General features: G+C 64.5%; 115 protein-coding genes, 1 tRNA gene and 1 pseudogene (1 of these 117 only partly in view). 52 read left to right on the top strand and 65 right to left on the bottom strand.

Annotated features, from left to right (window positions below; all coding sequences use genetic code 11):
* Positions 1-117: 117 nt before the first annotated feature.
* Both ABIB66_RS15045 and ABIB66_RS15050 read right to left on the bottom strand, forming a co-directional pair.
* Positions 118-495 (bottom strand): hypothetical protein, encoded by a 378-nt coding sequence (locus ABIB66_RS15045; RefSeq protein WP_354254979.1) that lies wholly within the window; start codon positions 493-495, stop codon positions 118-120.
* Between the two features lie 174 nt (positions 496-669).
* Positions 670-1,908, bottom strand: a complete 1,239-nt coding sequence (locus ABIB66_RS15050) for an MFS transporter (protein WP_275167930.1) — start codon at positions 1,906-1,908, stop codon at positions 670-672.
* A 129-nt stretch (positions 1,909-2,037) separates the two neighbouring features.
* Here ABIB66_RS15050 and ABIB66_RS15055 point away from each other — a divergent pair, with 129 nt between their 5' ends.
* Positions 2,038-2,646, top strand: coding sequence for a TetR/AcrR family transcriptional regulator (locus ABIB66_RS15055; protein ID WP_354058853.1), 609 nt, complete (start codon positions 2,038-2,040; stop codon positions 2,644-2,646).
* 417 nt (positions 2,647-3,063) lie between these two features.
* Here the strand turns inward: ABIB66_RS15055 and ABIB66_RS15060 are convergent, their stop codons facing one another.
* Positions 3,064-3,261: a hypothetical protein gene (locus ABIB66_RS15060; RefSeq protein WP_354209405.1), complete on the bottom strand. Its 198-nt coding sequence runs from the start codon at positions 3,259-3,261 to the stop codon at positions 3,064-3,066.
* Between the two features lie 284 nt (positions 3,262-3,545).
* Between ABIB66_RS15060 and ABIB66_RS15065 the strand changes: the two genes are divergently transcribed.
* Positions 3,546-3,917, top strand: coding sequence for a hypothetical protein (locus tag ABIB66_RS15065; RefSeq protein WP_354218050.1), 372 nt, complete (start codon positions 3,546-3,548; stop codon positions 3,915-3,917).
* 248 nt (positions 3,918-4,165) lie between these two features.
* Here ABIB66_RS15065 and ABIB66_RS15070 read toward each other — a convergent pair whose 3' ends face one another.
* Both ABIB66_RS15070 and ABIB66_RS15075 read right to left on the bottom strand, forming a co-directional pair.
* The gene (locus tag ABIB66_RS15070; RefSeq protein ID WP_018455158.1) at positions 4,166-5,539 is read right to left on the bottom strand and encodes a PleD family two-component system response regulator; all 1,374 of its coding nucleotides are present in this window, start codon (positions 5,537-5,539) and stop codon (positions 4,166-4,168) included.
* 14 nt (positions 5,540-5,553) lie between these two features.
* On the bottom strand, positions 5,554-5,919 hold the full coding sequence (locus tag ABIB66_RS15075; protein ID WP_007603272.1) for a response regulator: 366 nt from the start codon (positions 5,917-5,919) through the stop codon (positions 5,554-5,556).
* A gap of 241 nt (positions 5,920-6,160) precedes the next feature.
* Here ABIB66_RS15075 and ABIB66_RS15080 point away from each other — a divergent pair, with 241 nt between their 5' ends.
* Genes ABIB66_RS15080 through ABIB66_RS15090 form a run of 3 tightly spaced genes read left to right on the top strand, consistent with a single transcriptional unit; the run spans position 6,161 to position 8,165 of the window.
* Entirely contained in the window at positions 6,161-6,472 is a 312-nt protein-coding gene (locus tag ABIB66_RS15080) for a DUF3572 domain-containing protein (protein ID WP_275167934.1), read from the top strand.
* Positions 6,469-7,758 (top strand): DNA polymerase IV, encoded by a 1,290-nt coding sequence (locus ABIB66_RS15085; RefSeq protein ID WP_354209403.1) that lies wholly within the window; start codon positions 6,469-6,471, stop codon positions 7,756-7,758. The genes ABIB66_RS15080 and ABIB66_RS15085 overlap by 4 nt, the downstream gene beginning before the upstream one ends.
* The gene (locus ABIB66_RS15090; RefSeq protein WP_354255076.1) at positions 7,758-8,165 is read left to right on the top strand and encodes an ACT domain-containing protein; all 408 of its coding nucleotides are present in this window, start codon (positions 7,758-7,760) and stop codon (positions 8,163-8,165) included. The genes ABIB66_RS15085 and ABIB66_RS15090 overlap by 1 nt, the downstream gene beginning before the upstream one ends.
* A 41-nt stretch (positions 8,166-8,206) precedes the next feature.
* Here the strand turns inward: ABIB66_RS15090 and ABIB66_RS15095 are convergent, their stop codons facing one another.
* Both ABIB66_RS15095 and ABIB66_RS15100 read right to left on the bottom strand, forming a co-directional pair.
* Positions 8,207-8,608, bottom strand: coding sequence for a RidA family protein (locus ABIB66_RS15095; protein WP_085351382.1), 402 nt, complete (start codon positions 8,606-8,608; stop codon positions 8,207-8,209).
* A gap of 66 nt (positions 8,609-8,674) precedes the next feature.
* Complete coding sequence (locus ABIB66_RS15100; protein WP_354209402.1) at positions 8,675-9,520, bottom strand: cell envelope integrity EipB family protein; 846 nt, start codon at positions 9,518-9,520, stop codon at positions 8,675-8,677.
* 235 nt (positions 9,521-9,755) lie between these two features.
* Between ABIB66_RS15100 and ABIB66_RS15105 the strand changes: the two genes are divergently transcribed.
* From ABIB66_RS15105 to ABIB66_RS15120, 4 genes are read left to right on the top strand one after another with little or no spacing between them, the layout of a single operon-like run.
* Complete coding sequence (locus ABIB66_RS15105) at positions 9,756-10,223, top strand: RidA family protein (protein ID WP_007611287.1); 468 nt, start codon at positions 9,756-9,758, stop codon at positions 10,221-10,223.
* A 5-nt stretch (positions 10,224-10,228) separates the two neighbouring features.
* The gene (locus tag ABIB66_RS15110; RefSeq protein WP_275167940.1) at positions 10,229-10,975 is read left to right on the top strand and encodes a glycerophosphodiester phosphodiesterase; all 747 of its coding nucleotides are present in this window, start codon (positions 10,229-10,231) and stop codon (positions 10,973-10,975) included.
* Positions 10,976-11,029: 54 nt separating this feature from the next.
* Positions 11,030-12,271 carry a GNAT family N-acetyltransferase gene (locus ABIB66_RS15115; RefSeq protein ID WP_354209410.1) on the top strand — a complete coding sequence of 414 codons (1,242 nt, stop codon included), beginning with the start codon at positions 11,030-11,032 and terminating at the stop codon, positions 12,269-12,271.
* A gap of 52 nt (positions 12,272-12,323) precedes the next feature.
* Entirely contained in the window at positions 12,324-12,752 is a 429-nt protein-coding gene (locus ABIB66_RS15120) for an HIT domain-containing protein (RefSeq protein WP_354209401.1), read from the top strand.
* 117 nt (positions 12,753-12,869) lie between these two features.
* Here ABIB66_RS15120 and tsaA read toward each other — a convergent pair whose 3' ends face one another.
* The 5 genes from tsaA to ABIB66_RS15145 form a co-directional block, all read right to left on the bottom strand.
* A complete protein-coding gene (gene tsaA, locus ABIB66_RS15125) occupies positions 12,870-13,361 on the bottom strand; it encodes a tRNA (N6-threonylcarbamoyladenosine(37)-N6)-methyltransferase TrmO (RefSeq protein ID WP_354058846.1) in 492 nt (163 codons plus the stop codon).
* Between the two features lie 31 nt (positions 13,362-13,392).
* Entirely contained in the window at positions 13,393-13,743 is a 351-nt protein-coding gene (locus ABIB66_RS15130; protein ID WP_354254980.1) for an AzlD domain-containing protein, read from the bottom strand.
* Positions 13,740-14,480: an AzlC family ABC transporter permease gene (locus ABIB66_RS15135; RefSeq protein ID WP_275167943.1), complete on the bottom strand. Its 741-nt coding sequence runs from the start codon at positions 14,478-14,480 to the stop codon at positions 13,740-13,742. Before ABIB66_RS15135 ends, ABIB66_RS15130 begins: the two co-directional genes overlap by 4 nt.
* Before the next feature lie 99 nt (positions 14,481-14,579).
* Positions 14,580-15,134, bottom strand: coding sequence for a hypothetical protein (locus tag ABIB66_RS15140; RefSeq protein ID WP_354058843.1), 555 nt, complete (start codon positions 15,132-15,134; stop codon positions 14,580-14,582).
* A gap of 129 nt (positions 15,135-15,263) precedes the next feature.
* Entirely contained in the window at positions 15,264-16,211 is a 948-nt protein-coding gene (locus ABIB66_RS15145) for a transglycosylase SLT domain-containing protein (RefSeq protein WP_354209399.1), read from the bottom strand.
* Positions 16,212-16,325: 114 nt separating this feature from the next.
* Between ABIB66_RS15145 and ABIB66_RS15150 the strand changes: the two genes are divergently transcribed.
* Positions 16,326-17,378, top strand: coding sequence for a TRAP transporter substrate-binding protein (locus ABIB66_RS15150; RefSeq protein WP_354254981.1), 1,053 nt, complete (start codon positions 16,326-16,328; stop codon positions 17,376-17,378).
* Positions 17,379-17,433: 55 nt separating this feature from the next.
* Here the strand turns inward: ABIB66_RS15150 and ABIB66_RS15155 are convergent, their stop codons facing one another.
* The gene (locus tag ABIB66_RS15155) at positions 17,434-17,634 is read right to left on the bottom strand and encodes a hypothetical protein (RefSeq protein ID WP_354209397.1); all 201 of its coding nucleotides are present in this window, start codon (positions 17,632-17,634) and stop codon (positions 17,434-17,436) included.
* A gap of 606 nt (positions 17,635-18,240) precedes the next feature.
* Here ABIB66_RS15155 and ABIB66_RS15160 point away from each other — a divergent pair.
* A complete protein-coding gene (locus tag ABIB66_RS15160; protein WP_354254982.1) occupies positions 18,241-18,879 on the top strand; it encodes an HAD family hydrolase in 639 nt (212 codons plus the stop codon).
* Positions 18,880-18,883: 4 nt separating this feature from the next.
* On the opposite strand, the gene ABIB66_RS15165 is transcribed toward ABIB66_RS15160, so the two are convergent.
* Positions 18,884-19,924 (bottom strand): phenylacetaldoxime dehydratase family protein, encoded by a 1,041-nt coding sequence (locus ABIB66_RS15165; RefSeq protein WP_354209395.1) that lies wholly within the window; start codon positions 19,922-19,924, stop codon positions 18,884-18,886.
* Between the two features lie 26 nt (positions 19,925-19,950).
* The gene (locus ABIB66_RS15170; protein ID WP_354209394.1) at positions 19,951-20,967 is read right to left on the bottom strand and encodes a carbon-nitrogen hydrolase family protein; all 1,017 of its coding nucleotides are present in this window, start codon (positions 20,965-20,967) and stop codon (positions 19,951-19,953) included.
* 195 nt (positions 20,968-21,162) lie between these two features.
* Here ABIB66_RS15170 and ABIB66_RS15175 point away from each other — a divergent pair, with 195 nt between their 5' ends.
* A complete protein-coding gene (locus ABIB66_RS15175; protein WP_354209393.1) occupies positions 21,163-22,119 on the top strand; it encodes an AraC-like ligand-binding domain-containing protein in 957 nt (318 codons plus the stop codon).
* Positions 22,120-22,143: 24 nt separating this feature from the next.
* Here the strand turns inward: ABIB66_RS15175 and ABIB66_RS15180 are convergent, their stop codons facing one another.
* Entirely contained in the window at positions 22,144-23,046 is a 903-nt protein-coding gene (locus ABIB66_RS15180; protein WP_354209392.1) for an amino acid ABC transporter substrate-binding protein, read from the bottom strand.
* A gap of 19 nt (positions 23,047-23,065) precedes the next feature.
* A complete protein-coding gene (locus ABIB66_RS15185) occupies positions 23,066-24,388 on the bottom strand; it encodes an aspartate aminotransferase family protein (RefSeq protein WP_354209391.1) in 1,323 nt (440 codons plus the stop codon).
* Between the two features lie 221 nt (positions 24,389-24,609).
* Here ABIB66_RS15185 and ABIB66_RS15190 point away from each other — a divergent pair, with 221 nt between their 5' ends.
* From ABIB66_RS15190 to ABIB66_RS15205, 4 genes are all read left to right on the top strand, one after another.
* Entirely contained in the window at positions 24,610-25,515 is a 906-nt protein-coding gene (locus tag ABIB66_RS15190) for a LysR substrate-binding domain-containing protein (RefSeq protein WP_354209390.1), read from the top strand.
* Positions 25,516-25,634: 119 nt separating this feature from the next.
* Positions 25,635-26,660 (top strand): aldo/keto reductase, encoded by a 1,026-nt coding sequence (locus ABIB66_RS15195; protein ID WP_354209388.1) that lies wholly within the window; start codon positions 25,635-25,637, stop codon positions 26,658-26,660.
* Positions 26,661-26,749: 89 nt separating this feature from the next.
* The gene (locus ABIB66_RS15200) at positions 26,750-26,911 is read left to right on the top strand and encodes a hypothetical protein (RefSeq protein ID WP_275167956.1); all 162 of its coding nucleotides are present in this window, start codon (positions 26,750-26,752) and stop codon (positions 26,909-26,911) included.
* A gap of 148 nt (positions 26,912-27,059) precedes the next feature.
* Positions 27,060-28,481 carry an MFS transporter gene (locus tag ABIB66_RS15205; protein ID WP_354254983.1) on the top strand — a complete coding sequence of 474 codons (1,422 nt, stop codon included), beginning with the start codon at positions 27,060-27,062 and terminating at the stop codon, positions 28,479-28,481.
* Positions 28,482-28,527: 46 nt separating this feature from the next.
* On the opposite strand, the gene ABIB66_RS15210 is transcribed toward ABIB66_RS15205, so the two are convergent.
* From ABIB66_RS15210 to ABIB66_RS15230, 5 genes are all read right to left on the bottom strand, one after another.
* The gene (locus tag ABIB66_RS15210; protein WP_354209386.1) at positions 28,528-29,073 is read right to left on the bottom strand and encodes a cupin domain-containing protein; all 546 of its coding nucleotides are present in this window, start codon (positions 29,071-29,073) and stop codon (positions 28,528-28,530) included.
* 81 nt (positions 29,074-29,154) lie between these two features.
* Entirely contained in the window at positions 29,155-31,560 is a 2,406-nt protein-coding gene (gene clpA / locus ABIB66_RS15215; protein ID WP_275167959.1) for an ATP-dependent Clp protease ATP-binding subunit ClpA, read from the bottom strand.
* A 293-nt stretch (positions 31,561-31,853) separates the two neighbouring features.
* Positions 31,854-32,186, bottom strand: coding sequence for an ATP-dependent Clp protease adapter ClpS (gene clpS, locus ABIB66_RS15220; RefSeq protein ID WP_018455182.1), 333 nt, complete (start codon positions 32,184-32,186; stop codon positions 31,854-31,856).
* A gap of 479 nt (positions 32,187-32,665) precedes the next feature.
* Positions 32,666-32,809 (bottom strand): hypothetical protein, encoded by a 144-nt coding sequence (locus ABIB66_RS15225; RefSeq protein ID WP_354058829.1) that lies wholly within the window; start codon positions 32,807-32,809, stop codon positions 32,666-32,668.
* A gap of 161 nt (positions 32,810-32,970) precedes the next feature.
* Positions 32,971-33,309 (bottom strand): phasin family protein, encoded by a 339-nt coding sequence (locus tag ABIB66_RS15230; RefSeq protein ID WP_275167961.1) that lies wholly within the window; start codon positions 33,307-33,309, stop codon positions 32,971-32,973.
* 388 nt (positions 33,310-33,697) lie between these two features.
* Here ABIB66_RS15230 and ABIB66_RS15235 point away from each other — a divergent pair, with 388 nt between their 5' ends.
* A complete protein-coding gene (locus ABIB66_RS15235; RefSeq protein WP_275167962.1) occupies positions 33,698-35,542 on the top strand; it encodes a D-alanyl-D-alanine carboxypeptidase in 1,845 nt (614 codons plus the stop codon).
* Positions 35,543-35,765: 223 nt separating this feature from the next.
* Here the strand turns inward: ABIB66_RS15235 and ABIB66_RS15240 are convergent, their stop codons facing one another.
* The 4 genes from ABIB66_RS15240 to ABIB66_RS15255 form a co-directional block, all read right to left on the bottom strand.
* Positions 35,766-36,491: a DnaJ domain-containing protein gene (locus ABIB66_RS15240; RefSeq protein WP_007603236.1), complete on the bottom strand. Its 726-nt coding sequence runs from the start codon at positions 36,489-36,491 to the stop codon at positions 35,766-35,768.
* A gap of 70 nt (positions 36,492-36,561) precedes the next feature.
* Positions 36,562-37,311, bottom strand: coding sequence for a vWA domain-containing protein (locus ABIB66_RS15245; RefSeq protein WP_354209385.1), 750 nt, complete (start codon positions 37,309-37,311; stop codon positions 36,562-36,564).
* Positions 37,312-37,431: 120 nt separating this feature from the next.
* Entirely contained in the window at positions 37,432-38,292 is an 861-nt protein-coding gene (locus tag ABIB66_RS15250) for an alpha/beta fold hydrolase (RefSeq protein WP_354209384.1), read from the bottom strand.
* A 344-nt stretch (positions 38,293-38,636) separates the two neighbouring features.
* Positions 38,637-39,560 (bottom strand): division plane positioning ATPase MipZ, encoded by a 924-nt coding sequence (locus ABIB66_RS15255; protein ID WP_018455186.1) that lies wholly within the window; start codon positions 39,558-39,560, stop codon positions 38,637-38,639.
* Between the two features lie 274 nt (positions 39,561-39,834).
* Here ABIB66_RS15255 and panC point away from each other — a divergent pair, with 274 nt between their 5' ends.
* Complete coding sequence (panC, locus tag ABIB66_RS15260) at positions 39,835-40,686, top strand: pantoate--beta-alanine ligase (protein ID WP_354209382.1); 852 nt, start codon at positions 39,835-39,837, stop codon at positions 40,684-40,686.
* On the opposite strand, the gene ABIB66_RS15265 is transcribed toward panC, so the two are convergent.
* The 4 genes from ABIB66_RS15265 to ABIB66_RS15280 form a co-directional block, all read right to left on the bottom strand.
* Entirely contained in the window at positions 40,683-41,123 is a 441-nt protein-coding gene (locus ABIB66_RS15265) for a DUF1489 family protein (RefSeq protein ID WP_275167966.1), read from the bottom strand. The genes panC and ABIB66_RS15265 overlap by 4 nt on opposite strands.
* A 42-nt stretch (positions 41,124-41,165) precedes the next feature.
* Positions 41,166-42,134, bottom strand: a complete 969-nt coding sequence (locus ABIB66_RS15270; protein ID WP_354209381.1) for a hypothetical protein — start codon at positions 42,132-42,134, stop codon at positions 41,166-41,168.
* A gap of 159 nt (positions 42,135-42,293) precedes the next feature.
* The gene (locus ABIB66_RS15275) at positions 42,294-42,497 is read right to left on the bottom strand and encodes a hypothetical protein (protein WP_007611353.1); all 204 of its coding nucleotides are present in this window, start codon (positions 42,495-42,497) and stop codon (positions 42,294-42,296) included.
* A 386-nt stretch (positions 42,498-42,883) separates the two neighbouring features.
* Complete coding sequence (locus ABIB66_RS15280) at positions 42,884-43,546, bottom strand: glutathione S-transferase family protein (protein WP_354209380.1); 663 nt, start codon at positions 43,544-43,546, stop codon at positions 42,884-42,886.
* Positions 43,547-43,670: 124 nt separating this feature from the next.
* Here ABIB66_RS15280 and ABIB66_RS15285 point away from each other — a divergent pair, with 124 nt between their 5' ends.
* From ABIB66_RS15285 to ABIB66_RS15295, 3 genes are all read left to right on the top strand, one after another.
* A complete protein-coding gene (locus tag ABIB66_RS15285; RefSeq protein ID WP_354058823.1) occupies positions 43,671-44,387 on the top strand; it encodes a DUF599 domain-containing protein in 717 nt (238 codons plus the stop codon).
* A gap of 1,044 nt (positions 44,388-45,431) precedes the next feature.
* Positions 45,432-46,697, top strand: coding sequence for a glycosyltransferase family 2 protein (locus tag ABIB66_RS15290; RefSeq protein WP_354209378.1), 1,266 nt, complete (start codon positions 45,432-45,434; stop codon positions 46,695-46,697).
* Positions 46,694-47,746: an HlyD family secretion protein gene (locus ABIB66_RS15295; RefSeq protein ID WP_354254984.1), complete on the top strand. Its 1,053-nt coding sequence runs from the start codon at positions 46,694-46,696 to the stop codon at positions 47,744-47,746. Before ABIB66_RS15290 ends, ABIB66_RS15295 begins: the two co-directional genes overlap by 4 nt.
* Before the next feature lie 612 nt (positions 47,747-48,358).
* Here the strand turns inward: ABIB66_RS15295 and tolA are convergent.
* The 4 genes and pseudogenes from tolA to mgtE all read right to left on the bottom strand — a co-directional run bounded on the left by tolA (position 48,359) and on the right by mgtE (position 52,338).
* Positions 48,359-49,354: a cell envelope integrity protein TolA gene (gene tolA, locus ABIB66_RS15300; protein ID WP_354209376.1), complete on the bottom strand. Its 996-nt coding sequence runs from the start codon at positions 49,352-49,354 to the stop codon at positions 48,359-48,361.
* A gap of 49 nt (positions 49,355-49,403) precedes the next feature.
* Positions 49,404-50,221 (bottom strand): annotated as a pseudogene (locus ABIB66_RS15305) (aldo/keto reductase).
* A gap of 185 nt (positions 50,222-50,406) precedes the next feature.
* Positions 50,407-50,754, bottom strand: coding sequence for a helix-turn-helix domain-containing protein (locus ABIB66_RS15310; protein WP_275167974.1), 348 nt, complete (start codon positions 50,752-50,754; stop codon positions 50,407-50,409).
* Between the two features lie 162 nt (positions 50,755-50,916).
* Entirely contained in the window at positions 50,917-52,338 is a 1,422-nt protein-coding gene (gene mgtE / locus ABIB66_RS15315; protein ID WP_354058817.1) for a magnesium transporter, read from the bottom strand.
* Positions 52,339-52,454: 116 nt separating this feature from the next.
* On the opposite strand from mgtE, the gene ABIB66_RS15320 reads away from it, so the two are divergent.
* Entirely contained in the window at positions 52,455-53,228 is a 774-nt protein-coding gene (locus ABIB66_RS15320) for a polysaccharide deacetylase family protein (protein WP_354254985.1), read from the top strand.
* A gap of 190 nt (positions 53,229-53,418) precedes the next feature.
* Positions 53,419-54,744 (top strand): polysaccharide deacetylase family protein, encoded by a 1,326-nt coding sequence (locus ABIB66_RS15325; RefSeq protein ID WP_354254986.1) that lies wholly within the window; start codon positions 53,419-53,421, stop codon positions 54,742-54,744.
* A gap of 3 nt (positions 54,745-54,747) precedes the next feature.
* Here the strand turns inward: ABIB66_RS15325 and ABIB66_RS15330 are convergent, their stop codons facing one another.
* Positions 54,748-55,122, bottom strand: a complete 375-nt coding sequence (locus ABIB66_RS15330) for a hypothetical protein (protein WP_275167978.1) — start codon at positions 55,120-55,122, stop codon at positions 54,748-54,750.
* A gap of 283 nt (positions 55,123-55,405) precedes the next feature.
* Here ABIB66_RS15330 and ABIB66_RS15335 point away from each other — a divergent pair, with 283 nt between their 5' ends.
* On the top strand, positions 55,406-55,663 hold the full coding sequence (locus ABIB66_RS15335; RefSeq protein ID WP_275167979.1) for a hypothetical protein: 258 nt from the start codon (positions 55,406-55,408) through the stop codon (positions 55,661-55,663).
* A 22-nt stretch (positions 55,664-55,685) separates the two neighbouring features.
* Here the strand turns inward: ABIB66_RS15335 and ABIB66_RS15340 are convergent, their stop codons facing one another.
* The 7 genes from ABIB66_RS15340 to ABIB66_RS15370 form a co-directional block, all read right to left on the bottom strand.
* Positions 55,686-55,874 carry a hypothetical protein gene (locus ABIB66_RS15340; protein WP_354209371.1) on the bottom strand — a complete coding sequence of 63 codons (189 nt, stop codon included), beginning with the start codon at positions 55,872-55,874 and terminating at the stop codon, positions 55,686-55,688.
* Positions 55,875-55,884: 10 nt separating this feature from the next.
* Complete coding sequence (locus ABIB66_RS15345) at positions 55,885-56,214, bottom strand: four-helix bundle copper-binding protein (protein WP_275167981.1); 330 nt, start codon at positions 56,212-56,214, stop codon at positions 55,885-55,887.
* Positions 56,215-56,315: 101 nt separating this feature from the next.
* On the bottom strand, positions 56,316-57,260 hold the full coding sequence (locus tag ABIB66_RS15350; protein WP_354254987.1) for a cation diffusion facilitator family transporter: 945 nt from the start codon (positions 57,258-57,260) through the stop codon (positions 56,316-56,318).
* Between the two features lie 18 nt (positions 57,261-57,278).
* Positions 57,279-58,184, bottom strand: coding sequence for an NAD(P)/FAD-dependent oxidoreductase (locus ABIB66_RS15355; protein WP_354209369.1), 906 nt, complete (start codon positions 58,182-58,184; stop codon positions 57,279-57,281).
* A complete protein-coding gene (locus ABIB66_RS15360; RefSeq protein ID WP_354254988.1) occupies positions 58,181-59,257 on the bottom strand; it encodes a flavodoxin family protein in 1,077 nt (358 codons plus the stop codon). Before ABIB66_RS15360 ends, ABIB66_RS15355 begins: the two co-directional genes overlap by 4 nt.
* 80 nt (positions 59,258-59,337) lie before the next feature.
* A complete protein-coding gene (locus ABIB66_RS15365) occupies positions 59,338-59,538 on the bottom strand; it encodes a hypothetical protein (protein WP_275167985.1) in 201 nt (66 codons plus the stop codon).
* 2 nt (positions 59,539-59,540) lie between these two features.
* Positions 59,541-59,747 (bottom strand): hypothetical protein, encoded by a 207-nt coding sequence (locus ABIB66_RS15370; RefSeq protein ID WP_018455208.1) that lies wholly within the window; start codon positions 59,745-59,747, stop codon positions 59,541-59,543.
* Positions 59,748-59,915: 168 nt separating this feature from the next.
* On the opposite strand from ABIB66_RS15370, the gene ABIB66_RS15375 reads away from it, so the two are divergent.
* Entirely contained in the window at positions 59,916-60,131 is a 216-nt protein-coding gene (locus ABIB66_RS15375; protein ID WP_354058812.1) for a hypothetical protein, read from the top strand.
* A 48-nt stretch (positions 60,132-60,179) separates the two neighbouring features.
* On the opposite strand, the gene ABIB66_RS15380 is transcribed toward ABIB66_RS15375, so the two are convergent.
* The 5 genes from ABIB66_RS15380 to ABIB66_RS15400 all read right to left on the bottom strand — a co-directional run bounded on the left by ABIB66_RS15380 (position 60,180) and on the right by ABIB66_RS15400 (position 65,914).
* Positions 60,180-60,410 (bottom strand): hypothetical protein, encoded by a 231-nt coding sequence (locus ABIB66_RS15380; protein WP_354058811.1) that lies wholly within the window; start codon positions 60,408-60,410, stop codon positions 60,180-60,182.
* Between the two features lie 116 nt (positions 60,411-60,526).
* Positions 60,527-61,273, bottom strand: coding sequence for a Crp/Fnr family transcriptional regulator (locus tag ABIB66_RS15385; protein WP_354209367.1), 747 nt, complete (start codon positions 61,271-61,273; stop codon positions 60,527-60,529).
* Positions 61,273-64,440, bottom strand: coding sequence for a CheR family methyltransferase (locus ABIB66_RS15390; RefSeq protein WP_354209366.1), 3,168 nt, complete (start codon positions 64,438-64,440; stop codon positions 61,273-61,275). Before ABIB66_RS15390 ends, ABIB66_RS15385 begins: the two co-directional genes overlap by 1 nt.
* A 192-nt stretch (positions 64,441-64,632) precedes the next feature.
* Entirely contained in the window at positions 64,633-64,899 is a 267-nt protein-coding gene (locus ABIB66_RS15395) for a hypothetical protein (RefSeq protein WP_354209365.1), read from the bottom strand.
* Between the two features lie 7 nt (positions 64,900-64,906).
* Positions 64,907-65,914 (bottom strand): chemotaxis protein CheB, encoded by a 1,008-nt coding sequence (locus tag ABIB66_RS15400; RefSeq protein ID WP_354254989.1) that lies wholly within the window; start codon positions 65,912-65,914, stop codon positions 64,907-64,909.
* An 85-nt stretch (positions 65,915-65,999) separates the two neighbouring features.
* On the opposite strand from ABIB66_RS15400, the gene ABIB66_RS15405 reads away from it, so the two are divergent.
* Positions 66,000-66,404, top strand: a complete 405-nt coding sequence (locus ABIB66_RS15405; protein WP_354209409.1) for a response regulator — start codon at positions 66,000-66,002, stop codon at positions 66,402-66,404.
* 344 nt (positions 66,405-66,748) lie between these two features.
* Here ABIB66_RS15405 and ABIB66_RS15410 read toward each other — a convergent pair whose 3' ends face one another.
* Positions 66,749-67,531, bottom strand: a complete 783-nt coding sequence (locus ABIB66_RS15410) for an SDR family NAD(P)-dependent oxidoreductase (RefSeq protein ID WP_354209363.1) — start codon at positions 67,529-67,531, stop codon at positions 66,749-66,751.
* Between the two features lie 172 nt (positions 67,532-67,703).
* On the opposite strand from ABIB66_RS15410, the gene ABIB66_RS15415 reads away from it, so the two are divergent.
* The 5 genes from ABIB66_RS15415 to ABIB66_RS15435 all read left to right on the top strand — a co-directional run bounded on the left by ABIB66_RS15415 (position 67,704) and on the right by ABIB66_RS15435 (position 72,563).
* Positions 67,704-68,879: a zinc-dependent alcohol dehydrogenase gene (locus ABIB66_RS15415; protein ID WP_354209362.1), complete on the top strand. Its 1,176-nt coding sequence runs from the start codon at positions 67,704-67,706 to the stop codon at positions 68,877-68,879.
* Positions 68,880-68,890: 11 nt separating this feature from the next.
* Positions 68,891-69,433, top strand: coding sequence for a hypothetical protein (locus tag ABIB66_RS15420; protein WP_354209361.1), 543 nt, complete (start codon positions 68,891-68,893; stop codon positions 69,431-69,433).
* A 43-nt stretch (positions 69,434-69,476) separates the two neighbouring features.
* On the top strand, positions 69,477-71,081 hold the full coding sequence (locus ABIB66_RS15425) for an alpha-amylase family glycosyl hydrolase (RefSeq protein ID WP_354209360.1): 1,605 nt from the start codon (positions 69,477-69,479) through the stop codon (positions 71,079-71,081).
* Between the two features lie 145 nt (positions 71,082-71,226).
* Complete coding sequence (locus tag ABIB66_RS15430; RefSeq protein ID WP_007603181.1) at positions 71,227-71,406, top strand: CsbD family protein; 180 nt, start codon at positions 71,227-71,229, stop codon at positions 71,404-71,406.
* The gene (locus ABIB66_RS15435) at positions 71,403-72,563 is read left to right on the top strand and encodes a DUF305 domain-containing protein (RefSeq protein ID WP_354209359.1); all 1,161 of its coding nucleotides are present in this window, start codon (positions 71,403-71,405) and stop codon (positions 72,561-72,563) included. Before ABIB66_RS15430 ends, ABIB66_RS15435 begins: the two co-directional genes overlap by 4 nt.
* Before the next feature lie 12 nt (positions 72,564-72,575).
* Here the strand turns inward: ABIB66_RS15435 and ABIB66_RS15440 are convergent, their stop codons facing one another.
* Entirely contained in the window at positions 72,576-73,184 is a 609-nt protein-coding gene (locus ABIB66_RS15440; protein WP_354209358.1) for a cysteine hydrolase family protein, read from the bottom strand.
* Between the two features lie 256 nt (positions 73,185-73,440).
* On the opposite strand from ABIB66_RS15440, the gene ABIB66_RS15445 reads away from it, so the two are divergent.
* A complete protein-coding gene (locus tag ABIB66_RS15445; protein WP_354209357.1) occupies positions 73,441-74,070 on the top strand; it encodes a DUF1326 domain-containing protein in 630 nt (209 codons plus the stop codon).
* A 64-nt stretch (positions 74,071-74,134) separates the two neighbouring features.
* The gene (locus ABIB66_RS15450; RefSeq protein ID WP_354209356.1) at positions 74,135-74,956 is read left to right on the top strand and encodes a DUF2182 domain-containing protein; all 822 of its coding nucleotides are present in this window, start codon (positions 74,135-74,137) and stop codon (positions 74,954-74,956) included.
* A gap of 153 nt (positions 74,957-75,109) precedes the next feature.
* Here the strand turns inward: ABIB66_RS15450 and ABIB66_RS15455 are convergent.
* Together ABIB66_RS15455 and ABIB66_RS15460 are read right to left on the bottom strand one after the other, a co-directional pair.
* Positions 75,110-75,194, bottom strand: a tRNA-Leu gene (locus tag ABIB66_RS15455).
* Between the two features lie 203 nt (positions 75,195-75,397).
* The gene (locus ABIB66_RS15460) at positions 75,398-75,640 is read right to left on the bottom strand and encodes a FliM/FliN family flagellar motor switch protein (RefSeq protein ID WP_007603171.1); all 243 of its coding nucleotides are present in this window, start codon (positions 75,638-75,640) and stop codon (positions 75,398-75,400) included.
* Between the two features lie 80 nt (positions 75,641-75,720).
* Between ABIB66_RS15460 and lipB the strand changes: the two genes are divergently transcribed.
* Both lipB and ABIB66_RS15470 read left to right on the top strand, forming a co-directional pair.
* The gene (lipB, locus tag ABIB66_RS15465; protein WP_354209355.1) at positions 75,721-76,458 is read left to right on the top strand and encodes a lipoyl(octanoyl) transferase LipB; all 738 of its coding nucleotides are present in this window, start codon (positions 75,721-75,723) and stop codon (positions 76,456-76,458) included.
* A gap of 184 nt (positions 76,459-76,642) precedes the next feature.
* Entirely contained in the window at positions 76,643-77,356 is a 714-nt protein-coding gene (locus tag ABIB66_RS15470) for a DNA helicase (protein WP_354209353.1), read from the top strand.
* A 61-nt stretch (positions 77,357-77,417) separates the two neighbouring features.
* Here the strand turns inward: ABIB66_RS15470 and ABIB66_RS15475 are convergent, their stop codons facing one another.
* On the bottom strand, positions 77,418-77,840 hold the full coding sequence (locus ABIB66_RS15475; protein WP_354209352.1) for a tautomerase family protein: 423 nt from the start codon (positions 77,838-77,840) through the stop codon (positions 77,418-77,420).
* 112 nt (positions 77,841-77,952) lie between these two features.
* Between ABIB66_RS15475 and ABIB66_RS15480 the strand changes: the two genes are divergently transcribed.
* Complete coding sequence (locus tag ABIB66_RS15480) at positions 77,953-78,807, top strand: LysR family transcriptional regulator (RefSeq protein WP_354209351.1); 855 nt, start codon at positions 77,953-77,955, stop codon at positions 78,805-78,807.
* Between the two features lie 12 nt (positions 78,808-78,819).
* On the opposite strand, the gene ABIB66_RS15485 is transcribed toward ABIB66_RS15480, so the two are convergent.
* From ABIB66_RS15485 to ABIB66_RS15495, 3 genes are read right to left on the bottom strand one after another with little or no spacing between them, the layout of a single operon-like run.
* Positions 78,820-80,256, bottom strand: a complete 1,437-nt coding sequence (locus tag ABIB66_RS15485) for a TIGR01777 family oxidoreductase (RefSeq protein WP_354209350.1) — start codon at positions 80,254-80,256, stop codon at positions 78,820-78,822.
* Positions 80,253-80,918 carry a DUF4166 domain-containing protein gene (locus ABIB66_RS15490; RefSeq protein ID WP_354209349.1) on the bottom strand — a complete coding sequence of 222 codons (666 nt, stop codon included), beginning with the start codon at positions 80,916-80,918 and terminating at the stop codon, positions 80,253-80,255. Before ABIB66_RS15490 ends, ABIB66_RS15485 begins: the two co-directional genes overlap by 4 nt.
* A gap of 16 nt (positions 80,919-80,934) precedes the next feature.
* The gene (locus ABIB66_RS15495) at positions 80,935-81,492 is read right to left on the bottom strand and encodes a GbsR/MarR family transcriptional regulator (protein WP_354209347.1); all 558 of its coding nucleotides are present in this window, start codon (positions 81,490-81,492) and stop codon (positions 80,935-80,937) included.
* A 152-nt stretch (positions 81,493-81,644) separates the two neighbouring features.
* On the opposite strand from ABIB66_RS15495, the gene ABIB66_RS15500 reads away from it, so the two are divergent.
* Entirely contained in the window at positions 81,645-83,165 is a 1,521-nt protein-coding gene (locus ABIB66_RS15500; RefSeq protein ID WP_354254990.1) for a PAS domain-containing hybrid sensor histidine kinase/response regulator family protein, read from the top strand.
* Positions 83,166-83,173: 8 nt separating this feature from the next.
* Here the strand turns inward: ABIB66_RS15500 and ABIB66_RS15505 are convergent, their stop codons facing one another.
* From ABIB66_RS15505 to ABIB66_RS15525, 5 genes are all read right to left on the bottom strand, one after another.
* Positions 83,174-83,473, bottom strand: a complete 300-nt coding sequence (locus tag ABIB66_RS15505) for an acylphosphatase (RefSeq protein WP_354209345.1) — start codon at positions 83,471-83,473, stop codon at positions 83,174-83,176.
* Positions 83,470-84,336, bottom strand: a complete 867-nt coding sequence (locus ABIB66_RS15510; protein WP_354254991.1) for an isocitrate lyase/PEP mutase family protein — start codon at positions 84,334-84,336, stop codon at positions 83,470-83,472. Before ABIB66_RS15510 ends, ABIB66_RS15505 begins: the two co-directional genes overlap by 4 nt.
* A gap of 72 nt (positions 84,337-84,408) precedes the next feature.
* A complete protein-coding gene (locus ABIB66_RS15515) occupies positions 84,409-86,424 on the bottom strand; it encodes an acetyl-CoA carboxylase biotin carboxylase subunit (protein ID WP_354209343.1) in 2,016 nt (671 codons plus the stop codon).
* A gap of 183 nt (positions 86,425-86,607) precedes the next feature.
* Complete coding sequence (locus ABIB66_RS15520) at positions 86,608-87,690, bottom strand: zinc-binding metallopeptidase family protein (protein ID WP_275168010.1); 1,083 nt, start codon at positions 87,688-87,690, stop codon at positions 86,608-86,610.
* Positions 87,687-87,905, bottom strand: a complete 219-nt coding sequence (locus tag ABIB66_RS15525; protein ID WP_275168011.1) for a hypothetical protein — start codon at positions 87,903-87,905, stop codon at positions 87,687-87,689. The genes ABIB66_RS15520 and ABIB66_RS15525 overlap by 4 nt, the downstream gene beginning before the upstream one ends.
* Between ABIB66_RS15525 and ABIB66_RS15530 the strand changes: the two genes are divergently transcribed.
* The 3 genes from ABIB66_RS15530 to ABIB66_RS15540 all read left to right on the top strand — a co-directional run bounded on the left by ABIB66_RS15530 (position 87,906) and on the right by ABIB66_RS15540 (position 92,264).
* Entirely contained in the window at positions 87,906-90,383 is a 2,478-nt protein-coding gene (locus ABIB66_RS15530; protein WP_275168012.1) for a PAS domain S-box protein, read from the top strand.
* Between the two features lie 283 nt (positions 90,384-90,666).
* Positions 90,667-91,917 carry an arsenic transporter gene (locus ABIB66_RS15535; protein WP_354209342.1) on the top strand — a complete coding sequence of 417 codons (1,251 nt, stop codon included), beginning with the start codon at positions 90,667-90,669 and terminating at the stop codon, positions 91,915-91,917.
* A 110-nt stretch (positions 91,918-92,027) separates the two neighbouring features.
* A complete protein-coding gene (locus ABIB66_RS15540) occupies positions 92,028-92,264 on the top strand; it encodes a hypothetical protein (protein ID WP_354209341.1) in 237 nt (78 codons plus the stop codon).
* 51 nt (positions 92,265-92,315) lie between these two features.
* Here ABIB66_RS15540 and ABIB66_RS15545 read toward each other — a convergent pair whose 3' ends face one another.
* The gene (locus ABIB66_RS15545; RefSeq protein ID WP_342761015.1) at positions 92,316-93,680 is read right to left on the bottom strand and encodes an MFS transporter; all 1,365 of its coding nucleotides are present in this window, start codon (positions 93,678-93,680) and stop codon (positions 92,316-92,318) included.
* 23 nt (positions 93,681-93,703) lie between these two features.
* Complete coding sequence (locus tag ABIB66_RS15550; RefSeq protein ID WP_275168016.1) at positions 93,704-94,468, bottom strand: GntR family transcriptional regulator; 765 nt, start codon at positions 94,466-94,468, stop codon at positions 93,704-93,706.
* A gap of 180 nt (positions 94,469-94,648) precedes the next feature.
* On the opposite strand from ABIB66_RS15550, the gene ABIB66_RS15555 reads away from it, so the two are divergent.
* From ABIB66_RS15555 to ABIB66_RS15565, 3 genes are read left to right on the top strand one after another with little or no spacing between them, the layout of a single operon-like run.
* A complete protein-coding gene (locus tag ABIB66_RS15555; RefSeq protein ID WP_354209340.1) occupies positions 94,649-95,848 on the top strand; it encodes a mandelate racemase/muconate lactonizing enzyme family protein in 1,200 nt (399 codons plus the stop codon).
* Positions 95,849-95,861: 13 nt separating this feature from the next.
* The gene (locus ABIB66_RS15560) at positions 95,862-96,629 is read left to right on the top strand and encodes an SDR family oxidoreductase (RefSeq protein WP_354209339.1); all 768 of its coding nucleotides are present in this window, start codon (positions 95,862-95,864) and stop codon (positions 96,627-96,629) included.
* A gap of 27 nt (positions 96,630-96,656) precedes the next feature.
* Positions 96,657-97,688 (top strand): L-idonate 5-dehydrogenase, encoded by a 1,032-nt coding sequence (locus tag ABIB66_RS15565; protein WP_354209338.1) that lies wholly within the window; start codon positions 96,657-96,659, stop codon positions 97,686-97,688.
* 3 nt (positions 97,689-97,691) lie between these two features.
* On the opposite strand, the gene ABIB66_RS15570 is transcribed toward ABIB66_RS15565, so the two are convergent.
* Entirely contained in the window at positions 97,692-98,576 is an 885-nt protein-coding gene (locus ABIB66_RS15570; protein WP_354255077.1) for a DUF3280 domain-containing protein, read from the bottom strand.
* Between the two features lie 193 nt (positions 98,577-98,769).
* Between ABIB66_RS15570 and ABIB66_RS15575 the strand changes: the two genes are divergently transcribed.
* Both ABIB66_RS15575 and ABIB66_RS15580 read left to right on the top strand, forming a co-directional pair.
* Positions 98,770-100,155 (top strand): HAMP domain-containing sensor histidine kinase, encoded by a 1,386-nt coding sequence (locus ABIB66_RS15575; protein ID WP_354209336.1) that lies wholly within the window; start codon positions 98,770-98,772, stop codon positions 100,153-100,155.
* Entirely contained in the window at positions 100,152-100,814 is a 663-nt protein-coding gene (locus ABIB66_RS15580) for a response regulator (protein WP_354209335.1), read from the top strand. Before ABIB66_RS15575 ends, ABIB66_RS15580 begins: the two co-directional genes overlap by 4 nt.
* Positions 100,815-100,830: 16 nt before the next feature.
* On the opposite strand, the gene ABIB66_RS15585 is transcribed toward ABIB66_RS15580, so the two are convergent.
* Positions 100,831-101,814 (bottom strand): VOC family protein, encoded by a 984-nt coding sequence (locus tag ABIB66_RS15585; RefSeq protein WP_354209334.1) that lies wholly within the window; start codon positions 101,812-101,814, stop codon positions 100,831-100,833.
* A 146-nt stretch (positions 101,815-101,960) separates the two neighbouring features.
* On the opposite strand from ABIB66_RS15585, the gene ABIB66_RS15590 reads away from it, so the two are divergent.
* From ABIB66_RS15590 to ABIB66_RS15605, 4 genes are all read left to right on the top strand, one after another.
* Complete coding sequence (locus ABIB66_RS15590; RefSeq protein WP_275168022.1) at positions 101,961-102,749, top strand: DNA-binding transcriptional regulator; 789 nt, start codon at positions 101,961-101,963, stop codon at positions 102,747-102,749.
* Positions 102,750-102,825: 76 nt separating this feature from the next.
* Positions 102,826-104,334, top strand: a complete 1,509-nt coding sequence (mhpA, locus tag ABIB66_RS15595; RefSeq protein ID WP_354254992.1) for a bifunctional 3-(3-hydroxy-phenyl)propionate/3-hydroxycinnamic acid hydroxylase MhpA — start codon at positions 102,826-102,828, stop codon at positions 104,332-104,334.
* 24 nt (positions 104,335-104,358) lie between these two features.
* Positions 104,359-105,210, top strand: coding sequence for a fumarylacetoacetate hydrolase family protein (locus ABIB66_RS15600; protein ID WP_354058776.1), 852 nt, complete (start codon positions 104,359-104,361; stop codon positions 105,208-105,210).
* Between the two features lie 44 nt (positions 105,211-105,254).
* Positions 105,255-106,466: an ABC transporter substrate-binding protein gene (locus ABIB66_RS15605; protein WP_354209332.1), complete on the top strand. Its 1,212-nt coding sequence runs from the start codon at positions 105,255-105,257 to the stop codon at positions 106,464-106,466.
* Positions 106,467-106,470: 4 nt separating this feature from the next.
* Here ABIB66_RS15605 and ABIB66_RS15610 read toward each other — a convergent pair whose 3' ends face one another.
* Positions 106,471-107,313: a hypothetical protein gene (locus ABIB66_RS15610; protein ID WP_354209331.1), complete on the bottom strand. Its 843-nt coding sequence runs from the start codon at positions 107,311-107,313 to the stop codon at positions 106,471-106,473.
* A 211-nt stretch (positions 107,314-107,524) separates the two neighbouring features.
* Between ABIB66_RS15610 and ABIB66_RS15615 the strand changes: the two genes are divergently transcribed.
* The 3 genes in view from ABIB66_RS15615 to ABIB66_RS15625 are tightly spaced (at most 36 nt apart) and all read left to right on the top strand, a layout consistent with a single transcriptional unit that may run on beyond the window.
* On the top strand, positions 107,525-108,403 hold the full coding sequence (locus ABIB66_RS15615) for an IclR family transcriptional regulator (RefSeq protein WP_354209330.1): 879 nt from the start codon (positions 107,525-107,527) through the stop codon (positions 108,401-108,403).
* A 36-nt stretch (positions 108,404-108,439) separates the two neighbouring features.
* Entirely contained in the window at positions 108,440-109,414 is a 975-nt protein-coding gene (locus tag ABIB66_RS15620; RefSeq protein WP_354254993.1) for a Bug family tripartite tricarboxylate transporter substrate binding protein, read from the top strand.
* A gap of 21 nt (positions 109,415-109,435) precedes the next feature.
* On the top strand, positions 109,436-109,665 hold the beginning of the coding sequence (locus ABIB66_RS15625) for an ABC transporter substrate-binding protein (protein ID WP_354209328.1). Its footprint extends 991 nt past the window's final position; 230 of the gene's 1,221 nt are visible here — the first part of the coding sequence; the start codon lies at positions 109,436-109,438; its stop codon lies off the right edge, out of view.

The raw sequence follows: 109,665 nt of genomic DNA on the forward strand, positions 1-109,665 counted from the left end.
TAACCTCCCGCGACTTCGTGCCTTGGCGCTTTTTGGACGCCGGTCAGGCAAGCGTGCTGCGCGTCTCTCGTTGCCGGCGTCCAAAAACCTGCACAAATGCAGACCTCGCCGGGTTACTTAACCTAAGGCGACCTGTTGCCTTTTGCGGAAATAGAACCAAGCCGCCTTCACAGCAGCGCTTGCCATGAATAACGATCCGCCAAGAATCACTGTCCAGAAATTTATCGCATACCCGAGCAGGACATCGAGACTTTCATTTGGCTTAGCGGCCTCAATATCGACCGCCTCTCCCATGACCCAAACCGCCGCGCCAATGAGCACGACCGCGAGCAAAACCACACGGAACAGCCATCTAAAATTCGGGACCATCATCGCGACCAATGGCGATAACAGCCCGGCGCACAGTACAGCTTTTGCAATTGTGTTTGGAGAGGGCACAACATTCCTCGCAAAGAGAACCCAAAACAGCCGGTTCAGGCCACAATCGAGCGTCACCGTAGCTGCCCCAGAGCATCCAACGATAACCGAACGTGTCAACGACAGACCTCAGTCAAACGCTAAATTTTGATCAAATGGTGAGGTCAGCTACGGGCCACAAGCGGCCGATCACGGCCAAGCAGCGCGGCGTCCGCTGTAAACTCCAAAGCGGACGCTCATGAGGACGCGTCCCTACGCAGTCCGCAACACCGGCGTCGGCGGCTGCGACGGCCGGATCAGCGCGAACGCCACCTGCACGATGCCGCCGGCCAGCCCCAGCGCGACGCCGATGCGCCAGGCCATCGTATATGAGCCGAGCGCGTCGTAGAGCACCCCTCCCCCATACGCTCCGAGGAAGCTGCCGATCTGGTGGCTCATGAAAGCGAGGCCCTGGATCATCGCCTGCCAGCGCAGGCCGAACATCTCGGCGACCGCGCCCGCGACCAGCGGGCCGACACCCATCCACAGGAAGCCCATGATCGCGCCGAACAGCAAGGTCGAGGCAGGCGTCGCCGGCAGCATGAAGTACCAGGCCAGCGCGAGTGAGCGGAAGATGTAGATTCCGCCGAGCAGCGCGAGCTTGTTCCAGCGCTGGCCGGCCCAGCCGAAAAACAGCGAGCCGAGCACGTTGAAGCCGCCGATCATGCCGAGCGTCTGCGCGCTCAGCATCGGATCGAGGCCGCAGATCGCGAGATAGGACGGCAGATGCGTGGTGAGGAACACGAGCTGCATGCCGCAGACCAGATAGGCGCAGGTCATCACCACGAATGACGCGTTGCCGAACGCGGTCTTCGCCGCGATCATGGCCGTGGCATCGACGATCTCGTCAGTCGCGGGCTTCGGCAGCGGGACCGCGTCGACGCGCCCGGCATACCAGGCCGCCGGGATCATCAGCACCGACATCACCACGAAGCCGGCGAGCCCGACGCGCCAGCCGAATCCCTCGTTGAGCATCTGCCCGATCGGCGCCGATAGCAGCGCACCGAGCGAGCCCGCGCCCGAGACGATGCCGAGCACGGTGGAACGCACCGTTGCGGGCACTGCGCGCGCCGCCACCGACATCGCGATCGCCGCCGCGGTGCAGGCCAGCGACGTCCCGATCAGCACGCCGGCGCCGATCATGATGGCGACGAGGCCGTTCGCGGTTGCCATCAGCACCAGGCCCGCGATGTACATGAACGAGCCTGCGATCATGATGGGACGGAAGCCGTAGCGCGTGGTCATCGCGCCGGCGAGCGGCTGAAGAAAGCCCCAGGCGAGGTTTTGCACGGCGAGCGCCAGTGTGAAGTCGGAGATTGACAAATGGATGTCGTGGGTCAGCGGCTGCATGAAGATGCCGAGGCTCTGCCGCAGCCCCATGCTCAGCGTCAGCATGATCGAGGCGCCGATCAGGATAGGCAATGTCGGGCGCAGGACCTGCAACAGGGGCATTTTCTTCTCCCTCATCGGCGCGGCGGGGGCGCCGTCGTCTGCAATATCGGTTGATTTTGGTTACACAGACCTGTGTACTTAGGCTATGGATAGCGTGCGCTGTCAAGCGAACAGGACATTCACCGCCGCATGGCTCCCCCGCCCGCCCCACAGACGATGAAAGAGCGGATCCTCGAGACCGCCGACAGGCTGTTCTATCTGCAGGGCATTCGCGCCATCGGCGTCGACACCATCGCGGCCGAGATCGGCATCTCCAAGCGCACGCTCTACAACCACTTCCCCTCCAAGGACGCGCTGATCGCGGCCTATCTGGAGCGCCGCTTCGTGCAGCCCCGCCCCTCCGACAAGCCTCCGGCCGAGCAGATCCTCGCAACATTCGATTCGCTGGAGCGCCGCTTCGCCGCAAAAGACTTTCGCGGCTGTCCGTTCGTGAATGCGGTCGCCGAGCTTGGCCCGGCCGACCGCGCCGTGAAGAAGATCGCAATCGCCTTCAAGGAAAGCCGCCGCATCTGGTTTCGCGACCGCCTCAACGAGCTCGGCGTTGCGAACGCGGAGGCGCTCGCAACGCAGCTCGTGCTGCTGGTCGACGGCTCGATCGCGCAGGACCTCGTCCGCGACGACCCCGCAATGGCCCGCGCCGCCAAGGAAGCGGCGACGGTGTTATTGCGGAATGCGGGGGTGGATGTGGGCAATGAGGCTGCGGTGAAGCCAGGGGAGCGGGCGGCCCGGCATCCCTGACGCAGCCGAAGGACCAGAACCCGATCCGCTCGCCGCAAAAAGGCCGGAGGCGAGCACGCACCGCAATGTCTGTTGAAGGAAGTGAACTGAAAGGAACCATCGCCATTTCGGCGTAGTTGACCTTCTTTACATGGAGAAGGTCATGAATCGAAAAACGCTTCTTCTTACAGCCGCGCTGTCCTTCGCTGTTGCCGCCCCCGTCCTCGCACAAGGCGGCGGAGGAGGAGGTGGTGGTGCCGGCGGCGGCGCGGGTGGCGCGGCCGCGAGCGGCGGCGCGTCCGGATCATCCGCGAGCTCAGGCGCAGGTACTGGCACGTCTGGCGCCGCTAGTGGAGGCCCCTCGGCGCCATCCGGCATGGGCACAAACGGAACCTCAACCGGCGCTCACACCAACAACTCTCCAACCAACCCGAACGTTCAGCCCCCGACGCCGAACGGCAATACCGCGAGCACACCGGCCGCACCGGGCAGCTCGGGCACGAGCGGCACCGCGTCCGGGTCGACACAGACGGGCACGCAAAACGGGAGCGACAGGTCCGGCATCACGGCGACCAACGGTGCCAACAGCGACAACAGGGGCCAGATGAGCCCCGCCGAGCAAGCAAGGACGGGCATCAAGACGCTTCCGCAAGATCAAACTCCTGGAGCCGTCAGTGCGCCGGGCGTTGGCGTCGGTCATGCGGCGAACGGCTTGCCGATCGGTACGCCAGGTTCGGGGACCAGCAACGTCGATCAGAAGTAATCCGGACTTTGTCCATCTCCACAGGGCCCGCTACGGCGGGCCTTTTCTGTGACGTGCTGAAGGGAGTGGAAGGCCAAGGGCTGCGAGGGGGAGACATGGGGTAAACTTGGCATCAGGCGGCCCTGCCGATACACTGGTTTCTTTTTGGGGCGTGCCCATGATTAGATTTTCGTCGTTGCTACCAATTTCATTTCTGATCATCGGCACCCAGGCCTGGGCCGACGAGATGAATATCCAATTCACGTTTGGACCTCCGCGGCCCTGCACCACCGTCTTTCCAAATCCCGAAATCAAGATGAAAAGTGTTCCGCCCGGCACGCGCACGATCGTCGTCAAGTTTCGCAGAGAGAAGAACTACGAGATGGGGGGCCAGGAGATCCCATTTCCTTCAGATAACATCGTGAAGCCGGAGAGCTTACGAACCTGGGGCCCCTGCAATTCCGGCCTGTACACTTACGAAATCATCGCAAAGTCCAGCACCGGCGCGGCCCTGGCCAAGGCAGAATGGTCGGAGCCGTATCCTGCCTGACTTGAAGGGTGGACGCCCGCTTGTCCCGCCGTGGCGTGCTGGATTCCTCGCCTGCGCGGGGAATGACGGCGGAGTTTTTGGGATGTTCGGGATGCTACCAGCATGCTCCTGTTTTGCCCGACGAGTCAAACGGCCTGCCGCCTGCTTCAGCCGTTTTGCCACCCGCGTAAGCTATTGACTTAGCTGGCGTCTGCTACTGTGCATGGGGTTGTTTTCGCGTTTTTTTGCGCCGGCCTGTGCGAGCGGCCTCACGCCGCGTGCGACACCACGCGATTGCGGCCGTCGTGCTTGGCACGATAGAGCGCGGTGTCGGCGCGCTTGAGGACGTCGCCAACCGCCTCGCCCTTCTGCTCCAGCGTGGTCAGGCCGATCGAGATCGTGACCTCGATGCGCTTGGTGCCCTTGTGGATCGCAAAGGGCTCGCCGGCGATCGAGCGGCGCAGGCGCTCGGCCACCATGCCGGCGACGTGGAGATCGGTCTCCGGCATCACGATCACGAATTCCTCGCCGCCGTAGCGGCAGGCCAGGTCGATGCCGCGGATCGACTTGCGCACCCGCACGGCGAATTCTCGCAGCACGTCGTCGCCGGCGTCGTGGCCGTAATTGTCGTTGATCGATTTGAAGTAGTCGATGTCCAGGATCATCAGCGCCAGCGGCTTGCCGCGGGTCGCGGCCTGCTCGGCCAGCGTCGCCAGATGGCTCTCCATGTAGCGGCGATTGTGCAGCCCGGTGAGCGCATCCGTGATCGCCATCTCGATCGAGTTCTGCACGTTGTCGCGCAAATGGTCGGTGTAGCGGCGGCGGCGGATCTGGGTGCGGGCACGCGCCAGCAGCTCGATCTTGTCGATGGGACGCAGCAGATAGTCGTTGACCCCGATTTCGAGCCCACGCAGCAGCCGCGTCGCGTTCTCGGGGTCGGCGATCGCCAGGATCGGCACATGCCGCGTGCGCTCCAGCGAGCGCGCCTGGCTGCACAGCCGCAGGCCGTCGAAATTGTTGAGGTCGAGCGAGACGATCAGCAGGTCGTAGTTGCCCTCGGCGGCGTGGAACAGCGCCTCCGTCGGGTTCGGCTCGACGTCGATGGTGTGCTCGGCGGCGAGGATCGTCGCCAGCCGCTCATAGGAAGACTGGCGGTCGTCGACCAGCAGGATGCGGCCGCCCTTGCCGGTGTCCGAGATTGCACTGCGCTCGGGCGCCTGCATACCGATCTCGAGCGAGGTGATGGCGCGCATGCGCAGCTCGTCGGTCATCATCTTCAGCCGGGTCAGCGAGCGCACGCGCGCGATCAGCACGACATCGGAGACGGGTTTTGTCAGGAAATCGTCGGCACCGGCCTCCAGCCCGCGGTTGCGGTCGGACGGGCTGTCGAGCGCGGTGACCATCACGACCGGAATGTGATGGGTGGCCGGATCGGTCTTGAGGCGGCGGCAGACCTCGAAACCGTCCATGTCCGGCATCATGACGTCGAGCAGGATGATGTCGCATTCGGCGCGGGCGCAGATCGCCAGCGCCTCGGTGCCGTTTGCGGCGGTCATCACGTCGAAGTATTCGGCGGATAGGCGGGCTTCGAGCAGCTTGACGTTGGCTGGGACGTCGTCGACGACGAGGATACGCGCGGACACTGTGAACTCACTTCCTATCCGATGAAACGTCGGACCGTCTCAATGAATTTGCCGACCGAGATCGGCTTGGACAAATAGGCTTCGCAGCCGCCCTCGCGGATGCGCTCTTCGTCGCCCTTCATCGCGAACGCCGTGACGGCGACGACGGGAATACTGCGCAGCTCCGGATCGTCCTTGATCCAGCGCGTCACCTCCAGGCCCGAGACCTGCGGCAATTGGATATCCATCAGCACGAGGTCGGGCCGCATCTTGCGAACGAGGTCGAGCGCCTCGTAGCCGTTGCTGGTACCGGTGGTCTGGTAGCCGTGCGCCTCCAACAGGTCGCGGAAGAGCTTCATGTTGAGCTCGTTGTCTTCCACGATCAGGACGGTCTTAGCCATCCCGCCCTCCTGATTGGTCCGCAGACCGATGCATGTGACGCCTCAGGCGCCGGTCGCCGGCGCTTCGAAAACTGGATTCAAACTAGCCTCGAATTCGCTTGAGTTTCGTTAAACCCGAGGGCCGACTTTCTGCGATGTGGTTTCCAGTTGCTTGTCGGGGGTCGCAAGACTCAGGAACGAGACTCGGGCATGGTGGCCCCAAAGTAGACACCGAAAGTTAACGGAAAGGCAAACCGGCCACGTGAAAAAGCCTGTTCACAACCCCCGCGAAGTCGCTGAAATCGTTGCGCTTCAGGCGCTGTCTTTCGTCGCGGCCGAACCCGAGCGGCTGGGCCTGTTCCTGGCCGAGACAGGGGTCGGCCCCGAGATGCTGCGCAATGCCGCCTCGGACCCCAATTTCCTCCTCAGCGTGCTCGATTTCGTGATGCGCGATGACGCCACGGTGAAGGCCTTTGCCTCGTCCGCGGAACTGCATCCGACCAACGTTGCCGCAGCGCGGCAGGTTCTCGGCGACGCGCTCGGCGACCCCAATTGGGAGCGCGACGTGCCGTGACCTCCCTGCAGACGGCCGGGCCCCGCTGCTTCTGCCGGGATTGTTCGGCCGATCTGGATATGGGCGTGCGGCGCTGTTCCGCCTGCGGTTCCCCCCGCCTCGCCCGCCACCGCGCGCTCGCAAGCCTGACCATCGCCCATATCGACTGCGACGCCTTCTACGCGACCGTCGAGAAACGCGACAATCCCGACATCGCCGACAAGCCCGTCATCATCGGCGGGGGCAAGCGCGGCGTGGTGTCGGCTGCCTGCTATATCGCGCGCACCTACGGCGTGCGCTCGGCCATGCCGATGTACAAGGCGCTGGAAGCCTGCCCGCATGCCGCTGTGATCCCGCCGGACATGGCGAAATATGTCCGGGTCGGGCGCGAGGTGCGCCAGGCCATGCAGGCGCTGACGCCGTTGGTCGAGCCGCTCTCGATCGACGAGGCGTTCCTCGATCTCTCCGGCACCGAGCGGGTGCACGGCATGATCCCGGCCAAGGTGCTGGCGCGGTTCGCACGCAACATCGAGCACGACATCGGCATCAGCGTCTCGGTCGGCCTCTCCTGCAACAAGTTCCTGGCGAAGATCGCCTCCGACCTCGACAAGCCGCGCGGGTTTGCCGCGCTCGACCAGGAGGAAGCGCGCGCGATGCTGGCTTCGAGGCCGGTCGGTTTCATTTTCGGCGTCGGCCCCGCGACGCAGGAGCGTCTGGTGCAACGCGGCTTCCGCATCATCGCCGACCTGCAGAAGGCCGACGAGATCGAGATGATGCGGCAGTTCCCGAGCGACGGCCGCAGGCTGTGGCGGCTGGCGCGCGGCATCGACGACCGCCGCGTCGAGCCCGATCGGGGCGCCAAAACGATTTCGAGCGAGACGACGTTCGAGACCGACATCCGGGATTTTGCGACGCTGGAGAAGATCCTGTGGCGGCTGTGCGAAAAGACGTCGTCTCGCCTCAAGAGCAGCGAGCTCGCCGGCCTGACCGTCACGCTGAAGCTGAAGACCGCGGATTTCCGCCAGCGCACGCGCTCGCAGTCGATCACGGCCCCGACGCAGCTTGCCGCGAAGATCTTCTCGATCTGCCGCGAGATGCTGGCGAAAGAGATCGACGGCACCGCCTTCCGCCTGATGGGCGCCGGCGTCAGCGCCCTGCGCGAGGGCTCGGTTGCCGACGACACCGACATGCTCGACCGCCGCGCCGCCCATGCCGAGCGCGCGGTGGACAGCCTGCGCAAGAAGTTCGGCAGCGCCGCAGTGATCCGCGGCATCGCGTATGAGGGGCCAGAAAAGGCGCAGGAGTGATGAAAGGCGAATGCGATCTCGACGCGCTGCTGAGAGACATGAAGCCGGATCGGCGGCCGGGCATTTTCGTGTTCTGCGCCATCCCGACAAACCAGCCGATCCCCGCGGCGCTCAGCCCTTTGCTGACGTTCCGCGAGCAGGAAGGAACGACGCTCGTGATCCCACGCGAACAGGCCGAAGCGGCGGGACTACGGTACGCATTCGCATCGTGCCTGATCACCCTGACGGTTCACTCCGCACTCGATGCGGTGGGCTTCCTGGCGGCGATCACGGCGCGTCTCGCCACAGCCGGCATCAGCGTGAACGCCGTTTCGGCGTTCCACCACGATCATCTGTTTGTGCCGGCTGACAGGGCGGACGACGCGATGGCTGTCCTGCAAGAGATGTCCAAGAAGACTTACTCGTAACCCGGATTACGCTTCGCTCCATCCGGGCTACGGGAAAGACCTCAATCCGCGACCGCGACCGCCTCGATCTCGATCATCCATTCCGGCGCGGCGAGCGCCGAGACGCCGACGAGCGTCGAGGCCGGCGGCTCCATGCCTTCGAAGAAGGCCGAGCGTGCCTTGCCGATGATCGGGCGCAGCTCCGGCTTGTAGTTCACGACGAAGGTCGTGATCTTCACGATATTAGCGTAGCTCGCGCCGGCTGCTTTCAGCGCGTGCCCGAGATTCTGCATCACCTGCGTGGTCTGCGCGGCGATGTCGCCCTCGCCGACGATCCGCCCCTCCTCGTCCACCGACACCTGGCCGGAGATGTAGATCGTCCGCGCACCGGTGGCGGTGACGACATGCGAATAGGCGGGATTGTGATGCAGGCCGCTGGGGCGGAGATGATCGAGCTTGGGCATGATGAGCCTCCCGGTTGTTTGTGTTTGGGAGGGAGCGTAGCCAGAGACCGCGTTGCAGACCAGCCCTCAATTGCAGGGCTTGCTGTCCTTCGCGTCGAACTTGCCCATCGCGCCCGAAATCACAAAATCGTTGTAATCGAGCACAAGCTGGCGCGAGACACCGTTCTCGTAGAGCTCGAACGCCATCGCGTAGACCGGCGTCTGCTCGCCTTCCTTCCGCTGGGCCTCGCGGTCGAAATAGCTGACGGTGACGGGCCAGCGCTTGAGCGCCTTCATGTGCTCGTCGGATGTCGACGGATCGGGCGGGCCGGCGCGCTCAGCGGGGATCGGCTGGCCGATCACGGTCAGCGTGTTGTAGACCTTCTGGCCATCGTCGGAGCCGTCATAGACGGAGAGCTCGAGCAGCGACTTGCCGTCCTTGGCAGCGGCAATGATGCGCTGGATCTGTTCGGTCGGGAATACGATCTTGCCGTCGAGCGTAAAGCTCTTCGGCGCCGGCAGCTTCAGCTTGACGTTGATGTGGTCGCCGTCGCGCTCCGCCGAGCCGTCGACCCGGCCGGCATCCGCCTCGTTCATCCGCGTCTCGATCTTGAAGCGGTAGCTTTTGCCGCCGGCGTCCTCCCAGGAATTGGAGCGGAGGTCGCTGAGCGTGACCTTGCCCTCGCCGCTGTCGAGCTCGGAGACCTGGCGGAATTCGGAGGTGTAGCCCTCGCACGAACTTCCGGTGAAATTGTAGAGGATGCGGCCGCGCGCGCTGTTGATCGAATTGGAGCGCGATTTCACCAGGCTCAAATCATAGAGCGCCTGATGCGCGAGGAACGGACCGTTCGCGGCCAGCGCCCCGCCTCCGGGGCCGAGAGCGGCCGCCGCGAGCGCCGTCACACCGAGCGAAGTCCGGAAAAGGTGCAGCATGTCTGGTCCCTTGGGGAAAGCGCAGATTCGACATTTTAATGACCGTTCCATTGCGTCGCAACTGAGGCCGTTTCACGTAAAGTTGCGGCCCCTGGGTTGAACCTTCTGCCCCGCCTCAACAAATTGCCACCCCCGAGGGTTGCTTGCATGTGGCGGCACGATGGGCGAAACAGGGCTCGCCCGCGCTGCAACAGATGCGCCCGGGCGGATGGATTTTGGACAACGAGGGTCGGACATGGCGGGCACGGTCGAGCAGAAGCTGGCGGAACAGGGCATCAAGCTACACGAGGCCCCCACCCCGGTAGCCAATTACGTGCCGTTTGTGCGCACCGGTAATCTGCTGTTCGTCTCGGGCCAGGTTTGCTTCGATCCCGCCGGGAAGCTGATCGCCAAGGGCAAGCTCGGCGCCGGCGTGACCATCGAAGACGGCGCCGCAGCCGCCCGCGGCTGCGCCGTCAACCTGCTGGCCCAGGTCAAGGCGGCGCTCGGCGACCTCGACAAGGTCGTGCGCGTGGTGCGCCTCGGCGGCTTCATCAACTCGGCGCCGGACTTCCTGGACGGGCCGAAGGTCCTCAACGGCGCCTCCGACCTGATGGTCGCTGCCTTCGGTGACAAGGGCCGCCATGCCCGCACCACCGTCGGCGTCGCCTCCCTGCCCGCGGATGCGGCGGTCGAGGTCGAAGGCGTGTTCGAGGTCGCCTGAGGCGAATGCGCGCTCCTGATTGGCTGACAGCCCGCCCGGTCGCCCATCGCGGCCTGCACGACATTGCCCGCGGCATCGTCGAGAACATGCCGGGCGCGGTACAGGCCGCGATTGCGGGCAATTTCTCGATCGAGGTCGACATCCAGCTCTCCGCCGACGGCGAGGCCATGGTGCATCACGATCATGCGCTCGGCCGCCTCACCGAAACCACCGGGCCGCTGGTCGACAAGACCGCCGCCGAGCTGAAGGCGCTCACCTTCAAGGACACGGCCGAGCGGATGATGTCGCTCAGCGATCTCTGCGGCCTGGTCGCCGGCCGCGTGCCGCTGGTGATCGAGGTCAAGAGCCATTTTGACGGCGACCGCAAGCTGGTGAAGCGGATGGCCGAGGTGCTGGCATCCTATGACGGCCCCGCCGTCGGCATGTCCTTCGACCCGGACCAGGTACTGGCGCTGCGCGAGCTGTTGCCCTCCCGCCCCCGCGGCATCGTCGCGCAGCGGAGCTATGAGGACGAATACTGGGCTTACCTGACCCAGCAGCAGCGCGACAGCATGCTGTACCTGCGCCACGGCTTCCAGACCCAGCCGGATTTCGTCGCCTTCAGGGTCGACGACCTGCCCGCCCCCGCCCCCTGGATCGCCCGCAATGTGTTCGGCTGCGCTCTGCTCGGCTGGACCGTGCGTACGACCGAGCAACGGACGCGGGTCACACAATATGCGGATCAGATGATCTTCGAGGGCTTCGTGCCGTAGGCTTGATGTTCCCCACTCTTGAAGTCGCTGCTGCAATGCACGATCTTGGGCATGATGGCACCATCCGAAATCACCCTTGAGGCCGTACCTTCCATTGGCGAAGTATCGCCGGACGACTGGGACGCCTGCGCCAATCCCGGCAAGTCCTGTAACGGGCATGGCAAGGGAACCTCATCCGGGCTTCCAGGCGATTCCCTCGGCCTCTCAAAGCCTGCCTATAACCCTTTCGTCTCCCACGCGTTTTTATCCGCCGTTGAGAAATCGGGTTCGGCAACGATCCGCACCGGCTGGGGGCCGCGGCACCTCGTGGCCAAGATCGACGGCCGCGTCGCCGGCGTCGTGCCCTGCTATCTGAAATCGCACTCGCAAGGCGAATACGTCTTCGACCGCGGCTGGGCGGACGCCTACGAGCGCGCCGGCGGGCGTTACTATCCGAAGCTGCAGGTTTCAGTTCCCTTCACGCCGGCGACGGGACCGCGGCTGCTGGTTCGCGACGGCGTCGACGGCGAGCGCATCACGGAGGCGCTGGCGAGCGGGCTGGTGGCGCTGTGCGGCGTCAGCAAGGCTTCCTCGGTGCACGTCACTTTCGCGCGCGAGGCGGAGTGGAAGCTGCTCGCCGAGCACGGCTTCCTCCAGCGCACCGACCAGCAGTTCCATTGGCACAACGAGGGCTTTGCGAGTTTCGACGATTTCCTGGCGACGCTGAACTCCCGCCACCGCAAATCGATCAAGCGCGAGCGGCGCGATGCGCTGGCTGCCGGGATCACCATCCACTGCCTCACGGGCAAGGACATCACCGAAGACGCATGGGATGCGTTTTTCATGTTCTACATGGAGACCGGCTCGCGCAAATGGGGCCGGCCATATCTGACGCGGGAATTCTTTTCGCTGATCGGCGAGACCATGAGCCAGGACGTGCTGCTGGTCATGGCACGCCGCAACGATCGCTGGATCGCGGGCGCGATCAACTTCATCGGTTCGGACACGCTGTTCGGCCGCAACTGGGGTGCGGTCGAGCATCATCCCTTCCTGCATTTCGAGGTCTGCTATTATCAGGCGATCGACTTCGCCATCAAACGCGGCCTGGGGAATGTCGAGGCCGGCGCGCAGGGCGAGCACAAGATCGCACGCGGCTACCTGCCGCGGACCACCCACTCCGCTCATTTCATCGCCGATCCGGGCTTGCGCCGCGCCATCGACGATTACCTCAAGCGCGAGCGCGCCTATGTTGCGGAAGCCGGATGGGAGCTGGCCGAGCTCGGCCCGTTCCGCAAAGGCGCCGACGAGGCGCCTTGACGGTTCGTTGCGGCTGGTGACAGTAAGCGCAAAATTCCAGGGAGCCGCCGCCATGACAGCCTACGACCCCAACAACATCTTCGCGAAGATCCTGCGCGGCGAGTTCTCCTGCCACAAGGTTTACGAGGATGAGCACGTGCTCGCGTTCCTCGACATCATGCCGCGGGTACCGGGCCACACGCTGGTGATTCCAAAAGCTCCTGCCCGCAACATCCTCGACATCAAGCCTGATGACTACGCCCATGTCGCCCGCGGCGCGCACAAGATCGCTGCCGCAGCGATGACGGCGTTCAGGGCCAACGGCATCACCGTGCAGCAGTTCAACGAGGCGGCCGGCGGACAGGTGGTGTTTCATCTCCACATGCACGTGATGCCGCGCCACGACGGCGTGGCGATGCTTCCGCCCGCCAGCCGCAAGGAAGACGTCAAGGTGCTGGAAGAGAACGCGACCAAGCTGATCGCAGCGTTGAAGGCGGGCTGACGCTCTCCACCCGTCATTGCGAGCGCAGCGAAGCAATCCAGACTGCCTCCGCGGCTACAGTCTGGATTGCTTCGTCGCAAGAGCTCCTCGCAATGACGGTGGGGCGGAGCGCGCCTCTCATTCCGTCTGGAAATCCCCCGGCTGCGGCGCGGCAAGCGGCGTGAACTCGCAACGATCCGGCTTGATGTCGATCAGCGGCGTGTTGTCGAGGCAATCGAGCCCGCGCACCAGAATCGCGTTGCCCTCAATGCCGACCAGCTTCACGATCGAGGTGCCGATCGGATTGGGGCGCACCGGCGAGCGCAGAGAAAACGTGCCGCGGGTCTTCTCGTTGTTCTTCGGGCTTTGCAAGATGATGTCACGGCGCGACTTGTCGAGCCAGTAGAGCACTTCGAGATTGCTGTAGAAATCGACACCCTTGATCGCCGGCACGAACGGCTCGAAGATCTCGAGGCGGCATATCGGGCCGTCTGTCCGGCCCTGGCGCGGGGTCTCCATCCGCGAGCTCCAGGGCGTGCGGATGCGGCCGATGAAGACGAGGCCGGCATCCTGCGTCGGCGGCAGCTCGATAGAGACTTCACCCTCGCGGAGCTCGTTTTCGCGAACCATATTTCCAATTCCCTGCTGTTCGCCGGCGGTTTTAGCCCAACCACCACTTGCCGGCCAGCATGAAGACTTCACCCGCGACCACGCCCGCGAAGATCGAGCGGCGGGTCAATAGGAAGACGACGAGGCCGGCGCCGACCGCACCGTAGCGTAAGGCATCCGGCACACTCGCAAGCGCCCCGGGCGGCTCCGCCACGATCTGGGCGATGACGCCGGCCAGGATCGCGGTGGCGACCGCCCGCACCCAGACCAGAAGCTCGGAGCCCTCGTCGATGCCGCCCCCGAACCACAGGCCCAGCATGCGCCATATCTGGTTGGGAACAACGCCGGCGACGAACAGCACCGCCAGCGCGTGCCAGTCGCCAATGAGTTGCGCAAAGCTCATGCGCGCACCTCCCGCCACCAATGCACGCCATAGGCGATCGTGCCAGCCACGAGGCCGCTGACGAGAATGTCGAGGCCGGAGTTCATCTTCGCGGCCAGTGGATAGAGCAGGATCCCGAGCGTCAGCGCGACGACGTCGGCGACCTCACGGCTGTTGCGTGCGGTCGAGAACAGGAACGACAACGGCGTCAGCAAAAGGATCGCCGCGCCAAGCGTCTGGGTCAGGTTGGCGGCGAGGAAATAGCCGACCGTGTTGGCGGTGAGACACACCGAGACAAGACCGAAGCCAAGTCCGTTGACGAAGGCGATCCGGCGTTCACGCGGCACCTGCGGCAGGAAGCGATGGCATTCGACCCACAGTGTCACCGCGGTGAGATGCGCCGCAAAAAACAGCTCGCGCCGTTTCGTCGTGGGCGTGCGCATCAGCGGCAGCACCGAAACCACCATCGGAAACAGCCGGATCGCACTGACGGTGACCGCGATCGCGGACTGGACGATTGTTGCACCGGAGCCAAGCGTGGTGATCAGGATGATCTGCGCCGGACCTGCCCAGACGAACAGCGTCGAGCAGAGCGCCCATAGCAGGCTGAAATGGGTATCGTGCGCGAGCGCGCCAATGCCGAGATAGGTCGCGAACAGGACCAGAGTGAGGATCGTCTGCGTGATCGAGCGCAGCCCCCACGCAAAGGCGCGCCACGGACTTTGCCATTGAGGTGAATCGAGCGGAGGAAGCGCCACGGGAGTCTTGGCCGGGAGGAATCGTGCCCCATAACGGGCAATACAGCGGTTCGCGTCAAGAAAGCGTGCGGCGGGGCTGGCATGCACCGTCAACGTTGCCTAGCGCCAGGCGATGCCCGGAGAGATCACATCGAACAAGCCGGTCCACACCATGATCGCACACGGGCCCAATGAGCCTGCCAAGGATAGCCGTTCAAAAGCATGAATGGACGCCCGCCTGGTCACGATGAAATATGCGAGAGCGATGGCGATCAATGGCAGCTTGAAAGTGTACAACAGCGTAAGCGGCACCGACTGGACAATCAGTTTGGCGACGGGCAGATCAAAAAACTTGATGTCGACAACGCTGGAGCCGATCCAGGCAACGAGAGTGACCGCCAACAGCGCCAAAACGGCGGTCATTCTTATCTGGTACCGGTGGCAGATGAGCCAGAACGCCAACGAGCTCCAGCCGAGGCAGATGACGACCTTGCTCACCCCGACGGTTCCGCTGATCGGATGCCCTTCCAGCTTCGCAGCCCACAATAGAGCGTTGGAGAAGTCTGCATTCAAGGCAAGCCAGAGCACTAGGCTCGCCACACAAGCGCACGCCAGAGCAATTCTTTGGACCGTTCCGGCGGAATCTGCGGGTGTTGCGTCGCCGATCACCTGCATCAGGTTCCGAAGCTCCACTCTCCGCGGTCTGTTCGCGCGTCGATTGTCCTTTCACACGGTTGCATCCAACGCGCAAGATCAAGCAATGCTTGACCTCGCTCCTCACCACGGAGCAGCTCCAGCTCTCTCCTACCCGCTCACACCGCGGTTCTTCAGCACGAAGCACGCCCCGCCAGCCTTGCGGATGCGACCGCAGAGTTCATCCGCCTCGCTCCGCGTATCGGCGCCGATGCGCACCTGGTAGAAGGCGCGCGTGCCGCGGCTGCGCATCACTGAGCTGAGCAGGCTCGGATCACGTGCGCCGATCACGGCGCTCAGCCGCGTGACCGCACGGGAATACATCGCCAGCGCCCGGTTGCGGTCAAAGCCCGCGGCGAGCTGCACGCCCCAGATCTTAGCGGCCGCGAGCTCCACATGCTGCTCGAGCTCGGCGACGAAGGCATTCGGCGCGCGCTTCAAAAGCGCCATCAGATCGCGGCAGCTCGTCGGTGGCGCACTCGGCGGCCCCTTGCCGGTCGCGCCCGCCTTGGCCCAGGCATCGACGCTCGTGCCAGTGATGGCAAGAACGTAATTGCGGGTCTGCTCCGGCATGCCGCCGGTGCCGGCGAGCCATTCCTGCACCCGGCGCGGCCCGGCATTGTAGGCGGCGGCGGCCAGGCCGAGATTGCCGAACTGGTTGCGCAGCTCGTTCAGGAATTCCGCCGATTTCGGCAGCGCCTGCACCGGATTGAAGGGATTGAGCAGCCCGCGCTCGCTCGCGGTGCCCGGCATGAACTGCGCGATCCCCTGCGCCCGCTCACCGCTGCGCGTCACCGGCCCGACCGCATCGGTCTGGAAGCGGCTCTCCTGCCAGATCACGCGGGCGAAGAACTCCAGCGGCAGATTGGCATCGCGCGCCGCGGCCTCGATAATCAGGCAGATCGACTCCCGCGTGTCGCTCTCGCGCGCATCCGCGGGCTTCGCCGGCGGCATCGCGAGCTCTTCGACGCTGGGGACGGCGACATCGGTCTTGGCGGGCGAACTGTCCCACGCCGCCGCCCGTGTCACCGAGACAAGCAACGCGGGGATGATGCACATCGCAATCTGCACCCATCCTGTGCAGGCATGGCGGTGGCGCGCCTCGGCGCGGCATGCGACAGTGCGTTCAACAATGTTGTGGCATTGTGCCATGGTTTGACGAGTCGCCAATATATGCTGCCTGACCTGTTTCTCCCAATGCGTTACCCCGCCAAACGGATCCGCGCGATCCTTGTCCTCGCCGCACTCATCCTGAACGTCGCGCCAGCGGCCGCGCAGGTGACGTCTCAAGTCGCGTCTCAAGTCACATCCCAGGTCACCTGGCGGATGACCACGGAATACCCCGAGAATAACATCTCCGGGATTGGACTCACGACCTTCGCCAGCCGCGTCTCCGAGCGTACCCACGGTTTCGTGACCGTGATGAACGCCTTCGACAACCAGCTCAAGATCAACTCGGGCGAGATGCCGCGCGCGACGCTGGACGGCCGGATCGCGGGCGGCGATGCCTTCGCGGGCGCGCTCTCGGGCCTCGACCCTGTGTTCGGATTGTCTACCCTGCCCTTTCTGGTGCAATCGGTCGATCTCGCCCGCGCTACCAATCTGCGGGCGCGCCCGCTCTATGAGAAGGCGCTCGCGGCGCGCGGCCTCAAGCTGCTCTATGTGACGATCTGGCCGGCCACGGGCCTCTGGTCGGAACGGTGGCTCGATGGTGCCGACGATTTGCCGAAACTGAATTTGCGAACCTACGATGCCAATTCCACCGAGGTCATGCGCGCGGCCGGCGCGAACGCGCAATTCCTGCCGATGGACGCGGCGCTCGCCGGACTGAAGGAGCACCGGCTGAATGCCTTCCTCACCTCCGGCGACGGCGGCGCGGGGCGCAAATTGTGGGACTTCCTGCCGCATTTCACGGCCATCAACTACGCGATGCCAATCTCGATCGCCTTCGTCCGCAGCGATGCCTTTGCCGAACTGTCCGAGCCGATGCAGCGCGAGGTGCTGGCCGCGGCGGCCGAGACAGAACAGAGCCAGCTCGCACTACTGACCCACCGCACCATCGAGAACTATGCGCGCATGCGCGACAATGGCGTCCATATCGCCGAGCCGGCGCCTGCGTTCCTTGTCACGGAGCTGCGGAAGGCAGCAAAGGACGCGATCGCCGCCTGGGAAACCCGGGCAGGCGCGGAGGCGACCGCCATCGTCGAATGGGCGAGACAGCAATGAGGGAGCGCTAGCGGCATCAGCAATGAACGCTCCGCCGGTGTCGCTGCCTACTGCCTTAGTTTTTGACCGGAACCGGGACTTCGCCCCGGATGGCACGGTCGAGGGAATCGATCAGCGCCTGGATCTCGATGAACTTGTTACGCGCTCGCTCGGCGGTGTCGCGCACAAAGGGGGCGGCCAGCACCTTCGCATGCGCGTCCCTGTCCTCGATCATGCGATCACGGGCCTTCTTCAGAGTTTCAAGTCGCTCGCTCATCCGGCCTCTCCTGAAAATTGTCTCGATCTCTCGTCCGGGTTCGCCGATCAACGAGAACGCGGCGAACGAGCAACCCTCAACAGCCGCGGCAGATGTTCTTCAGCTTCGCTGCCGTTCTGGCCTCTTCCGCCACGAACGGGTCCTTGTAGGCAGCACGGGACCCATCGCCCTCCGCAGCAGCGGGCTTTTTTTCCTTCGGAGGAAACGCAGCATCGTAGCAGGCGAGACGTCCGCTCGTGCTTTCGATCGCCCGGCAGTCCGGTCCTGCCGCGACAGCGCCTTGCAACAATGTGCCAAGTATCAATGTGCCAAGTATCAATGCGAGAAGAAGCGCTCTCCGGCGGATCCAGTCGACCAGACGAACTCGAGTCATGCACGCTCCTGCTCAGTCGGCGGGAGCGCTGGTGACCCTCAGTCACCGGTCGATGCCAATGGAAGGCGGTGATGGCGCCACTCTACGCTTCCCTCCCGCGAATAGCGAGCTTTAAGGGATAGGCCATATCAGGAGGGCCGGATTTCGGCGTGACAATGGTTGCGCGTTTGCCTTGGTCCGCGGCCTCGTTTAGGTCTGGCAATAGGCGGCGGTATCAACACAGGCGCGGCAATATGGTGACACTCTATTTCGATCTCGACGGCACGCTGACCGACCCCAAGCCAGGGATCACGCGCTCGATCCAGTACGCTCTGGAGCGGCTCGACGTCGCGGTGCCGAGCGAGGACGAACTGACCTGGTGCATCGGGCCGCCGCTGCATGCCAGCCTGCAAAAGCTCACGGGCAGCGCGGAACTCGCCGACCGGGCGCTGCTGCTCTATCGCGAACGCTTCAGCGATGTCGGCTTGTTCGAGAACGAGGCCTATGCTGGCATCATGGATACGCTGACAACGCTTGCCGCGACAACACCGCGCATGTTCGTGGCGACCAGCAAGCCCGCGGTCTACGCCACCCGTATCGTCGAGCATTTTGGCCTAAAACCGTATTTCGAGCGCGTATTCGGCTCCGAGCTCGACGGCACGCGCGTCGACAAGCGCGACCTGCTGCGCTACGCGCTCGACGAAACCAAGGTCGATCCCGCCAGCGCGATCATGATCGGCGACCGCAGCCATGACGTGGTCGGCGCCCGCACCAACGGCATGACCGCGATCGGCGTGCTCTATGGCTACGGCAGCGAGGCCGAACTGCGGGACGCCGGCGCGCATCACATCTGCGCGGCGCATCCCGAGCTGCTCGGCCACTGCGTCATTTAGTCGATCAAGCGTGGGCTGTCTCCACCGCCGCCAGCATGCCGGTCTTGGCGTGACAATTCAGATATTCGAAGAGCTGCTCGTCGGCAGTTGCCACGGTGACCTCGTGATAGAGCCGCAGTTTTGCCGAGGGGCCGAGCGTCGACAGGTACTTCATCGCGGCGCCGAATATCCTGACGTGGGTCGGATGCGATTCCGCCCACCGCTCCAGCGCAGCCAGGCTCTTCCACCAGCTTTGACCGTAGGATTTTTCACTCGCGTCCCCGTCGGCTGCAAGCACGCGCATGTAACGGTTGGCGTAGCAGCCGATGCCGAGGCCGTCATCGCGCAGGAAGTCCATGCCCTCGCGCAACACCGGTTCGACCTCGTCCAGATAGAGCTTTCGCTCCGACGACTCGGTATCGCTCCAATCCTGGCCTGATCGGATCAGGCAGAGATTGTCGTGCGCCTTCACGCGCAGCCGCGCGCCGTCGCGGATCAATTCGGGATTGCCGCCGGGCGACATCGGATCGGTCTGCGACAGCGGGATGCGGTCGCGCATGCCGCCCCAATAGGCGTGCTCCTGCACCTCGCCGCTCATGCCGCCGGCGATTGCGGCGACGCCCTCGGGCCGGTCGAGCGAGGAAAACAGCGTCTCGTGCCGGGCCACCGTGGGGCGCAGCACCTCGATGAACGTGCCGATACCCTCGGGCGCCTTTCCGGTCCAGGCCTCGCGCGCCGGTGCAAACCATTTGTCGAACCGCGCAATGTCGTCCCAATAGGCCACCGAGACGACGTTCTCATAGCCAGCCTGATCAACATATTGCGCGCGGTCCCAATGTGAAGGACCGCCTTCAGCGGCAAACCGCACCGCGATGTCAGAGAGCGCGTCCGTCGCAGCCGCCGGCGCCGTGCCGCGATACTGCAGGCCGAAATAGGCCATCACGACGCGGTTCACGGCAGGCTTATAGCGCGCCACGAAGGACGGGTATGGCGGCTGATAATCGTCCGGCACGCGCTTGTGGCGCGTGCGGGGGCTCTCGAGATGCAGAGGAATTGCGGATTCCATGAGCGTGCCTCCCTCGATTGCGGCGATCAGCTCGCCGCCGCGGCAATGTCCGTGGGCTCGACGGTGTCGACCGGCAACGCAAACTGCTCGACGCGCTGATATCGCTTCTTGTTGAGCAGGAGCCGGGTCACGTCGGGGCGCGAATAGTGCCCGGCCGGATCAGCGGCGTTCTTGGCGACACCGATGGCGCCAAGATCGATCTCGGCGATCAAGAGGCCTTCCTGGTCCGGCGCGAGCTTGTCGCCAATCTGGCTGCCATCGGGACCGTAGATCGCAGCGAAGCCACCGCCGGCATGCAGCAGCGCGTGCTTGTCCGGCCGGTCACACAGCTCGTCGATCATCGCTTGCGAGACCGTTGCGCAAGGCGCGAGCACGAAGCAGGAGCCCTCCACCGCATAAACGCGCGAGGCGGCGTTGTTCACCTCGGCGCCGAGCGCCGGCGCGAAGGGATCGTAGAGCGAAAAGCTCGGCCAGGCCGCGACATGGACCTGCTCGTTCTGGGCGTACATGGCGTATTTCGACAGCGGCTGGAGATGCTCCCAGCAGCACAGTGCGCCGATGCGGCCGATGTCGGACCGCGCGTGCACGGCGAGATCGCTGCCGTCGCCCTCGCCATAGACCGTGCGCTCGGCATGGGTCGGCCGCAGCTTGCGGCGCTTTGCGATGGTCTCGCCATCGGGCCCGATCAGCCATTGCGCCAGATAAAGACTGCCGCCCTCGCGCTCGGAGAGGCCCAACACGGCGGTGAGCCCTGCCTTGCGCACGGCATCGCGCAGCCGCTCGGCCTGCGGACTGTCATAGGACAGCGAATTGTCGAAATAGCGCTGCACGAAGCCGCGGCCGATGGCCCAGGCGGGCGAATCCATCCAGATGTGCCAGGGGTAACCGGGGATGAAGGCTTCCGGAAAGGCGATCAGCTTGGCGCCCTTCTCGGCGGCGTCCCTGATCAGGGCGATCGACTTCTCGATCGAGGCGTCGAGATCGAGCCAGGCGGGCGCCGCCTGCACCACGGCGACCTTGTATTTCGGATGTTCGATGCCCATTGCCACCTCTTGCCGGTTGATCGAAAGCCAGGTCCGATGCAGTCTATTTGACCCAGTCGGGCGACGGGCGCTCGACCGCGGCGGAACAAAAACTCGACCGGACGGGATCGCCGGCCCGGTACGGGATTTGCCTCCGGTCAGACGAGACCTGCGCCAACACGCGATGTTGCGGGATGTGAAAGGGAGGCTCTGCAGATGCCAATCCAGTTCACCACGGACGACAGCCCAGGCCATCGCCGCCTTGCGCTCTGGCAGGATATCGTCTGCGACGTCTTCGTCGGGCTCGACTGCAAGTCCGATCTCGGCAGCGCCTTTCGTGGCTCGGTCACCCGGGCACCACTGGGCAAGGCGGAATGCTCCGAGGTCTGCTCCGACCGTCAGCACGTGTTGCGCACGCCCTCGCGCATCGCGCGCTCGGATCAGGATTTCATCCTGATCGCGCTCGGCAATCGCGGCACCGGCGGCGTGGTGCAGGACGGCCGCGAGGCCGTGGTGCATCCGGGAGAGTTTGCGCTCTATGACACCACGCGGCCGTACGAGCTTAAATTCGACGGCACCTTCACGCAGACCATCTTCAAGGTGCCGCGCGAGATGCTGCAGCGCCGGCTCGGCGCGACCGAAAACCTGACTGCCAGCTCTTTCGGACCAGACTCGCCGCTGCAGAGGATCGCCTACGATTTCATCTACCGGCTCTGCCAGAGCGCAGATCAGATCGATCCGCACCACGCCGCCGCTCTGTCGGAACAGGCCGTCGATGTCCTGGCGATGGCACTGGGCGAGCGGCTAGGCAAGACGCCGCTGCCGTCCTCGACCCATCGCTCCGCCCTGCTCTACCGGCTGAAGGCGCATATCCGGGCTCATCTTGCCGATCCCGACCTCTCGCTGTCCGAGACCGCCGCGGCGCTCGGCATCTCCTCCCGCTATGTCAACGATCTCCTCGCCGACGCCGACACCTCGTTCCAGCGCTACGTCCTCGGTGAGCGCCTCACTCAATGTCGGCGCGACCTCGCCTCCCCCGTACTCGCCCACCGCCACATCAGCGAAATCGCCTTTGCCTGGGGCTTCAACGACGTCTCGCATTTCGGCCGCGTCTTCCGCGAGCATTTCGGGATGTCACCGCGCGACTTCCGGCAGAGCCAGTCGCGGCATTGACGCAAGGTTTGCCGAGAGCATCGCCTACGGCACAAGCGCATCGCTGGGGGATGCGACGCGGGCCTTCATCGCTTCGCTCATGGGAAGCTGGAGGTTCTGCCCTTTCGGCGGAATCGGCGACTCGAACCACTTCGCGTAGAGCCTCCCGAATTCACCGGACACCATCTTCTCCTTGATCGCGGCATCGACGACGGCCTTGAACTCGGGATCTTCCCTGCGGGTCACTAGCCCATAGTAAGAAGGCGCATAGGTGGCCGCCAACATCCGGAAAGCCCTGGGATCGGAGGCGTTCGCGACGAGACCGGCAACCAGGATATCGTCCTCGAACCACGCGGTGGCGCGACCCGTTCCCAGCATGAGGAGCGACTCGGCGTGGTCCTTGGCCTGCACGATCGTCACATTCAGCTTCTGGTCATCGAGGAGCTTCTTGGCGACCCCGAAATTCAGCGAACCCTGCGTGATGACGACCGTCTGCCCGTCAAGTCCTTTCGGCTCCATCAGCTGCGACGAGGCCGACACCAGCCAGCGCGGCGATGCCACATAGGTCGCAACGGAGAACGCCACCTGCTTTTGCCGTTCGGCCGTATTGGTCGTGCTGCCGCACTCGACGTCGATGGTACTGTTCTGGAGCAGCGGGATGCGATTGGACGCATTCACCGGAACGTATTCGATCTCCAGCTCGAGCCGCTGCAACATGACCTTGACCTTGTCGGCCACTGCGGCACAGAGGTCGAGGGAGAGCCCGGTCGGTTTCTGATCTGCTCCGAGAAAGGCGAACGGAATCGACGCCTCGCGGTAGCCGAAGCTGATCTTGCCGACCTCCCTGATCTTTTCCAAAGTCGGACTCGCCGCTTGTGCGGCCCCCACCTCGAGCAGCGCGAGTGATGCGGCGGCAATCGCGAGCTTCGGCGCGTGTACGCGGATCATGTCAGCCTCCAACCAGTTGCTAAGCAGTTGGATTTCGCGACAGCTCGTCGAGACTTTCTCTCAAAGCCCGATCAAGTATCTCAACGGCCCGGTCGATCTCCTCGGTCGAGACGGTCAGCGGCGGCGCGATACGCCACACCGATCCGCGCTCGGGGCGGCGGCGGATGTTCATGCTCAGCCCGTACTCGAAGCACTTCTTCGTGGTGAGGCCGCCAAGCTGGTGGGCTGGGCGTCGGCTGTTGCGATCACTGACCAGCTCGACGCCAAGCAGAAGGCCCATGCCCCTGATGTCGCCGATCTGCTCGTATTTCTGCTGGAGCCCTTCGAACCGGCCTCGCAGGTAGGCACCCATCTCGTTGGCGCGTGCGACAAGTTTCTCCTCAGTGATCACGCGCAGCACCGCGAGCCCGACCTCGGCAAGCAAGGGATCGGAGACGTGGCTGGTGTAATAAGTAAAGTGATCCTCGTGGAGGTTGCTCTCGATCGCCTCGGTGGTCGATACCGCCGCAAGCGGAAGCCCACCGCCGAGCGTCTTCGACATGGTCATGATATCCGGAACGACCCCGAAATATTCGGATCCCGTCTTCTTGCCGATACGCCCGAAAGCAGTCTGGGCCTCGTCGAAGATCAGCAGCATGCCGCGTTCATCAGCCGCCTTTCGCAGGGCCTCCATGAACGCCTTCGGCGGCACCAGCACGCCGCCGGCGCTGATCACGGGCTCCGCGATGATCGCAGCACCCCTCCCGCTCGACTGCATGTCGAACATCTTCAGGGCGAGTTCGAGATTGGCGAGCGCAGACTCGTCTTCGCTGCCCTTCGCGATGTAGGGCCGGAAGGCGTTCGGCTCCGGGATGACGAACACGCCGGGCGGCGGCACGCCATATCCCTTGCGGTCGCTTGCCATCGAGACCGATGCGGCACCGCCGGTGATGCCGTGCCACGAGCCGCCGAGAACGAGCACCTCGTAGCCGCCGGTGTACATCTTGGCCATGCGTAGCGCGACTTCCGTTGCCTCCGAACCGGTATTGATGAAGATCGAGCGTTTGAGATCGCCGGGCAGCCAATCCCTCGCCAGCACCTGGGCGAGTTCGGCGACCACTTCGGGGATCATCCCGCTGAAGAGATGGAAGGCCTTCTTCCCTGCACTCTCCACCGCCGCGACGATAGCCGGGTGGTTGTGGCCGATGGTGGCGCACATCTGGCCCGAGGTGAAATCGAGATAATCGCGCCCATCGCTGTCGGTCACAATCGTCCCCTTCGCCAAGGTGAAGAGGTTCGGAAACACGTCTCCGCCATAGCGGACGAGGAATTCGTCGGCGGCCTGTTTCAGCGCTGAAGTCATGGGTTCTCCTCGGGCAAGCGGCATCCGCCGCACAGCCGTGCGGTGTGGCGATGCACTCGCCGTTGTCGGGTCGGTCTTTTGGGGCACGAAGCTGTTGCTTCAGGGCGTTTGCGGTACAAGAATTGCCTGAGCAACGGATGAATTCGTACCGGGCAGACATGATGGGCGCCAGTTCAAAAAACTCAGCAGCCGATGAGGCGGAGTCAACACCGCGGTCGCGAATGCCGCCGCTCAAGGCGCTATCGGCATTCGAAGCCGCTTCGCGCCACGGCAGCTTCAGCCGCGCCGCAGAGGAGCTCGGGGTTACGCCCTCCGCGATCAGCCACCACATCCAGAAGTTGGAGGATTTCCTCGGCGTTCGTGTTTTTTCGCGGCACGCCGGCCGCGCGGTGCTCACCAATGCCGGCCGCGTCTATGCCGCCGAGATCGAGCGCGCATTCGGAATGATCATGGGCGCGACGCGGCTGGTCGCGCCGCAGTCGCAGCGCAATCATCTGTTCATCGCGAGCGGCCCGAGCTTTGCCGCCAAATGGCTTCAGCCGCGGATCGGGAATTTCATCGGCGAGCATCCGGAGATCGGGATCAGGCTGTCAACTATCGCCGACTTGCGCGAGCTCGATACCATTCGCTTCGATCTCGCCATCGCCTATGGACGCCCGCCCGTCCTCAACGACCGGCAGATCGAGCCGCTCCTGGCTGAGCGTCTGCGTCCGCTGTGTAGCCCGCTTCTGATCGAGCAACTCGGACTTCACGAGCCCGGCGATCTTGCCCGCGCCACGTTGATTCATTCGTCGAACGCGCTGACCTGGACCGACTATCTGAGAAAGGTCGTCGGCACGACGATCAAGGCACGCCACGAATTATGGTTCGATCGATCCACCATGGCCATCGACGCCGCTGTCGAAGGTCTCGGCGTCGTCCTGGAGAGCGAGATCCTCGCCGCCGACGAGCTGGAAAAGGGCACCCTAGTCGCGCCGTTCCGTCAGCCCCAATTCGAGGTCGAGACCGTGTCTTATTATCTCGTGCGGTCCGCCGAGGCCAAAGGCCGCGGCCATGTCGACGCGTTCGAAGCCTGGCTGCGCGCGAAGATCACGGCTGCGAATTTGAAGGGGACAATCGTGGCGTAACGCGTGCGGCCCCAGCAGAGCCGCTATGTGAGCACGCAATAGGACACGGCGCGTGCTTGCTCTACCATCCGGCACAGGGGCCGCGGGGATCGATCAGCGGCCAGCCGAGGAGCATATTGATGGAATACCGACGCTTGGGCCGCTCGGGCCTGATGGTGCCCGCCTTGAGCCTTGGGACCGGTACCTTCGGCGGCGTTGGCCGCCTCGCTGCGTGGGGCACGACTGACGCGACCGAAGCGCGGCGCCTTCTGGATATCTGCCTGGATGCCGGCGTGTCGATGTTCGACACCGCGAACGTCTATTCGCTCGGCGAGTCCGAGCGCGTGCTCGGCGAAGCCATCAAGGGCCGTCGCGACAAGGTTTTGATCTCGACCAAGGCGACGTTCCGCTTCGGCGACGGCCCCAACGACATCGGGTCGTCGCGGCAGCATCTGCTCTCGGCCATCGATGCTTCGCTGAGCCGACTCGGCACTGATTACGTCGACCTGTTCCAGCTCCACGGCTTCGACGCCTTCACCCCGCCTGAAGAGGTGCTCGCGACTCTCGACGTGCTCGTGCGCGCCGGCAAGATCCGCTACGTCGGCGTGTCGAACTTTTCGGGTTGGCACCTGATGAAATCGCTCGGCGTTGCCGACAAGCATGGCTTCCCGCGCTACGTCGCCAACCAGACCTATTACTCACTGATCGGACGCGACTACGAATGGGAGCTGATGCCGCTCGGCCTCGACCAGGGCCTCGGCGCAGTGGTCTGGTCGCCGCTCGGATGGGGACGCCTCACCGGAAAGATCCGCCGCGGCCAGCCAAAGCCTGACGTAAGCCGCTTGCCCAAGACGGCCGAGTTCGGCCCGCCCGTGCCGGACGAGCACGTCTATCGCGTCGTCGATGCGATCGACGAGGTCGCCAAGGAAACCGGCAAGAGCGTCTCGCAGATCGCGCTGAACTGGCTGCTGCAGCGTCCGACCGTCTCGACGCTGATCATCGGCGCGCGCAACGAGACGCAGCTGCGCGAAAATCTCGGCGCAGTCGGCTGGTCATTGACCCAGGACCAGATCGCAAAGCTCGATGCGGCGAGCAAGGTGACGCTGCCCTATCCTTACTGGCACCAGCGCACGGCCTTTAGTGACCGCAATCCGCCGCCGGTTTAGCGACCGGGCGCGCGGCGCAGGGCCGGCTTGAGCTGCATCAAGCCGGTCCGCGCCGACGGTGGCATCATGCGCACCCGCGAGGCAGCCCGATGCGCCGATTTGCCATGAAGGCCCTGTTCACCGCTCTCAATCTCAAGCGCGCCGAGCGGAGCGGGATCGATCGGGATCGGACCATCCTGATCGTCTCGACCGCGGTGACGGTTGGGCTCGTCGCGCTCTATGTGTTCGGGAAGTCGACCTCGCGCTGGTGAGCCCGCGAGAGCCGTCCCGACCCATGCCCGCGGTGCCGGGAGACCCGCTCCTGGCGCAGGAACCGCCCGTATCCTGCCGGGTTGCGATGCATCTCGCAATTTTCTAGTCCGGAGACGAACCACGGCTCGAATCAAGCACGCCGCCATCATGTCGCCAGCCCAAATGGAGCACGCCGACGGCCTGCCGCAGCCGCAGCGCAGCCAGGCGGTCCTGACCATTGCGCTCGGCATCATTATGGCAGTGGTCGACAGCGCCATCGCCAATGTCGCGCTGCCGACGATCGCGGCCGACCTCGACGCCAGCCCGGCGTTCTCGATCTGGATCGTCAACGGCTACCAGCTCGCGATCACGATCTCGCTGCTGCCGCTGGCTTCGCTCGGCGAGATCGTCGGCTATCGCCGCGTCTATCTGGTCGGCCTGGTGCTGTTCACGCTTGCCTCCGCATTCTGCGCGCTGGCGCATACGCTGCCGCTCCTCACGATTGCCCGCATCGTGCAGGGGTTCGGCGCGGCCGGCATTATGAGCGTCAACGCAGCGCTGGTGCGCTTCACCTACCCCCGCAGCCAGCTCGGCCGCGGCATCGGACTCAACGCTCTCGTCGTCGCCTTCTCGGCCGCGGTCGGCCCGACGCTCGCCGCCGGCATCCTGGCATTCGGCAGCTGGCCCTGGCTGTTCGCCATCAACGTCCCGCTCGGCGCGGTGACATTGGTACTGGGCCTGCGCAGCCTGCCGCACACCAGGCCTGCGAGCCATTCCTTCGACTGGCAGAGCGCGGGACTGTCCGCGATCACTTTCGGCGTCGGCATCGCGGCCGTCGATAGCGTCGGTCATGGCGAAGCGGCGATCACCTGCCTCGTGCAGTTCGCCGTAGCTCTCGTCGCCGGCGCACTGCTGATCTACCGCGAGACCCACATGGCCTCGCCGCTCTTGCCGGTCGACCTGTTGCGCATCCCGGTGTTCGCCCTGTCGATTGCGACCTCGATCGCCTCGTTCTGCGGGCAGATGCTGGCCTTCGTTGCGATCCCCTTCTACCTCCAGAGCCGCTTCGGCTATTCGGCGGTGCATATGGGTCTCTTGATCACGCCGTGGCCGATCGCGGTGGCGTTCGCAGCACCCCTCGCCGGTCGCCTGGTCGAGCATTATCCGGCCGGCCTGCTCGGCGGCATCGGGCTCACGCTGTTCGCCTGCGGCCTCGCTGCGCTCGCCTTGTTGCCGGCGGCGCCCACACCGCTCGACGTGATCTGGCGGATGGCGCTGGCTGGCGCCGGCTTCGGCCTGTTCCAGACCCCCAACAACCGCACCATGATCGCGGCCGCCCCGCGCGAGCGTGCCGGCGGTGCCAGCGGCATGCTCGGGACGGCGCGGCTGCTTGGGCAGACCACCGGCGCAGCGCTGGTCGCGCTGTTCCTCGGCCGCTATCCGATCGAGGGAACCAGGATCGCGTTGCTGACCGGCGTCGGCTTCGCGCTCTGCGGCGCGGCGCTGAGCATGTTGCGGCTGTCGCCCGCGGGCGCGCGCGGCGCCGAGCATGTTCGCGTGCAAGACGACCAGCGCCTGCGCGGCGAATAGCGCGTAACCATTTGGGAAGGCCGATTTCGGCTGCGTCCGCCGCGCCTCACATCTTCACCATCTCGGTGCGATATTTCGGCAGCAGTGCTGCGATCAGCTTACCCTTCTCAGCCATTTCTTCCGGGGTCGGCTTCGGCGGTGGCGATGTGCGGCTTTCGACGGGAAAGCCAACCGCCAGGAAGAATTCGTCCTGTCCCGCTGGCGTGCACATGCAGAGCATACGGGCTGTCTTGCTGGAAACGTTCTTGAACGCGTGCGGCGCGTTGGCCGGAACGTTGACGGTCGCCCCCGCACTTACGGTATGGGACTTACCGCGAAAGGTGAATTCAAGTTCGCCTTCGAGCAGCGTGAACATTTCCTCGAAGTCGTGGCGGTGCGGCGGGGGCCCGCCGCCGGCGGGCACCAGCATGTCGACCAGGCAATAGCGTCCTGCGGTCTGCGCGCCCGACACCAGGACCGTGTAGGTGCCGCCGGCCACAGAGATATGCGGCACGTCAGCGCCGTCGGGATCGGCGACCGTCAGGGCGCGGCCGGGATCGTCGGCGGGGATCGAGGAAGCTGACGACGAGTCTGCAGAAGGCGTGTTGGTCATACCGGATCTTCTTGCTTATATTTGACTGCCCATAAGAAAGGCCGGCTTCTCAGCCGGCCTTCTCAATTCTTCGCGTGCAGATCAAACCTTGACCAGCGGGCTCTTGGTCGGCCCCTTCGAGCCGCCGGGGCCACCGGGCTTAGACTTGCCCGGCGGGCGCTTGCGGGCACCCGGGAGCTTCTCCTGCTTCGGCGTGACCGGACCCTCGACGAACTCGAAGCCGATCTTGTCCTTGGTCTCGTCGGCCTCGTCCTTGACCAGAACGACGCGGACATGGCCGCCACCCTTGAGCTTGCCGAACAGCACCTCGTCGGCCAGCGGCTTCTTGATGTGCTCCTGGATCACACGAGCCATGGGACGTGCGCCCATCTGCTCGTCGTAACCATGCTTCACCAGCCAGGTCTTGGCGGGTTCCGACAGCTCGATAGTGACGTCGCGATCGCCGAGTTGCGCTTCGAGCTGAAGCACGAACTTCTCGACCACCGTACCGATCACCTCGACGCTGAGATGGCCGAACGACACGACGGCATCGAGACGGTTGCGGAATTCCGGCGCGAACTGCCGGTTGATCGCCTCGTGGTCGTCGCCTTCCCGCTTCGAACGCGTGAAGCCGAACGCCTGCTTGGCGAGATCGGACGCGCCCGCATTCGTGGTCATGATCAGGATCACGTTGCGGAAGTTGACCTGCTTGCCGTTGTGGTCGGTGAGCCGGCCGTGATCCATGATCTGGAGCAGAACGTTGTAGAGATCGGGATGCGCCTTCTCGATCTCGTCGAGCAGCACCACGCAATGCGGATGCTGATCGACGCCGTCAGTGAGCAGGCCGCCCTGATCGAAGCCGACATAGCCGGGAGGCGCGCCGATCAGACGCGACACGGTGTGCCGCTCCATGTATTCGGACATGTCGAAGCGCAACAGCTCGACGCCGAGCGACGCCGCAAGCTGCTTTGCGACCTCGGTCTTGCCAACGCCGGTCGGACCCGAGAACAGATAGCAGCCGATCGGCTTCTCCGGCTCGCGCAGGCCGGCTCGCGCCAGCTTGATCGAAGCGGCGAGCGACTCGATCGCCTTGTCCTGACCGAACACGGTACGCTTCAGGGTCTGCTCGAGATGCTTGAGCACCTCGGCATCGTCCTTCGACACGCTCTTCGGCGGGATCCGCGCCATCGAGGCGATCGTGGTCTCGATCTCCTTGATGCCGATGGTCTTCTTGCGCTTGTTCTCGGCGACCAGCATCTGCGCTGCGCCGGATTCGTCGATCACGTCGATCGCCTTATCCGGCAGCTTGCGGTCGTGGATGTAGCGCGAAGAGAGCTGCACCGCAGCCTCGATCGCCTCATTGGTGTATTTCAGCCGGTGGTAGTCTTCGAAATACGGCTTGAGGCCCTTGAGGATTGCGATCGCATCCTCGACAGTCGGCTCGTTGACGTCGATCTTCTGGAAGCGCCGCACCAGCGCGCGGTCCTTCTCGAAGTGCTGGCGGTATTCCTTGTAGGTGGTCGAGCCCATGCAGCGGATGGTGCCGGAAGCGAGCGCGGGCTTGAGCAGGTTCGAGGCATCCATCGCCCCGCCCGACGTCGCGCCCGCACCGATCACGGTGTGGATCTCATCGATGAACAGGATGGCGTTGGGATGCGCCTCGAGCTCCTTCAGCACCTGCTTCAAACGTTCCTCGAAGTCGCCGCGATAGCGCGTGCCGGCGAGCAGCGTGCCCATGTCGAGCGAGAACACGGTCGCAGCCGCCAGAACCTCCGGCACCTCGCTGTCGACGATGCGCTTGGCCAGGCCCTCCGCAATCGCGGTCTTGCCGACCCCGGCTTCGCCCACGAACAGCGGATTGTTCTTCTGCCGGCGGCACAGCACCTGGATCGCACGGTTGATCTCGGAATTGCGTCCGATCACCGGATCGATCTTGCCGTCGCGCGCCTTCTTGTTGAGGTTGACGCAATAGGTCTCGAGCGCCTCGCCCTTCTTCTTGGCGTCCTCGCTGCCCTTGGTCTCGGTCTCCTCGTCGACACCGCGCACCGGCCGCGCCTCGGAGACACCCGGCCGCTTGGCGATACCGTGGCTGATATAGTTGACGGCGTCGTAGCGCGTCATGTCCTGCTCCTGCAGGAAATACGCGGCATGGCTCTCGCGCTCGGCAAAGATCGCGATCAGCACGTTGGCGCCGGTCACCTCTTCGCGACCGGACGACTGCACGTGGATCACCGCGCGCTGGATCACGCGCTGGAAACCTGCGGTCGGCTTGGCGTCGTCGGCGCCGTCCGTCACCAGGTTCTCGAATTCGGTCTCAAGATAATTGACGAGGCTCGTACGGAGCTTGTCGAGGTCGACGCTACAGGCGCGCATGACGGCGGCTGCATCGGAGTCGTCGATCAGGGAGAGCAAAAGATGCTCGAGCGTCGCGTATTGGTGATGACGCTCGTTTGCGATCGCCAGTGCACGATGCAGGGATTGTTCAAGGCTTTGGGAAAAAGTCGGCATTCGCGTCCTCTATGGCCCCCACCATCATGATCGTCATCGCCCGGTCAGGCAACAACAACCTTTGTCACATATAGTTATACAAGATCGCGGCGAAAGACCGGTTCCGCGACTCAGGCGGCTGCACAGCTGCGGTACTTTTCGATGCAAAACCCGTTCCGATTGGGGCACGATCCGCACCGGTCCGAAATTCCGTAGTTTTGCCGTCTGCAACGAACATCACGCGCAGACATCACGCGGCAATCACTGCGACATGTCCAAGCACCGGCTTCAAACGTGCCGTAACGTGTGGTGTTTTACTTCTTTTCCATCACGCATTGCAGGGGATGCTGGTGCTTGCGAGCGAAATCCATCACCTGCGTCACCTTGGTCTCGGCGATCTCGTAGGTGAACACGCCGCACTCCCCGATCCCGTGATGATGAACGTGCAGCATGATCTTGGTTGCGGCCTCGGCGTCCTTCTGGAAGAATTTCTCCAGCACATGAACGACGAATTCCATCGGCGTGTAATCGTCGTTCAGGATCAGCACACGGTACAGGTTCGGCCGCTTGGTCTTCGGCTTGACCTTGGTGATGACGGACGTGTTTGGCGCAGAGGGACCGCCGGAACGGTTCTCGTCGTTGCTCATCAGGGGAGCGTGGGCGGCGGCGGCCGCGGACAGGTCTGGTCTGGAAGACAGTTGCGGCATGGCTCAGGCGTTCAAATTCCCCACGGAAGCGTATGGCGGTTCGCCGCGCAGCCCCGGCCTTCGGAGTTCGCACAGGCGCACCGCCTTGTTGGATCGCCGCTTCCAACCGGTCCGGTCCAAGCCAGATCGGCTTCACCGAATATGGGCCTGACCCCGGCTCGCCGCAAGCGTGCGACAGCTCGGCCGAGGCGGCCATGGCGGTCCCGATTCCCGGGTCGGGCGATCCTCGCCAAGGTTAGTCAATCCGGACTGATTTGACAAAACCTTCCGCCCCGCCCGTTTAGAAGATGTTGACCAGGAACCCGGCCGGTCACGCGGCTGCGGCGGTTTCGAGCGGGATATCTCCGGTTTTCTACGGACCAATTGACCCTCAATGGCGTGACGCGAAAAGGGGCAAAGGCACAGATTTCCGGGGATCGTCACGCCTCGCAGATCGACGCGCGGCAGAAGAAGCTGTGCGATAACGCCAAGGCGGCGAACATCACGATCCATACGGTGCAGGTGAACACCGGCAGCGACCCGACCTCCAGCGTGCTGCAATATTGCGCGAACGGCACCGACAAGTTCTATCGAGTGACGAAGGCAGATCAGACGTCTCGGTGTTCAAGGACATCGGCACGTCCCCGTCGAAGCTGCGCGCGGCGCGCTGAGACCACACCCCGCGATAAACAAAAAAGCCCGGCTGCTTCAGCCGGGCCTTTGATTCCAGGACGTCGAGGAAACGTTAGTTCGTCGCCGGAGTGAACTTCGACACGATGGTCTCGACCGGCTTGAACGCCTGCTTGGCGAGGTCGCTGTAGAGGCCGGCGATCTTCTGCGATTCCGCGACGAAGGTCTCGTAGGCGGAACGGGCGAAATCGGTCTGCGCTTCCATCGCCTTGTCCAGCGACTTCACGCCGGAAAGCTTCTCGACAAAGGACTTGGTGTCTTCGAACGACTTCTTGGTGTAGTCGCCGTAGGCGCTGGCGATCGCCTGAAGGCCGTGCTGCATCGAGGTCGCGGAGGCGACGTACTGCTCGAAGTGCTCTTTCCCGTAGCCTTGAAAGTCTTCAACCTTGAACATTCGGAATCCTTTTCCCTAGCTCTCGTCGGGAAGCCCCGGCTCCCTGACTCTGCTCACAATTAGTGCAACGCACAAAAAAGTCAAGAATTTTGTGCGTCGCACAAATAACATACAAAATTCGCCACGATTACCGGGGTTTCCCGCAATGGTTCCTTAAGCTTTTGGAAACCGCGGCGCCCTACCTTGATTCCCTGGACGTGTTCAACTTCCACAAGCGGCCAAAAGCCGTTGGAGAACATCACCTTAGCCAGAACAGCGGCTCAGGCCCAACGTCCCCCGCGGCGAACATCTGCGGAGGGCCAGCCTGAGCAGGTAATGATCCCGGGTCCATTGGGCACAATTTCGCCTCACGAGCCGGTGATCAAGTCAGAAACGGGGACGGGGTTTCATGCTTCGTAAAAACTTGTCTTCCTCGCGCTTGGCGCGGGTTGGCGTTTTTGGGCTTCTTGCGGTCACCACTGCAGTCATCTTCACCACAGATGCTGCCGAGGCGCGGCGCCACCGGCGTCACACTGCGCACCACCGCGTGCAGCGCGATGTGTCCGAGAGTTCCAGCCCGAAATTCGCGTCGATCATCGTCGACGGCAATTCCGGCTCCGTGCTTCAGGCCACGAGTCCCGACGGGATCCGCCATCCGGCCTCGCTGACCAAGATCATGACGCTCTATCTGCTGTTCGAGCGCCTCGAGTCAGGGAAGATGAAGCTCGATACCGAGATGCCGGTGTCGCAGCACGCCGCCGATCAGGATCCGACCAAGCTGAACCTGCGTGCCGGCCAGACCATTCGCGTCGAGGACGCGATCAAGGGTCTCGTCACTCGCTCCGCCAACGACGCAGCCGTTGTGATCGCGGAAGCGATTGGCGGCGACGAGGACGACTTCGCCCAGATGATGACGCGCAAGGCGCGTTCGCTCGGCATGTCCAGGACGGTTTACCGCAACGCCAACGGCCTTCCCAACGACGAGCAGGTCACGACCGCCCGCGACCAGGCCACGCTCGGCCGCGCCATCCAGGAGCGCTTCCCGCGCTACTATCGTTATTTTGCGACCTCGACGTTCAACTGGCGCGGACAGTCGATCCGGAACCACAATCATCTGCTCGGTAATGTCGAGGGCGTGGACGGCATCAAGACCGGCTACACCCGTGCCTCCGGCTTCAATCTCGTGACCTCGATGCGCCGCGGCAATCGCCACCTGATCGGCGTGGTGCTGGGCGGCCGCAGCGGCGGCTCGCGGGACGCCATCATGCGTAACCTGCTCGCGGAGAACCTCGATAAGGCCGCGACCACCCACACCGTCGCGGCGGTCACCGAGCGCAACGGCTCCGACGCCGCTGCCGAGGTTGCCGATGCGTCGGACACCCCGGCCCGCTCCGCTCCGCAGGTCCAGGCTGCCCCTGCTCCCGAAGCAGCCCCGTCGCGTCTCGCCGCGCGCCTGGCGACGCTTGCGGCTGCGACCGCCGCGGTGCCGCCGGCTCAGCCCAGATCTGAAGCCAACAAGCCTGAAGTTCGGCCGACTGAATCCAAGATCGAGCCTGCGCCGCTCACCAATGGCGTGATCTCGAGCCAGCCGCTCTCGATCATCCCCGGCTCGTCCGAGCCGATGAAGCCGGTCCGGGTCAAGACCGTCCAGGTCAAGGCCGGCGCCGTGAAGGTCGCCTCGGCCGCCCCGGCTCAGATCGCACCGCAGGTCACGAGCACGATTGCGGCTCGCTCCGACATCGCCGAAACCTCCGGCGCCGTCGTCGCCCGGGCAGACCTCATCAACAAGCACGAGATCGTCAGCCAACCGGAAGCGCCGAAGGCCGAGATTGCCCGTGCCGAGCTGCCGCGGCAGCCGGCGGGCTTCGGCACTGGCAACGGCATCCTCGGCGTATTGCCGGCCGCAACCGCCGCTGCGCCCGCCCCGGCTGCTCCGAAGCTCGCGTCAGCCGACCCGGCGCTGCAGCCGATCCAGATGAGCGCCACCACGAAGCCGGTCGTCACCCACAGCGGCTGGATCGTCCAGGTCGGCGCGCTCGAGAGCGAGAACGAAGCCCAGCAGCGCATCGACGCCGCACGCAGCTCGGCCCGCGGCCTGCTCAGCAAGGCCGACCCGTTCACCGAGCCGGTCGTCGCGAAAGACAATCGCAAGCTCTACCGCGCCCGCTTCGCCGGGCTCGACCGAGACCAGGCCGAAGCCGTCTGCCGCACCCTGAAGCGCGCCGATATCTCCTGCATGACCGTCCGCAACTGATCTTTCGCACCGCTCCAATGAAAATGCCCGCGCCTCGCGCGGGCATTTTCATTTTTGGGATGCGGTGACCGACGAGGCTGTTCCACGACAACCTCTCGTCAAGGATTTACGGTTAAAACTTTACGCAAGGGATCGACCACGCCGACAACGGCGGGCATCGGGCGACGGCAAACAGAGCAAACGGAGCTCACACGGGACGAGCGTTTGTAGCGTGGTGCCGGAGTTAGCCGTTATGCGTGCGAAGCAGAGTATCCTTGGCCTCGTTTACACGGGCAGCGAGATACGTCGAGCCCCCCTGGTCGGGATGCAGTTTCTTCATCAGGGACTTGTGAGCCCGGCTGATGTCGTCACGCCCCGCCCCCGGCTGCAGGCCAAGGATCTGATAGGCCTCCTCCGTCGTCATTTTGCCGGTCGCCACCGTGCGGCGCTGCCCCCCTGCCGCGTCGCCCTGCGCGTTCTGACGCCAAGCGGGAAACCGGCGGTCCAGATAGCTTTCAAGTAGGGCCACGCTCTCGGCGTCGAACGCCGGGACCATTGCCAGCAGGGCCGCGAGATCGAACTCATCGAGATCGCGCCCGGCGTGAGGCCCGGCGACGATCCGGCCTCCGAGCTGGCCGGAATCGTGATCGAGCCGCATATCGAGGAATTGCGAGCGCACGCGCGAGGCCTGACCGGCCGGGCGCGTCGCGCCCCCGCCGAACAGCCCGCCGATATTGCCGAAACCGGCGTTTGCCATCGGTGTCCAGCCCAGGAGGCCGGCACCGAATATCCCGAGCGGGATCGCCACCACCAGTTCGCCCTTCAAGCCCGTGAACGCTGCGACAGCCAGCGCGACCACGCCGCCGCCGAACCTGATCGCGCGTGCCAGCACGGCCGGATTGGCGGAACGGAACATCTGGAGCAGCAGATAAAGGGTGATAACAGCGATAGCGCCGGCGATCAGGGTCATGGCCGGAATATAGTCGGCCTACCGCCAAAAAGCATCGTGTCCTTGTGCCACCGCCGGCCGCGCGCCAGCGCTACTTCATCTGGCCGATCAGCCTGGCCGCGCCACTGGCGGTCTTCGCCAATTGCAACAGCGCCTCGCGTCCGCCGGCCGCGTAGGCGGCGGCTGCGCGCAACAGCTCGCGCAACTGCGCCGCCGCGCCCGGATCAAACCGGCACCAGGCGCCGCCGGTCAGGCGCGCGATCTCGCGAAAGGTCTGCTCGGCCACCGCGTCATGGCCTTCCTGAAATACGAACACAGGCACTTTGAGCATGCCTAGCTCGCCGGCCTTGGCGCAGAGCTCGTCGACGTTCTCCTCCATGGCGTCGCCGACGAAGACAACGGCGCGCACGCCGGATGCGACCGCCTCGCGCCGCGCCTCGCTCAGCACCTTGCCGATCTGGGTGTCGCCGCCACGGCAATCGATCTTGCTCATCAGCGCCGCAAGCCTGGCGCTGTCGGAGATCCATCCCGTGGCGCGGCACTCGTTGAAGCCGCGATAGTAGACGAGCCGGATGTCGAGACTGCCGAGTGCGGCGGTCTCACGGAACATGTCGGCCTGAAGCGCACAGGCCATGTCCCAGGTCGGCTGCCGGCTCATCGTCGCATCCAGCGCGAAGATCAGCCGTCCTTTCGCACCGGGCGCATGCGGTGACAGCGCGCGCGCGTTGGCGACGAAGGCGGCAATGTCCTCCGAGGTCGAGGTCCCCGCCTGCGGCACAGCGCCGCCTGGTTGCGCCGAGATGGCATCGCGGCCGCGCGGTTTGATGGGTTCGCCCGACATTCCTTGACCCTTGCGTGAGCGACTAATGTGGTCAGCGGATCAAGCCCGGTCAATGTACAAAGCCCCCGCAGGCGGTAGCCGGCGGAGGCTTTGAAATCGGTACCGACGACGAGGAAGGGGTCAGCTCTTGGCAGGCGCCATCAACGCGACCGGCCCGGGCTCGAGAATCTTGGGCGGGGACGATTGCGTGTCGACCGGCGCCACTTCGCTGTCGGTCGCGCTCAGGAACTTGTCGAGCATGCCCTGGATCGAGTTCTTGGCAGCGTCGGGACCGGTGTCACGCATGTCGTTGTGCTGGAATTCGGTCTTCACGACCTGGATGCCGGCCTTCTCGCATTCCTCGTCGGTCGGGATCACGCCCGCATCGGCCTTGAACTGCGGATCGGTGGAGCGGAACGACAGGATCTTGAACTTGCCGGCGGTGACGAAGGGCACGCGAAGATTGTCGAGCGTGACGACCTTCTTGACCTCATCCGGATACTGCTTTGCGAAATACATCGTGATGTCGCCGCCCATGGAGTGGCCGACCATGGTCACCTTGTCGTAGTCGGCGTTGGGCTGGACCTTCTTCATCTCCTGCATGGCGAGATGGATGTTGGCGACGCCGCGCAGGATCTGCGGCAGCCGGCCGACATAGATCTCGCCGGGCTTGGTCACCATCGGAGGATCGGTCGGCAAATCATGCTGCGGGCTGACGACGAGGTAGCCGCGCGCCGCGAAAATGTTGGCGAGGAAGCCGTACTCGGTGTTCTTGACGGTGTTGCCGTGGTTGATCACGGCGACCGGCATCGTGATCATGCCGGCATTGGCCTGCATTTCCTTGTCACGACGGATCGCGATATCGACGGGCACCGCACGGTTGTCGCGCGAGGCATCGTAGAAGGTGATGGTCTCGTGCCTGATTGCCCACTTGCTCGCCGTGAAATAGGCGACGCCACAGAGGGCACTGACCGAAACCAGAACGGCAATTCCACGCTTCATTTTCGTCCTCAGCCTCAGGCTCTTGCGGCCTGAATCCCTGTTGAAAATCGTGTTCTTCCGGAGCTCTTCGGCCCCTGGTCGCCTATTCCCTAATATATGTCACAGGCGCGTGACAGGAAGGCTAAATATTGTGAACCATCAGCCCTTTCATTGTGCGGCGCACACGTTTCTTGGGCACCTCGCTCTCACGCGGCTACGCCAGGTGCACCTCACCTTCCGACGCAACCTGTCTCGATCGGGTTCAATTTTGCAGTAAACGCTGGGTGAAAACGGCTGAGCGCGGGCTCGGTTCCCGCGGGAGACCGTCCGCTTTGATCGTCCGGAAGTAGCGATATACCGCCACCTCAGGCGCCGAGGATGTCGTGAACCTCGAGCGGCTTGTCGACCTGATTGAACCACTCGGCGCGGTTGGCCGCGCGGCGGCGTCCGCGCTCGTCGAGCGGAAGCTTGAGCTGGCGGAGCAGGCTCGTCACCTCCTCCCGCGCGGTGAGATGGCCGAGATTGGGCCGCATGCCGAGGGTGGCCTCGTCGATCTCGTCCAGCGCGGTCAGGCCGCGCGGGAAGAACTCGCGATAGACGACGCGTTCGGCGAAGCCGTCGACGTAGCGGAAGCCGAGCCGCAGCGACAAATCCTTCAACCCGTCGGCAACGAGCTGCTTGTTGCGGGAGCCGAGCATCGAGAGGCGGTTGCGCACCACGATCCAGTCGGTGGTCGCGCCGTCGAGCTGGCGGCGCTTGCGCCTGACATCCCGCACCATCTCGGCGTAGTGGCTCTCGCCCGTCACCGCGTAATTGGCGGGATCGACGGTGCCGAGCACATCGAAATCGAGGAAGCTGTCGTTGATCGGGGTCACCAGCGTGTCGGCCATCGAGTGCGCAAGCCGCATCAGGTAGCTGTCGGTGCCGGGCGTATCGATGACGATGAAGTCGAAGCTGCTCTCGACCGCCGAGACCGCCTCCATGAACTGAAGGAACTCCGAATTCTCGTTCTCGGCGACCTGCATGGTCTCGCCGAGCTTGATGCAGCGATGCAGCGGCAGTTCGAGGTCGAGCTTGGTGCGGCGCGCCCAGGCGGATCGGTTGTTGATGTAGTGAGTAAAGCTCTGCTGACGGCAGTCGAGGTCGATGGTGGCGACGCGCTGGCCGGCTTTCAGAAGCGCGACTGCAATGTGCAAGGCGGTGGTCGACTTGCCGGAGCCGCCCTTCTCGTTGCCGAGCACGACAACATGCGCCGAGCCGGACTGGCCTTGGCTAGCTTGCACAAGCATCGCGATCCTCAACACCCCTAACTAATATCTTCAAGTTGGCCGCGTCTGCGGTCAAGTGAAATGCGGGACAGGCAATACAATTCGCGGCGCACCGTCCTTCATCATGAATCGTCGCGCCGCTTCGCGTCTGTGATCCAGCCCACAATGTCGCGACCTCTTGCGCGCGGGATGCTGTGCCGCATCCGGATGCGTGGCGTCCATGGTCGCCGCTTGTTAAGGTTAGCCTGCCGGGCGCCGGGACGCGCCCGTCGATTCCCAACCGCGTCGAGTTCTGATGTCACGCAGCCCCTTGATCGCCCGCACGGTCCCCAACTTGCGACGCGCCGTCGACAATCTTCGCAAGCGAAAGGCCACGATCGCGCTGGTCCCGACCATGGGAGCGCTCCATGACGGCCATGTGTCGCTGGTGCGCCTGGCCCGACGGCGCGCGAGCCGCGTCGTGGTGTCGATCTTCGTCAATCCGACCCAGTTCGCTCCGACCGAGGATTTTGGCGCCTATCCGCGAACCTGGAAGGCCGATCTCGCCAGGCTCGCCGCCGAGGACGTCGATATCGTCTGGCATCCCGGCGCCGAGGCCATGTATCCGGAGGGCTTTGCGACCCGCATCGTGCCGGAGGGACCGGCGCTGGCCGGCCTTGAGGACCGCTTCCGCCCGCATTTCTTCGGCGGCGTCGCCACCGTCGTCGGCAAGCTGTTCACGCAGTGCCGGCCGGATGTCGCGATCTTCGGCGAGAAGGATTTTCAGCAGTTGCGAGTGGTGGCGCAGATGGCCCGCGACCTCGACCTCGGCGTCAAGGTGATCGGTTCCCGCACCGTGCGCGAGCGCGACGGGCTCGCGATGTCCTCGCGCAACGTCTATTTGTCGCCACAGGAGCGGCAGACCGCAACCACACTGTACCGCGCCATGAAGGAGAGCGCCGGGCGCATCCGCGCTGGCGAGGCGGTCGCGGCCGCAATGGCGCGCGCAGCCGCGATGATCATGGCGGCCGGCTTTGAGCTCGACTATTTCGAGGTCCGCCATGCAGCGACCTTGGCGCCTGTCACCTCGCGCAAGGACGGCCCCTTGCGCATCCTAGTCGCGGCCAAGCTCGGCACGACCCGGCTGATCGACAATATCGCGGTTTAGAGCAGCCCGAGATCGCGCAGCTCGCGCCGCATCGGCTCCGGCATCGCCGCGATCGAGCCGGCGGCGGACTTGCCGAGATCGGGCGGCACCGAATCGTCGGCAAGGTAGCGCCAGCCCTGGAACGGGCGCATCGGCCGCGGCGACACGGGGATCACCTTCGGCTGCATCACGATCCGGCAGCGCCCGATGCCGTCCTTGTCGCGGAACGGCTCGATGCCGATGATCTTTTCGCGCGCGGCGACCTCGCCCTTGATCACCCAATAGAGCGACCCGCCCGACAGGATCTCGGCGTCGCGCTTGGGCATCATGCGGGTGATGTGGATGTGATGTTGCGGCAGACCCTTCTTCTTGGCGGTCTGCATCCGTTCGGCGGTCCACTCCTTCAATTCCTTGACGGATTCGCAGCCGACGGCGAGCTTGATCAGATGTAGTGGCATGCCCCAGCATTAGCCGGGCAGCCACCCATTTGGAATGCCGATCTACTCGTTATCCGCAGCCGGAGGAGCGGCGGGCGGCGGCGTGAGCGGAACCGGTGCTGCCGCCGGCGCCCGCGCAGCCTTCGGCGCTGGCGGCCTCTTCGCGGCTGGAGCTGCGGCCTGTGCCGAAGCGGCTGCCGGGGCGCGCGGAGCCGGCGCGGCCGCTGCGTTCGCGGCGGGCGCCGTGTGGCGCGTCGGCTCCGGATTCATGATGCTGACCGGCGGCGTCGACGAGGCGCTCGGGAATTCCGCATTGGTCGGCTTGCCCGTCGGCATCGACGGCGGCAGTCCGGCGAGCGCGGCCGTGGCCGGCAACGATTGCGCCGCTGCAGGCGCATTCCAGGTCGGGGCGTAGCGCGCGACCAGCGTGTCGTAGAGATGGGAATCCATGTTGGCGGCGACCTGCTGCTGATCGGTCAGCGAGCGGAAGGCCGCGCAGTCGAACTGCGTGCAGCCGTCGCGCACGACCAGCACCTGCGCGACCAGGCCGTAGCGATCACGCTCCAGCGACTTGCGCAGCACCTTGATGTCGGGCGTCAGGCTGTTCTCGGCGGTCGCGGCATCGCCGAGAGCCGTCAGCCGGTCGATCCTGGCCGCGGTGGTGGAGACAGCCGCCGCCGCCGCGTCAGGCGCGCCGAACAGCGCCTTCTCGCAGCCAATGGCCACGGCATCGCCAGCGAGTTCGTCAAGGCAGGACAGCGCCGGCAGGCTCGCGATCATCGCGGCCTGTGCGCGCGCCTCGGTCGGCGTGGTCTGCCCCGGTCCATCGACGCGCACGACGGCAGCCAGCGCGATGGCAATGGCGAACAGCGTAATGACGCTCAGCGCACCGTTGGCGACCGACCTCTCGGCGCGCAGCAGCGTGACCAGGAGGATCAGTCCGAAGAAGCCGGCAGCCGCCAACATCATCCACATTGGAAGGGCCGGCGAGCGCCAGATTTGGTCGAGCGACGAGGCCCATGCCCAGTTCATGCGCGACGTCCCCTCACGCGAGCAGAGAGCGAATGGTCAAAGCGAGCACCGAGAGTCGGCAACTGCCCCCGGCCCACCTTTTGAAGGTGAAGCGGGCCTTTTGACGGCGGCAGAATACAATTCCCCGAGGACGCGCCAATGCGCGGATAGCGTCGGCCTTCAGGACAGCGCGAGCTGGCTTTCCTTGGCGACGCGTTCGAAGGCTTCGGTCGAGCTCTTGATCCGGTACTGACAGTCGTCACCATCGGTCGGCAGGAGGCGGATGACCTCATACGAGCCGCTGGCAGCGGGGCGTGCGACATTGCTCGCGGTGAACAATACGCGCGCGCCAATAGGGAATTTGTGCTTCAACACCCTCTCCATCACTCAAACAACGCCTGCCACGCCCATGGTCCCACTGCGTCGGCCGGCCGGAAACCCGGCCGCTGTATAGCATGCAGCGGGCGTTTTTGGCCAGCAGTATGCAACATTGCAAACGTGCGAATTTTGCAGTTATTTCAGCGTGATGCCGCCAGCCGATGATACCGCTGGAACCGGTCCTTCAGGCGGTATGAAGCCAACGGCCGTCGGGGCTGGCGTGATCCACCGCCTTGCGCGGTTCCTGGGCCAGAATCTGGCCCAGCCGGTCAAGCAATGGGTCGACATTGTCGCTGCGGAACTGGTCGGCCGAGCAAGCCCAGGATTCCCGTGAGGTCCCTCTCCTTGCCGACCACTCGGGCGATCGAGCGAGGCCCGATCGCAACCACGGATTACACGTTCTCGAACTTTTCGATGACCAGCGTTTCGGCGAGCCCGTCCCGAGTCCATTCCTGGAACGCCGGCAGCGCCAGCATCGTGTCCATGTAGGCCTTGATCTCCGGCGTGACCTCGATTGCGTAGGTGCGGAAGCGGTGCACCACCGGGGCATACATCGCATCGGCCGCGCCGAAGCGCCCGAACAGGAACGGTCCATCGGCGCCATACCGGGTCCGGCACTCGCGCCAGATCTCCTGCACGCGCGCGATGTTGGCCTCGGCGTCCGCCGACAGCGTCACGGCGCCTACCGGGCGGTGCAGGTTCATGCCGCATTCGTTGCGAAGGGCCATGAAGCCGGAATGCATCTCGGCGCACACCGAACGGGCATGGGCGCGGGCGGCGGCGTCGTCCGGCCACAGCTTCACTTCCGGGTAGCGCTCGGCGATGTATTCGATGATGCTGAGCGAATCCCACACCGTGATGTCGCCATCGACCAGCACCGGCACCTTGCCCGCGCGGCTGAACGAGATGATCTGCTCCTTGTCCGCGGGATTGTCGGTGTAGAGCGGGATGAGGGTCTCCACGAACGGGATATCGTTGGCGCGGAGCGCGAGCCAGGGCCGCATCGACCATGACGAGTAATTCTTGTTGCCGATTGCGAGTTTCAGCGCAGCCATGTCATCCATCCTTCCCGATACGCCTTGAAGCGAGCCGCTTTTAACGTCATCGCCTGCCGCCAATCAATCGTTGCTGCACCTCGCCATGCGTGGCAAGCGTTGCGATCCTCGCCAGGAGACAGACATGAGCAGGCATTGGGTCGACATCACCGCCGTCGGCTTCTTCATCATCGAATGGCTGGTCTACGCGCTGACGCTGGAGCATTCGGCCTATGGCCGCGACAGCCTGTCGGCGCGCATGAACCGCTACCGCGAGGTGTGGGTGCGCCGGCTGCTCGACCGCGACGCGCGCATGGTCGACATGCAGATCATGGCCTCGCTGCAGAACGGCACCGCCTTCTTCGCCTCCACCAGCCTGATCGCGCTCGGCGGCGCGCTGGCGCTGCTGCACGCGACCAACGATGCGATCACGATCTTGAGCAAGCTGCCGGTCGATCTCAGTACCTCGCCGGCCATGTGGGAGCTGAAATGCGTCGGCCTCGTCCTGATCTGCGTCTATGCCTTCTTCAAATTCGCCTGGTCGTACCGCCTGTTCAACTATGTCGCGATCCTGTTCGGCGGCATGCCGGCGGCTTCGCAGCGTGACACGCCGGAGGCCGAAGCTCATGTGATCCGCACCTCGCGCCTGTTCGAATCCGCCGGCCGCCATTTCAACCGCGGCCAGCGTGCCTTCTTCTTCGCACTCGGCTATCTCGGCTGGTTCGTCAGCCCCTGGGTATTGTTCGTGACCACGGCAGCCGTGGTAATCGTGACCTGGCGACGGCAATTCGCCTCGAGCGCGTGGGAGGCCATGGCGCCGGAGGTGGTGGATGGCGAGGAGATGCGGAAGCGCGGTCGTTGACGCGCTCGTGTCCCGGACGCGCTGCAGCGCTCTTGCGCTGCGTCCGGGGCACGAGAGCGGGAGTGTGGCGGACAAGTCGCTGCGCTCGCATTGACGCAGTATGAGGCGGCAGCGCCACTTTTCCAGCTCGCATTTTGAATTGCAGATATAGCTTCGCACTCTCGCGGCGCATTTCGCCCGTATCTTTGCCTGGTCACTTCACCCTCTTATCCAAGAGGGCACAGGGAAGCCTGCGATCAAAGTCCTAAGCCGGCGGTCTCGGCCTGCTATGTGTAGCGATTGCCGCACGGGAAGTCCGTAAAGCCGCTTTGATCTATCTCAATTCTCTGACAGGAGCGGGCATCAGTTTGAGAGAGTCGCGTCCATCGCTTCGCCGCGCCGGCCGGGCGGTTGGGCGCTTCCAGGGAGCTCGATATGATCAAGTCGCTCGGAATTGCCACGTTCGCCTTCTTCTTCGCAGTATCGGCTCAGGCGATGACACCTGCCCCGATTGCACAGCCCGAAAGCCTGATTACGGAAGTCGCTGCTGCCTGCGGCGTCGGCAGGACACGTATCAACGGCGTGTGCGTGGCACGGACGACCGTCCGGCATACCCGTCGGGCGGTTCGCAGATGTGTGAGAGGGACGACGTGCTGATTGGTTGTCCTCAAGGACAATACGCAAATTGGTGCGTCGCGATTAGAATTCTAGAGTACCGACCCCAACGGTACATCGACGCCCCCACCGGCCTCAGTCTTTCCAGACTGAGGCCGTCTTGCGCCTGAAAGGTTGGACGGACCGGTCACCTTGTGGGATTTATCGACGCGGGAACAACTCCAACTGCAACGCTGATGCCGGCACGCCAACAATCAGTCTTCGAGAGCCGGTCATCGTCAACTGACGAAGCCGACGCTGCAGGTGAATAGCGCAAACACAAAAAGCAAATGTTTACGCAATTTACCACTCGACCATCAACGCGATGGTCTTCATTTTCTCGTCTGATAATTGCCTTCGCTTGGTTTGGTCGGATGCTCGGAATCGTCCTGTCGTAGTGGAGGTGGCGGCATGTCCGAAATGGTGGAAGTGCTCGCCGGAACGAGTTTATTTCTACTCGCCTTCTCGCTGCTGATATTCGACATCCCCCGCTACACCTTATCGCTGGTGTCTCTTGCTCTGTTCAGCTCGAAGCGGCGAAGCGCCAGCGCGACGGTTTGCCAGGCGACAGTAAGCGTGATTATCCCGACATTCAACGGCGGCTCCGGGCTTGGTCCTTCGATCAGCTCGCTGCGCCGGCAAACCCTGCGACCTGTCGAAATCATCGTCGTCGACGACGGCTCCACCGACGAAACACGCGCGGTAGCGGAGCGGGCGAGAGCGCAGGGCCTGGTTGACATGGTCATCTGCCATGGGACCCGCTGCGGCCGCAGCGCTGCCATCAACGCTGCAGCACGGTTCGCCCGCGGCGCTCTGCTTTTGACCGTGGATGCCGACACTGTCTTCGAACCGAACGCGGTTGAGCGCCTCGCTGCTGCGTTCGGCGATCCGCTCGTCGCCGGCGCAAGTTGCAGCATCGCGGTCAGCAACGAGCGCGACTCGATATGGACAGGACTTCAAAGCGTCGAATACCTGATGTCGATCACCGCGGGGCGGTCGATCCTCGACGTGGTGGATGCGATCGCGTGTCTGTCCGGCGCCTGTTCCATGTATCGCCGGGATATTTTCGCGCAGCAGGGCGGGCTCGACGTCGGCCCGGGAGAGGATATGGAGTACACCTTGCGGCTCCGCAGGCTCGGCTATGTCATTCGCTTCGTGTCGGACGCCTGGGCGGAAACAGCCGGCCCCGCAAGCGGCATAAGTCTGTTGCGCCAGCGGGCGCGCTGGGATCGCGATGCTCTGCGCATCCGTTTCATGATGTATGGCGAGCTGAGTTTTCGCCACCCGCTAGAGCGTTTACCGGACACAATCCAACGGCTGGACTTCATCGTCTTCGATCTCGTTCCGACGCTCAGCCTGCCATTCTACTTGGCCTACATCGTGCTGCTGTTCGGCTCGAATGCCGTGTTGTTTCTGTCGGCGATCTACCTATTGTTGCTCTGGATCTCGGTGTTCAATATGGCACTTGTGTTCGCCCTATTCCATCGATCCGTCGGAACCTTCGGCTGGAAGATGGCGCTGATCTTTCCGCTTTACCAAGGCGTCTATCTGAAGTGCGCGCGGTTCTTTTCCTATTCTTCAGAAATTATCTTTGCCTCGTCGCGGAACGATGATTTCGTACCGCCGCGCGTTCGCCGTGCATTATTCGGAGATCGGACAGAAGAGGTGGCCAAATGACAGTCACCCTGACGCGACTCGGTCCGCATATTCCCGATCCTATCGAGAGCCGTCGGCGTGCGGCCGGACGGGCCGTCCGCGCCGCCTATGCGACAATCGTATTCGGCATACTCGCATTCTTTGTCGTCTATTTCGGGAGGCCACTCCTCTATCTCGGCGGCCCAGGTAGCGTGTCCTCGCCGAGATATTTGGTTTCACTGCCTTACATCGTGCAGATTAACAGCATCACCGTGCTGAGAGGGGCATCGGTCAGGGCCGGCGAAGAAATCGGAAGGGTTCGGTCTCCGCAGCACGATGAAATCGTCGCGACTTATATGCGCTCGCTCGCGGACATCGCTGGCCGCAAGGCGGAACTGCGTGTCAAAGCCCGGGTTGCGCGCGAATCTCTCGACGCGACGCGCTCACATTTGCGCCTTGCTGAGGAAGCTGTCGAGCTTATCGCAACCTCATCGGCTGCGAGCCTGAATTACCGCATAGACATGTCCCGGGAGCGCGCCCTGGCGAACAAAGCCGTGGTCTCGCAGGAGGCGGAAGCCGCCGAAGCCAGCACTCAATTGGCTGCTCTCGACGAATTCAGCCGGCAACTCGGTGACCGCCTCGAAAAAGTTGAAAGCAGATTTGCCGATGGGAGAGTCTTTGCGCCCATAGCTGGCATCGTCGCGAACAATCCTGCGCGTGCCGGCCAGTCACTGGTGGCGGGCACTCCGATTGCAGAAATTCTCGACCCCACGGATGTCTTCGTCGATTGGTACGTTCCCAACGAACGCCTGTCCGATCCAAAAGTCGGCAACGAAGTCTTTGTGCTGTTCGGCAACCGACGAATTCTGGGCAAAATCGCGGAAATTTTGCCTGTGTCCGACGTGTACCCCGCAGCGGGCTTATCGGCGGCGCGCGAGCGTACCGCCTTGCAAATCGCGCGAATTCGGTTCAGCCCAGGCGCACATCCCCCGGCGCTGAACTCGGCCGTCGACGTTCACATGCACTACACACAACTCAGCGCGCGGATCGCTTCCATGCTGGTGGGACTATTCGGGCTCGACGAGCTGTGAGAGGGAGCGAGGTGCAGCATGCAGATCGAAGGGACTCAAACGAATTGCCCGGCTTGCGGCTCATCCGCTCTGATCTCGTTTCCGGTATTCCACCACATGATCTGCGCCTACGTTGGTCCGGAGTATGACTTCGCACCAAGCATCGCGGGATATACGTGCCCGAAGTGCTGCCGCGACATTGTATCGGCTGACCCAGCTTGCGAGATCGTGGGCACTAGCGCGCGGTGCACAAGGTGTTGGGTTGAGATGGTGGTGTCCCCAGCGTGTGCTCCGGCTGGCTTGTAAGGATTAGCGGCGATCTCGGCTTGTCCGTCGCCAGACGCAAAGTTGGACGCCCGGTCATTCTATGCGCTGAGCAGCAAGTGGGGCCCGTACGCTAGGAGGCCATTCCGATCAGGTCTGACAACTTGACGTGCCCGTCGCCGCGACCGACCTGGGTGGTCTCGCTTCAAGCACAAAGCGGAATATATTGGCGCGAGCGGATTGACAGAGGGGACACAGAGGCGGTCGTGTAGCCCGGATAGAGCGCAGCGGCGCAATCCGGGAAGGTGCCAGACGCAACGCGAGCGGCCCCGATTGCGCTGCGCTCCATCCGGGCTAGATGACTACGTGCTAGCCGCCGAAATCCCGTGGTGTGAACGGCAGGTCCATCACCTTCCATTCCCCGTATTTATCGGCCGGCAGCATCTTGTAGGGCTGACAGGCCTGAAGCGCGCTCATGGCCGACTTCACGAGCGCAACGCCCTTTGCCGACGGCGGGGCTTCGATCAGGATCGGCTCCCGCGCCAGCGTGCCGTCGGTCGCGAGCACCGTGCGCAGCTTGATGTTAACGTTGTCGGTCGGCGCAACCCCGGCCGGCAGTTTGGCGCAGCTACGCAAGTGACGACGCAGCTCGGCGATCACTTCGGCCGGCAACTTGGCCGCGATTGAATCCTTGGCATCGCCGCCATCGTCCTTGGGGGCGTCCTTCGGCAGCTCCGCCGGCAATTCCGGCGGCAGGCCCAGCATGACGCCGTACTTGACAGTGACGTCGGGCTCCGGCGCCTGATAGGCCGGGGGCGGCGCGGCTGGCTGCTGCATCGCTTGTGGCAAGAGCTGTGGCGCCGGGGGCTGCGGTGTCGGGGGCTGCGGCGTCGCCTGAGGCGGCGGCGACTGCGATGGCTGAGGCTGTGGCTGTTGAGGCTGCGATTGCGTCTGCGCATTTGCCTCGCGCTGCTGCTGCGACGTCTGTGAAGGCTGTGGCTGCGGCTGTTTCTGCTGCGGCTGTTCAGGCGAGGCCTGCTGCTTCGAGGACGGTGCCGCGGCCTGCTGCTTCGCCTCGGGCTTCGGCGCGGCCGCCGCCTTGTCCTTGTCGGTGAAATCCAACTTCGGCAGTTTCAGGTCAGGGGTCGGCTCCGGCGGCTTCTTGAGTTTTTCCTCGGCCTTCTCCTCGGCCTTGGCCTCCTCCTGCTTCACCTGCTCCGGCGTCACGATGCTGACGGAAACCGATTCGGGCGGGCTGGCGTGAAAAGGATGGACTTTGCTGATCACGATGATCAGCGCGACCAGCGTCAGATGGGCGATCGCCGACGCTGCAATGTCCGTCCGTATGATCTTCCGCAGTTCCATCGCCTGACTTCAGGTTGCCAAGCTGGTCCTAGCATACGGCAGCCCCCTCTCAATCCCATTTTGGCGCGAAGCCGAAATCGGTCAGGCGGCCCCTGGGACTGGCCAGCGCGGCGATTTGGGCCATCTCGTCGTCCGAAAGCTCGAAATCGAAGATCTCGATGTTTTCCGACAGGCGTTCGACGCGCGAGGTGCGCGGGATCGCAGCGACATTCTGTTGCACCAGCCAACGCAGGCAGACCTGCGCCGGCGTCTTGCGATGAAGACGCCCGATCTCGGCGAGCGTCTGGTCGGTCTTGATCCGCCCCTTGGCGATCGGGCTGTAGGCGACCAGCGCGAGCCGGTGCTGATCGCAGGCCGCCTCACCTTCGCCTGGTCCAGATAAGGATGGTATTCGACCTGATTGCAGGCCAGCGGCTCCGGTGACAACGCCACCGCCTGCTCGATCAGCGCGACGGTGAAATTGGAGACGCCGATGTGGCGGGTCAGGCCCATGCGCTTGGCATGCGACAGTGCGCCCAGCGTCTCCTCCAGCGGCACGTGCGAATTGGGCCAGTGCAGCAGCAGGAGATCGACCGAGGGAAGCCGCATGCGCGCCAGACTCTCCTTGACCGAGCGCTCGAGATCATGGGGCGCAAAATGGTTGGTCCAGACTTTTGTCGTCAGGAAGATGTCGTCGCGGCGCACGCCGGAGGCACGCAAGCCGTCGCCGACCTCGCGCTCATTCTCGTAGACCTGTGCGGTATCGATGTGGCGATAGCCGAGCCGTAGCGCCTGCTCGACCACACGTGCGCACATGCGCCCGCTCAGCTCCCAGGTTCCGAGCCCGATCGCCGGTATTCTTGCGCCATTGGTCTCGACGAACAGCATGAGGAATCCTCTCTGTCGCGGTCGCCCCAAATCATCGTCCAGGCGTCATTATGAACCCGGCTGGCGACACTGCCAACGGACGACGCCGGCCGCCGAGCCGGATCTTGCGCGCAATGCTAACGGGAGGTTCGCGCCAGATCTTGACGCCAAGCCTTGACGTCAGGCCTTGACGTCAGGTTTTGAGCTCAGGCTTTGGCGAGCGCCTGGAACACGGTGTCGGGGGCATGCGCGATCACGGCGAGCAGCGCGCGGGCGGGTCCCCGCGGGGCGCGCTTGCCCTGCTCCCAGTTGCGGATGGTCTCGACGGGAACGCCGAGTTTGGCCGCGAACTCCATCTGGGTCAGGCAGGCGCGTCGGCGCAAATCGCGCACGGCGAGCGAGCTGGCTTCGGCCGGCGCTGCGCTGGCCGCAGGCTGGATTGGCAAGGGCTGGATTGGAAAGGGCTGGATCGGAAGCGGCTGGACAGGAAACTCCTGCCCGTCCCGCAACTCGACGATCCGTCCGTCCGCCTTCAGCCGCACACGCATGCTCATTCCCCCAAGCAAGGCGATGATGCGGCAGGCCGCTTAAGTTCGGATTAAAGATGATGGCCAGTAGCCCGGATGGAGCGCAGCGCAATCCGGGGCGTCTCTCGAGCCGACGCAGCGGCACCGGATTACGCTTCGCTCCATCCGGGCTACGAATTTCAACAGCTCCTACCTCAACCCGAACCACAATGTCGCGATGCCGAGGAAGGAGAAGAAGCCGACGACGTCGGTGACCGTTGTCACGAACGTGCCGGAGGCCACGGCCGGATCGGCCCTGACACGTTCGAGCGCCATCGGGATCAGGATGCCGCCGAGCGCGCCGGCGAAGAGGTTCACGATGATGGCGAGCCCGATGACGACGCCGAGGCCCGGGATCCTGAACCAGGCCACCGCGGCCACGCCCGTGATCACGGCAAAGGCGAGACCGTTGACGAGGCCGACCAGGCCCTCGCGCATCACCACGCGCCAGGCATTGGAGGAGCCGAGCTCGCGCGTCGCCAGCGCCCGCACCGCGACCGTCATGGTCTGGGTCGCGGCATTGCCGCCCTGGCTTGCGACGATCGGCGCCAGCACGGCAAGCGCCACCATCTTCTCGAGCTGGCCCTCGAACAGGCCAAGCACGGAGGACGCCAGAAATGCGGTGGCGAGATTGACCAGCAGCCAGTTAAACCGCGCGCGCGCAATGGTGAACACGGTGTCGGAGAGCTCTTCGTCGCTGTTGACGCCGCCGAGTGCCTTGAGGTCCTCGTCCGCCTCTTCCTCGATGACGTCGACGACGTCGTCGACGGTGATGACGCCGACGAGCCGGTCCTGGGTGTCGAGCACCGGGGCTGCGACGAGATTGTACTTGCCGAACATGCGCGCCACCTCCTCCTGGTCCTCCAGGACGGAGACGCGGCGGCGATCCTCGTCGGTCAGCTCGGCAAGCGCCACCGGGCGGCGGGCACGCAGCAGCACGTCGAGCGAGACCGCGCCCTGCCAGTGCTGCTCCTTGTCGACGACGTAGATCTCGTAGAAGCGGTCGGGCAGATCCGGCGTCTCGCGCATGTAGTCGATCGCCTGTCCCACGGTGAAATCCTGCGGCACCGCGATGAACTCGGTCTGCATCCGGCGGCCGGCAGAATTTTCCGGATAAAGCAGGCTGCGCTCGAGCACGACGCGCTCCTTGAGCGGCAGCTTCTCGAGGATCTCCTCCTGATCGGCCTGATCGAGCGTTTCCAGCAGCTCGACCGCATCATCGGATTCGAGTTCGAGCACACCTTCGGCGACTGTCTGCGGCGGCAGTTCCTCGAGGATCTCCTCGCGCACGCCCTCGTCGAGCTCGTTTAGCGCGGAGAAGTCGAAATCGCGCCCCGTCAGTTCGACCAGGCGGACCCGATCGTCAGGCTCGAGAGCCCCGATGAGATCGCCGAGATCGGCCTCGTGCAGCTCGGCAACGCAGGCGCGTAGCGCAGCGCTGTCGCCGGCCTCGATCGCATGGGCAATTTCCGCGACGAATTCGTGACGAATCTCGCCGTCTTCATTGCGCATCGGCACGTGGTCGAGTACCGATTCCGCGGCAGACGCGGCACCGTCCAGATGTTCATCCATGGCGCGCCTCGCCGTTCGACAGGTTGGAACGAGTGGTCTGAGCTGATGGTTCAGGCAATACCCACAAGGCAACTCTGAGCGCAATGACAAAGATGCTTCGACCGAGGTGGGCCTCGATGGCGGCAGGCGCAGCCCTCGCCGCCGTCACCGGCATCGCCTCGACTGAAGCCGCCGAGTGCCCGCGCAAGGACGCGCTCGGCACCTCCCGCATTCTGAGCGTCGACGCCAAGACCACGCCGCGCGTGGGCCTGAAGAGTTTTCCGCAGACGTTGCCACTCGCCGACCACGAGGTCGTGCTGACCTTCGACGACGGACCGCATCCGCCGACGACGTCGAAGGTATTGGCGGCGCTGGCGCAGGAATGCGTGCGCGCGACCTTCTTCCTGATCGGCCTGCACGCCACCGAACACCCCGACATGGTCAAGCGCATCGCCCGCGAGGGCCACAGCATCGGCCACCACACCTTCTCGCATCCGTTCATGGCGCGGATCCCCCTCGACAAGGCGAAGAGCGAGATCGACCGCGGCATCGCCGCCGACGAGATGGCGCTGCACGGCACGCCGACGACGACAGCCTCGACGCCGTTCTTCCGGTTTCCCTATTTCGAAGCCACCCAAGCCCAGCTCGACCTGCTGCAGTCCCGCGGCATCGTCGTGTTCGGGGCTGACCTGTGGGCCAGCGACTGGAACGAGATGACGCCGGAGCAGGAATTGAAGCTCGTCACCGAGCGCCTCGCCGCCGCCGGCAAGGGTATCATCCTCTTCCACGATCCCAAGGCGCGCACGGCTGCGATCATGCCGGCCTTCCTGCGGTATCTGAGGGAGAACGGCTATCGGGTGGTTCACGTCGTGCCGGCGGGCACATCACAGAAGAGTGCCGACGCACATTGATGCCGGAATGTCACGCCGGCGCAAAATGGGGTGATTTGGGCCCTATTAACAGTCTGTTCATGCTACGCCATGCAAGTATCAAGGGGACTTGTCGCGGCACGGTTCGGGGTCGGGGTTCTTGCGCCTGAACCGTTTGCCGATGTCTCCGACCTACTATGGCGGCAATCGCGCAAGAGGGCAGACGGGGTTCATGATCGGAAGTAGCGTTGTTGCTCGGACGCGATCGTGGATCGTCCTTTGCTTTGGCGGATTTCTTGGTGTCCTGACCATCGGCTCGCCGGCGGCCATTGCGGCCGACTGCCCCGGCCATCCGGACGCGCTCGGGACCTCCCGCACGCTCGTGGTCGATCCGCACGCGCATCCCCTCATCGGCACCATGCAATACCGCGAGACGCTGCCGCTGAAGGACCATGAAGTCGTCCTGACCTTCGACGACGGCCCGTTGCCGAAATATTCCAACCAGGTGCTGCAGATCCTCGCCGACGAGTGCATCAAGGCGACCTTCTTCATCATCGGCGAGCAGGCCAAGGCGAATCCGGAAGGCGTGCGCAAGCTGGTCGCGGCGGGCCACACCGTCGGCACGCACAGCATGAACCATCCGCTCACAATGGACCGGATGCCGCTCGACAAGGCCGAGGCGCAAATCAATGGCGGCATCGAGTGGACATCGGCCGCGATGACCGATCCGTCCAAGCTGGCGCCGTTCTTCCGCATTCCCGGCCTGATGCGCGCCGAAGGTGTCGAGAACCTTCTGATCTCGCGCGGCATCCAGGTCTGGAGCGCCGATTTCCCGGCCGACGACTGGCGCCATGTGTCGTCCGATCGCGTCTATCAGCTCGCGATCCAGCGGCTCGAGGCCAAGGGCAAAGGCATCCTGCTGCTGCACGATATCCAGGCCCGCACGGTGGCGGCGCTGCCGAAGATCATCCGTGACCTCAAGGCGCGCGGCTATCGCATCGTGCACGTGGTGCCCGCGACCGCCGAGCAGCCGGCGACGCCGACAACGCCGGTGGAATGGCTGCTGCATCCGCCGACCGAGACCACACCGATCGCGCGCTGGCCGGCCGTGCCGAACTTCGTGTTCGCGCAGACCAAGACCCTTCCGGTGCCCTCGCTGGCCGACCTCAACGCGCAGACCGCGCATCAGCCGCTGCTGCCGCGCAAGACCATGGCGCTCGCCAACGTCGCGGCCACCCTGCCCGTGCCCGGCCGCGATCTCTTTGCGATCCCCGAGGGCTCGGTCGAGGTGCTGCTGTCGACGACCTTGTTGCGGCGCGCCGCGACGCGCCTGGCCATGGCGGCCGAGACGCCCCGTGCGGCCAAGGGCAAAGCCGGCAAGCCGCGCGCTGCCCGCACCGCACATGCTGTTCATGGCACACCGAAGCATGCCGCAGAGGCCGAGGGCACTGCCCCCAAGAGCACTGGCCCCAAGAGCACTGCCCCTAAGAGCGCCGCGCCCAAGAGCACCGCGCCGCGCCCGACCCGTGTGGCGAGCCTGAAGAAGCGCGCGCAGTAGAGCCTACTGTCGCATGATGTTGGCGACGCAGAGCAACACGATCAACGCCAGGAAGAACAGGTCCATATAGGACTTGACCTCGCCGTCGCGCCGCAGCCGCGCGACGTCGACCACGACCTGCCTGCGCGTGTTCGTTCCGCCCGCGCCGTCATTGATCGGGCCTTGTAGCCGCTTCGTCTCGGCCTCCAGCCGCTCGATCTTCTGGTAGAAGTAAAACGCCCGCAGCGTCGAGGCTGCGCGCATGCCGCTATAGATCAGCACGAGGATCGCGATGATCGCCCGGTTCTGGTACTTCTCCATGAAATTCAGGCTGAAATAGACCATCGCCATGAATGCGAAATTGGTCACGAAGCGATAGACGAAGCTTAGAAAGACCATGCGGGCTCAAGCCTTAAAGGGTGGTGCAACCGGACCGTGTTGCGAATGCGGGGATCAGGGGCCAGACCGGAACAGCCGGCCTGAATGCACTGCAGGCCGGTCTACGCCAATTTTGTTTCGACAAAGATACTATTGCCCCGGCAATGCCGCCTTTTAGCCACGCCCGGCCATAATGCAAGCCGGAGCAGGGCCGCCGGTCCCTTCCGCGCCTGCTGAGTGCAACGGCTCCTTGGAGATTTGGCGGAAGTCCCGATAGACTGGGTTACCACTGTGGGGTCTGCCGATGCCGAAGAAGGGAATTACCGGCCACGACGACTGGGTTCTGACCGAGGCGCTGGCGACTGCGCTGGTCGCGCTGGAGCAGCTCGACACCAAGCACCAGCCGAACGCGCATATGGACGACATCCGCAAGATGCTCTCGAACGGCAAGGAGCCGGCGGCGGTGAGCCTGCACCTCGCCCAGGCCAAATGCCGGCTGTTTCCCGACCTCGATCCACTGGAGATCTACCGGGAATACGGCATTGGCGAGGAATATGGCTGAGGGCGCCGGTGACCGGCCGGACTCAAGGTCCGCCGGCGACCGATCCGGCGATCACCATGACCAGCGCGGCCAAGTCGATCTTGCCGTTGACGATCAGCTCCTGCGAGGCTTTCGCATCGTCCGCGCGTTCGACCTTCAGCAATTGCGGCCGGTTGGCCGCCTGCCGCTTCAGCTCCTCGACGATGGCGTCCGTGAGTTTCTCTTCCAGCATGGGCTTGTCCTCAGGCCGCCATCGCACGGCAGGATTGTGCGCAGGAGCGGCACATGGCGACGCACTCGTCCATGCCGCCGATCCGCTCGCAATCCTCGGCGCATTCGCTGCAGATTTCGGCGCATTCGCCGCAGGTATGCCGGTGATGCGGCGTGTTGATCAGCATGAAATGCGCCGCCGTCCGGCACATTTCGGCGCACGCCATCATCAAGCGGAAATGCTTGGGCTCGACGTGCTTGCCGCCCGTCTCGAGGCAATGGTTCATCGCCGTGCCGAGGCAGGTCTGGTAGCAGCTCATGCAGAGCGCGATGCAGCGCGTCATGTCTTCGGATTGAGCCATCCGTTTTCTCCAATGCTCGCCCCCTGCACGGGTCAACCAAGGGGATGTTGTGATCGTTCCTGCCGTCGTGCCGATTGTGACGTCCAGGGAACCTCGCAAAGCTAGCCGTAACGCCTCGCGCGCACCGCGCGGTAGCGGGCATCGGTCTGCGGCTTGATGAATAGCGCCGCCACGCTTGGATGGCGTTTGCGTATCTCCGTCTCGATCGAAATGACACATCGCTCGATGTCGTCGGCGCGCTTGTCATCCGCAAATTCGATGCTGAGGGCCGCAACGACCTCGACCGGCGACAGCTGCACCGTCAGAAGGCCGTTGGCCCTGAGCACGCCGGGCGAGCGCCTTGCGATGTCGAGGATCGATCGCGCAAGCTCCGGATCGGCGGGCTCGCCGATCAGCAGGCTCTTGCTCTCGCGCGCGAGACCGATCGACACGATCGCCAGCAATATCCCGATCAGGATCGAACCGATCCCATCCCAGACCGGCTGGCTCAGCCATACGGCGGCCGCAGTGGCCGCCGCGGCAATGGCGATGCCGACCAGCGCCGCGCTGTCCTCGAGCAGCACCATGAATGCCGGAGGATCCTTGCTGCGAACGAAAGCCTGATAATATCCGAACCGCTGGCCGTCGGAGCTGAAGCGCCGCAGGGCAACCAGCCAGGAGCCGCCTTCAAACAGGAATGACAGCCCGAGCACCACGAAGCTGACGATCGGACTTTCGATCGGCTCGGGTGCGGCGACATGCAGAATGCCCTGATACAGCGAGACACCGGCGCCCAGCGCGAAGATCAGCAGCGCAACGATGAAGCTCCAGAAATACAGCTCGCGCCCGTAGCCGAGCGGATGGGATTCGTCGGGCGAACGGCTCGCGCGCCGGTAGCCGTAGAGCAGCAGGATCTCGTCGGTCGTGTCGACGAGCGAATGCACCGCTTCGCTCGTCATGGCCGAACTTCCCGTCCACGCAGCGGCGCCGATCTTCGTGACCGCGACCAGGACATTGCCGAAGAGCGCCGCATAGACCGCGGTCTTCGAGGATGATTCTGTTACCAATGTCCGATACCCCGTTCCTCATGCCAGCCGCCGCGGCAGGCTGTTGTGGATCGTGCAGGCGGCGAGCGCGGCGTGGCCGAACGCGACCGAGATCTGGTGCAGGTCGGTGACGATGTCGCCGATGCCGTAGAGCCCGTCGACCGAGCTGCGCTGATGGTCGTCGACTTTCAGATGGCCGTCTGCGGTGTGTTCGGCCCCAAGCGTCATCGCGAGATGCGAGCGCACTTCCGCACCCATCACCGGGTAGACCATCTCGAATTGCGCCGTCCGGCCATCGGCGAAAACGGCTTCAACGCCGTCGTCTCCCCGCCTCAGGCGCAGCCCGGGCGCGACGACGATCTCGACACCCGCTTCAATCAGCTCCGGTGCCGCGGCCTTCCGGTCCTCCTCGCCTGTTGCGAGCAGCGTCACGTCGCGCGAGTAGCCGCGCATGAACAGCGCCTTGCCGGCGGCACGGTGAAGCGGACCGACGATGCCGATGCGACGGCCGATCGCCTCGAAGGCGTCGCAGATGGGACAGTAGCGCAACAGCCCGTCCGCGACTGCCTCGCGCCATTCGTCGAATGGCGGATGGGTATCGACGATGCCGCAGGCAAGGATGACGGTGGCGGCGGTATGCGCGCCGCCGTTCCAGATTGCCAGAAACCCTCGCTCGTGTCGCCGCAAGGCGGTGACTTCGGCGGCCACCCGCGTGACCGCGAGTTCGCCGAGTTGCGCGGACATGCGCGCAAGCAGGTCGGTACCGGACAGGCCGTGGACGAAGCCCGGCACATTGTGACTGCGCGGGATCAGCGCCGCCCGGCTCGCGCCTGCGTCCACGACACAGACGCGGCGCCGAAACCGCGCGAGGTAGATCGCAGCCATCAGCCCGGCGGGGCCGCCGCCGACGATCAGGCAATCATGGGGTTCATCATCCGCCGTCATTTGGGATTTGGATCGGACAGGCCCGCACCGGGCTCGCGAAGCTTTCCGCTCCGGGCCAGCCTGACTGCATTGCCCAGCGCGCGCGCGGCGTTCTGCACCTCTGTCTGGAATACCCTGTCGTCATCGAGGTCGCGGTGCGAGGTGGCGTAGGGCTCCATGTAGCCGACATAGCCATCGAGTTCGGCGAAGCGGCCCGCCGAGATCAGCTGCATGTCGGTCAACCAATCCGACAGGGCCCGGCGCACGCCCTCGGCACCGACCGCATCGCCGTGAACGACAAGGCCGAAATGACGGCCGGCGAGATGGCGCGGATAAGACCAGCCCTTCAGCTCCAGCGCCTTCGCCTCGGCAGCCTTCTTGCCATGGGTCGAGGTCGGATCGGGATTGCCGCCGTCGGCGCAGACCATGCGATCCATCATCGACTTGAGTCCGGCGGGCACGTGATACCAATTCACCGGCGTCACGATCAGGATGCCGTGGGCCGCGACCCACAGCGGATAGATATCGTTCATCCAGTCGTCGGTCTGCCCCAGCGAATAGTTCGGATAACAGCTGCACGGCCAGTGGCAGAGCGGCATCGCGGTTCCGACGCAGGATTTGCAGGGATGGATCGTCTTGCCGAACTCCGAAGCCAGGCGCGAGAGATCGAGGATGTCAACGGCAAACCCAAGCTCGGCAAAGACCGGCTCGGCGAGCTCGACCAGACGCCAGGTCTTGGACATCTCGCCGGGACAGGTGTGCTCGCTGCGCGCCGAGCCGTTGATGATGAGGATGCGCGGCGTCTCGTCCGCATCGTCATGGCGCCGCTGCGCCGCCAGGATCTTTGCACGCGCATCGAGCCAGTCGATGGCGATGCCGTAATCGGGATCGGCGAATCCGGCGCCCGCCTTTCGCGTCAGCGGGGCCTTGCGTGAATTGCTGTAGGCATCCCAGGCAGCACCAACGATGGCATCGAGCTCGCGCTGGAGCGGTGCAAAGGCGGAATCGACGAACCGGCTCCTGTAGCGGTGCTCGAAGGCCTCGCGCGAGAGCTTGACGGGCGGCATCCCCTTGCGAACGTCGGCTTCCGTCATGCTGGCTCCTCGCAAGGTCGGTACAGTCCGACCAACCCGGGGCGCAGCGCGCGGTTCCTCCTCGCTCTCCTCTCGTGGCTCTACTGGCGAACAACGTCCGGCGGCACATCGAATTGCGCAATGCGCTGGTCCAGCCGCCACAGTTCGATGCGGTGCACCAGCACGAGCGAGGCGGCCTCGCGCTTGGCCTGCTCATCATTGTCGCAGACCAGGTTGATGCATCCAAACACATGCCCGTCCGGATCGATCTGGAACGCGCGGTAGTGCTTGATGCTCCGCATCGTCATCCTCCCCGTCTCGGGTACACGGGTTCGCTCAGCCAGTCCGTCAGGTTCGAGGTCACCTCGTTCTGCTTGGCGCGCTGAAGCAGCATGTCGCGCTCCTTGCCGGGCGGCAGGCTGCGCGCGCGCTCGCGAGCGGTTTGGGCAAATGCTGCCAACCGCTCCTGGAGCGATTGGGTCTGTTTCCTGCGGTTGCGTTTCGCGGTCATTGTACCTTCACAAAGCCCTTCAGATGGAAGGAATTGGGATGGGAGGAATTGGCCCCGGCGGGAGGTCGGCGCCGGGGCCAGAGTTTCGTGCCGGTTGGGGCGGCCCAGCCCGGCAGTGTTGGCAGCTTCGGCCGCAACCGCAGGTTCCGGCATTTCAATAAGTTAACGGTGCGTGATTTTGCCGGTGCGAAACAAAACGGCCGAGCAGCGACGGATGCGCGCATTCCCTTCGCGCGCCCACGCCGCTTCGACTGCGCCGGAACCGAAATGCTGCAGCGCCCGGTCGCGGCCATTCGCAGCAAGGCGCAGCGCGAAGGCATTTCGCTGAAGCCCGCCAACCGCTCGCCTTACAACAGGCGATCCAAAGCAGCGAAGCGGCGTTGAGTGGGGCGCCCATCCCGGCGCATGCTGCGCGTTTGGTGTCGTCGGCTCCTATTCCGGCGGCACGCGGTGTCGGAGATCCTGCTCTTCCCGGTTGTCGCGGAGGGCCTTGAGCTCCGAGCGCAGCATCGCGCTTTCCATCACCACACGGCGCACCTCGCGCGTGGCGTCATCAAGCTGATCCGCGACCGCTCTGCGCTGCGCCCGGAGGGCGCGGCTTGCTTCGATCGCGCGCTCAGCGCGGGCAAGCAGGACGTCGTTCATGGAACGACGATAGGACATTCGGGACGAAACCGCCTTTACGTAAGTTACGTCAATTACTCAAAACCAGCCATCGGCTCAAAAAACATTCGCGAACGCTAACCTGGATCAAGTCTCCCGGAACACCAGAGAAACGCTTAGCCGCGTCGATAGAGTTGCAAATAGCTTGGCGAGAACAGCGCCGCGTCCTTGAGCGCATCGAGATCGGTGATGGTCAGCGTGCGATCGCGCAGCACGATCAGGCCGGAGGCACGCAACTCCTGAACCGTGCGGTTGAGATGGACCACCGACAGGCCGGTGGCGTCCGCAAGATCCATTTGCGTCACCGGCATCACGCAAGAATTGCCTTCGACCATGCCGACGGGACGTAGCCGCTCGATGATTTCGCAAAACAAATGGGCCACGCGCTCGAAGGCCACCCGGCGGCCGAGATTGATAGCCCATTCGCGCTGGATGGCACTGTTGACGAGAGTCTCGCACAAGAACGCTTCCGCCAGCGAGCGATCGGCAGCCACCAGACTCTCGAACCGCGCGCGCTTGATTTCGGTGTAGGCGACCGGCGTCATCGCCGCGATGGAATGATCCATCACGGGCAGCAGGAAGGCGTGCGCATCGCAACTCTCGCCAGGAAAAAGAAAATTGACGATCTGCCGCCGGCCGTCCTCCAGCGTCTTGTAGCGGCAGAGCCAGCCCGACAGCACGAGGCGGATGCTGTCGACCGGATCGCCCTCCGAGATCAGATCCTCGCCCGCCCCTGCGCGCTGGATTCCCTCGAGCATTGCGTATTCGAGCGAGGTGCGGGCCTCCGTCGACAAGGTTCTCAGCGCGTTCAGCCGGCGAATGACCGGGTCCACCTGGCTGCGATCTATCGTCGACAAGGGCATCAGTTGGCCACCGCCGGTGTATGGAACGCCCGCTTGCTGAGAGGAATGGCGATCGTGCATTCCAATCCCTTGGGATTGAACGCCATCGTGGTCTGCCCCTTGAACTCGAACGCGAGTGTGCGCTCAAGAAGCTCGGTCCCAAATCCTTTATGCGGCGGCGGCGCAACCGGCGGCCCACCGCGCTCCCGCCACTCGAACACCAGCTCCGCCGGGTTGGTGCCCTGCTCGAGGCGCCAGGAAATCTCGATGCGACCTGTCGGCCGGCTCAAGGCGCCGTATTTCAGCGCGTTGGTTGCGAGTTCGTGAATGGCAAGGGCAAAGGTTTCCGCGGCCTTCGACTGAAAACGCACGGTGGGGCCGCTGACACGTACCTGCTCTCCTTCCCTGGCATTATAGGCCAGCAGCTCCTCGACGGCGAGGTATTCGAGGTCTACGCCGCCCTCGGGATCGCGGGTCACCAGCGCCTGGGTTCGGGCGAATGCGTTGAGCCGGCCATCGAGATGGGAAGCAAACTCCTCGACCGTCGAACTGCTATCGGCCGTGCGACGGGCGATCGAGCGCACCACGCCCAGCGTGTTGCGGACCCGATGCTGGAGCTCGGCCAGCAGCAGGCGCTGCCGCTCCTCGGCGCGGGTAATCGCGGTGACGTCAACGAACGTGATCACAACCCCGGCGATGAAATTGTCGATGCTGCGATAAGGCAGGATGCGGACGATGTAGCGCGTGCCGCTGTCTGGATCCCTGAGCTCGCGCTCGGCGATGGCAAGCGTCCGCAGCACGCCGCGAATGTCGTCATAGAGCTCCTCGATCGGGATGCGCGCCTTGATGTGCGCGATGGGACGCCCCGTGTCGGTCTCGACGAGATGCAGAACCTGCGTGATCGCCGGCGTGAAGTTCATCACGCGCAAATCGTTATCGAGGAACACGGTCGCGATTTGGGTGCTCTCCAGGAAATTCTCGAGGTCGCTGGTGGCGCGCGTCAATTCCTGGACGCGGTGGGCCAGCTCGCCGTTCACGGTGGTCAGTTCCTCATTGACTGACTGCAATTCCTCGCGTGAAGTTTCGAGCTCCTCGTTTGCCGACTGAAGCTCTTCATTGAGCGACTGGTATTCCTCGTTGGAGGACTTCAGCTCCTCGTTGGTGCTTTCGAGCTCTTCGATGGTTGCCTGAAGGCGCTCCCGCGTCGCCCGCAGCTCGCCTTCGATACGTTCGACATGCTCGGTCTGCACCAGCGCGCTGGGCCTGCTCTCGCCGGCATCGGTGTTGCGCACCGGCCCATCCTTGAACAGAACGACGAAATTGCGGTGGTCGCTGCCGCCATCCTGGATCGGCTCAACCATGATGTCGACGAGAACACGATGGCCGTTGGCGCCGAGCTGCACCTGCTCGGTATGGGCGGGCTCGTTGGTCTCCGCTGCGCGGCTGAGCACCGTACGCAGGTCCAGGCGGAGATCGCGGTGGACGAGTTGAAGCAGATCGAGCGTGGCGGCGCCTGCCGTCGGCTCGATGTAGCGGCCGGTGCGCCCGGAGAAGTGCAGGACCTGAAAGTTGCCGTCAGTGATGACATAAGCGGGCGCGTAGCGCTCCGCGACCCGTTGCGCGCGGCGCTCCAGCCCGACGTCGGGGCGGAACGAGCGCAACGGCGGCACCTCGGCGGGCGCCCTGCCCGCGACGGTCGTGATCGGAAATTCCGGCGGCAGCCGCGTTCCGGTCTCGAGCTTCTTGAAGATGCGGGCGCGGCGATCGATCGGCGCAAACAGTTTTGGATGCCGCGTCACGTTCTCGGAATTGCCGAGGAACAGGTAACGATCCGGCAGAAGCGCGAAGTGGAAGAGCGGGATCACCCGGTTCTGCAATTCGGCATTGAGGTAGATCAGCAGATTGCGGCAGGAGACGAGATCGAGCTTCGAGAACGGTGCGTCCTTGGTCACGTTGTGCTGCGAGAAGATGCACATCTCGCGCAGCTCCTTGACCACGCAATAGGTATCGCCCTCGCGCACGAACCAGCGCGCCAGGCGCTCGCTGGTCATGTCCGTCTCGATCTTGGTGCGATAGCGGCCGACGCGCGCGGCCGCCAGCGCCCGTCCGTCGATGTCGGTCGCGAAGATCTGAACCTGCGGCACGGAGTCCATTTTGGCCATGTGCTCGCGCAGGAGGATACCGATCGAATAGGCCTCCTCTCCGGTGGCGCAGCCGAGCACCCAGACGCGAACCTGCTGGCCCGCGCTCTTGCCTTCGAACATCTTCGGGACGATCTGGCTCTCCAGCACCTCGAATTCGCGCTTATCGCGGAAGAATTCGGTGACGCCGATCAAGAGGTCGTTGAAAAGGTGCTGGGCCTCATCGTCGTCGTTGCGTAGGAAATCGACATAGGCGGAAATCTCGGCGATCTGAACCACCTGCATCCGCCGCTGCACGCGACGCAGGAAGGTGTTTTGCTTGTAGCCGTGGAAATCATTGCCGGTCTTGCTGCGCAGGATGTCGGCGATGCGCGACAGCGAGGTCGCGGCAGCGGCCAGCACCTCGTCGAACCCCTGCTTCTCTTCCAGCCGCCGCAGATGACGGGCATAGACCTGGATGTGCTCGGCGATCTCTTCCGGAGAGAGCACATAATCGGCGATCGCCGCCGGCGTGTTGGAGTCCTCGAGATGCTCAGCCTCGTCGCTCGCGCCCTTTTCGGCGATAGCGAGACCACCATGATCCTTCAGCGTCGCGGTGCCCAGCGTGCCGTGGCCACCGATGCCGGACAGGATCACGCCGATCGATTGCTCGGCGCGTTCTTCCGCCAGCGAGACCAGGAAGCTGTCGATTGTTGCCCGCTCGCCGGGCGCCTGCTCGGCCGCGCGGACGGCGAAGCGACCGCCCTGGATCGTCGTGATCTGCGCCGGCGGGCACAGATAGATCGTGCCGCCCTCGATGGTTTGCCCGTCGCTGATGTCGGCGATCTTGCCGCCGTTGGAGTTTTGCACGATCCGGCGCAGCCGCGGCTCGTCGAGCGCCTCGTGATGTTGCAGCGCCAGCACGACGGCCTGATCGGCGCCCACGGTCAGCTTGGAAAAGAACCGCTCGACGCTATCCAGTGCTGTCGGCGCGGCGCCCACCCCGATGACCAGCGGGGACCTGGTCTGGCGCTCTGTTTCGACCGATTGGTCGCCGATTTCATGCATGGTCTCGGTAGCTCTCATTCATTGGCGTGAAGCGGGACGCCCGCTCGCGGCAATATCAGAAATGATGTTATCCCAACAGGTGGAAGGCGGAAACGTCGCGCTGCGTTCCATACGGCGAACATCGGTGTCAATTGCCGACCAGAGATGTACGCGCCCGGCATGGAGCCAGGCGGCCTGCCAACGCCCCCTGGATCACTCCGGACCGACTTGCTGCCGGAGATAGCTAATCCGCTGCTCGATCAGGATGCGGTGGCGGAGCCATTCCGTCAGGGTCTGCTTCAGCACCTCGACCAGCCGCTCCGCCTGGCCTGCGTCGTGGCCACCGGCACTGAGTTCACGGATCCGCTCCTCCTGATCGCGGATGCGCTGGCAACCCTCCTCGATATCCTGATCGGCCTTGATCAGATGGCGGCGCTCGGTATCGAGCTGCTCGGTCCATTCGGCGAGGGAAATGGTCATGGCGACCTCAAGCCTCCCGCTTGCGAACCGGAGGATCGAGCGACTTTAGCACGACGCGTCGGATCATGTCGGCATATTCGCGATATTCGGCAGCCCGCGCCTGGTACATGTCGGCAACCGCAGGCCGGCCGTTGCGCCGGCCGTCGGCGGCCATACGCTGCACCAGCTCAGCCCGCTCCTCGATGATGCGCAGTGCGATCCGCAGGGCTTCATCCACTTGCCCCTCCTGCTCTTTTGCGAGGACGTCGGCGGCAAAGGCGTGGCCCACCTGGCACCGGAAGCGCATCGGGTGCGATTCTTTCACCTCGGACAGCACGCCCCCGCAGGCCGGACAGGTCAGCGCAACCGGATCGGCCATCGAGACGAGACGGTCACTGCCGATCCGTTCGCCGGCCGCGATCTCGACCTCGAGCCGGATCTCCGGCGGGATCGGCAGCGCGGCGCCGGCAGCCTCCCTGGCGAGATCGGACAGGACATCGCCCATTCCGGCGCCGGGGACGCAAAGATCAATGATGGTCGCCTCCAGGGCGCTCCTTGGCATTTCATCGGCGATGGCGTCCGAGGGGTCCTGTACCACCGAAATTCCGCCGCAACGCTTGATGGCGTTGAGACCGGCCGCACCGTCCGACAATAGGCCGCTCAGGAGCACACCGATGACGCGCGGGCCGTAATTGATGGCGGCCGAGCGGAACAAGGCGTCGATGGCCGGCCGGACCATGTTCTCGCGCGGACCGCGCCCGAGGAACACGCGATCTTCGGACAGCAGCAGATGATGGTCAGGTGCGGCCAGATAAACCTGGCCGGGCTCGATCCTCATGCCGTTTTCGGCCTGCCGGACCGGCAGCGGGCCGGCACTGCTGGCAACTGTCGATAGAATGCCGATGCCCTGCGCCGGGATGTGCAGGACGATGAACACCGCCGCGGGCAGATCCGGCGGCAGCCGGCCCAGGATCTGCTTCAGCGGTGCGGTCGCGCCGGCAGAGCCACCTATGACGATGATGTCGCGGTTGCTCATGGAACCCACTTTCGGTTGTAACGTTGTACCAAGGCGGGCCACCGCCCAATGTTCCTACCCGCCGGAAGGAAGCCACGGAAGCGCCATGGCGATTTCGCCTGCACCGTCAGATCCACTCTCGCCGCTCACGGGGCGGCGGATCTTCATTGTCGAGGACGAATATTTTCTCGCCGATGACATTGGCAAGGCATGTCAGGCGCTCGGTGCAGAGGTCGCGGGGCCGGCCGGTGATCTCGACGACGCGCTCAGGATCCTGCGAGATGGCGGCATCCTGGATGCCGCCGTGCTCGACGTGAACATCCGAAGCGAGATGATCTTTCCTGTCGCACGCGAACTTAAGGCACGGAACATACCGTTCCTCTTCACGACCGGCTACGACAAGGTCACGATCAGTCCGGAATTCCACGACGTGCCGATCCTGGAGAAACCGATCGATCTGCCGGCGATGGCTCAGAGGCTGGCCGCGCTAATCGCCGATCCGCACGGTTGAGCCTGATAGCGATCAGAATAGATGCGCGAAAGCGAGCCAGGCGGTCACCGCCAGGCACAGGAGCACCGCAGCATAGGGCAACGCGATCCGCAATCAGCAGCCCTCCCGGCCGTCAGCCCATCATCATCCAGACGATCGCCGCCATCATCACCAGAAAGCCCGTGATCGCCGTTGCGACAAAGGCCTGTTCGACGCGATCCATCGGCATCACAGCCCCCTTTTCCCAGCCGAACCAGTCTGAAGGCTCGGGGAGTTTTACGCATTAGGCTATGTGAATCGGCGTGCTCCTTTGTTGGTCCGCGGGATCTGCCGCACCACCCAGCACAGATTGCGATGGCACTATTCTACGACTTCGCCGTGCCCGGCTCCGCCATCTTGCGATGCTGTTTTGCCAACATCTCGTTCGGCGTGACGTTGGCGATTGTGGTCTGAAGCTTGTTCTTCATGCCGGTTACGATGTCGGACTCGCCCCGCAACATGGCGTCGAAGCCGGCCTTCGCGACGTCGTAGGCACTATCCTTCTGCTCGGTGCCGACCTTGGTGTCCATCATGTCGGCTCGGCGGAAGAACTCGGTTTCCGTGGCGCCCGGCATCAGACAGGTGACGGTGACGCCGCTGTCGCGCAGCTCCTCGCGCAGTGCAAATGAGAATGAATCGAGGAAGGCCTTGCTGGCGTTGTAGACCGCCTGAAAACTGCCCGGCGTGAATCCGGCGATCGAGCCGGTGATCAGGATGCGGCCCGAATTGCGGCGAAGCATCTCGTTGCCGGCGCGATGGATCAGATACAGCGTGCCGGTGATGTTGGTATCGACGAGGTGCTTGATCCTGGCAAAATCCTGATCGAGGAAGGCCTTGCCGAGGCCGACGCCGGCGTTGGCCAGCAGGGCGTCGATCGGCCGGTCGCCGACCGCGGCGCAGAGCTTGTCGACGCCTTCAGTGGTGGCGAGATCGGCCTCGACCGCCTCGACGCTGGCGCCGAGCCTGCGAAGATCGACGGCCACCCTCTCGATCTCGGGCTCGTCCGCCGCGATGACAAGGTTGAAGCCTCCTTTGGCACAACATCTGGCGAGTTCCAGGCCGATGCCGGTGGAGGCGCCGGTGACGACGGCGAGTTGATTGGCGGCCATGAGCGTATCCTTCGCTTGTCCTTGAGTGGGATTGATGACGCTCCAATCACCGCAATGGCCGCTCGTTCCTATCGGGACACAGGCTGGTGCGGCGCGAAGATTTTGCACTGGACGATAGCAACCATCGTTCGTTGTTCGACTTGGATGCCTCGTAGCTCGCGGGAGAACAGAGATGAAGGCGCTGGTTTGGCACGGCAAGGAAGACATTCGGTGCGACACCGTCACCGATCCTGAGATTCAGGATCAACGCGACGCGATCATTAAAGTCACGAGCTGCGCCATCTGCGGCTCGGACCTCCACCTCTTTCACAATTACATTCCGGGCATGCTGCCCGGCGACATCATGGGCCACGAGACCATGGGCGAAGTGGTCGAGGTCGGCTCCGGCGTCGACGGCAAGCTGAAGAAGGGCGACCGCGTCGTCGTGCCCTTCACGATCATTTGCGGCGAATGCGACCAGTGCAAGCGCGGCAATTACTCGGTCTGCGAAACCACCAATCGCAAACGCCATCTGGCAGACAAGGCATTCGGACACACGACGGCCGGCCTGTTCGGCTATACGCATTTGACCGGCGGCTATCCCGGCGGCCAGGCCGAGTATCTGCGCGTGCCGTTCGCCGACGCCACCCACATCAAGGTGCCCGACGGCATTCCCGACGAGAAGCTGCTGTTTCTCAGCGACATCTTCCCGACCGGTTGGCAGGCCGCCGCGCAATGCGACATTGAGCCGACCGATACGGTCGCGATCTGGGGCTGCGGGCCCGTGGGGCAGATGGCGATCCGCAGCGCCATCCTGCTCGGCGCCAACCAGGTGATCGCGATCGACTGCCTTCCCGAACGGCTCAGCATGGCCGAAGCCGGCGGCGCCACCACCATTAATTTCGAAAACGAAAGCGTCCTGGAGCGGCTCGAGGAGCTCACCGACGGCAGAGGCCCCGAGAAATGTATCGATTGCGTCGGGATGGAGTCGCATGTGATGGCCTCCCTGCCCGACACGCTGCTCGATCGCGCCAAGCAGATGGTGATGGTGGAGAGCGACCGGCCGCACGTGCTGCGCGAGATGATCTATGTTTGCCGTCCCGGCGGCATCATCTCGGTGCCCGGCGTGTACAGTGGATTCTCCGACATGCTTCCGATGGGCGCCTTCATGAACAAGGGCCTGCAGATGCGCACCGGCCAGACCCACGTCAACCGCTGGACCGACGACCTGCTCCGCCGCATCGAGGAAGGCGAGATCGATCCGTCCTTCGTCATCACCCACACCGTCCCGCTTAGCCAAGGCCCCGAGATGTATCAGGTGTTTCGCGACAAGCGCGATTCCTGCGTCAAGGTCGTGCTGAAGCCCTGAGGAGTAAGTCCATGTTTCATTTTTCCAACATCGTTCGCACCAAGGGCGACCCGAAAATCGTCGAGGGCGGCCCGAGCCTGAAGCGGCCCGAAGACCAGCTCGCCCGTGCGCTCGGCTGGTTCAGCATCGGTCTCGGCGTCGTGGAATTCTTCGCCCCGCGGCGCGTCACGGAGACGCTGGGCATGGAAGGCCATGAGACGTTGGTTCGCACCTTCGGCGTGCGCGAGATTCTGGCCGGGATCATGACGCTCTCGGTCGAGAAGAACGCCGGCCTGTGGGCCCGCGTCGGCGGCGACGGCCTCGATGCCGCCGCGCTGCTCTCGGGGCTGACCGCGGACAATCCCAAAAAGGGCAATATCGCGCTGGCGCTGCTGATGGTCGGCGGCATCGCGATGCTCGACTACCGCGCCGCGCAGGATACCAAGCCGCAGCGGCCGCCGCGCGACGCACGGCGCAAGCTGTATCCGAACCGTAGCGGCTATCCCAAGGGCATCGAGAGCGCCCGAACCGCGGCCAAGCAGATCGCAGCGAACGCTACGACGGGACGTACCTGAAGGCCACACGACGAGGTGATGCAAGACGAGGTGATGCAAGGCAATGAGCGAGGCGTCCCGTAACGAAGGTGCGTGGTGGAAATCCGCCGTCATCTACGAAATCGCACTGATCTCGTTCCAGGACTCGGACGGCGACGGCAAGGGCGACCTCGCCGGCCTGACCTCGCGGATCGACTATCTGAAATGGCTCGGCGTCGACGCGGTGTGGCTGACGCCGATCCACAAGAGCCCGTTCCGCGACCTCGGCTACGACATCTCCGACTACTGCTCCATTGACCCTGCGTTCGGCAACCTCGACGCGTTCGACCGCCTGCTCAAGGCCCTGCACACGGCGGGGATCCGCCTGATCCTCGATCTCGTGCCCAATCATACTGCGAACGATCACGCCTGGTTCGTCGAGAGCAGCAGCTCACGGAACAGCGCGAAGGCCGATTGGTACATCTGGGCCGACGCGGCCGAGAATGGCGGTCCGCCCAACAACTGGCTGAGCCGCTTTGGCGGCAGCGGCTGGGAGTGGTGCGAGGCGCGCCGGCAATATTACTATCATTCCTTCCTGGTCGAGCAGCCCGATCTGAACTGGAGAAACCCGCAGTTGCGCGCCGCGATTGCCGATGTCATGCGCTTCTGGCTCGATCGCGGCGTCGACGGCTTTCGGGTCGATGCCAGCGCCGTCCTGATCAAGGACGCGCTGCTGCGTGACAATCCGCATAACCCGCAAGCGGGATGCAAGCCGCCGCCGCAGCGCCAGACGCCCGTCTTTACCGACGATCGGCCAGAGACGATGGATTGCATCGAATTCATCCGCGAAGTGATCGACGGTTATCCGGGACGAATGTTATGCGGCGAAGTCCAGGGCAAGACCGACCGCATCGGCCACTTCTACGGCAACGACCGACCGCGCCTGCATCTGCCGCTCAATTTCGCGCTGCTGGACTCGCAATGGGATGCGCTGTCCCTGCAAGCAACGATCGACGCGTATTACAACGCCATCCCGGATCATGCTTGGCCGGTCTGGGTGATCGGTGGCCATGACAAGCAGCGGATCGCGAGCAAGATTGGCGAGCCGCAGATGCGGGTGCTGGCGATGCTGCTGATGACGTTGCGGGGAACGCCGTTCTTCTTCATGGGCGACGAGATCGGCCGCAAGCGCGTTCCCATTCCGCCCGACCGCGTCCACGATCCCTTCGAGAAGCTCGTTCCGGGGTATGGCCTTTGCCGCGATCCTGAACGCGCGCCGATGCGATGGGATGACAGCAGCAACGGCGGCTTTACCACCGGCGATCCATGGCTGCCGCTGGAGCCGCCCGACGGCGCAGCCAACGTGGCCGCGCAGCAGCGCGACGCGCGTTCGATCCTGGCGCTGTTTCGGGCGCTGATGACGCTGCGGCGTGAGCATGCCTGCCTGCGCCGCGGCGGCTACGAGCCGCTACGATCGCAGAACGACGTTCTTGCCTACAGGCGGACGGATGGCGGCAAGGAAATTCTGGTCGTGCTCAACATCGCCGCCGAGCCGCGGAAATGGCATTGGCAAGGTCGCGGCCGCCTGCTGATGTCGACGCATCTCGACCTGCCGTCCGAGCCGTTGCCGGGCGCCTCAATCCTGCTCCGCGGCAATGAAGGCGTGATCATCGAACTCGAGCCAAGATGACGGCCGAGGAACCATCCGCGCGTCAGCGAGTCTCATTCAACGCTTCCGACGTCCCCCCTGCCGGAGGCTGAATAGACGAAACTGCGGCCCCGGCGCTCATCCCCCTTCAAGCGCCGGGGTCACGGCGTGAGCCTAGAGGCAGACCATGAGCAAGACCAAGGGCCTCGGTCAGCGGATCGCTGGCAAGGCGAAACAGGCCGTCGGCGAGATCGTCGGCGATCAGGATCTCCATGAGGAAGGCAAGGAGCAGGCGGAGCGCGGCCGGGACGAACAGAGCAAGCCGAGCGAGCTCAATCCGTTGAAGAAACTCAATCAGCTGACGTGAACGCCGCCGCGCCGTCAGCCATTTCCAGTTCAATTCGCCCCGCTGATGAAGGCGCCTCACGGCGGCGCTCGCGCTGGGTCGCCGCTGCCGAACTCGGCCTGATCAGCAGCACCTTCTCGACCATCGTCAGCCAGCTCTTCGCCGCGCGCCTCGGACGCGATGCCGCCGTCGACTGGATGACGGTCGCCGCCATTCCCGCGCGCGATTGGGCGATCAGCGCAGAGCCGTCGTGGAGCGCGGTGCTTGCCGGGATCGCCTTCCATCAATGGGCGGACTTCTCCTGGGCGGTGGTCTTCTTCGGCGTGCTCGGGCGCTGGACCGCCGAGTTGCGGCCGCTCACGATCCTGCTGCTCGCACTGCCCTGGGCCGTGTTCTCGTCGAGCATGGAATGGTTCGTGCTGGTGCCGCTGTTTCCGTTCTGGCAGCCGCTGTTCACGCTGCAGCAGCCCTACTGGATCGGCCTGCTCGTTCACGCCTCCTCGGCCGTGATGTATCCCCTGTTCGCCCGGTTGCGCTGGAGGCGAGGCGCGGCACCCGCGCGCGATGCTCGCTTCACCAATGCCTGGATCACCGGCGCGCTGGCTCTGATCGCGCTGCTCGGCGCGACCGCGTTGTTCGGCAGCCATGGGTACGAGCCGCCATGGATGGGCCGCGACAGGGACGCGGACCAGAGTTACATCCGTCATATGACCGCGCATCATGCCCAGGGCATCGAGCTGGCCCGGACCGCAACGGAGCGCGCGCAGGACCCGCATCTGCGAAAGCTGGCGATGCTGATGGTCGCGAGCCAGACCGGCGAGAACCGGATTTTTGAGACGTGGTGGTTGAGCTGGTTCGACACCGAGATGCCCGATTGCAGCTCAGACGAACGTGCCGCCATGCCGGGCTTCCTGACACAGGCCGAGATGCGACAGGTCAAGGCCGCGCCGGCGGATCAATTCGACACGCTGTTCGTCGAAACAATGACCAAGCATCACGCCGGCGCCGTCAGGATGGCTGACCAGATGTGGCATAGCGGCGGCGATCTGCGCCTGCGTGTGATGGCCCACGCCATTCGCCACGAGCAGCAGGGCGAGATCGCGCTGATGCACGGCGCCAGCGGCATTGCCGCCGTCGCCACCGCCTTCCACAACATGCTCGGCGACAATTTCAATTGACCGGATCGTCCCCTACTCCCGCCAGAACTCCGCCAATTCCTCGGCGGTCATCAGATCGACCTGACCGTGAAAGCGGGTGCGGTACATCGTCATCAGTGCATCATGTCCGACGTCGGACGAGCTGCACAGCGCATCCTCGACGATGACGACCCTGAAGCCGAGATCGACGGCGCTCAGGACCGTCGAGAGTACGCAGACGTCCGTCTCCGCCCCGGTGATGACGACCGTGCCGACATTCTTCTCGATCAGCAAGCTCGCGAGGCCGGGATTGCTGAACGCCGAATAGGCCGGCTTGTCGACGACGGTAGCCGGCGGAACGAAGCGGCTCAGGGCGGGCACGAGTTCAAGGCCCGACGGCGGAAGATGTTTGCGGGTCGCTTCGCGCCAGCGACGAAAATAGCTCTGCCATTGTCCGGGCCGATCTTCCGGATCTTCCGGCGTGATGAATCGCGTGAAAATCGTTCTGACCTGATGTCGAGAAACGATCGAGGCGATCGTCGGCAAGACCCTCGCCATCCATGGCGTCTCCCAGAGACCGCCAGGAGCGAAGATGTTCTGCATGTCGATGCACAAGTGAACGGCGTCGCTGATGTCGGTCACTTCCGACGCGCTGTCTTTCATCGTTCTCCACCATCAGGAACATGGCCATGCGCCGGAGCCGGCATTTCCGCAGCGACCTCACCGACTGCAATGCGATTCCGACGGCCATCGTTCCACGGTCATCCGCGCCGGAGGAAGTGCTTGCCGACGCAGACCAATCAAGAGAAGCCCGGCATCGGTGGAATCGGCTTGCGCAGCTTCCCAACCAAGCGTAATTTTCAACTCTACGTAGCTCATTCGAAAGCATCTATCGGGTTCGGCCAAGCGGGAGACAGCAATGGCGGATGTCCCATGGCACCTTTCCGGTGACTATTTCGAGAATTGCAGTTGCAGCATCGTGTGTCCCTGCCTGGTGTCGGCGGCGCCCCCGTTGACCGCGCGACCGACCGAGGGCTTCTGCAACGTACCACTGATCTTCCACATCGAGACCGGCCGCTATGGCGATATCGCGCTCGATGAGCTCAATGTGCTCGTCATCCTCCACGCACCTGGGGTCATGGCAGACGGAGACTGGTCGGTGGCCGCCTATATCGATCAGCGCGCCAACGATGACCAGACCGAGGCCCTGGCTGCAATCTTCACCGGCGGTGCCGGCGGTCCCATGGCCGCGTTCGCGCCGCTGATCAGCAAGAACCTTGGGGTGCGCAAGGTCCCGATCACGTTCCGGATCGACGGGAAGACGCGCTCCGCGGAAATACCCGGCATCCTGCACATGTCGGTCGATCCGCTACCGACCATGCATCCGAGCGGCGAGATGTGGACAAACATCGGCCATCCGGTCAGCCCCGACGCCATGGTGATGGCCGTCGGCGCCGCCGGCAATACCTTTAGCGATCATGGCATGCGCTGGGATAATTCCGGCAGGAACGGCCTGTATGCACCGATCCGCTGGTCGAACCAGGCGTGATGGTAAACTCCCGATACCGGCTGTATCGGCGCTGGCAACATCGATCGCACAATATCGATCGCAAATGACGGACAGCCCCCTGGAAGCCGTGCTGCGGCGCGATCGCTGGATCGTCGGCGGTGCGATCGTCCTCATTGTCGCGCTGGCATGGAGCTATGTGCTCTGGCTTGCCAACGACATGGACATGGGCGGCATGGACATGACCGAGTTCCGCATGATCCCGGCCGGGACCGGAATCATGCTGCCGGCCAACGAGCCGTGGCGAACGATCGAGTTCGCCTATGTGTTCCTGATGTGGGCGGTGATGATGGTTGGAATGATGGCTCCCTCTGCCGCGCCCATGATCCTGATGTACGCCCGCGTAGGCCGACAGGGCAAAGCGCAAGGCAAGCCATTCGCCGCGACCGGCTGGTTTGCTGCCGGTTATCTTTTCGCCTGGTGCGGCTTTTCGCTGGCAACCACCTTGCTCCAATGGGCGATCGAGCGGGCTGCCCTGCTGGATTCCCGGATGGCGATCGCGAGCAACCTGCTCGGCGCCATCGTGCTGATCGCGGCGGGCGTCTATCAATGGACACGGCTGAAAGACGTCTGCCTCGCCCAATGTCAGTCGCCCTTTCTATTCCTGATGCGCCACGGCGGCTTTCGCAGCGACCTGCGAGGCTGCGTGCTGCTGGGCTTTCGGCATGGAGGCTACTGTGTCGGCTGCTGCTGGGTTTTGATGGCGCTGTTGTTCGTGGGTGGCGTGATGAACGTGCTCTGGATCGCGCTTCTGTCGTTGCTTGTACTTTTGGAGAAAGTCACGCCCTTGGGACGCTGGATCGCGCGCGCTGCCGGCATTGCCTGTGTGGCCGCCGGCGCGTGGCTGCTGCTGGCCTTGCCGCAGTGATTAGGGGTCGCGAACGAGGACCGCGCCGACGGAGCGAACCCTCGGCCGGGAGATCAAAAATCGGAGACTTCTGGAGGCCCCATTCCAGGGTCCGCAGCGCGAACCCGGCGGGCATTGAAGATCGCGAAAAGATCCTTCGCGTGTCTGTTTGCTTGGTGCGCTCGGAGGGACTCGAACCCCCACGATTTTACTCACTGCCACCTCAAGGCAGCGCGTCTACCAATTCCGCCACGAGCGCTTTTGGGGATGCCGGCTTGAGGCTTGAAGGCCAACCGGATCAACGGCGCCGATCTAACAAATCCATCAGAGGGGTACAAGCCTCCAAAGGCCCTGAATTCCACAAGCTTGGCAGGAAAGTTCCGGCTCTTCGCGCCGGGATCGGCCTTTTCCGCCTGCCCAGGCGGCTGCGCGTGCCCGGGCCGCTACCGCGTGCCCAGGCCGCTACCGCGTGCCCGGGATGCGTGGCAGCATCTGCTTGACCTCGACCGCGATCCGGTTGCGGTCGACCAGCACGACGCCGGAGGCGACCGGCAAATTATTGGCCAAAACCTTGACCTCGTCGGCCTCGGTTGCGTCCAGCTCGATGATGGCGCCGCGGGAAAGACGTAATACCTGGTGGATCGGCATGGTGGTCGTCCCGAGGACGACCATGAGATCCACGGTGACTTTGTCGAGAGTAGGCACTTCAGCACCACCGCAACTTGGGACTAGGACTAGGGACTTGGTATTTGCGCCTGCGATCATCACCCGGTTATGGTTAGCCAATGGTTAATTCACCCCAAAACCCCCGCCAAGAGCTCGATTTGACGTCGTTTTCCGCCTCCTCCGGCGAGCCGGTGGAGTGGCGGATTTCGGACGCGCCCGTGCCCTATCCGGAGGCCGTGGCCGAAATGGAAGCGCGCGTCGCGGCGATCGCCGCCGGTGAAGCCCTGGAGCTGGTCTGGCTGCTGGAGCACCCCCCGCTCTACACGTCCGGCACCTCCGGCAAGGAATCCGACCTGCTCGATGCCCGATTCCCGACCTTTGCCACCGGGCGCGGCGGCCAGCTCACCTATCACGGGCCCGGCCAGCGCGTGGCCTATGTCATGCTCGACCTCAAGCGCCGCCGGCCGGATGTCCGGGCCTATGTCGCGAGCCTTGAAGAGCTGATTCTGCGGACACTCGCTGCCTTCAACATCCGTGGCGAACGGCGCGAGGACCGGGTCGGCGTCTGGGTCAAGCGGCCCGACAAGGGACCCGAGCACGAGGACAAGATCGCGGCGATCGGCGTCCGGCTGAAGCGCTGGGTCTCGTTCCACGGCATCGCCATCAATGTCGAGCCGGAGCTTTCGCATTTCGCCGGCATCGTGCCCTGCGGCGTCGCCGATCCGCGCTACGGCGTCACCTCGCTGGTCGATCTCGGCCAGCTCGTGACGATGGCCGATGTCGACGTCGCGCTCCGGCAGGCCTTCGAGGAGCTGTTCGGGCCGACCCGGATGCTGATGCCGGAAGCGGCGGTCTAACTTCCGGTCTCTCTCATTCTCCGCAAAGCCGGAATCAGCTACGGTCGATTCCGGTGTCGCCCACGCCTCCCCCCTCCGCCGGGAAAGCAGATGTCATGCCGGGCGACTAAACCATCGGACCGACTGTTCGAGCGCCAGGCATAAGGAGGGGTTGCGTTTCAGCTCGCAATGGGAGGTTTTTGCGATGAGACTGTCTGCACCCATCTATCATCTGAAGCGAAGAGCGAAGCGCCTGTCCCGCGAGGAAGGCATCCCGCTGCACGATGCGCTCGACCGCATCGCCGCGACGGAAGGCTTTTCCGCCTGGAGCATGCTCGCGGCGAAAGCGGCCGCAGCGACGCCGGCCAACAGGCTCTTCCCGCAATTCCGACCGGGCGACCTGGTGCTGGTCGGCGCGCGCCCCGGCCAGGGCAAGACGCTGATGAGCCTCGAGCTTGCCGTGGAGGCGATGCGGTCGGGCCACCGCGCGGCGTTCTTCTCGCTCGAATACACCGAGAAAGACGTCTTCGATCGCTTTCGGGCGATCCGCGTGGACCTCGCGCAACTCGACAAACTCTTCGAGGTCGACTGCTCCGACGCCATCAGTGCCGACTACGTCGTCAAGCAGATGGCCGCAGCACCGCGTGGCACGGTCGTGGTGATAGACTATCTGCAACTGCTCGACCAGCGGCGGGAAAATCCCGACCTCACCGTTCAGGTGCGCGCGTTGAAATCATTCGCGCGCGACAAGGGATTGATCGTCGTCTTTATCTCGCAGATCGACCGCTCCTATGATCCCTCGCTCAAGCCCTGCCCTGACCTGGACGATGTCAGGCTGCCAAACCCGCTCGACCTGAAGCTGTTCGACAAGACCTGTTTCCTGAACAAGGACGAAGTTCAGTTTCGCATAGCGAGCTGACGATCAGGAGGCCCAACCGGTTCAGGCCGCGGGTGCGGTCGTTCACCCGCGGCCTCGCTCCTCATGCCTTCTCCGGCGAAACCTCGAGCTTGCCGGCGATGTAGCGCCGTTCCTGGGTCAGGCCGCCAAAGCCATAGGCGTCGCCCTTGACCTCGTCGACATGCAGATAGGTCTCGTGATGCAGCGGGCCCAGGATCCCGGCCATGCGCTGGAACATCGCGGCGAGGTAGGTGGCCTTCTCGTCCTTGGTGTTGGTGCCTTCGCTGATGTGGATGTCGATCCAGTAGCTCGCCAGCTTTTGCTCCGCGAGCGACTTGCCGCCGGCGAACCAGTCGCCCGCCTCCACTGACTTCACGATGATGGCGGTGACCTCCGGATCCTTGTGCAGGATTTTTGCGGTAAGCTCGGACACGGCGCTCGCGATGTCGGCTTTCAGCGAAGGCGACTGGCGGGAGGTGGTGTAGGACACGGTGATCAGCGGCATGGTCGTTCTCCTCGGATGTCGCGCAAGTGTTGCGCGGCGTTGGGGAGAAGCTAGACCCGCCCTCCACATTTTGGTATCTTATCTCTGTTGATACCAGTGATAAGATATCATAATGACAGCAACGCTCGACATCGCCACGGTCCAAGCCTTCCTGCTGGTCGCCGACCTCCAGAGCTTTACGCGGACCGCCGAAGCGCTCGGCACGACGCAGGCAGCGGTTAGTCTGAAGCTGCAACGGCTGGAAACGCTGCTCGGCAAGCGCCTCGTCGAGCGCTCGCCGCGCGCAGTCCGGCTCACGGCAGACGGCGCGACCTTCCTCGAGCGCGCCCGCGCCCTGATCGCGGCGCATGATCGCGCGCTGTCGGGCGAGGCGTCAGTCGCGCAGTCGCTCTCGCTTGGCATCTCCGATCACGCCGCAGGCCCCGAACTGGTACCCCTGCTCGAACGCCTGCATGCGATGTCGTCGAACCTCACGCTCGCCGTCACCATCGGTTTCTCGCGCGAGATGCAGGAGGCCTATGATTCGGGCCAACTGGATGCGGTGATCGTGCGCCAGGAAGGCAGCCGCCGCGGCGGCGAGACGCTGGCCGAGGACGAGTTCGGCTGGTTCGCATCACGACGCTTTGCCGTGCCGAAGGGCGAACAGTTGCCGCTCGCGACGCTCGCCCCACCCTGCGGCGTTCGCGCCATCGCCGTGCGCGCGCTCGACAAGGCCGGCCTCAAATGGCGTGAGCGCTTCGTCGGCGGCGGCGTCACTGCCGTGGTGGCAGCCGCGCTCGCCGGACTTGCAGTCGCGCCGCTGGCGCGACGGATCGCGCCTCCCGGGCTGGTCGACATTGGGCCGACGCACAAGCTGCCGAAACTCGGCAGCTCGAAGGTGATGTTGCATTCGAAGGTCAGCGATCCCGCCAAGCTGGCGGCATTGCGCGCGGTGGCGACGACGTTTCGGAGCGTGGCGGCGGTCTGACGCCGCACGGCCTTACAAGATCGCCTCGAACGCGCTTCGCAGCGTCTCGTGGCGAAACACAAAACCGCGGCTTAACGCCTTGTTCGGCAGCACGCGCTGGCCGCCGAGCAGGAGTTCGTCGGCGAAGCCGCCGCCGATCCGGCGCAGCAGGCCGCCGGGAATGCGAAACACGGCGGGTCGATGCAGACGGCGGCCTAGCTCCTCGCTGAACTTTGCGTTGGTGACGGGGATCGGCGCGGTGGCATTGACGGGACCCGTCAGATCAGGCGTCGCCATCACATAGGCGATCAGCCGGATCAGATCGTCGCGCTCGATCCAGGACATCCACTGCCGCCCGGTGCCGATGGGACCGCCGAGCCCGAACTCGAACGGCGTCAGCATGCGCGTGACGAAGCCGCCTTCGGTGCCGAGCACGAGGCCGATGCGCAAATTGACCACGCGGACGCCGAGTTCCTCCGCCGGTCGCGCCGCCGCCTCCCAGGCCGCGCACAGCTCGTGGCTGAAGCAGGCGTGCGACTTCGCCGATTCCGTCAGCACCTGGTCGGCCCACAGGCCATACCAGCCGATCGCAGAGCCGCTGACGAGCACCTCGGGCTTGCGCTCCAGCCGCGCGATCAATCTTACGATCTCGCCTGTCATGTCGATGCGCGACCCGAGGATCTTCGCGCGCTTCGCCTCGGTCCACAGGCCGTTGCCGATCGGCTCGCCGGCGAGATTGACGATGGCATCGATAGGCGTGTCCGAGGCGAGCTGATCGAGGCTGGTGATCAGCGTGACCGGCGGCGGCAGAATATCGGCCTTCGCGGGATTGCGGATCAGCGCAATGACCTGATGCCCTGCTCCGCTGAGGCTCGCTGCGAGGCGGCTGCCGATGAAGCCGGTGGCGCCTGATATCAGCACGGTCTTGCGGCCGGAGAGCTTTTCGACGAGCCCATGTGCGGGAACGCTTCGCATGCGGCCGAGCCGGCGCATCGCCGCGAAATCCCTGAGCCCGCAGAGCGCCGCACCAACCGCACAGGCCATCGCGGCAATGCTGAGCAGGCCCTGATACACGACCGTCACGCCGACGGGCTGCATGGCCCAGTCGATCAGCACCGGCAGCAGCAGCACCAGGATGGCGCCGTAATTGATCGCGAGCAGCGTGTGATTGATCCGCTCGCTCGGCGGCAGCTTCCGGCTCAGATCCTCCTCGACGAAATCCATCAGCGTGATGACGATCTCGGCAACCAGCACCGCGACGACCAGCAGCGCTAGCACACCATAAACTTCGAGCCAGCCGAGCACGAGGAACAGCAGCGCATAAAGCATGTTGCGGATGCCGTGCAGCTTCAGCTCAAAGCGCTGCGACGGACGCCAGGCCAGGCGCTCGGTGAATTCGTGGTGATAGAAGGTGTCGAACACGCCCATCACGATCTGGATGGCGATGAGCGTCCACATGAGCTGTGTCATGACACGGCCTCCTTGAACATGGCGGACTGGTGGATCAGCGCGCCGTAACGCGGATGAACGACATCGAGGGTGAAGCGGAAGGCGCCCTCGCCGAGATCGCTGTGCGTCACCGTGAGTTCGCCCGGCGTCAGCCATCGCGGCAGCGGAATCCACAGACGTCCAAACTGGAGCCCATAACCGGCGCTGCGAAACGTCAGCGCCTGGTCCTCGACTGCGATGCGGAGCGCCATCGAGACGCCGAAGCCGACATATTCCTCGAGCCCGGTCGGGCCGGCAAAGCGTTTGGCGGAATGGATCACTTGCGGAAAGCCGCGCTTGCGCGCGCAGATGCGGGTCCAAGTCTGGCCGCCGCCCCCGGCGTCTTCGGTTACCGTGACGACGATGGGGACGCCGGTGTCGCGGCCGGTCGGCAACGGACCGCCGATCAGGCGCGCGGCTTGGGCGAACCACCAGCCGATGCCGCTGAAGCCGATCTCATCGACCACACCGACATAGACGACGCTGTCGCCGTCGGCGACGCGTTTCGAAAAGCGTCGCCAGGTCGCCAGCGGCAGCCGGCCCCAATCCTCGTCCGACAGCAGCGCGCGGAAGCGGCGATCGTCGAGCAGTTTCGTGTGAGCGAAGGTCGATGCGTTGGAGCCTGATAATCTTGCCGACGTCATCGCACCCTCCTCAAACCTATTTGGTCTTGCCCAGCGGCAGCAGATTGGCGATCTTCTCGCCAAGCCGCATCAAGGCGACCAGCCGCGGCCGCGGCACCTTCAGCATTTGCATGAACCAGTGGTCGGCGAGCTCGGTGAAGGCGAGCATCTCCTTCAGCCGTTTGCTCGCGACCGGATTGATGGTCGGATCGTCGGCGGCATCGGACACGCAGGCCCTGAGCGCTGTGATCGCCGGATCAAGCTCCCGCTCCTTGCGCCGCGCCGCGATCCTGGCAGCGACCTCCCAGATGTCGGTCTCGGCCTCGTAATGGTCACGGCGATCGCCGAGAATCGGGACGCGCCGGATCAGGTTCCAGGCGAGCAGCTCCTTGAGCGAGTTGGAGACGTTGGAGCGGGCCATGCCGAGGGTGTCGGCGATGTCCTCGGCCGTCATCGGCGCCTCGGCCAGATAGAGCAGCCCGTGGATCTGGCTGACCGAGCGATTGACCCCCCACTGGTCCCCCATGTCACCCCAATGCAGGATGAAGCGCTCGACGGCGGCTGGGAGTTTCTTTCTTCCTGTTATTTCTGTCATAACAGAAATATCTGACGAATAGGATCGGCTGTCAAGAGCATCCCCTGGCTTGCGCCCTGCATACGGGCTCGCAATATTGCCTAAAAAGGTTCCAAGCTCGGGGAACAATCCGCCACCTGCGGCGTTTGCCCCCGTTAAGGCAGGGTCCGGGAATGGTCGAGAAGTTCAGTCAGCAGAGAGACTTGTTCGAGAGTGAACGCAGTTTCCGCCTGTTGGTTGAAGGGGTCGCGGACTACGCGCTCTACATGCTCGACCCCACCGGGATCATCACCAGCTGGAACATCGGCGGCGAGCGCATCAAGGGCTATTCGCCCGGGGAGATCCTCGGCCAGCACTTTTCCCGTTTCTACACCGAGACCGACCGCGCCAACGGTAAGCCCGCCCGTGCGCTCGGGATCGCGCGGGACAAGGGCCGTTACGAGGAGGAAGGCTGGCGCGTCCGCAAGGACGGCACCTTCTTCTGGGCGAGCGTCGTGATCGATCCGATCTACGAGGACGGCAAGCTGGTCGGCTTCGCCAAGATCACGCGCGACATCACCGAGCGCCGCAATACCCAGATCAAGCTCGAGGCGATGCAGAAGCAGCTCGCCGAATCCCAGAAATTCGATGCGCTCGGCCAGCTCACCGGCGGGGTGGCCCACGACTTCAACAATCTCCTGATGATCATCAGCGGCAGCCTCCACACGCTGAAACGCGGGGCCGACGACGAAGCCAAGCTTCAGCGCGCGATCTCGGCGATCGAGACCGCCGCCAGGCGCGGCGCGGCGCTGACCAATCAGCTCCTCACCTTCGCACGGCGGCAGAGCGTCAATCCGCAGGCGATCGACTTCGCCGACCGCATCGCGGCGATCCGCGAGGTGCTCGACGCCGGCGTCGGCAGCTCCGTGCGCCTGGCTTTCGACGTCAGCAGCGACGTCTGGCCGATCAGGACCGACGTCTCCGAGCTCGAGACCGCGCTGCTCAACCTCGTCATCAATGCCCGCGACGCGATGCCCGACGGAGGCACGGTGACGATCGCAGCGCGCAATCTCGTGCTCGACGAGGACCCCCTCGTGGGCGAATTCATCGCGATCGACGTCAGCGATACCGGCCTCGGCATTCCCTCCGACGTTCTCGACAAGATCTTCGAGCCGTTCTTCACGACCAAGCCGATCGGAAAAGGCACCGGCCTCGGCCTCTCCCAGGTGCACGGCTTCGCCCATCAGGCCGGCGGCACGGTCCGGGTCGCGAGCGCGCTTGGCAAGGGCACGACCTTCACCATCCTCCTGCCGCGCGGAGAAGACGAGCCATCGCGCGAGGCGGCGGGAGAACCGGCGTTCCAAGGCAGCGGCACGGTGCTGCTGGTCGAGGACAATCCGGACGTCGCCGCCGTCAGCATCGGTCTTCTGGAGCAGCTCGGCTATCACGTGCGCCGGGTCGCGGACGCCGAAGCCGCCTTAAGCGAGATCGAGAAGAACGGCGTCGACTTCGTGTTCTCGGATATCGTCATGCCCGGCAAGATGGACGGGCTCAGCCTCGCCCATCACCTCCGCCAGATCCGCCCCGGCCTGCCGATCCTGCTCGCCACCGGCTACAGCGAAGTCGCCGCAGGCGTGCGCGGCGATTTCCCGATCCTGCGCAAGCCCTACGAGATCCACGAATTGAGCGAAGCGATCGCCAAGCTGCCACGGTGATTCTTTAGCTACACCGTCGGCAACACCGAAAACGCCTCACCTGCCCGGCGCAAGTTCAGCTCATCGACGTCGGCCGTCTCGCTGGTGACGCTGTCGACGCGCGAGGACGGCGGGCCGTGGCGGCACAGCGCAACCATGTCGGCGACGTGGTTCGGCGGCCCTGCGAACAGCGCTTCGACGCTGCCGTCGCGGCGGTTGCGGACCCAGCCCTCGAGACCGCACGTCGTCGCCTGATGCTCGAGCCAGGCCCGATAGCCGACGCCCTGCACGCGCCCGCGGATCATCACCTGGAGGATCGCCCGGCTCATTGTTTCAGTCCGAGGACATCGGCGCTGCGCGCCTTGACGTCGGCCTCCCGCGTGACGCGGCTGATCAAGTCCGATGACGGAAGGCCTTTGAGATTCTTCGGCGCAGTGCCGTCGCGCAGCGCCTTCTGCGTCTCGTAGACGGCCTGCGTTGCGGCCGCGATCGGCGCATGGCCCTGAAGCGCGATGCGAACGCGCCAGCCAGCGAGATCATCGAGCACGTTCAACTCCTCCGGCGCGCCGCCGAGCACGATCGGCAGGCGCGTTGAAGATGCGATGGCCTTGAGCTCGGCACGCGACTTGATGCCGGTGAAGAACAGCGCGTCGACGCCGGCGGCTTCATAGGCCCTGGCGCGGCGGATCGCATCCTCGATCGAGGTGATCGAGGCCGCACCGGTGCGCCCCATGATGACGAGCGACGGATCGCCGCGGCCGTCGAGTGCCGCCTTCATCTTGCCGACGCCCTCCTCCAGCGAGATCAGCTGCGTCTTCGCTGCGCCGAAGCCAGCCGGCAGCAGCGTGTCCTCGATGGTGAGGCCGGCGGCGCCCGCCGTCTCCAGCTCCTGCACCGTGCGGCGCACGTTGAGCGCGTTGCCATAGCCGTGATCGGCATCGACCAGCACCGGAAGTGCTGCCGCACGCGACATCCGCCGCATCTGCTCGGCAAGCTCGGTGAGCGTGATCAGCGTGATGTCGGGATCGCCGAGCACCGCGAGCGAAGCCACCGAGCCGCCGAACATGCCGAGCGGGAAACCGAGATCCTCGGCGATGCGGATCGAGATGGCGTCGTAGACCGAGCCGGGATGGACGCAAGTCCCGCCGGACAGGATCGATCGCAGTTTTTCGCGGCGGGAACGAAAGGCCATGGTGATGTCTCGGTTAGTGCGAATTGCGTCCCGCCGTCGTCCTGGCTTTCGCCAGGACGACATTGAGGCCCCTTACGCAAACTCCAAAATCAGCGCATCCACCGCGAGCGTCGAACCGGCGCTGGCGTGGATCTTCTTCACCGTGCCGTCCTGCTCGGCGCGCAGCACGTTCTGCATCTTCATGGCTTCGATCACCGCGAGCGTCTCGCCCGCCTTGACCTCCTGCCCTTCGGTCACCGCGATCGAGACTACGAGGCCGGGCATTGGACAAAGCAGCTTCTTGCCGGTGTCGGCAGCCGTGGTCACCGGCATCAGCCGCGCCGAGGCTGCTTCCGCTTCGGTCCAGACATAGACCGGCACCTCGACACCCTGATGCGCGAGGCGAATGCCGTTCGCGATCGGGCGCACCTGCACCGCGACGATGTGCCCGTCGATGGTGCCCTGCCAGACCGGATCGCCCGGCTTCCACGGCGACTGCAACAGATGCGATTTGCCAGCCTTGCCGTCGGCATCGAGGAAACGCACCGCGACCGCCTCGCCCTCGCGCGCGATCTCCAGCAGGATCTCCTGACGGTCGAGCCAGACCGCACGGCGACGCTCGCGCTGCACGATGCGGCCGCCCATCTGACCCGAGATCTGCCGCTTGCGCTCGCCGAGCACGTGATCGATGGCGGCGCCGACCGCGGCAAGCCGCCGTGCGACCTCGCCTTCCGGCACACGAACGGCAAACCCCTTGGGGAATTCCTCCGCGATGAAGCCCGTGGAGAGCCGGCCTTCACGCCAACGCGGATGATGCATCAGCGCCGACAGGAACGGGATGTTGTGGCGGATACCGTCCACGTAGAACGAGTCCAGCGCGGTGGCCTGCGCCTCGATCGCGGCCGCGCGGGATGGCGCGTGGGTGACGAGCTTGGCGATCATCGGATCGTAATGGATCGAGATCTCGCCGCCCTCCTGCACGCCGGTGTCGTTGCGCACCGTGATGCCATCCTGGCTCGCTTCCGCCGGCGGACGGTATTTCACCAGGCGACCGATCGAGGGCAGAAAGTTGCGGAACGGGTCCTCGGCATAGAGACGCGATTCCACGGCCCAGCCCGTCAGCGTGACGTCCTTCTGCGTGATTGCGAGCTTCTCGCCGGCGGCGACGCGGAGCATCTGCTCGACGAGGTCGACGCCGGTGACGAGCTCGGTGACGGGGTGCTCGACCTGGAGGCGCGTGTTCATCTCCAGGAAGTAGAAGCTCTTGTCCTGCCCCGCGACGAATTCAACGGTGCCGGCGGAGTCGTAATTCACGGCCTTGGCGAGTGCGACGGCCTGCTCGCCCATCTTGCGGCGGGTGGCTTCGTCGAGCAGCGGCGAAGGCGCTTCCTCGATGACCTTCTGGTTGCGGCGCTGGATCGAGCATTCGCGCTCGCCGAGATAGATCACGTTGCCGTGCTTGTCGCCCAGCAGCTGGATCTCGATGTGGCGGGGGTCGACGATGAACTTCTCGATGAAGACGCGGTCGTCGCCGAACGAGGCCTTGGCCTCGGCCTTGGCGAGGTTGAATCCCTCTGCGACCTCGGAGGTCGAATGCGCGATGCGCATGCCCTTGCCGCCGCCGCCGGCGGAGGCCTTGATCATCACGGGATAGCCGATCTCGTCGGCGATCTTGACCGCGTGCGTGGCGTCCTCGATGACGCCGAGATAGCCGGGCACGGTCGAGACTTTTGCCTTCGCCGCAGCCCTCTTGGATTCAATCTTGTCGCCCATCGCCGCGATCGCGCCCGGGTTGGGGCCGATGAAGACGATGCCCGCCGCCTCCAGCGCGCGCGGGAACGCCTCGCGCTCGGACAGGAAGCCGTAACCGGGATGCACGGCTTCGGCGCCGGTCTTGCGGCAGGCCTCCACGATCTTCTCGATCACCAGATAGCTCTCGGCCGCAGCCGGCGGGCCGATCAGCACGGCCTCGTCGGCCATCTCGACATGGAGCGCGTCGCGGTCGGCCTCGGAATAGACCGCGACCGTTTGAACTCCCATGCGGCGAGCGGTCTTGATGACCCGGCAGGCGATTTCGCCGCGATTAGCGATCAGAATGCGTTTGAACATGCTTTTCTTGAGTCTCGACCTTGGGCGGGACCCTTCCCTGGCCGTTGGGGCCTATAGGACGGGCCGTGTGGCTCCCGTGGTACATCAAAATAGGCCGGAGGCAACGGTCAAAATCCGGCCGCTCTGGCGTACCAGCGCAAGACCGAAGCAAGACCGAAACGGGCCTGGCAAGCCCCGGACGGCCTACGGCTTCCCGGCCTTGCCCACGTCCCGGACCAGGCCGTGAATGAAGCGGAGCTTGTCGACGACGACCGGCGAGAGGATGAATGGATAGAGGTCGCGCATGCCCATGGCGCGGTTGACGCTGTTCATGGCGAAGGTGAAGGGCAGCCATGCGTTGACGATCGCCTCGACGTCTCTCGCCTCGTAGGGGTTGAAGCGGATGCGCGTCGTCAACTCCCCGTCGCGGTCGACCTTGGGCCGCACCTCCATGCCGAACTCGCTAGCCATCTCCAGGGTGTCGACGATGTGGAGATAGTGCGCCCAGGTCTCGGCGAAATCTTCCCAGGGGTGCGTGGTCGCGTAGGCCGAAACATAATTCTGCTGCCAGTCCGGCGGGGCGCCTTCGGCATAGTGGCGCTGCAAGGCCTGGCCATAATCGGCGGAATCGTCGCCGAACACGGCGCGGCATTCGTCCAGCTTGCCGCCGTCGCGTACCAGCACGTCCCAGAAATAGTGCCCGACCTCGTGGCGGAAATGCCCGAGCAGCGTCCGGTAGGGCTCGCCCATCTCCAGCCTGCGCCGCTCGCGCTCGATGTCGTCGGCCTCGGTCAGCGCGATCGTGATCAGGCCGTTGTCGTGACCGGTCAGGACCTTCTGCCCGCTCTGCGGATCGTCGGCGAGGAAATTGAAGATTAGGCCATGTTCGGGATTGTCCTGCCGGGTCTGGAGCGGCAGCTTCCAGCGGATCAGGGAATAGAACAGCCGGTGCTTCGCCATCTCCAGCTCGCGCCAGCCGGCGAGTTGCGCCTGATCCGACAGGTCCGGCACGACGCCGTTATGGCGGCAGGCGCGGCAATAGCCTGTGGTATCACCTGCATCCGTCAGCCAGTTGCACGCATCGTGCTCGGCATTGCTGCACAGCATGCGACTTTCGCCCTTGGTGGCCAGCGTCCGCCAAGCCCCACCTTGAGCCTCGCCGTCGGGCTCGATCGCCGACATCGTCTCCTTCTCCGGCAGGAACGCGACGCGATGGCCGCAGCGTTCGCAGGCGCGGTTCTCGAAATAGAGGACGTTGCCGCAGGCCTGGCAGACAAAAAGCTTCAAGATTTAGCCTCTTCGGAAAGCGAGTGTTTGGTAATGAAGGTTGCGGCCGCTCGGAGATACGCGCGCGGAGGGCTCATCGTTCCAAGGTTCGGAACAAATAGCCAGACCCGGCGTTCGTTCATACCCAGCACGCTGCATTCGGCGGCGCCTTTCTTTCCATATTTCTTTTGAGCAATGGCCATCACGCGTCGTCTGTGTGAATATCGGTCGGCCACGTGCGCTCCCGCATCACAACGGCCATCGCCTTGAACGATCCTTCGCCCGAGACCATCGCCGCCGAAAGGCTGCGCCAGCACCTGGAAGATGTCGCGCGCGAGCGCGACAGCGCCTATCGCGCGCTCCAGGAACGCGAAGCCGAGCTTGCGCGCATCCAGCGCATCGGCAAGGTCGGCGGTCTCGAAGTCGACTTCCGCGAAGGCTTCAAGAACCGCCGTTCGCCTGAATATCTGATGCTCCACGGCCTGCCGCCGGAAGCGGCCGACGAGTCGCACGAGGACTGGATCAATCGCATTCATCCCGACGACCGCGACGCAACGGTGAAGCACTTCATCGATTCGCTGTCCGGCACCAGCGAGGACTACACCGCCGAATACCGCATCATCCGCCCCAGCGACGGCGAGACCCGCTGGATCCGCGTCGTGGCCAAGATCGAGCGCGACGGTGGCGGCCGCGCCGTCCGCCTCGTCGGCGCCCATATCGACGTCACCGACCAGATGCTGGTGCGCGAGACCCTGCGCGAGAGCGAGGAGCGCTTCCGGCTGATCGCCGACAGCGCGCCGGTGCCGATCTGGGTCACCAAACTGGACCGCACACGATCCTTCGCCAATCAAGCCTATGTCGATTTCGTCGGCCTGCCCTACGACCAGGCCATCTCCTTCGACTGGCGCAAGGTGCTGCATCCGGACGATCTGCCGCATGTGCTGCAGCAGTCCGTCCAGGGTGAAGCATCGCTCAAACCGTTCGTGCTGGAAGCCCGCTACAAGAACGCCGCCGGCGAATGGCGCTGGCTGCGTTCGGAATCGCAGCCGCGCTGGGACCCGACCGGCAGGCATATCGGCTTCATCGGCGTTGCCCATGACATCACGGTGGCCAAGCAGGCCGAGATCGAGCTCCGGCAGCTCAACGAGACGCTGGAAGAACGTATCGTCGAGCGCACTGCCGAGCTCGAATCCAACGAGGCGCGGCTGCGCGCGATCCTGGAGACCAGCAACCAGTACCAGGGCCTCGTCAATCTCAGGGGCGAGCTGCTTTACGCCAACACGACCGTGCTCGACGCCATCAAGGCGAGCCCTGCGGACGTGATCGGAAAGCCGTTATGGCAGACGCCCTGGTTCAGCACGACAGACGGCATGAGCGCGCGGGTGCGCGAGGCCTTCGACACCGTGCTCAAGGGCGAAGCCGTGCGGCTGGAGATGCGGCTGCGCCTTCCCATCGGCGAGCGCGATTTCGAGTTCGGCATGCGCCCGGTGCTCGACCGCCACGGCAACATCACCGGCGCGGTACCCGAGGCGGTGGACATCACCGAGCGCCGCCGCGGCGAGGAAGCGCTGCGGCAATCGCAGAAGATGGAGGCGATCGGCCAGCTCACCGGCGGCGTCGCGCACGATTTCAACAATCTGCTCACCATCATCCGCTCGGCAACCGATTTCCTGCGCCGCCGCGAGCTGCCGGAGGAGCGCCGCCGCCGCTATGTCGATGCCATCTCCGACACCGTCGAGCGGGCCTCCAAGCTGACCGCCCAGCTGCTGGCGTTTGCACGCCGGCAGCCGCTGAAACCGCAGATCTTCAACGTCGGCAGCCAGGTCGAAGGCGTCGCGCAGCTGGTCCGGCCGCTGGTCGGTGGCCGCATCGAAATCGCGGTGGAGGTTCACGATGGCGACTGCTTCACGATCGCCGATGTCGCGCAATTCGAGACCGCGCTGATCAACCTCGCCGTCAACGCCCGCGACGCCATGGACGGCGAAGGCCGCCTCACGATAGCCGTCCGGAAAGTTCAGGGCATCCCTAACCTGCGGGCGCAGTCGGCGCGCGGCGGCGACTATGTCGCGATCTCGGTCGCCGACACCGGCAGCGGTATCGCGCCCGACAACATCGAGGCCATCTTCGAGCCGTTCTTCACCACCAAGGAGGTCGGCAAGGGTACCGGCCTCGGGCTGAGCCAGGCCTTCGGCTTCGCAAAGCAGTCCGAGGGCGACATCGCCGTGACGAGCACGCATGGTGAAGGCGCGACTTTCACCATTTATCTGCCGCGGGCGCATAGCCCCGCGACGGATCAGGAAGCCGCGGCGCTGACCTATGAGGCCGCCGCCACCGGGCGCGGCTATCGCGTGCTCGTGGTGGAAGACGACGACGAGGTCGGCCGCTTCTCCACTGAGCTGCTGGAAGACCTCGGCTATGTCGTCCGCCGCGTCGCCAACGCCAATGCGGCGCTCGCCATCCTCGGCGAGAACGAGTTCGCCGTCGACCTCGTCTTCTCCGACGTCATCATGCCCGGCATGAACGGCGTCGAGCTCGCCGGCATCATCCGCGAACGCTATCCGGGCCTGCCCGTCGTGCTCACCTCTGGTTACAGCAACGTCCTCGCCGAGAACGCCGATCGCGGTTTCGAACTGATCCAGAAGCCGTATTCGGTGGAATTGCTCTCGCGCATCTTGCGCAAGGCGATCACGGCAAAGCCGTCGATCACGCGGTGAGTGTTGTGATTGCACGAAGCTGACAAAAACTCCGTCATTGCGAGCGCAGCGAAGCAATCCAGAATCTTCCCGCAGGAACAGTCTGGATTGCTTCGTCGCTGCGCTCCTCGCAATGACGGCGCGTGCCGTTCCAACCTAACATACTTTTGAACGAAATTGAGGACTGAAGCTCAGGCCGAGACGCGGCAAATCACAGGTGGCGGTCCGCGGCCCGCAGGGGAAGACAGCGCCGGCGGCTTCCGCTATCGCTGCCGAATGAGCCTTCCCACTTCGAGGACCGAACGTGCCGTCTGACGCCATCCTGGCCTGGAGCATCATCGTCGCTGCGACCGCAGGCGTCATCATCCGGCCCTTTCGCCTGCCGGAGGCGATTTGGGCCGCCATCGGCGCCAGTGCGCTCGTGCTGTTCGGCTTGCTGCCGTGGCGGGATGCGTTGACAGGCATCGGGAAGGGTGTCGATGTCTATCTCTTCCTGATCGGCATGATGCTGATCGCCGAGCTGGCGCGGCTCGAAGGCCTGTTCGACTACCTCGCAGCGCTCGCCGTGGAATATGCAGGCGGCTGGCCGCAGCGGCTGTTCCTGCTGATCTACATCGTGGGCACGCTCGTCACCGTCCTGCTCTCGAACGACGCCACCGCGATCGTGCTGACGCCCGCCGTCTATGCCGCGACGCGCGCAGCCGGCGCCAAGCCGCTGCCTTATCTCTTCGTCTGCGCCTTCATCGCCAACGCCGCAAGCTTCGTGCTGCCGATCTCCAACCCGGCCAATCTGGTCGTGTTCGGGGCGCACATGCCTGAGCTCACCGAATGGCTGCGCCTGTTCGCCTTGCCCTCGGCGGCCTCGATCCTGCTGACCTATGTCGTGCTGCGCCTGACCCAGCACCGCGCCCTGAAGGAAGAAACGATCGCTCGCAGCGTGCCGCATCCGAAGCTCGGCCGCGGTGGCAAGCTGACCGCCATCGGCATCGTGGCGATCGGAATCGTGCTGGTCACGGCCTCCGCGCTGGACAAGCAATTGGGCCTGCCGACCTTCGTTTGCGGCGTGGTGACAGCCGCAATCGTGCTGCTGCTCAGCCGGCAATCGCCGCTCCCCGTGCTGCGCGGCGTCTCCTGGAGCGTGCTGCCGCTGGTCGGCGGGCTGTTCGTGATGGTGGAAGCGCTGATCAAGACCGGCGTGATCGGACGGCTCAGCGCGCTGCTGCATGAAGCCGTCGGGCAATCCGTGACGAAGGCGGCATGGAGCGTCGGCCTCGCCACCGCGATCGCCGACAACATCGCCAACAATCTTCCCATCGGCCTCGTTGCTGGCTCGGTCGCCGCCAGCGATCATTTGCCCGCGCCGGTCGTGAGCGCCATCCTGATCGGCGTCGATCTCGGGCCCAACCTGTCGGTGACCGGTTCGCTCGCCACCATCCTGTGGCTGGTGGCGCTGCGGCGGGAGAAGATCGAAGTCGGCGCCTGGCCGTTCCTGAAGCTCGGACTGCTGGTGACGCCGCCCGCCTTGATCGCAGCGCTTGCGGCCGCGATCCGTTAGCGCGGCCGATTACGTTCAGTTGTTTGCGGTGCATCAATGCCGACGGTCTGACCGCGGCTACAGTTCTCTTGTCGCGTGATTGAGACATGCCGCGACAAGGAAGGTTCATCATGCAGATTCAATCGAAGGCGCTACCGCAGAGCTTTTCCCTGCGTCGCGAAATCCAGAGCTACATCGCGCCCGCTGGCGGCCGGGGCGAGACGTCCCATCCCCTGCTCGTCCTCTCGGTCGTGGCGCTGCTGACTCTGTTCGCCATCGTGGAAATCGACCTGCACTCCGCCCAGCTTCAGGCCATCGGCCTGCTCAGCCATGGGATCGGGATCGATCCCGTCTTCCTGAGCCCGTAGCAGGACAAAGCCCGATCGCGGCCGTCGCGGCCGCGACCGGGTCACGCATCGTCAATCGTTCTCGTAGCCGTAGACTTCCGGCAGGATGAAGATTGCGGCAAGCAATCCGATCAGCGGGAAGATCGCGACCATCAGCGTGGCGTTCGCCTGCCCGATCGCGGCGAACACCGTCGGGAACAGGAAGATCGCCAGGAACGACGGCAGCTTCACGAACATGTAGGCGAAGCCGCTGGCGGTGCCGCGATATTTCGGCTTGGCGACCATGGTCGGGATCGTCATGCAGTTCGACGCATCCCAATAATGGCCCCACAGCATCGCGGCAGCCGCGAACGGCAGCAGGATCTTGTTGTCGGTGTAGAGAGCGAAGGCCGCGACCAGCAGCGAGGCCAGCACGATCGAGAAGCCCGCGATCGAGATGCCGCGATGGCCGATCTTCGGCGTCAGCAGCGGACCGACCCAGCCCGACAAGGCGGCGAAGGAGAACAGCGCCATCGTCACCAGATTGATGCCGAGCACGCTCGACACGCCGACCATCACAAAGAGCACCGGCAGGTAGAACGCGAAGGTCGAAAACTCGCTGGCCTGCGCGAAGCAGGCGATCCAGCCGTAGATCGTGGCGCGCCAGCGGATCGGATCCTTCTTGAGGTCGGCGAGAAACGCGCGGGTGGAGACCTTCGGCACTTCGACGTCATGGTCCGGCAGCATGGCCAGATCGTCGTTGAACATCTCGCGCGCGACCTGCTTGGCCTCGCGGTAGCGTCCCTTCTGCACCAGCCACACCGCCGTCTCAGGCACGTCGTGGCGCATCACCAGGATGATCAGCGCCGGCAGCGCGCCGAGGCCGAGCGTCACCCGCCACAGCATCTCGTGCTGCATGTCGATCAGCAGGAAGATCACGATGACGCCGATGGTGAGGACCTCACCGACCGCGAACATGAACTGCCAGCGGTTGCCCATGACCTCGCGCTCGCCCTTGGCCATGGATTCCATGATGTAGGTGTAGCCGGTCGAGATGTCCGAACCGAGCGGTATGCCGAGCAGGAAGCGGATCACGACGAGCCAGCCGACGCTGGGCACGAAGGCCTGCGCCAGCGCCAGCACGATGAACAGCACCATCGTCACCAGAAACATGACGCGGCGGCCGATCTTGTCGGAAAGCCAGCCGCCGAGCAGTGCGCCGATCATGGCGCCGCCTTGCGTACCGGCCGCGGCCAGGCCCAGCATCAGCGGATCGGGATTGAACTGCTCCTTGATGAAGATCAGCACGAAGGCGATCGAATAGAGATCCCAGGCTTCGACCAGGATCGAGGCCATCATCAGCCAGCCGACCTTGTTGCCCTTGGGACTGTAGTTCGTGATGAGGTAGCGGACCGCGGCTTCGCTCGCGGTCGGTTGTGGCATCGCCATCGTCGACATCTTTGGTCCTCTCTTAAACTCTCTTACGTGCCAAGTAGCGGCTCGATGCTGCAATCGAGCAGGCGCGGGTCGATCCCGACCTCCATGCCGGTGAACATCTCGCCCATGTAGTCGATCAGTGCATCGCTCGCCTTCACCGCGTCCTCGACACGACGATTGGCAACCGCATTAAGAATAGCCAGATGATGATCGATTGTTCCTGACAGCTCGGCCTGTCCCGGCATGAAACGGTGGTGGATGTAGCCGATACGCCGGTACAGCGTGTGCAACGGCCGCAGCGTGTGCACCAGAAACGGTTCGCCTGCCGCCTCCAGCACCAGCGCGTCGATGCGGCGGTCGATATGATTGAACTCGTCGAGGGTCAGATTGGCGCGGCGCTCGCGCAGAAGGCGCTCGATATGCAGCGCCTGATTGCGGTGCGAGAGACTGGCGCGATCGGCCGCGAGCCGGATCACGAAGCGCTCCATGTCGCGGCGCAAGGCCAGCAGCATGCGCTCGCGTGCCAGATCGATCGGCGCAATGCGCAGACCGTGGCGCGGACGGATGATGATCAATGTATCGGCGGAGAGACGATTGACGGCGTGATGAACCGGCGTGCGGCCGAAGCCGGTGATGTGCTGCAATTCCAGCATCGTCATGAACTGGCCGGGCTTGAGCTCGCAATGGACGAGCAGCTCTTCGATCCTCTGATAGGCGAGCTCGAAAAAGTTGAGACGGTTGCGCCGGGAGGGCTTGCCCTCGGCGTCGTCGTTCCTCACCACTTCGAGCGCGCGCTTGCGTGTTGCCATGTCGTCTCTCCCTCAGCCCGCGCCGTCGTTTGCAGGGCGGCGCCTTGTTGGTGATATCCCTAAAACATGTTGTGATATATTACAAGCGAGCGTAAGACTCGGCATGCGCCCGCACCATGTTGCGGTGCGGAATGACAACAAGACGGCGCTGCGCGCGCCTGCGATGGGAGGAGTATTGCCGTGAAGATCACGTCGATCGAGACGCTGCGCACCGAAGAATTCTCCAACGTCATCTGGGTGCGCGTCCACACCGACACGGGCATGATCGGTCTTGGCGAAACCTTCTACGGCGCCGGCGCCGTCGAGGCGCAGATCCACGATACCTTTGCCGGCCGCCTGCTCGGCCGCAATCCGCTGCACATCGAGGCGATCCATCGCGACATGCTGAATCTGCCGATGGCGCAGTCCTCCACCGGCGTCGAATATCGCGCGGCTTCGGCCATCGACATCGCGCTATGGGACCTGTTCGGCAAGGTCTGCAATCAGCCGGTGCACCAGATGCTTGGCGGCCTCTGCCGCGACAAGCAGCGCATCTACAACACCTGCGCCGGCACCCAATATGTCCGCTCGACCAATATCAGCCCGGTCGCGAACTGGAATCTCGGCGCTGCCAAGGGTCCCTATGAGGATCTCGATGGCTTCATGCACCACGCCGATGCGCTTGCCGAAAATCTGCTGGAGAGCGGCATCTCGGCGATGAAGATCTGGCCGTTCGATCCGGCGGCGCAGGAGAACAAGGGCCTGTACATCACCGCCGCCCAGATGAAGCACGCGATCGAGCCGTTTGAAAAAATCCGCAAGGCCGTCGGCGACAAGATGGAGATCATGGTCGAGCTCCATTCGCTCTGGAACCTGCCGACCGCAAAACAAATCGCCCGCGCGCTCGAGCCCTACAAGCCGACCTGGTACGAAGACCCGATCCGGATGAACTCGCCGCAGGCGCTGGCCGAATACGCCCGCTGCACCGACGTCTGGGTCTGCGCCAGCGAGACGCTGGGCTCGCGCTTCCCCTACAAGGACATGCTCGACCGCGACGCCATGCATGTGGTGATGGCGGATCTGTGCTGGACCGGCGGCCTCACCGAGGGCCGCAAGATCGCGGCGATGGCCGAGACCTATCACCGGCCCTTCGCACCGCACGACTGCATCGGCCCGATCGGCTTCATCGCCGCCATCCACATGTCGTTCAGCCAGCCCAACACGCTGATCCAGGAATCGGTGCGCGCCTTCTACAAGGGCTGGTACAATGAGCTCGTGACCACCATGCCCACGATCAAGGACGGTTTTGTCTATCCGATGGAAGGCCCCGGCCTCGGCGTCGACCTTCTGCCCGCCGTATTCGACCGCTCCGATCTGACCGTGCGCCGTTCCAACTCTTGAGGATATTTTTGAGATGAGCACCGCCCTCTTCGACCTTTCCGGCCGCACCGCGCTGGTGACCGGCTCCTCCCGCGGTCTCGGCCGCGCCATTGCCGAGGGCATGGCCAAGGCCGGCGCCAGGATCATCGTCAACGGCTTCGATCCCAACCGCGTCGAGCAGGTTGTCGCCGAGTTTCGCGCCGCCGGCTACCTGGCCGAGGGCGCCGCGTTCAACGTCACCGACGAGCCTGCAATCGTCGCCGCCTTCAACCACTTCGACAACAAGGGCATCGCGGTCGACATCCTCGTCAACAATGCCGGCATCCAGCACCGCAAGCCGCTGGTGGAGTTCACCACCGACGAGTGGCGCAAGGTGATCGAGACCAACCTCACCAGCGCCTTCGTGATCGGCCGCGAGGCGGCCAAGCGCATGATCCCGCGCAAGCACGGCAAGATCATCAACATCGGCTCACTCGGCAGCGAGCTCGCGCGTCCCACGATTGCGCCCTACACCGCCGCCAAGGGCGGCATCAAGAACCTGACCCGCTCGATGGCGGTGGAATGGGCCCAGCACGGCATTCAGGCCAACGCGATCGGCCCCGGCTACATGCTGACCGACATGAACGAGGCGCTGGTCAACAACACCGACTTCAACAACTGGCTGATGGGCCGCGTTCCCTCCAAGCGCTGGGGCCGGCCGGACGAGCTGGTGGGCGCTGCGATCTTCCTGGCCTCGGATGCATCGACCTATGTCAACGGCCAGATCATCTATGTCGATGGCGGCATGATCGCCGCTATGTGAAGCCGCGAAACCCTGAGGGAGCCAAGCATGCGCGCCGTCGTCATTCACGCACCGAAAGATCTGCGGATCGATAGCTATCCGGATGCAGCGCCCGGTCCGGGTGAAGTCCGCGTCAAGATCGCGAATGGCGGCATCTGCGGCTCCGATCTGCACTACTATCATCACGGCGGCTTCGGCGTCGTGCGGATCCAGCAACCGATGGCGCTGGGGCACGAGATCGCCGGCGTGGTCGCAGCCGTCGGTGACGGCGTCACGAATGTGAAGCCGGGCACCCGCGTCGCGGTCAATCCGAGCAAGCCGTGCGGCCAGTGTCTGCATTGCCAGGAAGGCATGCGCAACCAGTGCCTCGACATGCGCTTCCTCGGCAGCGCGATGCGCTTTCCCCATGTGCAGGGCGGCTTTCGCGAATTCATCACGGTCGATGCCGCGCAGGCCGTTCCGATCACCGACAAGCTGTCGCTGGCGGAAGCCGCGGTCGCCGAGCCGCTCGCGGTGTGCCTGCACGCCGGCAAGCAGGCCGGGGCCCTGCTCGGCAAGCGCGTGCTGATCACCGGCTGCGGCCCGATCGGCGCGCTGATGATTTTGGTCTCGCGCTTCGGCGGCGCGGCCGAGATCGTGGTCACCGATGTCGCAGAGGCGCCGCTTGCCGTCGCAAGGCAACTCGGTGCCACTCACGCCATCAATGTCGCCGCCGATGCCACGGCGCTCGATCCCTGGCGCACCGGCAAAGGCGTGTTCGACACGCTGTTCGAAGCCTCGGGCAACCAGGCCGCGCTGCGCACCGCGCTCGACGTGCTCAGGCCCGGCGCCACGCTGGTGCAGCTCGGCCTCGGCGGCGAGGTGACGCTGCCGATCAACTCCATCGTCGCCAAGGAATTGCAGCTGCGCGGCACCTTCCGCTTCGACCCCGAGTTCGAGCTGGCGGTGCGGCTGATGGGCGAAGGCCTGATCGACGTCAAGCCGCTGATCACGGCAACCATGCCGTTCGAGAACGCGGTCGCCGCCTTCGAGCTCGCCAGCGACCGCTCGCAGTCGATGAAGGTGCAGCTGACGTTCTGAGGCCTATTGCTGCGGCTGGTTCTCGATCATGCGATCGCTGACCAGCCGCACGGCGCCCCGTTTCCACGAATAGTCCGCGCCCAGGCGCAGGCCGCTGTCGCCGCGTGCCAGCACCACGCCGGTCCTGGCATCGCGCACCTGAAAGCCGAGCGTGTACTCGGTGCGGCTGACCCGCCGCACCACCCCGATCAGCGACTGATCCGCACCCAGCCCTTGCGCAATCGCCGCCTCGCAGCCGCCGCAGTCGCGTAAAGCGCGCGCATTCAACGCCGCCTCGTTGGCGCTGCCGACATCGACGAGACGGTAGCGGCCGGATCGGCCGAGGGCGTCGCGGACGCTGCCAGTCACTTCGGCCAGATAGGATGCGTCCGCGGCCGCGAGGCCGGCGGCCGGCGCCGCGGTGTTGTCGTCGAGCTCGAATTCGAACACCGCCAGTGCGATCGGAGCAGGCGTGCCGAGCGCGGCTACGATCTCGCGCGACACGAAGATCTCGGCGCGCTCCCACGATTCATCATTGTCGCCGCGGAAGGTGTAGAGCTTGTCCATCACGACCTTTTTGGCGCCGACGTCGATCACGGCGACCTTGGCCCATTGCACCAAGGTGCTCGTCTTCTGGATGCCGCCGATCACCTTGAACGCCGCGCCGTCCTGGGCCGACGGTACGAGCCGGTAGCGCCGGTCGCCTCCAATGTCCCGCCGGAGCGCGGCCATGAAGGCCGACAGCCGTCGCTCATGGGCGGCGGTCTGGTTGGCGGGTTCAGCCGACGTATCGGTATAACTGAAGTCGTCCATGGCGACGCCGATGGCCGTTTCGGCACCGGCCGACGCATAAGCCGCCGGAAGGACGACAAGGAGACAGACTGAGAGGATCAACCGGCGCAGGTGCATAAATGTGCCTCGTGTGACGGAGCGGCGCGCCAATCTGGACGGCGCAATCAGGCCATGCAGCAGCGCCGGTCCCGGCGATGGCCGGGAAAATTTCACGACGGTGCACCGCACTGGCGCCTGGCGGCTTTGCGCCGGATGCGTTCTGCCGTTTAATGCGAGCGCGACAAATCCGTTCGCACCAAGGTGCCCGCCGATGTGGAACCGACCGAGATTCGATCTCAAAGTCCGTCTGACGTTGCGCGTGGCCGCGATATCGGCCGCCTGCTTCGCGGCGATCTCCGCCTATTTCCTGATTACGTCCGACCGCGAGGCGCATGCGCGCCTCGACGATATCGCCGCCATCGTGGCCAAGACGCTGGAGCTGCAGCAGGGCAAGATCCAGTGGGTCGCGAGCCCGCGCTCGGACTTTCCCAACCTCGACCCCGTTTCGGCTTATGTGATGACGCCCGGTCTGTGCCTGGCGTTCCGCGGCACGAGCGGCGACGTCCTCCAGCGCTTCTGTAGCGGCGCGCCTGTCCCGGCGAACCCGCCGCCGCAAGCCTTCACGGCGTTCTATCGCGGCTTGTTCGACCCCGGCCGAGAAGCGGCACGGCCCGTGATCGTGCGCGGGACGAAGCTCGGGGAGGCCGTGGTCTCGGTCGAGCCGGGCGTGCAGACCGCGGAGGCTTGGCACGAGGCCGGCCGCCTGATGCTCGCGCTCGCGATCGCGCTGCCGCTACTCTGCGGGCTGGTCTACGCCGCACTGGCGCGCGCGCTGCGCCCCACCCGCATGATCCGCACCGGCCTCGAGCGGATTGCCGCCAACGATCTCACCACGCGGCTGCCGCCGTTCGATCTTGCCGAGCTCTCCGCGATCCGCGACGGCTTCAACCATCTCGCCGAAAGCCTCGAGACCGCGCTTGCCGAACGCAGCGAGCTGACGCGGAAGCTGATCGCGCTGCAGGACGAGGAGCGTCGCCATCTCGCGCGCGAGCTGCATGACGAGTTCGGCCAGTCGCTTGCCGCCATCCGCGCGCTCGCCTCCTCCGCCCGCCAGACCGCCGCGCAAGAGTGTCCCTCCCTGCTTGGCGAATGCGACGGCATCGCGCGGACCGCAACCGGCATGATGGAGACGTTGCGCGGCACATTGTTCCGGCTGCGGCCGCCCGATGTGGAGGAGCTCGGGCTCGTCGCCAGCCTCGAAGGCCTCGTCGCGGGCTGGAACGGGCGCAGCCGCGGCGAGACGCGCTTCTCGATCCGGTTCGACGGCGCATTCGAGACCCTGCCGGCCACGATCAGCGCCAGCCTCTACCGGATCGTGCAGGAGGCGCTCACCAATGCCGCCAAGCATGCCGTCGCCACGCGGGTCAGCCTGGAATTGACGATGGGGGCCAGCGAGATCGCGCTTGCGATCGACGATGACGGACGCGCGAGCGATCCCGTCGCGAAATCCGGAATGGGCCTGCTCGGCATGCGCGAGCGCGTCGCCGCCTTGCGCGGCCAATTGAGCTTCGAGGCCGCACCGAACGGCGGCTCCGCACTGCGCGTGGTCATTCCGCTCGCAGCCACCGATCGGCCGTCGCTGGAGCATGCCGCATGAGCGCGGCGGACGCGACCATTCTGCTGGTCGACGACCATTCCGTGGTCCGCGAGGGCTATCGCTCCGTGCTTCAGAAGCAGCCGGGACTTCGCGTCATCGCCGAAGCCGCCGACGGCGCCGAGGCCTACCGTCTCTACAAATCGGAGGCGCCCGACCTCGTCATCATCGACCTGAGCATGCCCGGCATCGGCGGCATTGAGGCGGTCAGGCGCATCCGGCAGTGGGACAAGGGCGCGAGGATTCTCGTCTTCACCATGCACGAGAATGCCGGCTTTGCCGTGCAGGCGATTCGCGCCGGTGCCAGGGGCTACGTCACCAAGACCAGTCCGCCGGAGACGCTGGTGCGCGCCGTGATGGACGTGCTTGCCGGCAAGATCGCGATCAGCCCCGACATCGACCATGAGCTCGCGCTGAGCCGGCTCGCCGGGGAAAGCTCTGCCGCCGACGTCCTCACGCCGCGCGAATTCGAAGTGCTGCGGCTCCTGCTCGCCGAGAATACGACAGAGGAGATCGCCGAGACGCTCCATGTCAGCCCGAAGACGGTGGCGAACCTGCATTCCCTGATCAAGGACAAGCTCGGCGTCGGATCCGACATCGAGCTGGTCAGGCTGGCACTGCGCCAGGGCATCTTGACGGAGGTCGATCTCGGCGAGGCCTGATCGTATCCGCCCCGGATTACTCCCGCGCGACCACCGAATCCAGCCACGCGCAATTCAGTGGCGGCACGCGGGGGTCGGCCACACGAACGCCGCGCGACGCTGCATCCAGTCTCATGTCGCGAAGGCGCTTGCGCTGCTCCTCGGGCATGTAGAGCCGCTCGTGGCCCCATAGCGACGGGCCGTCAAAGGTCTCGTGTGGCTTCCAGGTCTCGGGATCGATCACACGACCGCCCCAGCCATATTCGATGAAGAAGCCGGATGGCGTGTTCACGTAGAACGACGTCATGTGGTCGTTGGTATGCCGTCCTAGCGTGTAGGCGACGCGGCCGTCGTCCATCTGCGCGAGATCGTAGCCCTGCCCGACATCATCGAGGCTGCCAAGTTCGACCATGAAATGGTGCAGCGCTTTCCGTCCTGAGCCAACCATTGCAAAGGAGTGGTGACGGCCGTTGACGTGGAAGAAATAGAGCCCGTAGGGCTTGAGGCCGAAATCGGAAACTTGAAAGCCGAGCACGTCGCGATAGAACGGCACCAACGGTTCGACTTCCTCGACGTTGAGCACGACATGCCCCATGCCGAGCGCGCCGGTGCGGAAGCCCGAGATTGGCCGTCCGGGCTTGAACGGCTCGGTCGCCAGCTCCGGTTTGTAGAAGGCTTCGAGCCGGTTGCCGGCGAGATCGCTGAATACGATCAGCTCGGCCACATGCCGCTCGTCGGCCAGCGCGCGGGAGCCGCGGGTCACCTTCACGCCGTGGCTTTCCAGACGGCCGGCGAGACGGTCGAGGTCCGCGGTCGAGGGAACCTCCCATCCCATCACCGCGAGCCCGGCATCACTGCTGCCGTCGACCACCAGGCGCTGCTTGTGGTCGTCCATGCGGAAAGCGCGCATCTTGCCGCCGCGATCCACCTGCTGCATGCCGAGCAGCCCGGTCGCCATCCGGCCCCACTGGTCGAGCTGGGATGAATTGATCCCGATATAGCCGAGCGCGGTGATTTCCATCGAATTCCTCCCGAGGGCATCGCGTCCGCCGCACTGCGGTGAACTTGATACCGGCCGCGCGCGATCCTACGGTGGCATCCGCAATCGCTTCGCGTTCGCAAAGACGATAATCGCGAGGCCGCAGGCCACAAGGGAGGAAATGCGAAGTGTCCAAGGAGCGGACGAACGGTCAGCCGCGGCAGCCTGAAGGCGTCCGCGCCTTCAAGCGTGGGCTGGACGTGCTGCACGAAGTCAATCGCTCCGGCGGCATTCGCGCCGGTGACGTGGCCCGCGCGCTCGACCTGCCTCGCCCGACCGTCTACCGCCTGCTCGAGACCTTGGAAGAGCTCGGCTATGTCGCGCGCAGCGCCAGCGACGACCGCTTTCGTGTGACCCGGCGGGCGCTCAGTCTTGGCGATGGCTACGATCCCGGCGTCGTGATCTGCCAGGCGGCAGCACCTTTCCTCGCCGAGCTGAGCAAGGGCCTGGTCTGGCCGGTCGATCTCTCGACCTACGAAAACGCCGCGATGGTGGTGCAGGAGACCACGCATTCGCGCAGCCCGCTCTCGATCGACCGCGGCATGATCGGCAAGCGCCTGCCGATGCTGCGCACCTCCGCGGGGCGGGCCTATCTCGCCGCCAGCCCCGCGCGCGAACGCGACCTGATTGTCAATCATCTGCGCCGGATCGACGAGGCCGACGACCGCCCCTTCCTCGACGAAGGCCGCCTCGGCCGAATGATCGCCGAGACGCAGGCGCGCGGATACGCGATCCGCAGCGAGGGCGAATACAATCCCAAGACTGCCTCGATCGCCGTACCCATCGTGCGGAACGGCGCGGTATTTGGCTGCATCTCCATCATCTGGATCCGCTCGGCCCTCGGAATCGAAGAGGCGGTGGTGCAGTTTGCGGCGCAGCTCCAGGAGACGGCGTCGGCCATTCCCGTCGAGATCTAGGCGAGCCGTCCGCTGGGCGGACACTTGGCGCGGCGGCGTTGATACGACTGCATCCCTTGGGGAAGAGATAGTCCCCATGCAAGATAAATCCGCCCCTGAAGAGTTTGACGTCGTGATCGTCGGCCGCGGCCCGGTCGGAGCCACGCTGGCCAACCTGCTTGGCCTGTGCGGCGTGCGGACGCTGGTGCTGGAGCGCGAGGCGCGGACCTATCATCTGCCGCGGGCGGTCCATTTCGACGACGAATGCATGCGGGTGTTCCAAACCCTCGGCCTCGCCGACGCGATCCTGCCGCATGTCATCCTCAGCCCCGGCATGCTCTTTCTCGACGCCGACGGCCGGATGCTGCTGGATTGGTCGCGGCCGCAGACATTGACGCCGATGGGATGGAATCTCAGCTATCGCTTCCATCAGCCTGACCTGGAGGACGCGCTGATCGCTGGCCTCGCGCGCTGGCCACACATCGCCTTGCGCAACCGCTGCGACGTGTTCGCGCTGGATCAGGACGAGATCGGCGTACGCGTCCGTTACGAGGACCTCTCCAACGGGAGGCTGAGCGAAGTCCGTGCCGGCTACGTCATCGGTTGCGACGGTGCTCGCTCTCTGGTGCGCCGCTTCATCGGCTCCGGCATGGACGATCTCGGCTTCCACGAGCGCTGGCTGGTGATCGACGTGCTGCTCAAGCGCAACCGCGACGATCTCGGCGACTACAGTATCCAGCATTGCGATCCACGCCGGCCGGCGACCTATGTCCGCGGCACCGGCACGCGGCGACGCTGGGAGATCACAGTTCTGCCCGACGAAGACTCCCAGGTGGTCGCGCAGCCAGCGAAGGTCTGGGAGCTGCTGTCGCGCTGGATCACGCCCGAGGATGCCGAACTCGAGCGCGCCGCGGTCTACACCTTTCATTCCATCATCGCGCAGCAATGGCGGAGCGGTCGTCTGCTGCTCGCCGGCGACTCCGCACACCAGACCCCGCCCTTCCTCGGCCAGGGCATGTGCGCCGGCATCCGAGATGCCGCCAACCTTGCCTGGAAGCTCGCTGCAGTCCTGCGCGGACTGGCGGATCCAAGCCTGCTCGACACCTATCAGAGCGAGCGCCAGCCGCACGTGCGCGAGTTCATTGAGCTCGCGATCCGCCTCGGCGGCGTCATCAACACCAAGGCGATCGAAGCGGGCCTTGCGGCCGGCGAGGCGCGCGCGAATGCGCCGGTCAGGCTCGAGGTCAAAAAGCCCCTGCTCGGCCCAGGCCTCGCGCTTGGCGATCTCCCGCTCGCCGGACATCTTGCGCCGCAATTCGAATTGAAGGACGGCCGCCGCGGCGACGACCGGGTTGGCTACAGCCACGTGCTCCTCGTCGAGAGCGCCGCGACGATCTCATCGCGTCTTGCTCTTTCGCAATCTGGAACCGAAATCCTGACCAGCGACGATGCCGAAGGCGTCGGGTCATGGCTGCGCGAGCACGGCATCATCGCCGCGCTCGTTCGCCCCGATCGCTACGTCCGCGGCAGCGCCAGCAACGACACCGAGCTCGACCGGCTGATTGCCGCCGTCACACCTCCAACCCACGTGCCGTCCGCGGCCTGAACCGACTTCTCCCAAGGATATCTCATGAAGCTGCTCTCTTTCATCACCGACGGCCATGCCTCTTTCGGGGCTGTCAAGGACAATGGGGTCGTCGATCTCGGCACACGCATCGCGGGCTGCACCACGTTGCGGCAGTTGCTCGAAGCTGGGCGCGTTGCCGAGGCGGCAAAGCACGCCGCATCCGCTGCGCCAGATCATGCACTCGACGAGATCACCTTTGCCCCGGTCATCCCCGATCCCGGCAAGATCATTTGCGTCGGCCTCAACTATCGCGACCACGTCGCCGAAACGGGGCGCACCGTCACCGAGAAGCCTGCGCTGTTCGTGCGCTTCCCCTGCAGCCAGGTCGGCCATCTCCAGCCGATTGTGAAGCCAAAGGTGAGTGACGATTTCGATTATGAAGGCGAGCTTGCGCTCGTCATCGGCAAGGCAGGCCGCCACATCTCCGCGAGCCGCGCACGCGACCACATCGCCGGCTATTCTTGCTACAACGAAGGCAGCATTCGCGACTGGCAGCGCCACACCAGCCAATTCCTCTCCGGCAAGACCTTTGCCGAGAGCGGCAGCTTTGGCCCGTGGCTGGTGACGGCGGACGAGATCCCCGATCCGTCAAAGCTCAACTTGCAGACACGGCTGAACGGGACCGTCGTGCAAGACACCACCACCGATCTCCTGATCACCGCAATCCCCGAACTGATCGCCTACATCTCGACGATCTGCCCGCTCGTCCCCGGTGACGTCATCGTGACAGGCACGCCCGGCGGCGTCGGCGCCAAGCGCAAGCCGCCCCTGTGGATGCGCCCCGGCGACACTGTCGAGGTCGAAATCTCCGGCATCGGCATCCTGCGCAATAAGGTCGTCGCCGAGCCGGCCTGACTGCCGACGCCAATCAATCAAACATAACAACATCAGGAAACGCCATGGCCATCCTCCGCACGACATCCGCCGCCACTCTGTTGATCACGCTGGCGCTCGCAGGTACTCCCGCGCGTGCCGAGATCAAGGGCGAGGCCGTCCGCATCGGCGTCCTCACAGATATGAACGGCATCTTTGCGACCGCGATGGGCCCGGGCTCGGTCGAGGCGGCGCGCATGGCGGCGGAAGAGTTCGGCGGTAAGATCAACGGCAAGCAGATCGAGATCCTGCAGGCCGACCACCAGAACAAGCCGGACCTTGCGGCCTCGCTCGCCCGCAAATGGTTCAGCGACGGCGTGCAGGCGATCGCGGACGGCGGCAGTTCCGGTGCCGCGCTCGCGGTGCAGGAACTGGTGCGCGGCAACGGAAAGATCTTCCTCATCTCCGGCGCAGGCGCCAACCAGCTCACCGATGAAGCCTGTGCCGCGGGCAGCGTGCAGTGGACCCAGGATGCCTATTCGACCGCGACCGCGGTGGTCTCCGGCATCATGCAGACCAGCAAGGAGCCGTGGTTCTTCATCACCGGCGACTACGCCTTCGGCCATTCGATCGAGACAACCGCGCGCGCCCGCATCATCGAGCTCGGCGGCAAGGTCGCCGGCAGCGTCAAGGCGCAGCTCGGCACGCCCGACTACAGCTCGTTCCTGCTTCAGGCGCAGTCCTCGGGTGCAAAAATCCTGGCAATCAACGTGGCCGGCGACAACGCCACCGCAATCAAGCAGGCGGAAGAATTCGGCCTTGCCGACCAGGGCATCAAGATCGTGCCGATGTCATTCCAGAATGTCGATATCGAGGCCGTCGGGTTGAAGGCGACGCGCGGCGATCTCATCGTCACCTCGTTCTTCGAGGACGTCTCGCCGACGGCCCGGAAATTCTCCGATGCGTTCTTCGCCCGCCGCAAAGCGATGCCGTCGCAAATCCAGGCGGGCGTCTATTCCGCCGTGCGCCACTATCTCCAGGCGATGAAGGATACCGACTCAGACGACAGCACGGCTGTAATGGCCAAGATGAAGGCGACGCCCGTCTCCGACGCTTACACGCCCAACGGCCGCATCCGCGAGGACCAGCGCATGGTGCATGATCTGTATCTGGTGCAGGTCAAGACGCCTGAGGAATCCAAAGGGCCCTGGGATTTCGTCAAGCTGGTCGCGACCATCCCGCCCGACCAGGCCTTCCGCCCGCTTGAACGCAGCAAGTGCGGCCTGGTCGGCAAATAATCTGTCAAACCAGATAGCGCGTGAGATAGCCGTCCATCGCGTAGAGCGCACAGAGCGCGAGGCTCGACCACACGGCGGCGGTGAAATACAGGAACATCCAGGTCAGCTCGCCCTTCCAGTGCGCGATGTCGTGGGTCACGACCCAGCGGGTCGAGACGTCATGCAGGCCTTCGAGAAAGCCGAGCAACCTGTTGCCCTCTTCATGCCCTGCCCGCCAGCGGCTGAGATACATCGGCACGTCGACGGTGACGAGGAAGGCCAGGAAGCAGGCGATGCCGACGATGCCGGCAATCAGGGCCCAGCGCACCGGTCCCTGGAATTCCGGCATCAGCCGGCACAGCGCGATGCCCGCGAGGAAGAATGTCACCGCCCACAGCGAGTTCTCGATCGCGTTGAAGAGGAAGTTGGTCGTCACCACCGCATACCAGGAGAAGCACTCCGCGATGATGATGATGGGCACGATCACCCACGCGATGTTCACCACCGTCTCGGCGCCCGTCATGGTCCCGAGCTGATGCAGGATGACCGCCCATTGCGCGGCGAAGCACAGTTCGGCCACGGTCGCGACCGTGCGGCCGACGAAGACGCTGGAGAGCCAGGTGTCGAACAGGCAGATGCGCTGCACGTCGGCGCGCGGCAGGAACGAGCGGAAGGCGCAGCCGAAGACGTAACCGGCGCAGAGCAGGAACATCAGCCCGATGTCGGAGCCGCCGCTGATGCTGCCGGCGGGCGTCGGGTAGAACTCGCGGTACAGCATGAACCAGACGAGAATGTTGGCAGCACTGACCAGCGTCAGGGACCCCCACCACCACGCGAGGGGATTTGTCCGCGCCTGCCACTGCAACATGAATCGCTCCGATGTAATCGATATGACATTCAGTCGTAATAATCCTGTCACAACAAGCCACGCAATCGCGACGAAAATCTGTGTGCGGCGGGGCTCTTCGCGCACATTCTTGCCCTGCCGGCACAGCCGCCGCATGTCCGGATAATGGACATAACGCTACATTTTATGAATCTATTGGACATCCGGCGGGACCGGGTTCATTAAAGCCTGCATGGCCAGAACCGCCTCCAAACCGATCCGCGCCTCCTCGTCCGCTGCCGCCGTGCTGGCGGACAGCATCGATGACGCCGCGTTCGCGACGACGCTGGCGAAAGGTCTCGTAGTGCTCGAAGCGTTCAAGGCGGGGGCGGCCCAGCTCGGCAACATGGAGCTGTCGACGCTGACCGGGATTCCGCGCCCGACGGTGGCGCGGCTGACGCACACGCTCGCGGAGCTCGGCTACCTCCGCTACGACGCCGAACGCGCCAAATATCGCGTCGGTGCGCGCGCACTCCGCATGGCGCATCCGCTGCTCGCCGACATGCAGTTCCGCCAGGTCGCGCGTCCCATGATGCAGGAGCTGGCGCTAAGCGTGCGGGGCACGGTCTCGATCGGCCTGCTCGATGCGACCTCCATGATCTATGTCGAGACCGCGCGCTCCGGCGACGTCGGCCCGCACGTCCCCGACATCGGCATGCCCATTTCCGTGGTGATGACCGCGATGGGCCGTGCCGCGGCGGCGACCTTGCCGCAGGCCGATGCCGCGCTGCTCGAAGACCGCATTGCAAGCGAGGACACCGAACTGTGGTCGTCCTTCCGCGAGACATATCGCGCCGGCCTCACACAATGCGCCAGCCGCGGCTTCTGCACTTGCTTCGGCGAGTACATCGCCTCGATCCATGCCGTCGCCGCGCCGCTGTTTCATGCGCGTGAGGCGAAGCAGGCCTTTTCGATCAATTGCGGCATTCCCGCGTTCCGGCTCCAGCCCGGCCAGCTGGAGGGCGAGATCGGCCCGCGCATTGCCGCCCTTGCCGACAGCATCCGCACCATGGTTGGTGCGGCGCCGACGACCGAAACACAAAAGCAAAACAAGAAGAGCGCCAGACGATGAACAAGACAATCGGCGCTCCGCCACCGGGAGGCCACCATGACCGTCACACGGCGAACATTCTTGGGCACCCTCGCCCTTTTGCTATCGGGACTTCCATTCTCCGCACACGCTGAGGACGCCTGGCCGTCGCGCATGGTGCGCCTGATCTCGCCTTATGGGCCCGGCGGCTCCAACGACATCTCGTTGCGGCTGCTGGCCGAAGAGTTCGGCCGCAACCTGCACCAGCAATTCATCGTCGAGAACAAGCCGGGCGCCGGCACCCGCATCGCCAACGACACGGTCGCGCATGCGCCGGGCGACGGCTATACCCTCCTCTATGTCGCGGCCCCCTACGCCACCGCCGAAGCGCTGTTCGGCAAGCTGACTTACGAACGCAAGGATCTGCAGCCGGTCGCGATGACGGTGATCGCGCCGCTGTTCCTGATCATCAGCGCGGACGCGCCGTTCAAGACGCTCCCCGAATTGATCGCCTACGGCAAATCGAAGCCGGATGGCCTGACCTTCGCCTCGCCCGGCGCCGGCTCGCAGCCGCATCTTGCCGGCGAACTCCTGTTCAGGGATGCCGGCGTCAAGGGGCTCAACATTCCCTTCCGTGGCGATGCGGCGTCCTACACCGAGCTGCTCGCCGGCCGCGTCGATGCCACGCTGACGGCGCTGCCGACCGCACTGCCCTACATCCAGAGCGGCAAGTTCATTGTGCTCGGCGTCGCTTCCGCCGAACGCAGCGCGCTCTATCCGCAAGCGCCGACCCTGCGCGAGCAGGGTTTTCCCAACGTGGCCGCCGCCGGCTGGTACGGCTTCATGGCGCCTTCGACGACGCCGCGCGCCATCGTCGACAAGCTGCAGGCCGAAGTGTTGCGCGCGCTGGCCGAGCCGGCGATCAAGGACAAGCTGACCGCCCAGGGCCTCGAAGTGCGCGCCGGTACCGCGGCCGAGTTCGGCCAGTTCATCGACAACGAAACAAAAGAGTGGACCGGGCTAATCCGCGAGGCCGGCCTCAAGGGCGAGTGACAGTCGGAATAGGGAATGGAAATGAAAAACCTACTTCTCAAACGCATCGCGGCACCTGCGATCGTTCTCGCGCTATCGATCCCGGCGGCACAGGCGCAGAAGAAATACGATCCAGGCGCTTCCGACACCGAGATCAAGGTCGGCCAGACCGTCCCGCTCAGTGGGCCGGCCTCGGCCTATGCCGTCATCGGCAAGACCCAGGCCGCCTACATGAAGATGATCAACGACCAGGGCGGCGTCAACGGCCGCAA

This window comes from Bradyrhizobium sp. F1.13.3, assembly GCF_040548265.1.
Lineage (GTDB): Bacteria > Pseudomonadota > Alphaproteobacteria > Rhizobiales > Xanthobacteraceae > Bradyrhizobium.

What these genes read in the sequence shown, in the direction of transcription:
- ABIB66_RS15050 (WP_275167930.1), bottom strand. Translation starts at nt 1,908, where the DNA reads ATGCCCCTGTTGCAGGTCCTGCGCCCGACATTGCCTATCCTGATCGGC.
- ABIB66_RS15055 (WP_354058853.1), top strand. Translation starts at nt 2,038, where the DNA reads ATGGCTCCCCCGCCCGCCCCACAGACGATGAAAGAGCGGATCCTCGAG.
- ABIB66_RS15060 (WP_354209405.1), bottom strand. Translation starts at nt 3,261, where the DNA reads ATGCCCGTCCTTGCTTGCTCGGCGGGGCTCATCTGGCCCCTGTTGTCG.
- ABIB66_RS15065 (WP_354218050.1), top strand. Translation starts at nt 3,546, where the DNA reads ATGATTAGATTTTCGTCGTTGCTACCAATTTCATTTCTGATCATCGGC.
- ABIB66_RS15075 (WP_007603272.1), bottom strand. Translation starts at nt 5,919, where the DNA reads ATGGCTAAGACCGTCCTGATCGTGGAAGACAACGAGCTCAACATGAAG.
- ABIB66_RS15090 (WP_354255076.1), top strand. Translation starts at nt 7,758, where the DNA reads ATGAAAGGCGAATGCGATCTCGACGCGCTGCTGAGAGACATGAAGCCG.
- ABIB66_RS15095 (WP_085351382.1), bottom strand. Translation starts at nt 8,608, where the DNA reads ATGCCCAAGCTCGATCATCTCCGCCCCAGCGGCCTGCATCACAATCCC.
- ABIB66_RS15100 (WP_354209402.1), bottom strand. Translation starts at nt 9,520, where the DNA reads ATGCTGCACCTTTTCCGGACTTCGCTCGGTGTGACGGCGCTCGCGGCG.
- ABIB66_RS15105 (WP_007611287.1), top strand. Translation starts at nt 9,756, where the DNA reads ATGGCGGGCACGGTCGAGCAGAAGCTGGCGGAACAGGGCATCAAGCTA.
- ABIB66_RS15110 (WP_275167940.1), top strand. Translation starts at nt 10,229, where the DNA reads ATGCGCGCTCCTGATTGGCTGACAGCCCGCCCGGTCGCCCATCGCGGC.
- ABIB66_RS15115 (WP_354209410.1), top strand. Translation starts at nt 11,030, where the DNA reads ATGGCACCATCCGAAATCACCCTTGAGGCCGTACCTTCCATTGGCGAA.
- ABIB66_RS15120 (WP_354209401.1), top strand. Translation starts at nt 12,324, where the DNA reads ATGACAGCCTACGACCCCAACAACATCTTCGCGAAGATCCTGCGCGGC.
- tsaA (WP_354058846.1), bottom strand. Translation starts at nt 13,361, where the DNA reads ATGGTTCGCGAAAACGAGCTCCGCGAGGGTGAAGTCTCTATCGAGCTG.
- ABIB66_RS15130 (WP_354254980.1), bottom strand. Translation starts at nt 13,743, where the DNA reads ATGAGCTTTGCGCAACTCATTGGCGACTGGCACGCGCTGGCGGTGCTG.
- ABIB66_RS15140 (WP_354058843.1), bottom strand. Translation starts at nt 15,134, where the DNA reads ATGCAGGTGATCGGCGACGCAACACCCGCAGATTCCGCCGGAACGGTC.
- ABIB66_RS15145 (WP_354209399.1), bottom strand. Translation starts at nt 16,211, where the DNA reads ATGTGCATCATCCCCGCGTTGCTTGTCTCGGTGACACGGGCGGCGGCG.
- ABIB66_RS15150 (WP_354254981.1), top strand. Translation starts at nt 16,326, where the DNA reads ATGCTGCCTGACCTGTTTCTCCCAATGCGTTACCCCGCCAAACGGATC.
- ABIB66_RS15155 (WP_354209397.1), bottom strand. Translation starts at nt 17,634, where the DNA reads ATGAGCGAGCGACTTGAAACTCTGAAGAAGGCCCGTGATCGCATGATC.
- ABIB66_RS15160 (WP_354254982.1), top strand. Translation starts at nt 18,241, where the DNA reads ATGGTGACACTCTATTTCGATCTCGACGGCACGCTGACCGACCCCAAG.
- ABIB66_RS15165 (WP_354209395.1), bottom strand. Translation starts at nt 19,924, where the DNA reads ATGGAATCCGCAATTCCTCTGCATCTCGAGAGCCCCCGCACGCGCCAC.
- ABIB66_RS15170 (WP_354209394.1), bottom strand. Translation starts at nt 20,967, where the DNA reads ATGGGCATCGAACATCCGAAATACAAGGTCGCCGTGGTGCAGGCGGCG.
- ABIB66_RS15175 (WP_354209393.1), top strand. Translation starts at nt 21,163, where the DNA reads ATGCCAATCCAGTTCACCACGGACGACAGCCCAGGCCATCGCCGCCTT.
- ABIB66_RS15180 (WP_354209392.1), bottom strand. Translation starts at nt 23,046, where the DNA reads ATGATCCGCGTACACGCGCCGAAGCTCGCGATTGCCGCCGCATCACTC.
- ABIB66_RS15185 (WP_354209391.1), bottom strand. Translation starts at nt 24,388, where the DNA reads ATGACTTCAGCGCTGAAACAGGCCGCCGACGAATTCCTCGTCCGCTAT.
- ABIB66_RS15190 (WP_354209390.1), top strand. Translation starts at nt 24,610, where the DNA reads ATGCCGCCGCTCAAGGCGCTATCGGCATTCGAAGCCGCTTCGCGCCAC.
- ABIB66_RS15195 (WP_354209388.1), top strand. Translation starts at nt 25,635, where the DNA reads ATGGAATACCGACGCTTGGGCCGCTCGGGCCTGATGGTGCCCGCCTTG.
- ABIB66_RS15200 (WP_275167956.1), top strand. Translation starts at nt 26,750, where the DNA reads ATGCGCCGATTTGCCATGAAGGCCCTGTTCACCGCTCTCAATCTCAAG.
- ABIB66_RS15205 (WP_354254983.1), top strand. Translation starts at nt 27,060, where the DNA reads ATGTCGCCAGCCCAAATGGAGCACGCCGACGGCCTGCCGCAGCCGCAG.
- ABIB66_RS15210 (WP_354209386.1), bottom strand. Translation starts at nt 29,073, where the DNA reads ATGACCAACACGCCTTCTGCAGACTCGTCGTCAGCTTCCTCGATCCCC.
- clpA (WP_275167959.1), bottom strand. Translation starts at nt 31,560, where the DNA reads ATGCCGACTTTTTCCCAAAGCCTTGAACAATCCCTGCATCGTGCACTG.
- clpS (WP_018455182.1), bottom strand. Translation starts at nt 32,186, where the DNA reads ATGAGCAACGACGAGAACCGTTCCGGCGGTCCCTCTGCGCCAAACACG.
- ABIB66_RS15230 (WP_275167961.1), bottom strand. Translation starts at nt 33,309, where the DNA reads ATGTTCAAGGTTGAAGACTTTCAAGGCTACGGGAAAGAGCACTTCGAG.
- ABIB66_RS15235 (WP_275167962.1), top strand. Translation starts at nt 33,698, where the DNA reads ATGCTTCGTAAAAACTTGTCTTCCTCGCGCTTGGCGCGGGTTGGCGTT.
- ABIB66_RS15240 (WP_007603236.1), bottom strand. Translation starts at nt 36,491, where the DNA reads ATGACCCTGATCGCCGGCGCTATCGCTGTTATCACCCTTTATCTGCTG.
- ABIB66_RS15245 (WP_354209385.1), bottom strand. Translation starts at nt 37,311, where the DNA reads ATGTCGGGCGAACCCATCAAACCGCGCGGCCGCGATGCCATCTCGGCG.
- ABIB66_RS15250 (WP_354209384.1), bottom strand. Translation starts at nt 38,292, where the DNA reads ATGAAGCGTGGAATTGCCGTTCTGGTTTCGGTCAGTGCCCTCTGTGGC.
- ABIB66_RS15255 (WP_018455186.1), bottom strand. Translation starts at nt 39,560, where the DNA reads ATGCTTGTGCAAGCTAGCCAAGGCCAGTCCGGCTCGGCGCATGTTGTC.
- panC (WP_354209382.1), top strand. Translation starts at nt 39,835, where the DNA reads ATGTCACGCAGCCCCTTGATCGCCCGCACGGTCCCCAACTTGCGACGC.
- ABIB66_RS15265 (WP_275167966.1), bottom strand. Translation starts at nt 41,123, where the DNA reads ATGCCACTACATCTGATCAAGCTCGCCGTCGGCTGCGAATCCGTCAAG.
- ABIB66_RS15270 (WP_354209381.1), bottom strand. Translation starts at nt 42,134, where the DNA reads ATGAACTGGGCATGGGCCTCGTCGCTCGACCAAATCTGGCGCTCGCCG.
- ABIB66_RS15275 (WP_007611353.1), bottom strand. Translation starts at nt 42,497, where the DNA reads ATGGAGAGGGTGTTGAAGCACAAATTCCCTATTGGCGCGCGCGTATTG.
- ABIB66_RS15280 (WP_354209380.1), bottom strand. Translation starts at nt 43,546, where the DNA reads ATGGCTGCGCTGAAACTCGCAATCGGCAACAAGAATTACTCGTCATGG.
- ABIB66_RS15285 (WP_354058823.1), top strand. Translation starts at nt 43,671, where the DNA reads ATGAGCAGGCATTGGGTCGACATCACCGCCGTCGGCTTCTTCATCATC.
- ABIB66_RS15290 (WP_354209378.1), top strand. Translation starts at nt 45,432, where the DNA reads ATGTCCGAAATGGTGGAAGTGCTCGCCGGAACGAGTTTATTTCTACTC.
- ABIB66_RS15295 (WP_354254984.1), top strand. Translation starts at nt 46,694, where the DNA reads ATGACAGTCACCCTGACGCGACTCGGTCCGCATATTCCCGATCCTATC.
- tolA (WP_354209376.1), bottom strand. Translation starts at nt 49,354, where the DNA reads ATGGAACTGCGGAAGATCATACGGACGGACATTGCAGCGTCGGCGATC.
- ABIB66_RS15310 (WP_275167974.1), bottom strand. Translation starts at nt 50,754, where the DNA reads ATGAGCATGCGTGTGCGGCTGAAGGCGGACGGACGGATCGTCGAGTTG.
- mgtE (WP_354058817.1), bottom strand. Translation starts at nt 52,338, where the DNA reads ATGGATGAACATCTGGACGGTGCCGCGTCTGCCGCGGAATCGGTACTC.
- ABIB66_RS15320 (WP_354254985.1), top strand. Translation starts at nt 52,455, where the DNA reads ATGGCGGCAGGCGCAGCCCTCGCCGCCGTCACCGGCATCGCCTCGACT.
- ABIB66_RS15325 (WP_354254986.1), top strand. Translation starts at nt 53,419, where the DNA reads ATGATCGGAAGTAGCGTTGTTGCTCGGACGCGATCGTGGATCGTCCTT.
- ABIB66_RS15330 (WP_275167978.1), bottom strand. Translation starts at nt 55,122, where the DNA reads ATGGTCTTTCTAAGCTTCGTCTATCGCTTCGTGACCAATTTCGCATTC.
- ABIB66_RS15335 (WP_275167979.1), top strand. Translation starts at nt 55,406, where the DNA reads ATGCCGAAGAAGGGAATTACCGGCCACGACGACTGGGTTCTGACCGAG.
- ABIB66_RS15340 (WP_354209371.1), bottom strand. Translation starts at nt 55,874, where the DNA reads ATGCTGGAAGAGAAACTCACGGACGCCATCGTCGAGGAGCTGAAGCGG.
- ABIB66_RS15345 (WP_275167981.1), bottom strand. Translation starts at nt 56,214, where the DNA reads ATGGCTCAATCCGAAGACATGACGCGCTGCATCGCGCTCTGCATGAGC.
- ABIB66_RS15355 (WP_354209369.1), bottom strand. Translation starts at nt 58,184, where the DNA reads ATGACGGCGGATGATGAACCCCATGATTGCCTGATCGTCGGCGGCGGC.
- ABIB66_RS15360 (WP_354254988.1), bottom strand. Translation starts at nt 59,257, where the DNA reads ATGACGGAAGCCGACGTTCGCAAGGGGATGCCGCCCGTCAAGCTCTCG.
- ABIB66_RS15365 (WP_275167985.1), bottom strand. Translation starts at nt 59,538, where the DNA reads ATGCGGAGCATCAAGCACTACCGCGCGTTCCAGATCGATCCGGACGGG.
- ABIB66_RS15370 (WP_018455208.1), bottom strand. Translation starts at nt 59,747, where the DNA reads ATGACCGCGAAACGCAACCGCAGGAAACAGACCCAATCGCTCCAGGAG.
- ABIB66_RS15380 (WP_354058811.1), bottom strand. Translation starts at nt 60,410, where the DNA reads ATGTCCTATCGTCGTTCCATGAACGACGTCCTGCTTGCCCGCGCTGAG.
- ABIB66_RS15385 (WP_354209367.1), bottom strand. Translation starts at nt 61,273, where the DNA reads ATGCCCTTGTCGACGATAGATCGCAGCCAGGTGGACCCGGTCATTCGC.
- ABIB66_RS15390 (WP_354209366.1), bottom strand. Translation starts at nt 64,440, where the DNA reads ATGCATGAAATCGGCGACCAATCGGTCGAAACAGAGCGCCAGACCAGG.
- ABIB66_RS15395 (WP_354209365.1), bottom strand. Translation starts at nt 64,899, where the DNA reads ATGACCATTTCCCTCGCCGAATGGACCGAGCAGCTCGATACCGAGCGC.
- ABIB66_RS15400 (WP_354254989.1), bottom strand. Translation starts at nt 65,914, where the DNA reads ATGAGCAACCGCGACATCATCGTCATAGGTGGCTCTGCCGGCGCGACC.
- ABIB66_RS15405 (WP_354209409.1), top strand. Translation starts at nt 66,000, where the DNA reads ATGGCGATTTCGCCTGCACCGTCAGATCCACTCTCGCCGCTCACGGGG.
- ABIB66_RS15410 (WP_354209363.1), bottom strand. Translation starts at nt 67,531, where the DNA reads ATGGCCGCCAATCAACTCGCCGTCGTCACCGGCGCCTCCACCGGCATC.
- ABIB66_RS15415 (WP_354209362.1), top strand. Translation starts at nt 67,704, where the DNA reads ATGAAGGCGCTGGTTTGGCACGGCAAGGAAGACATTCGGTGCGACACC.
- ABIB66_RS15420 (WP_354209361.1), top strand. Translation starts at nt 68,891, where the DNA reads ATGTTTCATTTTTCCAACATCGTTCGCACCAAGGGCGACCCGAAAATC.
- ABIB66_RS15425 (WP_354209360.1), top strand. Translation starts at nt 69,477, where the DNA reads ATGAGCGAGGCGTCCCGTAACGAAGGTGCGTGGTGGAAATCCGCCGTC.
- ABIB66_RS15430 (WP_007603181.1), top strand. Translation starts at nt 71,227, where the DNA reads ATGAGCAAGACCAAGGGCCTCGGTCAGCGGATCGCTGGCAAGGCGAAA.
- ABIB66_RS15440 (WP_354209358.1), bottom strand. Translation starts at nt 73,184, where the DNA reads ATGAAAGACAGCGCGTCGGAAGTGACCGACATCAGCGACGCCGTTCAC.
- ABIB66_RS15445 (WP_354209357.1), top strand. Translation starts at nt 73,441, where the DNA reads ATGGCGGATGTCCCATGGCACCTTTCCGGTGACTATTTCGAGAATTGC.
- ABIB66_RS15450 (WP_354209356.1), top strand. Translation starts at nt 74,135, where the DNA reads ATGACGGACAGCCCCCTGGAAGCCGTGCTGCGGCGCGATCGCTGGATC.
- lipB (WP_354209355.1), top strand. Translation starts at nt 75,721, where the DNA reads ATGGTTAATTCACCCCAAAACCCCCGCCAAGAGCTCGATTTGACGTCG.
- ABIB66_RS15470 (WP_354209353.1), top strand. Translation starts at nt 76,643, where the DNA reads ATGAGACTGTCTGCACCCATCTATCATCTGAAGCGAAGAGCGAAGCGC.
- ABIB66_RS15475 (WP_354209352.1), bottom strand. Translation starts at nt 77,840, where the DNA reads ATGCCGCTGATCACCGTGTCCTACACCACCTCCCGCCAGTCGCCTTCG.
- ABIB66_RS15480 (WP_354209351.1), top strand. Translation starts at nt 77,953, where the DNA reads ATGACAGCAACGCTCGACATCGCCACGGTCCAAGCCTTCCTGCTGGTC.
- ABIB66_RS15485 (WP_354209350.1), bottom strand. Translation starts at nt 80,256, where the DNA reads ATGACACAGCTCATGTGGACGCTCATCGCCATCCAGATCGTGATGGGC.
- ABIB66_RS15490 (WP_354209349.1), bottom strand. Translation starts at nt 80,918, where the DNA reads ATGACGTCGGCAAGATTATCAGGCTCCAACGCATCGACCTTCGCTCAC.
- ABIB66_RS15495 (WP_354209347.1), bottom strand. Translation starts at nt 81,492, where the DNA reads ATGACAGAAATAACAGGAAGAAAGAAACTCCCAGCCGCCGTCGAGCGC.
- ABIB66_RS15500 (WP_354254990.1), top strand. Translation starts at nt 81,645, where the DNA reads ATGGTCGAGAAGTTCAGTCAGCAGAGAGACTTGTTCGAGAGTGAACGC.
- ABIB66_RS15505 (WP_354209345.1), bottom strand. Translation starts at nt 83,473, where the DNA reads ATGAGCCGGGCGATCCTCCAGGTGATGATCCGCGGGCGCGTGCAGGGC.
- ABIB66_RS15510 (WP_354254991.1), bottom strand. Translation starts at nt 84,336, where the DNA reads ATGGCCTTTCGTTCCCGCCGCGAAAAACTGCGATCGATCCTGTCCGGC.
- ABIB66_RS15515 (WP_354209343.1), bottom strand. Translation starts at nt 86,424, where the DNA reads ATGTTCAAACGCATTCTGATCGCTAATCGCGGCGAAATCGCCTGCCGG.
- ABIB66_RS15540 (WP_354209341.1), top strand. Translation starts at nt 92,028, where the DNA reads ATGCAGATTCAATCGAAGGCGCTACCGCAGAGCTTTTCCCTGCGTCGC.
- ABIB66_RS15545 (WP_342761015.1), bottom strand. Translation starts at nt 93,680, where the DNA reads ATGTCGACGATGGCGATGCCACAACCGACCGCGAGCGAAGCCGCGGTC.
- ABIB66_RS15550 (WP_275168016.1), bottom strand. Translation starts at nt 94,468, where the DNA reads ATGGCAACACGCAAGCGCGCGCTCGAAGTGGTGAGGAACGACGACGCC.
- ABIB66_RS15560 (WP_354209339.1), top strand. Translation starts at nt 95,862, where the DNA reads ATGAGCACCGCCCTCTTCGACCTTTCCGGCCGCACCGCGCTGGTGACC.
- ABIB66_RS15565 (WP_354209338.1), top strand. Translation starts at nt 96,657, where the DNA reads ATGCGCGCCGTCGTCATTCACGCACCGAAAGATCTGCGGATCGATAGC.
- ABIB66_RS15570 (WP_354255077.1), bottom strand. Translation starts at nt 98,576, where the DNA reads ATGCACCTGCGCCGGTTGATCCTCTCAGTCTGTCTCCTTGTCGTCCTT.
- ABIB66_RS15575 (WP_354209336.1), top strand. Translation starts at nt 98,770, where the DNA reads ATGTGGAACCGACCGAGATTCGATCTCAAAGTCCGTCTGACGTTGCGC.
- ABIB66_RS15580 (WP_354209335.1), top strand. Translation starts at nt 100,152, where the DNA reads ATGAGCGCGGCGGACGCGACCATTCTGCTGGTCGACGACCATTCCGTG.
- ABIB66_RS15585 (WP_354209334.1), bottom strand. Translation starts at nt 101,814, where the DNA reads ATGGAAATCACCGCGCTCGGCTATATCGGGATCAATTCATCCCAGCTC.
- mhpA (WP_354254992.1), top strand. Translation starts at nt 102,826, where the DNA reads ATGCAAGATAAATCCGCCCCTGAAGAGTTTGACGTCGTGATCGTCGGC.
- ABIB66_RS15600 (WP_354058776.1), top strand. Translation starts at nt 104,359, where the DNA reads ATGAAGCTGCTCTCTTTCATCACCGACGGCCATGCCTCTTTCGGGGCT.
- ABIB66_RS15605 (WP_354209332.1), top strand. Translation starts at nt 105,255, where the DNA reads ATGGCCATCCTCCGCACGACATCCGCCGCCACTCTGTTGATCACGCTG.
- ABIB66_RS15610 (WP_354209331.1), bottom strand. Translation starts at nt 107,313, where the DNA reads ATGTTGCAGTGGCAGGCGCGGACAAATCCCCTCGCGTGGTGGTGGGGG.
- ABIB66_RS15615 (WP_354209330.1), top strand. Translation starts at nt 107,525, where the DNA reads ATGGCCAGAACCGCCTCCAAACCGATCCGCGCCTCCTCGTCCGCTGCC.
- ABIB66_RS15620 (WP_354254993.1), top strand. Translation starts at nt 108,440, where the DNA reads ATGACCGTCACACGGCGAACATTCTTGGGCACCCTCGCCCTTTTGCTA.